The organism is Sinorhizobium sp. BJ1, from assembly GCF_002531555.1.
Taxonomy (GTDB): domain Bacteria; phylum Pseudomonadota; class Alphaproteobacteria; order Rhizobiales; family Rhizobiaceae; genus Sinorhizobium; species Sinorhizobium fredii_B.
Genome location: NZ_NWTH01000011.1, coordinates 112580 through 205397, shown reverse-complemented (window position 1 = coordinate 205397; position 92818 = coordinate 112580). Strand labels below are relative to the sequence as shown.

Here is a 92818-nt window from a genome sequence, read left to right as displayed (position 1 = left end):
GTGGCAGATGCCGGTGGCCTTGACCTCGACCAGCACCTCGCCGGCCCGCGGGCCTTCGAGCTCGACTTCGGTCACAACTAGGGGTTTTCCGGCTTCAACAGCCAGAGCAGCGCGAGTGCGCATGAAATGCCTCCGGTATCCGCGTTTTGTAAGGTCGCCTTTTCGGGCCTTGTACACAGATTACAGACGCGCCGCGGCGTAATGACAATTGCGACCTTAGTGTGTAAATCGCGACCTTTGGCTTTTCCCTTGGTCAGCCTATACTGACCTTCGTTCGAAGACGGAGAGACAAGGATGAGAGCCGCCTGGCATGCGCTTGCTCTGGCGCTTTGCCTAACAACACAACCTCCAGGCACTGCAGGCGCGGTGGATTTTTCCGATCCCGACTGGCCCTGCATTCAGCGCAAGGCCGAGAACCTGTCAGTGAGCCTGATGTGGCCGGAGCCGATCACCCGCCTGCCGCTTGCACCTGCGGCAAACGATCTCGTGGCAATCCTGTCGCTTCGCCGGGTCACGCTCGAAGAGGCCGGCGCCCATATCCAGGCTTTCGTTGAGAAGACTGCGCCGGTAGACAGCCAAATGCTCGGCAATATCTTCCTCGGAGTGTTCGAGAACCTCTCGGAAAACCGGAAAAGGCTAATCGCAGGGATCGGCCGCTATTCCCGCAGCCAGATCGCACTGTCCACGCGGATCGACGGCAGCCGGGTCGAGATGGCGAAGCTTACGCGCGAAACGAAACCGGATTTCGATCGTATCGACAAGCTCGAAGAACAGATCGACTGGGACGAGCGCATCTACCGCGATCGATCGCAGGCGCTCACCTATGTCTGCGAAACGCCGGTGCTTCTGGAAAAACGCGCCTATGCCATTGCCCAGATCCTGCTCGGGCATCTGCCGCACTGAGCCACACTGCCACAGGCCCCACTCCGGCTCCGTTCAGGCAAGAGCGGCGTTCACGGTGAAGAGATCGAACAGACCCGGCGCTCCGGCGTTTGGACGACAATCACTTCGACCACGCTCTGGCGAGAGGCCGCCGCCCGCCTGAGGGTTTGTCAGAAGCACAGGATCTCCGCCTCTGCCTGAGCTCGTCTCAGTTCGGCCACCATGGTGCGTGGCACGACCGCCGACTTGAACATGGCCATCTGTTCGCCGCCCGCCTGCTGGAGCGACAGCACCGCTTCGGCTTCGGCATATTTGCGATATGGCAGGATGGAAGCGATCACATCGATCGAACAGGAACATTGGCTCAAAACCTTCCGGCTCTGGCCGTTGGTCGCCATGCAACCAAAGACATAGTCGGCCCGGACCTCGGTCGGGTAATCATTTAGTCGCTCCGGCATGCTCTGCGCGCTCGCCGGTAGCGACGCCGCCGCTATGGCCAACGCCAATATCGCGGACCGCATCATGGCCGGCCCTCCCCCGCCGCTTTCAGTGTAATGACGTTGGAATAGCCGGCCTCTGCACCAGCGGCCGCAGGAACGGTGGCAATCAGTGAATAGTACCAGCCTGGTATTTCTTCCGACACGGTGACGGCGAGCGCCAGTTGGGAAAACCTCCCCATCCGCTCGCGCGCCTTGTCGGTCGTGAACGGCCGGATCGTCACCTCCTGCGCAGCGATATCGCGATTCCGGTAACGAAGTGTCACGGGCACGATCTCGGCGTCCCGCAGCAGGGCTTCCTTGATCCGGTTGCGCATATAGAAAGGGCTGCCGCCCGACTGAAAGGCGACATCGGCCAGCACGTTTTCGAGAAAGTACATGATGAGCGGATTGCCCACCGAGGCAGGATAACTGCCAAGCCCACGAGACCGGGCGCCGTGATGGAGTGTCAGGGCGACATTGTCGTCGGGCTTGATCTTCAGAGCGATGCTGAAGCTGCCGTTTGCCTGGCCTTCATCGGCACCGGTTATGACCCTGTCGTAGACGAGTGTGCCTTGGGCGGCTTCGCTGCTGCCCGGCCCCGCCTCGAGCCCCTTCAGCGCAGTCGATCGGAAGAGAAGCGCGTAGGTTTCGGCAGCCGCCAAAGGCCCGTGGCCAAGTCCGAGCAGGAACAGCGCAAGCAGAGGAAGAACGCGCATCATAGACCTTCCGTTTCGGGCCGTTTCGGGCTCCCGTTTGTCGGCGACAAGCCTAGCAATGGCTGCCGCATTGTCACCGGAGACCTTTGTCTGTGTTTCTTTCACGCGACGCGCGCCCGGGTCTTCCAGTCGATCAATGCGCGCAGCCGCACCAGTTGCACAGGCTTGGCAAGCACCGCGAACGACATCTCGTTGCCGAGCCGCAGCAATTCTCGCTGCCGATTGGCCGTGATAATGACCGCAGGGACTTCAACTCCTGCCAGCGTACGCAGCGCCTGGATCGTTTCTATGCCATTGTCGCCGTCGTCCAGCTGATAATCGGCGAGCAGAATATCGGGCGCCGTGCCGATTTCCTGCATCAGCCCCACGGCATCGGCAGTCGAGCCGGCCGCCAGAACACTCGCTCCCCAGTTCTCCAGAATTTGCGTCATCGCGTGAAGCTCGTCGGGATCGTTCTCGACAACCATGACGATGAGATCAAGGCTGCCGTCGAGCATCGCCTCCGCTACCGGATTTTCGCAGGCATCGCTGGCACGGCCAGGCATGGCCAGCGGCACCTCGATCGAAAAGACGGAGCCACGGCCGGTCTGCGATACCAACCGGACGGGATGGTCGAGATGCCGGCAGGCTCGCTCGACGATCGACAGGCCAAGTCCCATGCCGGTGCCTTTTCCCGCACCGCCGGCCCGAGTGAACTCGTTGAAGATCCGCGTCTGGTCCTCCTCCGAAATGCCGATGCCGGTATCCCACACTTCGATCCGCAGCCGGTCGCCGCCGAGTCGGCAGCCGACGAGCACACGTCCACGCTCCGTATATTGAATAGCGTTCACCACCAGGTTCTGGATGCAGCGCATCAGGTAACGCTGATCGCTGGTGACCCAGCGCGAGGAAGGGACCATACGAAGATCGATCCCCTTTTCGGTCGCCAAGGGCGCCAGATCCTCAGCCAGGCCCTGTAGGGCGCTTCCAAGGTCGAACGATGTGACGTTGAATTCGGCCCCGGAACTGTCCAGGCGCGAAATATCAAGAAGCGCCTGCAGAAGAGATTCTGTCGAGGCGAAGGATCGGTTCAGCCGGCTGACCACATCCTGCACCCCCGGCTGTCCAACGGCTTCCGTCAACATCGACAGATAGAGTTTCGCGGCGTTGATCGGCTGAAGAAGGTCATGGCTGGCCGCCGCCAGAAAGCGAGTCTTGGACGTGTGAGCTGCTTCGGCCGCTTCCTTGGCCTGCCGAAGAGCACCTTCGATCTTGGCTTGCTCATCGGCGTGGATCTTGAGCAGGCGGTTGGCTTCGATCAGTTCGGCGGTACGCTCCTGTACCCGTTGCTCGAGAAGCGCTGCCGCTTGCGTCTCCATCGTCACGTCCATGACCGATACGATGAAGCCGTCGTCAGGTAGGGAATGGATGCGGATGTCGAGGCTCATCCCATCACGCCGCCTGAACCGTTCCTGCACCGTCTCGCCGCGGCGGGTGGCCTTGAACCAGCCGGCGAACCGGCGTCCCTTGCGATCGAGAATTTCGTGACGCTCGACATGTTCGACGATGCGTTGAAAGAGACTCCCCTTCTTCAGAAGCAAGAGCGGCACGCCGAGAAGCTCGCCGAAGCGTTCGTTGCGAACCCGCAATTCGCCGCGCGCCGAAAACGTGCAGATGCCGAGCGACATGTGATCGAAAGCGGCCTGCAGGAAATGAGCATGCTGATCGATCAGGCGGTTCTTCTCGCGTCGATTCTCCCGCACGATATCGGTGATTTCGGTCTGCAGGACTGTGATGTTGCCGGAACTGGTCTGCCGGCATGATATCTGGAACCAGCGATCGTTCCTCAGCACCATCACGAAGGACGAAAAGCGCTGATCCGGCCCCTGCTCCTTCACGAGCGGCTGGGAGCGGCCGATCACCCCGCCTTCCTTCCGGTTCAGATACTTGCTGGCGTTGACGGCCGCGAGATAGTCGTCATAACCGAGGCCGGGCTTGATGAGCGGCTCGATATCAGCAAGCAGGTGCCGGAATTGGGCGTTGCAGGCCTGCAACCCATCTTCGGAGAAGAGAGCAAAGCCACCCTCCATGGCGACCATGGCATCGGCAAGGTTTCTCTGGATGCGCTCCTGCGCCTGATAGGCGATCTCGAGCTCGCTCGACGCTCTGCCGAGTGTGTCGAGCGCCTTTTCCAGATCCTTGGTCTTTTCCCAGACTTCGGCCTGTAAGGCGATGGCCGATTCGAAGAGAGAATAGGCGGAGCCGCCGACTTCATGGCCGCGCTCGGCCCGGTTGATGAGCGCCTCAATGATCTTGGCCTGCTTGGCGAGCTGTATCTCGTAGGGTTCGTCCGGATTGATCACAGTGGCGTGCTTCCTTCCTTTGGCCGGAAAAAGGCGACGCCGACAAAGGTCTGGTTCACATGGACGCCAAGATGCTGTTCGCCATAGGTGTTGAAGCCGATGACGCGGCGCTGCCGGAACTGCTCGGACGCCTTACCGTCCAGCCCCTTGCGCTCGATCTCAAGCTTCCTCAGATAGCAATCGAACCCCAGGATGAAATCAGGCGCTTCACCGTCCTTGTCGCTGACGGCAAGTCCGGAATCGAGCGTGCGGATGATTTCCTTGCCGCGGCCGAGCGTCAACAGCAGACCGTCGTCGATTGCCGAAAGAAAAGTGAGGCCAGATTCGCCGTGAATCTGCTGGATCGCCCGCACGTGATAGAGGTTGCGATTGCGCACCAGCACGGGGTTCTCTGCGAAAATTGTCGGCGACAACTCGGCAACCGGCACCTTGACGAGCCGGGCATATTCCTGTGCCGCCGGTGAGCCGTTGATCTCCAGCACCAGCCGCTCTTCCGGAACTGCGCGGGTCACCACCATACGGACATCCGTGGGCTGGAAATGGTCGAAGCCGAGACCGCTGAAAGCCAAATCCGTTTCCAGCAGCAGAAGAAGCGCGGCATTGCTGTGGAATTCTCCATTGTGCAGCACCTGCGTGTGCGCGAACCGCAGCCCGTCGCCAGCTGAGCCGCCAAACACAGGAACGTCCTTCAGGCCAACCTCCAGGGCCGCCATCAGGATATCCTCCTGCTTGGACAGTCCGTCGGCAAAAACCAGGGCAAGCCGTTTGCGGCCCGGCGTCGCGCGAAACTGCGAGGCGAGCCGCTCCGTCTGCGACACGACATCGGCAATCGAAACCGGCGAGATCGGATGGAACAGGGTCGAAGCAACCCGAAAGTGACGCCGCTCGAAAGCGATCGCGAGCAATGCGTCATTCTCATATCCCCGCGAGGTGATCTGGCCGGCGGTCGTGCAGCCGAAAACGACCTTGTCCGGCAAGGAAATTCGCACGGCTTCAGCGAGGTCGTCGGGCTGCAACCGGTTCGGCGGAAACAGAAGGATGAAGCTCGGCCTTGCCGTGGCGAGTTGTTGCTTGATCTCGGCAAGGGCTTCGCCAGCATCAGCGGCATGCGACACGGCGAGCCGCACGCCCACCGCCGCTCTGCGATCAAGATCGTCGGCAGCCGTCATGTGCCGTCATTCCTCACGAGCCCCGTGCGCTGCCGGCACATTTCATTGCAGACTATGGCGGATCGAGACTTCGCGCACCAGCATCGCCGCCTGGGTGCGATTGTGGACGCCCAGGCGCCGCAAAAGCGCCGTGATGTGGGCTTTGACAGTCGCCTCGGCCAGTTGCATTTCGTAGGCAATCAGCTTGTTCGGCATCCCTTCGCAGATCAGCCCCAGAATGCGGGTCTGCTGCTGCGACAAATGCGCGATCTTGCGCGAAATTGTTTCCACCGACCCATCAGCCGGCCGGGTGCGGGCCGGTATCGTGTAACCGGGCGGCACATAGGTCTTGCCGTTCCAGATATCCCGCATAGCCTCCTGGAAATTCTGGCGGCCGATATCCTTGGGGATGAAACCCGCGGCGCCGGCGGCAATGACCGACTCGACGACGCCTTTGGACGTGATCGCCGAGATCACGATCACCGGGATATCAGGCGTCCTTTCCTTGATCTTCAGAAAGCCGCTTAAACCCGACGCATCGGGCAGATTCAAATCAAGCATGATCAGGTCAGGCGAAAATCGCATTCGCAATTGCTGCAGCGCTTCACCGAGCGAACAGGCAGTGCGAATTCGACGCGTATTGAAGGTGCTTTCCATTGTAGCGGCCAAGGCATCGCAGTAGAGCGGATGATCGTCGATCACCAGAGCCGACTTAATTGGAAGCGGGTGGACGGACACATCAGTCCGCGGCATGGCTCTCCTCCCAAAATATTTCCTGTCCAGGAGCGGCTCAACCGACTCAAGACGACTGGAAAATATTCTCTCCTCTCACTGCGGCCGTGCTCTCCCCAGCAGGTCGCGAGGCATTTTGTCGCACAGTTTTCCAGGTCAGGCAATTGCCGACTGCAGGCTCCGCCATGCGTCCCCATTCACTATCGGAGGCGATCCATGACGCTTTGAACAGTGAGGCGTCTAGCGAGTCGCGTTTGAGCTTCCCCTTTGCTCATGCAACGTGTGTTTCGCGGGCGATTTCGCCTTAAATTGGTGCAACTCCCGAGGTAGCAAATATTTTAGGCAGGGCATATTGCGAAATTTGCTGCACTGCATCATGATGCGACATGCCCCACCGAGACCTGACCATTCTAGTCATTGACGAGAACGCCATTCGCGCCTCGATCATCGAGGAGGGCCTGCGAGAGGCGGGCCACGGCAATGTCACGGTCATCCACGAAGTCCACGGGGTTGCGCGCATCATCGAGACGCTGCAGCCGGACGTCATCGTCATCGATATCGAAAACCCCAACCGGGACATGATGGAGCACCTCTTCCAGCTGACGCGCACCGTCGGCCGGCCGATCGCCATGTTCGTCGACCGCTCGGACACGGCCTCGATCGAGGCGGCGGTCGAGGCTGGCGTCTCGGCTTACGTGATCGACGGGCTGAGAAAGGAACGCGTCAAACCGATCCTCGACATGGCTGTCAGCCGCTTCAATGCCTTCAGCCGGCTGCAACGAGAGCTTGCGGACGCGAAATCCGCCCTTGAGGAACGCAAGCTCGTCGAACGCGCCAAGGGCATTCTCATGAAAATGCGGGGGCTTTCCGAGGAGGAGGCCTTCACGCTGCTTCGCCAGACCGCGATGAACGAGAAGAAGAAGATCTCGGAAATCGCGCAGAGCGTGGTGACCGCCGCCGGATTGCTGATGCGATGAGCGACGGACACCACAGAGCCGCGCGTCGGGAGAGACCGGAGTGAACGCATTGACGAATATCGACGAGTCCAAGACGCGCCAACTCGCCGCCGGCGAGGCCCTGCCGGCCCCGGCTATCGCGGGACACGAGGGCTCGCGCACCGTGCGCGCCGGCTTCATTCCGCTCGTCGATGCGGCCGTGCTGATCGCCGCAGCCGAATTCGGCTTTGCCCAAAAGGAGGGCATCACCCTCGATCTGGTGAAGGATGTCTCCTGGGCGAATGTGCGCGACCGGCTCGCTTTCCGGCAATTCGACGTCGCACACATGCTCTCGCCCATGCCGGTCGCCGCGATGCTCGGCCTCGGCTCCAACCCGTCGCCAACGATCACGCCCTTCTCGCTCGGGCGCGGCGGCAATGCGATCACCCTGTCGACGCGGCTCTATGCCGAGATGCAGAGGGAGGCCGAACTCGGCGCGAGCGAGGACGCCTTGGCGAATGCGGAGGCCCTGGCAACCGTGATTCGTCGCGCTCGGACCGCCGGCAGGCCGCGGCTGACGCTTGGCGTCACCTACCCCTTTTCCTCGCACAATTACGAGTTCCGCTATTGGCTTGCCGCCGGAGGCATCGATCCGGACCGCGACGTCAAGCTCGTCGTCGTACCGCCACCAATGACCTCCGATGCGCTCGCGGCCGGTGCCATCGAGGGCTTTTGTGTCGGAGCGCCCTGGAACATGGTTGCCTCGGAACGCGGCGTCGGTCGCATCGTCGCGACCAAGCAGGATATCTGGCCCTCCGCGCCGGAGAAGGTGATCGGCATGCGGCCCGATTGGGCCGAAGCCAATCCCGAGACCGTCTCGCGGCTAATCGTTGCACTCGATGCCGCTGCGCGCTGGTGCGACGCAGCGGAGAACCGGGCAGCACTCGCAGAGGTTCTTTCCGAGCAACGCTACGTCGCGGCGCCCGTCGATATCCTGCGCCGGGTGCTGGCCGGCCAATTCACCATCGACCCCGAAGGCAACCAGCGTGTCATCGACGACTATTTCGTCTTTCACGCCGGCTCTGCCAATTACCCGCGGCCGAGCCAGGCGCTATGGACCTACAGCCAGATGGTCCGCTGGGGACAGGTTGCGTTGTCTGCCGAGGGCCTGGAGGCAAGCGTCGCGGCCTACCGGCCGGATCTCTACCGCCGAGCCCTCGCGAGCAGTGCGCTGCCGGCGGAGCCCTACCTGGCTATCGAAGGCGCAACGCCCGACGATCGCTTCATGGACGGGCACGTCTTCGACCCAGAACACATCGGGGATTACGTCGATGCCTTTCCGGTAAAGGCGACGGGCGTTCCACACGCCGCGCTCGACGACATCTGAGCGACAGGCGCTGCTTGTTTAAGCGGCAGAGAAATCCCCCAAATGCCGCGGCGCACAATAATTAATCACTATATCCTCTGTCCATTATTTAGGCAATCTGAATAGGACGGGAATTTCCTTTTAGATTCAATAGCATCTGGATTCATTTCGAAAACTGGCACGGCGCTTGCTTTTCTAGAGTTGCTTCACTCAACGGCGATTGAAGCGAGCTCGGGCACCGATAGCGCCTGCCAAAGACACCGACGTCGCACGGTCTTTGCCTCCAAAGGGATTTTCTCCCAGTTCCCGGAGCGCAATGTCCAAGCGGCGTTTTTTTATGCCGGTTCGACCGGTCCACATTTGAGGAAACGTGCACATGACTAAGGCTTCAACGGGCGGCTTCCACCGCCGCAGCCTCCTGAAGACGACCGCGACGGCCGCTCTGACGCGCGCACATCTGCGGCATGAGGTCATGGAGATCCGCGCGTTGCTCGACCGAACCTACCTGAACTGTCGCGAAGCAGTGCACAAGCCTCTCTACGAGCGCCACCTCTTCGTCGAAGCTGCGGAGTGATACCCAATGGCTGAACGCACCCCTGAAAAACTCGTCATCATCGGCAACGGCATGGCGCCGGGCCGCATGCTGGAAGAGCTCTTCGAAAAGGCGCCCGGGCGCTATCAAGTAACGATCTTCAATGCCGAGCCGCGCGTCAATTATGACCGCATCATGCTCTCGCCGGTGTTATCCGGTGAAAAGGAATACGAAGAGATCATCATCCATGGCGACGGATGGTACATCAAGCATGGCATCACCCTCTACAAGGGCCACAAGATCGTCGCGATCGACCGTAACGCCAAGACGGTCACCTCCGATCACGGCGTCACGGAAAACTACGACAAGCTGGTAATCGCCACCGGTTCGGTGCCCTTCATCATTCCGGTGCCCGGAAAGGATCTGCGCGGGGTCATCACCTATCGCGATCTCGATGACGTGCAGGCGATGTTGCTCGCGGCCCAGTCGCGCGAGAAGGCGATCGTCATCGGTGGCGGTCTGCTCGGGCTGGAAGCGGCCGCCGGCCTCGCCCTGCGCGGTATGGATGTCACCGTCCTGCACGTCATGCCGACCCTGATGGAACGTCAGCTCGACCCCGCCGCCGGCTACCTTTTGCAGAAGGCGGTCGAAGAGCGCGGCATCAAGGTCATCACCAAGGCAAACACCAAGCGGATCGTCGGCGAGGAAACGGTCGAGGGCATCGAGCTCGACGACGGCCGGATCATTCCGGCGACACTCGTCGTCATGGCGGTCGGCATCCGGCCAAATGCAGGCCTTGCCAAGGATGCGGGGCTCGCCATCAACCGCGGCATTGTCGTCGACGCCGGCATGCAGACCTCCGACGGAAATATCATGGCGCTCGGCGAATGCGCCGAAGTCGGCGGCATGGTCTACGGCCTCGTCGCACCCCTCTATGAAATGGCGCGGGTTGCCGCCTCCCACCTTGCGGGAGATCGCAAGGCTGCTTTCGTCCATTCCGACACGCCGACCAAGCTGAAGGTAACCGGCATCAACCTTTATTCCGTCGGCGACTTCGCCGATGGCGACGACCGCGAGGAGATCGTGCTGCGCGATGCCACCGCCGGCATCTACAAGCGGCTGGTGCTCAAGGATAACCGCATTATCGGTACGGTGCTCTACGGCGACACCGCCGACGGGGCCTGGTTCAACGATCTGTTGAAGCGGGGCACCGAGATCTCGGAAATGCGCGACACCCTGATTTTCGGCCAGGCCTATCAGGGAGGGTCCCCGCTGGACCCTATGGCGGCCGTTGCAGCCTTGCCGGATGATGCGGAAATCTGCGGCTGCAACGGCGTCTGCAAGGGCAAGATCGTCGCGACAATCACCGGCAAGGGCCTGACCTCGCTCGACGAAGTGCGTGCCCACACCAAGGCATCCGCCTCCTGCGGCTCGTGCACCGGTCTGGTCGAGCAGCTGATGTCGCTGACCCTCGGTGAGACCTACAACCCGGCCGCCGTCCAGCCGATGTGCAACTGTACCGAGCTCGGCCATGACGACGTGCGCCGGCTCATCAAGGCGAAAGGGTTGAAGTCCATTCCCGCCGTCATGCAGGAGCTCGAGTGGAAGTCCTCCTGCGGCTGCGCCAAATGTCGCCCGGCCCTCAACTACTACCTCGTTTGCGACTGGCCGGACGAATATGCCGACGATTACCAGTCGCGCTTCATCAACGAGCGCGTCCACGCCAATATCCAAAAGGACGGCACCTATTCGGTGGTGCCGCGCATGTGGGGCGGCGTCACCAATTCGAAGGAACTGCGCGCCATCGCCGATGTCGCCGACAAGTTCAATGTCCCGCTGGTCAAGGTCACCGGCGGCCAGCGCATCGACCTGCTCGGCATCGAGAAGGAGGACCTGCCGGCGGTCTGGGCCGATCTCGGCAAGGCCGGATTCGTCTCGGGCCAGGCCTATGCCAAGGGCCTGCGCACCGTGAAGACCTGCGTCGGCTCGCAATGGTGTCGCTTCGGCACCCAGGATTCGACCGGGCTCGGCATCCGCATCGAGAAGTTCATGTGGGGCTCGTGGACGCCGGCCAAGCTGAAGATGGCCGTCTCCGGCTGCCCGCGCAACTGCGCCGAAGCCACCTGCAAGGACATCGGCGTCATCTGCGTCGACTCCGGCTTCGAGATCCACTTCGCTGGCGCCGCCGGCCTCGACATCAAGGGCACCGAGGTCCTGGGCCTGGTCAAGACCGAGGACGAGGCGCTCGAGCACATCGTCGCGCTGACGCAGATGTATCGCGAACAGGCCCGTTACCTGGAGCGCATTTACAAGTGGGCGAAGCGTGTCGGCCTCGACGAAATCCGCCGCCAGATCGTGGACGATGCCGAGAAGCGCAAGGGCTACTACGACCGCTTCGTCTTCAGCCAGATATTCGCCCAGGTCGATCCCTGGTCGGAGCGCGTCTCCGGCAAGGACAAGCACGAGTTCCGGCCGATGGCAACGGTCGAGTTCAACCAGGCAGCGGAGTGAGGTGATGACGATGAATTGGATTGCTATTGGCGACATCAGCGACATTCCGCTCCGCGGCGCCCGTTGCGTCAAAACGCCGATCGGCAAGATCGCCGTGTTCCGGACCGCCGAGAACGACGTCTTCGCGATCGAGGATCACTGCCCCCACAAGGGCGGGCCGCTCAGCCAGGGCATCGTCCACGGCACCGAGGTCACCTGCCCGCTGCACAACTGGGTGATCTCGCTCGAGACCGGCAAGGCGCTCGGCGCCGACGAGGGTGCGGTGCGCACGATCCCGGTGAGGAACGACAACGGCGCCCTCTCCATCGCGCTTGAAGCCCTGACGCTGGCCGCCGCGGAGTAGACATGGCGCACGAGGTCAAGACCACCTGTCCCTATTGCGGCGTCGGCTGCGGCGTCATCGCCCGTGTGAGTGATGATGGCGCGGTCAGCGTCAAGGGTGATCCCGAGCACCCGGCCAATTTCGGCCGGCTCTGCTCCAAGGGCTCGGCGCTGGCCGAAACCCTCGATCTCGACGGCCGCCTCCTCCATCCGGAGATCGGCGGCCGTCGGGCAGGTTGGAACGAAGCGCTCGACCTGGTTGCTGAACGCTTTTCGCGCAGTATCGCCGAGCACGGTCCCGATTCGGTTGCCTTCTACGTCTCGGGACAATTGCTGACGGAAGACTATTACATAGCCAACAAGTTGATGAAGGGTTTCATCGGCTCGGCCAATATCGACACCAACTCGCGCCTCTGCATGTCCTCTTCGGTCGCCGGACATCGCCGCGCCTTCGGCTCCGATACGGTGCCGGGCACCTACGAAGACCTTGAGTTTGCCGATCTCGTCATCCTGACCGGCTCCAACCTCGCCTGGTGCCACCCGGTTCTTTATCAGCGCCTTTCGGCGGCGAAGACCAGCCGCCCGGAGATGAAGGTCGTCGTCATCGATCCCCGGCGGACCATGACGGCCGATATCGCCGACATGCATCTGGCAATCGCGCCGGACGGCGACACGGCGCTTTTCAACGGACTGCTTGCGCATCTGGCAGAGAACGGCGCGGTCGACCAGTACTATGTGTCGGCCCACACCAACGGCTTCGCCGAGGCCCTTCAGGCCGCCGCGGCCCTCGATCTCCCTCACCTGTCGGACGCGACGGGCCTCACGCAGAAGCAGTTGGGTGAATTCTTCCGGCTGTTCGAAACGACCGAAAAGGTCGTGACCTGCTACAGCCAGGGCGTCAATCAGTCGGCCGCCGGCACCGACAAGGTCAACGCCATCATCAACTGTCACCTCGCAACCGGCCGCATCGGTCGGCCGGGCATGGGCCCCTTCTCGCTGACCGGCCAGCCGAATGCGATGGGCGGGCGCGAAGTCGGCGGGCTGGCAAACATGCTCGCCGCCCACCTGGATATAGAAAAAGCGGTCGACCGCGACCTGGTGCGGCGTTTCTGGGGCGCCCCGACGATCGCTGCCAAGCCGGGCCTCAAGGCAGTGGACATGTTCCGCGCCGTGGCCGACGGCCGTATCAAGGCGCTGTGGATCATGGCGACGAACCCGGTCGTCTCCATGCCCGACGCAGACGCCGTCGAAGCGGCGATTAAGGCCTGTCCCTTCGTCGTCGTCTCCGACATGCAGCGGCAGACCGATACGGCCCGCCACGCGCATGTGCTGCTGCCCTCGCTCGGCTGGGGCGAAAAGGACGGCACGGTGACCAATTCCGAACGGCGCGTCTCGCGCCAGCGCGCCTTTCTCGCAGCGCCGGGAGAGGCACGCGCCGACTGGTGGCAACTCGCCGAGGTCGCGCAACGTATGGGCTTCCAGGAGGCCTTCGGCCATTCGTCTCAGTCCGAAGTCTTTGCCGAACATGCCGCTCTTTCCGGTTTCGAAAACGACGGGCGCCGCGACTTCGATATCAGCACCCATGCGGTGATCGAACAGGCCGCCTATGACGCTCTCGCGCCTTTCCAATGGCCGCAGCCGAAAGGCGCCGCAGCTCAGGTGAAGCGCTTCTTCGCCAAGGGCGGGTTCTATCATCCGGATGGCCGGGCCCGCTTCATCGCCGTTCGGGCGCCGCAGCGGCGCCGCGTCGACGAGGCCTTTCCCTATACCCTCAATACCGGGCGGGTGCGTGACCACTGGCACACCATGACCCGCACCGGCAAGAGCGCGCGGCTATCGAGCCATCTCGCCGAGCCCTTCGTCGAAATCCATCCCCGCGATGCGCAAATGGTTGGCGTCTCCGATGCCGATCTCGTGGCGATCGAGAGTCCGCGTGGCGCGGCAATCGTGCGGGCGCTTGTCACCGATCGCCAGGCCGAAGGCAATCTCTTCGTGCCGATGCACTGGAACGATCAGTTCGCTTCGAAGGCGCGCATCGACGCGCTGGTCGCGCCGGTCACCGACCCCGTTTCCGGCCAGCCGGCTTCGAAGAATGTCGCCGTTCGGGCCAGGCGCTTTGCCGCCAAGACCTACGGCTTCGCCGTTTCGGCCGAAAAACCCCAGGGGCTCAATGCCGCCTATTGGGCGATCGCCATGGCCGATGGCGGTTGGCGGATGGAACTCGCCTTTACAGAGATGGACGGCGACTGGATCGACTGGTGCCGGCAGGCTTTCTCCGTTCCCGCCGATGTCGACCCGATCGGCTATACCGACCGGACCTCCGGCGAGTTTCGCCTCGCCTTCTTCGACGGCGACAGGCTGCTCGCCGCGCTCTTCCTCTCACCCCGACCGGTCGCTGTGGCGCGGAGCTGGGCGGTTTCGCAGCTCCGCGCTTCGCATGCCAATCGCAGCAAGCGTTTCGCCGTGGCGGCTGGCCGTCCCGGGGCCGACAAGCCCGACCCGGGCGCGACGGTCTGTTCCTGCTTCAGCGTCGGCGTCAACCAGATCACCGCCGCCATCCGCGAAGGCTGTCACAGCGTCGAGGCGGTCGGCGAGAAGCTCAGCGCCGGCACCAATTGCGGCTCCTGCCGCGCCGAAATCAGGGGGATTATCCATGCATGCCTTGCCGCCGCTGCCGAATGATGGACCCTCAAAGCCGCAGCGTGTCGCGGCGCTCGCGACGCTGCCGCTCTTCTGGACGCTGAAAGGCAAGCGCGTCGTCGTCGCCGGCGGCAGCGACGGCGCCGCCTGGAAGGCGGAACTCCTCGCGGCCTGCGGTGCCGAGGTCCATGTCTTTGCAGTGCATACGGAGCTCGGCGACGGCTTTCTCGACCTGCTCGCCCGCGGCGCCGCCGATGAAGACGGTTCCTTCGTGCATCACGATCAATCCTGGGACGACGGCATCTTCGGTGATGCGGCGCTGGCAATCGCCGACTGTGAAGATGATCGAGAGGCCGAAGCCTTCTTCCAGGCGGCGCGCGCGGCCGGCGTGCCCGTCAACGTCGTCGACAAGCCCAAGTTCTGCCAGTTCCAGTTCGGGTCGATCGTCAATCGGTCGCCGGTGGTTGTGGCAATCTCGACGGACGGGGCGGCACCGATCCTGGCGCAGGCGATCCGCCGCCGGATCGAGACCCTGCTGCCGCCGATAATCAAGAGCTGGGCGAGGATCGCCCAGGCGATCCGCGAACGGGTGAATGCGCGTCTGCAACCGGGCGCTCGTCGCCGCGTCTTCTGGGAGCGCTTCGTCGATCGGGCTTTCGTAGAAACACCGGAGGAGGGTGCGGAGACGCGGCTGATGTCGGAGGTGGATCGTCTGGCGACGCCCCGCCCCTGCATCGGCCGCGTCACCATCGTCGGGGCAGGCCCCGGCGATGCAGAACTGCTGACGCTGAAAGCAGTCCGCGCCCTGCAGGCCGCCGACGTCATTCTCTATGACGAGCGGATCTCCAATGACGTGCTGGAACTGGCGCGGCGCGAGGCCAAGCGCATCCTTGTCAACCAGCCGAGCCTGGATGCAGGCGTTCCGAATGGAAGCGCGGCGATAGGTGCTCTGGCGAAAGCCGGAAAACGCGTCGTGCGCCTCCAGGCGGGCGATCCGACAACCAGTGCCGCCACGCAGCAAGAGGCTGCATGGCTCGGTAAACTCGACATTCCCGTGGAGATCGTGCCGGGCGTCGCCACTCGCCGCCACCGGAGTGCGTGGGTCAACGACGGTGCCAAGTCGGTCATTGTCGCGGGCATGGCCGAGCAGACCAAGGAGCAGCGTCTTCGGGTCGCCGGCCATTAGATCTCAGGCTGCTTTCGGTCCTGCTGCGCGCGCGGCCGCCGCTCAGCTGATGGATGAGCCCCCGCTCATCGCCCGTTGTGCCGGGTTTCTAGGCGATCGATGAACCGCCTTTGGGCGGCGTTTACCTTTTCCCGCGCATCGTCGAGCGTGAACCATTCGGCACGATCCACCTCCGGGAAGGTTTGCATGCGTCCGCTTTTGGGCGGCCATTCCATCTCGAACTGATTGCTGCGAATGCTGGTGATGTCGAATTCGCTTTCGCCCGCAAAGGCAGAGATGAGCTTGCCACTCTTCAGGCGTTCCTCGCCAAGCGGTTCGAGCGCCCCCGTCATCGCAATGCCGGTCTCTTCGAAGAATTCGCGGCGCGCCGCAGCTTCCGGTTCCTCGTCGGCCTCGTACTCGCCCTTCGGGATCGACCAGGCCCCGAGATCCCTGTTGCTCCAGAATGGACCTCCCGGGTGAACGAGCAGGACGAGAAGCGCACCGGCTTCGTACTTGTACAGCAGGATGCCCGCGCTTCTCTTCGGCATGCCTAATCCCTCCGATAGATAGCACCGACGGCCGTCTCGACCTCGGCGGCCAGGGGAGGATATCATCGACGCCACCAGGATAGGATGAATGTCCGTTGCGCGACCGGTTTTTCAACGAGCCGACACCCAAGGGCGATGGTTCGCGAGCGGTGCCGTCAACTCGCTTACTCGGGCGATTTAGCCCCGGTCCTCCGCCACGGCAGCACGTCCGGTCATCTCGTCGATGCTGACGCAATAAAAGAGATGCGCGAAGCGCCGAGCGTTTCCTGGGGCGTCGGCTTCAATCCGCCAGGCTCCCACCAATTGACATGTTCCTGGAGAGGTGACGAGGCGTGCAGGCGTTCGTTATGCCGCCGAGGCTCAAATCACAGCCGGATGAAAGTTCAGTGGCATTATTCAGCCGCGCCAACCTTCTCGCCTTTCTTGACGGACTTCTCGGGCATCTTCTCAGCGATGCCGAGGTTGGTCAGCCCCTGGGCAAGACCGCCCGACAGATCGGCTGCATCGACGACGGCATGGCCCGGGTAATCCTTCACAAAGCGGATTTTCATGCTGCAATCCTCTCTTTTCAACATTAGCTTTCGATAATAATCTCTTGCCGCCCGATCGTAGGGGAGCGACCAATGGAAGAGTTTGAGCCTGTTCTACTCAAAAACGTCCGCCATTCGGATTTGGTGAGGCTTTGCAAGTCCGTGAAGACGTACGCGGGATGCTGCGTTCTCAAGGCCCCAAGCGGCGACGCGGGAGCATCTGGGCTCGATGCTCACTGTTGGTTCCCGTCATACGATGACAGTATCCTTTTTCAGCTCCAGTGGGCGCCGCCTGAAAACGACTAAGGAGCAATCCTTCCTTGGACGATGAAGACGACGTTGGTCACGCCGTCGTAGTTGTTCGGGTCGGCGGCGATGACGTGATATTCGACCGCCAGCCGTTATGACGTCGCCGACGGTTGGCACGATCGCGAGGCCCACCGATGAGATGTAAATCTGCCGATCCGCCGTCGTGATCGTGGTGCCGTCGATGTACCGCTGGTCATAAGTCTGCCGAGCCGGTACCGTCCGCCGGCGCCGTCGTCGCGGTCGGCGCCAAGGCGTTCACCGGACCGGTGAAGCCCTTGCCGGTGTCGCCGACGAAAGCAACCTGATCGATCTTCTCCTCGGCGATCCGACGTGCCGAAGAGGCCTTCTCGCTGGTGAGGTTCATGCCGAGCAGCTGCGCGGTGCCCAGTTCCTCGAGCGTATAGCCGTAGCCGATGGTGGCCATGCTGACGGTCGTCTCGAACTTCTCGCGGGTCAGTTCGACCTTCGGCACGTCATGTGCGAGGCCGGAGAACCACTGCGCCTGGCCAACCGAGTCCATGGAGAAATAGGTGACGGACTGGATCCATTCGGGCGCCGAAGTGTCGACCGGGATGAGCCTCGGATACTGGATGTCCTGATACTTCATCGCGTAGACCGTCGGCTCGATCAACGAGGCCTGACGGATAAGGAAGCTCATCGCGACCTGCTGAGCGTCCCTGGCGATAATTGCGTTCATCGAGATCGCTCCTTATGCAACGAGGCGAAGCGCTGCGAGACCGGCGCCAGAGGTGCTGGTTTCCCATGTCGCGTTCGCGACGAGGGTGTTGGAAGTCGACGTCTTGGAAAGGACGCCGGTCGCCGGGGTGTATTAGACCGAATCGCCGACGGCGACGGCTTCGGAGGCAGTAACGACGATGACGCCACCATGACCCCGACGTTGTCGTACTGGTCGTACTTGCCGGTAGGGCGCGTCGCGTCGAGCACGGCGATCCCAACGAACTTGGCGGTTATTCGGAGTCGACGAGCTGATTGTCGGCGGTAGCCTGGACGCAAACTTTGCCGAAGCCGATGCCTTCCGCGTCTTCCGCAAGCCGGGTAACAATGTCGGACGGCTCCATCGTGAGCACCATGCCTTCGACCCAGCGGGCGTGCGTGGCGCTATAAGTGGTCTGAATTGCAGGCATCACTTAGCTGCCTTCGTCTGCCAGGCCGATTCGAGATCGGAGACCATGGACTTGTGAGCGGTTGCGGAGACGTTGGCGTCAGTGGTCTGCGAAAGGCCCTGCTGCACAACGGTGCGGAAAGGATCGGCGCCGCCCTTGACGGCGTCCTCGACAAGCATGTCGAAGCGAGCATCGATGTAGGCGTCGGACTTGTCGGCGACCGCAGCATCGCCGAGCTTGGCGACGACAACGGCCTTGCGGATGGCCGCATCTGAGAGGCCCTCGGTGTTGATGTCCTTGGCGATCGTTTTCGCCGCGGAGATAAGATCGGCGCGAGCCTGGACCCCTTGTCGAGATCGACATCCGAAAGCACCTTCGCCTTCGTCGAGTCGAGCTCGGCATCCTTCTTCGCCAGTTCGGTATCCTTGCCGGCGAGCGCCGTCTGATGTGCCTTCTCGGCGTCGGCGAACTTGATATTGGCGTCGGCAAGCCGCTGCTGCGGCGTGCCGATCACCCTGGCACCCTGATCAGTTACTTCAACCGGGATGCCATCGACGGTAACCGTCTTCAGGGTCATGATCTTGTCCTCTTTCGGTTTCTGATCACTGGTGAACGGGGCAGCGCCCCACGACCTCACACCGTCGCCGATGCGAGCTTCTGATCCGGCGCGGCCGCGCTGCACGATGGCGACGTGGTTGATCCGGATATCCTTCTGGATGGCGTCGTACTTCTCGCCTTCGGGCGGTTCCCAGGCAAGATCGCAGGTGTAGCCTGCCGATAGTTCGCGCTTGCCCTCGTCGATCGCCGTGATCGCCTCGGCATCCATGACGATGAGCGGGATGCGGACGAATTCCCCGTCGCGGGCAACTTCGTCGCCGATCTGGCCGACCGAAACGGCTTTCCAGGTGTCAGGCGTCACGGCCTCTGCCGGATGATCGTTCGTCACCGGCTTATGCGCGTAGCTGCCGAGGCTGGCCCTGTCGAAGACCTGATCCTCGGGCCGGTAGACCTCCACCGACTGCATTTCCGGCTTGCCGACTTCACGGCCGGCATAGTGCTGGATACCGGTGCGCGCGGTGCGAACGTCCGCGACCAAGTAGCCGTCGGCGGTCCGTCGCGTGCCCGCGATCGGTGCAGTGTCTGTGAATTTCATGAGTAGTGCCTCAAAAGAAAAGCCGCCCAGCGAGGGCGGCTATGTTCGACACACCGTCAACGAAAGCAGCGAGATCAGACCATGGTCCGTTACTAAGATTTCAGCACTGGGCTAGGCTTTGGACCTGCACAACAGTCGTGGAGTTTTGTCATGACAAAGGTTCTGGTTGCCGCGATGGCGCTTGTAATGGTTGGCTTCTGGGGATCTGTCGGCGTTCTGATTTACTCGCTGCTTGCGTCTTAGTGAGTAGCGGAACCGGCGTCCCTCCCCTATAGTTCCTCCCGGCAATGGAGGTTGCCTACGGAGGATTGCATGAGCGACACAGCGTTTGGGTTTCTGTTGGCGGCCGAGTTGTCGGCCTTATTTTGGGTCGCACTTTTCATGGTGATATTCTCGGCCTTTTGATGAGCCGCTCGGGCGACCGGCGCGCTTGGTCGGATCGTAAGCCTCGACTGCCTGAGGGCTGATGACGACGTCGAACTCTGCCTTGACTGACTTGGCGACGACGGCAGGGCTATCGAAGCAAGCTAGTGCCTGGACGACATAGGTCTTCACCTCGTCGGAATACTTCGGATTGGCCATTGCTCTTTAAAGGCTCCATCAAGGTGGCTCGTGCCGCTGTAGCGCCCTGATATGATCTCCCTGCACAGGAGGCGACGGTGGACGATCCCGAAATAGAAAAGCGCGCGAAGAAGCTATGGACCCAAGAGAACCCTGGTCGGCCTTGGCTTCCGGTCGCACAGCGCATGCAGCCGGGCGAGGACCTCTCCACAGGGGCGACCGAAGAGGACCGGGAGCGATACCGGCAACGTGCGCGTGACGGAGAGTGATCGTCACGCGACCCTGAGCTGGCAGGTGCCGCAAGCATGGGCGATTTGAGCCCTGGCGATGTCCGGACTTAGCTCAGTTGGGCGGCTTTTGTGCGTCTGAAATAGCTACGAACATACGGCGAACAAGTTGCGGCAGTCATCTGCCTCACCACCTGTGATCCCGCGCGGCGCTCCGGCGAGCGTGGTATAATCCCAACTTGCTACAGAGCTTCGAACTTTGTTGACCAGTCAGGCCGTCTGGCGGGAAGAGCCCGCGTGGCGGCGTCGCTCTCGTATGTGCAAAATGGTTCCGGCCATGGTAGGTCGAAAGAACTTCCAAGAACCTGATCATCGCTCTTCAGCAGGGCTGCCGGTGAGCATTCTACTGCTCTCCATCCTCGGTATATCGGCCTATCTATTGGTCGAGGGATCCTTACTCGATGGAAAGCGCGTCGGATCCAAGGTTTACCTGCCCGGCGCGCAAATGCAGGATCGTTGAGGAGAAGATCAGCACCCATCGGTATGTGCTTTCCCGAACTGCCTGATGGAGCGAATACCCCTCTGCCGCCCAGGCGTTGAGGAGTGCTTCCATGCCCGGCATACCCTTGGGGCCAGAATCGTATTCAACTACACGGTAGGGCATGCTTCACCTCCTGACGCGGGAAGGCATTCGTCGAATTTGGATGCAGGCCCGGGAATCGAACCCGGTCTTTCGTGGTTATGAGCCACGCGGCTTACCAGTTGCCCTGACTGCGTTATGACACGGCTGAAGCGGATCCCGTGTTTGATCTTCTTGAGATGCTGCTGAACATCCCGGACCGGCCGAAAGGATGGTCTAGGCTAGAATGGGGGACACTCCTTATCGTGCCCCTACTTTCGTCGCCTTAATCATTGCCACGATAATGCGACTTCTGTGAAGGCGACCACCCTACCGCATAGACGACGGTCATCGGGTGTCGCAATTACTCGTTGCCTCACCGCTTGGCTGAGCCCGAGTGGTGGTTTAGGTTTGCGCCTCAATCGAGGGGCGCAAATGACTGACGTTGTTAATAAAGACCGAAAGGCTCTCCGCTTTGCGTTCCCCGGCATACTTCTCGGCAGTGCAGCGATCTTCTTCGCTCTCTATTATGCCTTTCAGAGTTGGCGCGTGATAACTTCCCTCACTCTATTGGAACCGTTACCAGCGTCGCCGATAGAGACGTGGCTGTTAGGACGCGGGGAGGCTTTGACACGGGGCGCCGCAAGACCATCACGGTGGGCACAATCATGTTTACCAGGACGCACAAAGGACAGACCTATTCTTGCGAGGCGTCGGTGACGCTCGGTGTGCCCGAGCACGGATACCAGGTCGGTAATAAGCTGGATGTCGTGGCGGCTGCCAGCACCTGCTCTCGCTTCGATGTCGTGGGGAGGTTGCCTAGATCCAGCTTATGAGACCGGCGAGCCAACCCGGGCTGTTCCATTTCTCGAGCATGCCACTCCCCGAAATTGGGTCCTCTTCTGTGGTATTCTAAATGAACCACTACATTAGAAAGGGCGAACGCATGTGGCTAAAATTGCACGACAACAATGGGCCGATCTTCGTGAACATGGACACTGTCATGCACTTCCAACGCGTCGAAGGCCATCGGAGCACCACGCTCGTCACCTGCTCTGTTAAAGGCGGGGTCTCCGTCACGCTCCAGGTTAAGGAATCGCCCGACGAGATCATGGAAATGCTTTGGGAAGAGTAAACGGGCTGCGGATGAGGCGAACGGGAATCAATCCCACCAGCCACTAGGCCCTTATCTACCCAGTTTGAGCTGCGGCGGATTCAGCAAAACTTGAAATAGCCAAGAACAGCCGTGGAACGCTCCGAGCACGGAAAGCGCTTAAAATACACCGGGTTAGCTCAAATGCATGAGGAACAAGCGTTCTCGGCTATCCGAGAAAACGGCGCATTTCTCCAATGCGCCGAGTGTGAACTTTCGGCAGCGGTCCGGCCTTCCTGCAATGCTGTTCGTAGAGAAAGGCCCTGTCGGCGCTCGTGCTTGGCGAAGTACAGATCTTCGATTGTGCCGTCGGGGAATTCGAGCGGGCCGTACCCTGCGCCGCCGCGGAGGAAGCACACGACACAGTCGACCCTGCGGAGCTCTTCGAAGTTCAGCCGCGGCAGGTTGACTAAGGCATATCCGACAAGAAATGGAACCGTTTCTGGATGACCTGGTGCGTCCGATGGTGCCTCAACTCCCGGTAAAACGACATGAAGATGTCGAAGCGATCCTTGCGGCAGTTCCGCTCAATGATCGACTCCATGCGTCGGCTTTCCGGTAGTCGATCGTCCGCGGCCGCCATGCGCTGATAGCCTGGGGCTGCCCTGATCTCATACCAACGTGATCTCTTCATGCTTGTCTCTCGCTAGTCTGTGTTAACGTTGCGCACCTATCAGCCGGCATGGTCACCCTGCTTCTTGGTGCGGTAGCTTGATAGCGATCTAGATTGATGGTGTTGGCAGTATGTCCCGGCAGCCTTGGCTGCGCAGAAAAGGTATGGGCCGCCGTTGTTGAGGGGCCACTTGCATTCGCAGGGAAGCAAATCCTCTAGACGCTTTGCATATGGCAAACGCTTCACATCATAATCTGAGACCGGGACTGGTTCTCTCTCGTGCGGAGTTTACAGCTTGCGCGTTTCGACCTTCCTTGGATGCGGTTCGGCCTTTTGGGGCCTAGTACTCCTAGATCTTTGTTTCTCCGGGAAAAACGCACGATTTCGAAATGCGATCCCAACGATGATGTTGCGAGAGACGCCGAAACGCTTTGCGATCTACGAAGCTGATAGATCGTCCCTCCAGAGCTTCGACGCAGCCTCGATGTCGACGGTGCGGTGCTGGATGGTCATGCCGCTTGGTCCTCTGCTGGGGGCTCCGCCGCTTCTATGTCCGACTGCACCTTGCGCCGGTACGCCATCTGCTCGGCGCTGATTTCCTTGGCGTCCGGCAATGACAGCATGCGGGCCAACTCGTCGGCGCGCTCTGGTGACAGAGGCTCTTGAACGATGATGCCGCCGGCCGCCAACTTCGACGCGGCATGTTCCTGGCAGAACTGATTGAGCCTGGCGCGAACGCGCGCCATGACCTCGGGTGACCGGTCGACAGGCGCGTCGGCCGGCTACATCGCCTCGAGCATCTCGCGCTTTCGGACGCGGTCCTCTCGGGCCGGCTTTGCCTTAAGCTTGGCCAGTGCTGCGAGAATCGGCGGCTTCGGAATGGTGCCCAGGAGCACGTCAGGATTGCCGGCGTAATCGCCCTTGATCAGCTTCTGCGTGGCGATCGTGAGGCCGCATGTCGGGACGCCTTCGAGAGCGTATCCATGGACGGCGTCGATCTTCTTCGGGTCGATGCCCTGCGAATGGTCAGAAAGTAGATGGCGACCCCTGCAGTTCTGCGAGGATCAGGCAAAATCAATCCCTTAGGCAATGGTGCGACCAAGTTGCGTCCCATTGATAACATTGACGAATTGAAAATCGCAGGTCTTACCAACATCAGGAATTCAGCTCGAACACGGTCGCATCATCGGCCCTCTCCCTGATGCCTTTGAACGATGGATGCCGGAGCTTCCCATCCTGCGTCCAGGCGCGATACTCGGCCTCAGCGATCAGCACGGGCTCGACGAAGACGGCGTTCTTTCGTTTCAGGAGCACCGCCGGCGAATCCGTCCGGATCTCCTCTAGGAGCTCCCGCAGCTTGGCCGACTCCGCGTACGTCCATCCGGTTCCGCAGCCGCCGACATAGACAAGCTCACCTCTCCTCCTTGCTCCCAGCAGCAGCCGCCCGATAGCGCCGGGGACGGATGACGGCTCGAAGCCGACGATCACGAAGCTGTCGCGGCGCTTGCAGGTGATCTTCTGCCACCATTCGCCGCGGCCGCTGCGGTAAGGCTTTTCCCGATGCTTGGCGATGATGCCTTCGAGGCCGTGCGCGCAGGCGACGTGATAGAATTCCTCCCCATCCGCTTCGACCTCTTCCGATAATCGGATGGCACCTGTGCGGCCGGCGACGATTGGATCGAGCAGCCATCGGCGTTCGCGAAACGGCAGCCGGCGTAGATCCCAACCGTCGACATAGAGAAGGTCGAAGGCAAAGAAGAGGATTTCGCTGGGATCATGCAGGCTAGGTCGCTTGCCGAGGGCACGCTGAAGCAGCCCGAAATCCGACCGGCCCTGATCGTTAAGAACCACCGCCTCACCGTCGAGGATCAAGGTTTCGTAACCAAGCTGGCGTGCCTCGGCCGCGATCGAAGCAAAGCGGAGCGTCCAGTCGTAGCCGCCGCGTGTGATTATACGTACCCTCTCCGGCTCGACGTGGACGGCCAACCGATAGCCGTCCCATTTCACCTCAAAGGCCCAGTCCGGCCCTTTTGGTGGCTTGTCGACTAACATCGCCAGACACGGATCAACCCGATCCGGCATCGGGTCCGGAGATGAGGTGCCGCGCGGTGTTTTCGACGATGCTCTGGCCATGCGCCCATTAACGCACAGCCTAGTCAAACCGTCGCATTGACTAAGAGTGGTAAGGGAACAGATCGGTCGTTTTCACGTCCCTGTGGGCATTCATATATTGCTCCCTCGCGGCCCAAATGTTTCCACGTACCGTATAAATCTCGTGGTTGTCGTCAATCGGGAACACCACGCCCTTTCTCGACAATCCCTGGATTTCCGCAGACCACTCGATGAAGTGTGCATTTCCCCGGCGCATTATCCAGAGAAGCGCCAGGCGCTCAGAATCCGAAAGTACATCCAAAGCTAAGACCGCTTCCTTCGGCGGCCGATCCGCAGCTCGCCTTCCGCTCAACTTGTTTATTTGGTCCATGCTTGCCTGCGAATCCACAGAATATATCTCACTCTTCGGACGGCCGGTTTACTGGACCTAACCCTCCGACAGCAACCCCCTCCGATTAAATGGGTCGAAAGCTTGACATTCCACGTCATGAGAACATAATAAGAACATTATCGGCGCTGCGGCGCGCCATTCCGACAAAATAAGGGGACCTGGTAACCGCTTTGCGCGGTCAGGAAAGGTGCGCCATGCGAACACTTTCGGATGAGATCGAAAGCATGATTGCTGTCACCTTGCCATTTTGAAGCCCCATCAAAGGCGGGGCTTCGCCGGCCTGGATCAATATCGCCGTCCAGTTGAGGTCCGCGGCGTGCAGGAGGTCGCCGCCATGATTGCAGATTCTTTTCGAGCATTCGCCATTTTCGACATCGAGTCGGTGTTGCGCTCTCCGGCGATCACACCTTTCGTCACGCAGACGCTTTACTCAATACCAATCGAGCTACGCCGGGCCGCATGCGATCAGGATCGGTCGAAAGCAGAAAGCGCCCGCAACGAAATGGCGCACATGATCTCAGCGGCGCTGCTGCGAAGATTCCACTTCGAGCAATTGAAGCACGCCGGGAGCTCTTGCCATTCAAACTGGCAGCAAGCGTTTGAAGAGCAATTCGACCGTCGCCGGGGAGACAAAGCCGATGAGCGATGAGCAAGGAGCGAAGCCGCATTGCGAGGCAGGCCCATACGTCCACTACTGCGAACACCCTAAGTGCCAAAAGTGGGGCAGCTTCGGCTTCGCGATCGGTAATGCGGCCCGAACTGGTTGTCTAATCGCGCTTTGCGAGTCAAGCCCGTTTAGATACGTCGGATGAGCTCCGGGCACATGTTCATGGCACAGATTCGGATCGGTCATATGGTGCGTTCTCAGTGTCCGCTCAGTGCTTCATTTTGACGTGAGAGCAATCGTATGTCGGGAACATGGTTGTCTCCGCGGTCGGTACAAGACCGCCGCATCATGGTCTTCGCAGGAAAGGTCTTCCTATGTTCTGCGCGCAGTCTCTGGGAGCTGCCGCCAGTTTGACGGAATGACCCGACCTACGTCCACGACAGGGACGCCTCGTCGCGTCAGAAAGATGATGCGCTGAGAGTGATCGGCTGTCAGACCTTCATTATGCGTTGGTGCCGGCCGAAGGGTTGAAGATTTCTCCCGTCTTGAGCATGGTATGCATGATAACCGCGAGTTTGCGGGCGACGGCCACAGCGGCCCGCTTGAAGCCAAGCCGCTCGCGCAACTTGAGCCCCCAGTTTTTAAATTCCTGACGCTGGTTCGCGTAAGCATCGCAGTCGCCGCTTCGTAAAGCAGCCCGCGCAGACGGTTGTCGCCTCTGCGTGAGATATGACCATCGTAATCGACTTCGCCCGACTGATAGCGGCGTGTGGTCAGCCCGAGCCAGGCGCCAACTGAGCGCGAAGTTCGGAAGTTTTCCGGATCCTCGATTGCGGCGACGTAAGAGACCGCCGTGATGGCACCTATGCCCGGAATTGTCATCAACAGCTTCGTAGCCGGGCTCTGCCGCGCCGCTGCAATGAGCTGACGGTCAAGAATGGCCGCACGCTTGCGGATGTCGTGCCATGCTTCAAGCAGGGGCAAAATGATCTGTGCCAGAGAGGTCTGCCTCTCCAGAAGCTGTCGGACATGGGCATCAAACACCCGACCTGTGCCTTTGGGGACGATAAGGCCGAACGTCTTCATGACACCCCGGATCTGGTTGCTGATTTGGGTGGAGATGCTCAGGAGCTGATCGCGGGCCACAACCAGCGTGCGTGTCAGCATGGCGTCGAATGATTTTACCCGGACCGCCTTGTAGAAGCCGGCTTCGGCCAGCTGGGCCAAGCCATCCGCATCATTGGCATCGGTCTTGTTGAGCGTCTCGTGCAATACCTTTTGCGCATGCCGCGCTTCAATGCAGATCGCGGGCACCCCCTCGGCCGTCAGCGCATGATAGAACCAGGTCGACAGCGGCCCCGTTTCGAATACGACGCGCTTGGCGTGCGGGGCGTGCTTGCGGATCATTTCCGCTAGAACCTTTGGATCCGAAGGACACTTACCCCGCCAGATCCGCTTCCCGTCCTCTCGGATCGAGATCGCGGTGTCTTTCAATGAAACATCAAGCCCGATATATTGGTCCATGGTTGCTCTCCGTTCGATGCTTGGGCCCGGTTCCAATCGTGAGCCCGTTTTCCCATCGTATCGGGAGCAACCACTCCAGCCAGCCATCATCTTATTGAAATGACCTGGGACGATCGCGCCGCGATTACCCCATGTTCTGCTTTGAGCATCGACCGAAGTGGAGCGGGCGGCCCACTGGCAATCATCATTGACGCTGCGCGCCGCCGCGGTAGCTTTGTCGTTCCGGAGAACCTATGTGCGGACGAGTCTGCATCAAGAGCACCCTTGACGACCTGTTACGGGGATTTTCCATGGCTGAGCGGGAAGCGGTCCTGGGGATGGCCAACCAGTTCCCGCGCTACAACGGCGCTCCGTCCCTTTACTATCCGATCATAATCCGCGATGTCGTCCGTGATCCGGACGTTTTCAGCCCCACATTCGTCAGCGCACGTTGGGGCTTGGTGCCCGGTTGGATGAAAGAGCAGAGGCCCGGCCGGCCGCCGCCGGTCAATGCCCGAAGAGAGTTTCCTCGAACGGTATGTTCAAGAAGGCCTATGGCAGCCGCCGTTGCCTCATCCCGATTGACGGTTTTTTCGAGTGGAAGGACATCTTCGGCACGGGCAAGAACAAGCAGCCATATGCCATTGCAATGAAGTCTGGCGAACCATTTGCGCCGCCGGCATATGGGAGAAGTGGCGCAATCCGGAGACGGGAGAGGATATCCGCACCTTCTGCGTCATCACCTGCCCGCCAAATGAGATGATGCGACAATCCATGATCGGATGCCGGTGATCTTGCACCGAGAGGACTATGAGCGCTGGCTTTCGCCGGAGCCGGATCCTTTCGACCTGATGAAGCCGTTCCAGGCGGAACCGATGACGATGTGGCCGATCGACCGGAAAGTCGGTTCTCCGAAGAACGACACCAACCGCTTCGAACGTCGCTTATGCATATTGAGATAGTGAGAGCGCGAGCGAGATCAAGGGCTACTGGCCCGTCTAAAGGCGATGTGCTCCATCCGAGCTAATTCCGATTGGCTAAAGGTCAACCTACTCCGCCTGATGTAAAATCAGCATTTTCTTAAATGCGAAGGGGAGATACATGTTGAGGGGAACACTGTGCGCCTTAACGGCGCTGGCCATGTCGTTTGGTCTTTTCTCCCCTGCGGAGGGAAGCACAGTCCAAATTCCGGGCCACAAGTTCAAGACCGCAAAAAACTGTGAGCGTAAGGCGCCAATCGGGAAATTCGATCGCAAGTGCGACATTCCGATTGTCGGCTGGCGTGGCGCCGAAGGCCTTTGGTTGCCGAGTGTTGCGCAAGGTGCCCCTGGCGGGTTCGGTCTTTGACAAAGGCGAAACGTTGTCACCGCCGTGAGCGAGGGACCGACGCCAGTCCCGCAAGTAAGCGCTTCGGCGCGCCTCTGAAGCCCGAATGAAGTTTGACGTAATCTCCAAAGTCTAGTCCACCGGGTCTAATGGACAGTCCGCATGGCTGCCGTTAAAACCCGCGCTTGTTGGCGATGTGTAGTGGAGCCGGGAGACTCTCTTCCGCTCCAATAGGCGCAGATAGACACCAGAGGGATAACGTAAGCCGCGCGCTGATCAGCAAATCAGAGAAATCGCGAGGTTCGCTCCAATTTGGACTGAAGTCGTTACGAAAATCGTAGGCATTCGGAACCTATCGTCGCCGGCAAGGATCTGCGTTTTCTAAGCGCGAGGCAACAGCCCCGCGCTTTTCTGATGGGGAATTTGGCATGAGCGGTACGGGTAAGACGGGTGCGACCTTGAACACGACGGGCAACAGTCTGATTGATGGCGTACTTTCGGGTTATGCCTGGACCGGGCCGATCACCTATGCCTTTCCGACAGTGAAGAGCAGCTACAGCTATAGCGGCGAGAAGGATAACGGCTTTGCCGCGGTCTCACAGGCGCAGATAAACGCCGCGCTTTTCGCGATGGAGCAAAGTTTCGGCTCGGCCGCCAATGACGGCTTTTCCGTCGAGGGATTCACCAATGCCAGCTTCACCTCCGGAAGCGCAGCCAGCGCGACAATCCGGTTCGCCCAGTCGAACGAGCCGGATACCGCCTGGGCTTACCTGCCAGGTGCCTATGCTCAAGCCGGCGACATCTGGTTTGGCACGACCTATGCAGGCACAGCTGCAGATAATCGTACCCCTGTAGCCGGCAACTATGCATGGCATACGCTGCTGCACGAACTCGGCCACGCGCTCGGTCTGAAGCACGGCCACGAAGCAGAGGGGGCCTTCAAGCCTCTGCCTTCCCAATACGATTCGATCGAATATTCGATCATGACCTATAGCGGCTATGTTGGAGCGGGCGAGGGCTACTACTACGAACAATACGGCGCGCCGCAAACGTTCATGATGGCCGACATTGCGGCACTGCAGGAAATCTACGGCGCCGACTTCACGACCAACAGCGGCGACACGGTTTACAAATGGACGCCCGGCAGCGGTGCGACGCTCGTCAATGGCTCGGTCGGCATAGCACCAGGTGCCAACCGCATCTTCGCCACGATCTGGGATGGCGGCGGCAACGATACCTACGATCTGTCGGCCTATGCGACGGGCCTCAAAATCGACCTGCGGCCCGGCAACGCGTCGACCTTCAGCGTCGACCAGCTTGCCTGGCTCGGTGGCGGTTCCAATAACGGCTTTGCCGCAGGCAACATCTTCAACTCGCTGCTCTATCATGGCGATACGCGATCGCTGATCGAGAACGTCAAGGGAGGTTCGGCCGGCGACAAGATCATCGGCAACCAGGCGGCTAACCGGCTGTGGGGCAATAGCGGCAATGACGCGCTGAGTGGCGCTTCCGGCAAAGATACGCTCTATGGCGGTTCGGGCGCGGACAAGCTCTATGGCGGCAACGGCAATGATACCTTGTACGGCGAATCGAACAATGATGCGCTCTATGGCGGTGGCGGCGCAGACAAGTTATTCGGCGCCGCTGGCGCCGACACCTTTCAGTTCAAGGCAGTAGCGGACAGCACCGTTTCCACGTCGGGCCGCGACACCATTTACGACTTCGTCGCCTCGGATTCCGATCGGATCGATCTTTCCGCGATCGACGCCGACTCGGCCACGAGCGGCGACCAAGCCTTCACCTTCGCCGCCGCTTTCAGTGGCAAGAAGGGGGAGTTGCGCTACGACCGCGCTGCCTCCGACACCTATATCTACGGCGACGTCAACGGTGACAAGAAAGCCGACTTCGCGATCCATCTCGATGACGCCGTCACCCTGCAGAAGGGCTACTTCGTCCTGTAGGCGGCCGGCGGCGAAACGTCTTGTTGTTCGTTACCAGCGGTGACGGAGCGGAGCAGTCACCGCTCCACTCCGCCGCCGCTTGCAGCCAAAAGCCTGGCAATCTCCCGCTCCAGCCGCTGCTGGTTTTCCTTCAGGTCGAGGATGATGTCGCGCTGGCTGTAGACGCTGCCCTGGGCCTGCTTTACCTCGTCGATCTGCCGTTGATGGTCGGCAAAGCGCTGGTCATAGCTCGTCCAGACCCGATCGAGCTCCTGGCGTGGGACCTGAGCATCCCGAAGATCCTTCAGCATAGACTGCTGCTGCATCCTGTCCTCGGCGGCGCGCGCCGATCGCCACTCCATCTCCTTTTGTGTCACCATCTTTTCGTTCAGAATGGCGACGGAGGCCTTCAGGTCGCTGGTTGCGCTGTTGATCGTCCAATAGGCGAGAGCGCCGAGAATCGTGCAGAAGCTCAATGCAACACCGAGGGCTTGCCACTGTGGACGGTTGCGCTCTGCAAGTGTCGACGACAGAGAGGCTACGGAATTGCGCATCTCGGCGGCAAGCGCGCCAACCGCAGATTCCATTTGCTTGAAGCCGGTTCTCATCTCCGCTTCAAGGTCGGTCTGCCGGCGTCCGAGGTTCGTCACCCGCTCACCCAGCTGCGCCGTCACTGCATCTGTATAGGTGCGGTGTGGATCATTTCCGTTCATATCATCATCCGCCACTATGTCCCCGATGCCCCATGCTTATGCGATCCAAAGAGATCGGCCGCCGCGAGAGGACACGGCGGCCGTTGTGATGTCATTCACCGATCGGCTTCCTTGCCGCCCAGCGCCCATAGAGAGCGATGCCAGCGCCGATCACGGGGCCGAGAGCGATGATGAGTTCAATCACCTTCCCCTGAACCTCGGCCGGGAATGCGTAGCCGAACAGCCCGAGTACGCCGGCGGCCGCGGCCAGGATGGCGCCGAGGGTCACGCGCGACTGATACCAAGGCTCATTGTTTTTCGCGGCGATGATCTCAGGGGCGATCTTGGCTGTGACCGCATTGATGATGGGCCGAGCCGCCGCCGGATCCGCCGGGACAGTCGGGTTGCCGACAGTAGTGATGACCGCCGCGGCGATCTTGTTCTCGAGCTTTTCCTGTGCGGTGTTCATGATGCCCTCCTTATTCCGCGACCTTCGCTTCGCGCAGCGCGAGCGTGATTGCCGCGTAGGCCTCGGCCGCCTTCACGAGCGCGGTCGCGGCGGTGACCGATGTCGGATCCTTGCAGATGGTGTCGAGAGCCGCATAGGCAGCCGCCTCACGCGCGACGGTGCGCTGCTTGATGTTGCCGGTGCTGGCGACGATGACGAAGGCCGAGTGAGCCGTAGCCGCCGCCGAGCAAACCTGCGGCAGGTTCTTCTGGATGGCGGAATCGATGGACGATGTGGTCTGGCAAGCGGACAGCGCAAAGGCTGCCGCTGCCACCAAGAGCAGAGACTTGATCATTTCAGATTTTCCTTTGAGGGTTAGGCCGCAGCCTTGGCTTCGAAGAGGAGGCGGAGTTTGCTGACCGTCGAGGCGTCGAAGTCGCCGCTTTCGGGCAGGTTGGAGGCAAGTTGAAAGGCGCGGATGGCCGAGCGGGTTTTCCTGCCGACGATGCCGTCGATCGGGCCAAGGGCATAGCCGGCGCGGACCAGCAGCCGCTGCAGGTAAGCAGTGCGGATGTCAGGCCCCTCGAGCACCGGTTCATTCTCGATGACGACCGGCTTCCAGGTTCCCTTGATATCGGCGACCGGGAGACCCTTCGCCGCGGCCCAGGGGATAACGTCAAAGCACGGGCATGCCTTGATGTGCTCGAACGGCTCGATCACGCCATTGCCGTTCTTGTCCGGAGAAAGATCACGGTGGCCGCACCATTTGATGTCGGGGAACTCCACCGACAATTCACGCATGCGCCTTTCCAGCGTGGCGAACTGCGCATCCTTGAGCGTGTTCACGTCCGGCCGGCCGGCTGCGTCTACACCTCCGACCATCGCCAGGCCGTAGGATATCGAGTTGAAGCCGGCGACATGGGCACCGATCGCCATTTTGCCGCGGCCGATCTCGGAACGACCGTCCGGATTGATGATCTCGTTATAGCCGATGTCGGACCATCCCTGAGCCTTATGGATAGCTCGGATGCCGGCGACGCCCTTATCCCAGCCTGGAGGCGTGGCCGTAACGTGCACGACCCCAAGCGGCGTACGCTTGCGATTTGCCATGGTTCACCTGATTCTTTCGTGGATGAGGATGTCTGCCTACAGGCAATAAAAAACCCCGCCGAAGCGGGGTTCCAGCAGGACGGCGGTGAACGCGATCAGAGGATAAAATAGTCCTTCGTCAGCGTGAGGGCGTCGTCCAAGTGGATCGCCAGGTCCGCTTTCTTATCGCCGTTCACGTCCGCATAGATGTACGTGTCTGAGGCCTGCTTCACGTACCGGAGTTCACCTGCCTTGCCGTGGAAGCCTGTCGTGCCGATGAAGGTGAATGCCTGGTCGGCCGACACATTCGTGCTCGCGTCTATCGCTGACAAGTCGATCCGGTCACCCGTGCTCTGGACAAACCCGAAGATCGTATCGACCAGCGAGCCAGCAGAGTCAGCCAGGGCTTTAAAGATGAACCGATCGGCGCCCGATCCTCCCCAAAGTCGGTCGGCTCCGGCGCCACCATTGATGCGGTCGTTGCCGCCACCAGCGGAAATTGCGTCGTTACCGTTTCCACCGGTGATCCAGTTGGCGGCCGAGTCTCCGTAAAGCCGATCGCCGTAAGCCGAACCGATCAGGTCTTCGATGCCAAAGTAGGCGTCGCCGAAAGCGTCATTCGTATTCATGGCCGTGTTGGCGAGGTGCGCAGTGACTCCTTTGACAGAGGTCGCGTAGGATGCCGTGTCGCTGCCGTTGCCGCCGTCGATCGCGTCCTTTCCACTGCCACCGATTATCGTATCATTGCCCTCATTGCCGAAGAGTGTGTCGTTGCCGGCATTCCCGTTGACCACGTCATTGCCATTAAAACCAGCCATGACGTCCCGTAGGTTGCCGCCGGTGAGCGTATCGTTCCCCCGCAGGGCGTTGAAAATGACTTCCTCATCGTCCGAGAGGTCCGAGGCAGTATTCGCCGCCGCGACAATATCAGACACGGCGATGCTGCCCCCGGTGAAGACGACGAGCGCCTGGCCTTTGTAGTAGCCGGCATAGCTCGTAGCGGTCCCACTGTAGGGGGCGCCAAAGGCGTCGTACTTGAAGCCGGTGCCCTGAAACACTTCGCTGGTACCGTCCGAGTAGTTGATCCTGAACGTCGTCGACGTCCGGACATAGGACGTGCCGTAATACATGTTGCTGAAGTCGAAACTCCACTGATCAAACCCATAGTTTGACGCAACCGTTAGTTTTCCCATTGTCTACCCCCTAATCTGGCTGTCGAAGGCATAGAACAGTTATAGGTTGCAGGCAATCGGGGGTAGTGCACGCCCTCGAAGAGGACGTGCGGGGTGTTTTCAACTAGTAGTATTCCCACACAATAACCAGGCCGGCGTTGCTCCTGCAACCGCTGCGCCAAGCCCGAACCGGACCTGGCCGCGATCAAGCAGTTCAACCGCGCCGCCTACTCCACCGCATTTCTCCTGATCCTCGCGACCGCATTGTTCGGCTTCGTTTTCAGCGCCTTTTGGAATGCTGACCGGGTTCAGGAAATCGTCGCCCACGAAAGGAAAGTCTGATGAGCACCGCTGATGTCGAGCACAACATTCTTCGCCAGACCGAGGCCGCGAAGTCGCTTCTGTCCAGCCTTCGCGATCAGGGCGTCGACGATGATGCCGAGCTGGTCGCGGATGCGATCGAAGGCGAAACCAACCTCCTCGAGGCCATCTCGGCCGCCATCGCGCAGCTCGACGAATGCGACGTCCTGATCGCCGGCTTGAAGGCGAAGGAAAGCGAGTTTGAAGCCCGCCGCAAGTCGATCGAGCGCCGGTCCGAGCGTGTCCGCGCCCTGATCGAGCAGGCGATGCCCGCCACGGATCAGACCTCGTTGAAGCTTCCGACCGCAACGCTATCGCTTACCAAGCGCGCGCCTGGCCTGATCGTCGTCGATGAAGCCGACATCCCGGCCAAATACTGGGTTGAGCAGCCGAGGCCCGCCCCAAAACTCGACAAGAAGGCCCTCATCGCCGATCTGCGCGATGCGAACGCCGCCAAGGGATACGATTGGCGAGAGGTCGCTGAAACACGGCCATACCGCCAATCGCGCCACCACGCCTGAATACCGAAGCTGGTACAACATGCACCAGCGCTGCAATAACCACCGGTCCTCTCACTACGACAGGTATGGTGGCCGCGGCATCGTGGTTTGCGGGCGCTGGACGTCCTTCGAGAATTTCCTTGATGACATGGGGCCGCGGCCGCGCGGCACCACACTCGACCGATGGCCCAACGCAGACGGCAACTACGAGCCGGGCAACTGCCGCTGGGCAACCAGTAAGCAGCAGTGCCGCAACCGTAGATCAAACCGCCCCGTAATCCGCGACGACGGGCTCAGGTTCGCCACCATGGCAGAGGCGGCGGAGGCCACTGGCGGCACCGATGCATCCGCGACGTCTGCACAGGCAGGCAGAAATCCCTCTAGGGCACACTTGGAGTTACTGCGAATGAGCGGACCAGTTTTATTGACCTGGGATGGTGAAGCATTTCACCCGGCGAACCGGCACTGGGCCCGCGAATGCGACAAGCGTTTCATGGTCGGCGAGTTCTATACGCTCGCCGAGCACAACGACAGGAGCATGAACAGCCACCGGCATTATTTCGCCGCCGTGAATGATGCTTGGCGCAACCTGCCGGAGCACTATTCCGGGCTGCCGTTCGCCGAATCCGCCGAGCACCTGCGCGCCTATGCGCTGATCCGGACCGGCTACTGCGACGCTCACACGATCGTCTGCAGCACGAAGGCCGAGGCTGCGCGGATGGCCGCCTTCATCCGCCCGATCGACGCCTTCTCTGTTGTCGACGTGAAGGAGGCGACCGTCACGCGCTACGTGGCGAAGAGCCAATCCATGAAGGCCATGGGCAAGCAGGAATTTCAGGAAAGCAAAACGGCCGTTCTCGACTTCCTCGACGATCTGATCGGCGTCGAGCGCGGAACAACGCAACGAAATGCGGGAGCCGCAGCATGAAGAACCCGTTCCCTGTCAACCTTCAGACATCCGACGATGTGCGCAAGGCTGGATGGCAAGCGGAACCCGCGATGCTGACGGCCACCTTTGCCGAACCCATGCGCCGTTCGAGACTGACGCGGAAATCGTCTGGCTGGTTCGCGAGGCGCTTGAGCACGGCGAGACCGTGACCATCTGGCCAGCGAAAGGCGGTGCGGCATGAGCGAGACGCGCCCAACTTCTCAGACGTTAGGTCTCATCGTCGGCCTTCTCGCCCGTCTCAGGCTTAACGCCACGCGCCGCCGGCTTACCGGCTGCCGTGCCGGTATCGGGCACCTTATCCGGCATGGGCACGGGCTCGAGCTCCATCTCCGGAGGCACTCCCTTCCGGGTTGGCGTCGGCTGCTCGGTGCGCTTGTCGTCTCTCTTTTGGCTCATCATCGAAATCCTTTCGTGCCGCCGGCTCAACTACCTGCGTCCCGTAAGGTTCCGCACAACTGGGAGACTGTGTGATGGCATATCGCATCGCCAACTCCCTCCGCCCGGATCCGACACCAATGCGGAAGCCGACGAAGAACAAGGATTACCTGGCGTTCATCCACGAGCTGCCCTGCTGCGTTTCCGGCCGGTGCGGTGTCGAGGGCCTCGGTACGGCCACTATGGTCGCGGCAAGGGCAGCAAAGTATCCGACCGCTGGGTTCTGCCGCTGCATCCGGACGAGCACCGCCGCCAGCACGGCATGAACGAGGAGCGCTTCTGGCGCGGCGTGCGCATCAACCCGCACGTCCTCGCTCTTACCATTCACGGCCTCTGGTCGGACGTGGGCGAGGATGCGGCGCCATTCGCAACTGCTATCATCAATCAGACGCTGGCGGACGCCGGCGCCCTCCGGTTGAGGGACGAGGCATGAGCACCGATACGCTCGACATGCTCGCAACCGAGACGACCTCCTCGGCTATCATTTCAGAATGCGGCGCATACCGGTACCGCTTAGAGCGGCAGTGGGACGTCGATAAGCCCAAGGTCGCCTTTCTCATGCTGAACCCGTCCACGGCTGACGCCAGCCAGGATGACCCGACGATTCGCTTGTGTATCGGCTTCGCGAAAGGCTTGGGGTTTCGGCGGATTGATTGTCGGCAACCTCTTTGCCCTTCGCTCCACCGATCCGAAGGCCCTATATGACCATCCCGACCCGATCGGTCCCGACAACGATCAGCATATTCTCGCGATGGCCAAGAGCGCCCGTAAAATCGTTTGCGCATGGGGAACGCACGGTTCTCTTCATCGCCGCGGTCGCGAGGTCGCCGAACGGCTCGAATTCTTCGACCTAGTCGCGCTAAAAGTTACAGCGGACGGGCAGCCAGGCCACCCGCTGTATCTCGCTGCCGATATTCAACCCAAATCGTATTTTGCGCCATGAGAATTACGCTCGACCTTACCAACACCACTCCCGAGACGCGGGAATACTATGCCCTTCCTGCTGAGATCCGGGTCAAGGCCGAAGAACTCGCCGGTCCTATCAGGCAGATGACGAGACTCGAAATCCTGCTTGCGATCGGTCGAGGGATGATGAGCGAGCGAGAAGCCGCAAAGAGAGGTGAAGGATGACGACGCCCGCTCTCGTAAAAGCTGCCGACCTGAAAAGCATGGCCGATGTCGCCAAGGCCAAGGGCGTGACCGTCTGGATCGAAATTAATGGCCGGCGCGTCGGGGTTTCCCCCGATATCCCCAGCACGAGCGGCGAAAAGCCGGTTGAGAAACACGAGGATTTTGATTTCTGATGGTCGACATGCCGCGCAAGCCCTTCCTCTCCCACGAAAAGACCAGGCACGGAAAGCTCGTCTGGTACTTCAAGAGGAACGGCAAGCGCATTCGCCTCCCTGACGAATACGGGAGCGACCAGTTCAACGCGGCCTATGAGAAGGCGCTCACCGGATCGAGCGCCGCCGCGGAACAGCCGAAGTCGAAGACCGGATCGTTCAAATGGCTTGTCGGCCAATATAAGCGCAGCGCTGCTTTTGCCGCCTTGGCGCCAGCAACGCGCCGGGCCCGCGACAATATCCTCAAGCAGTTGCTCAAGGATCCGAAGAACGCCGACGGGCCTTTCGGCGCCATCACCAAGGCGCACATCAAAAAGGCGATCGACAAGCGCGCCGCCACGCCGAACGCCGCCAACAATCTCCTGAAGACGATGAGCCATCTGTTCAAGTGGGCTGTCGAGGCCGAACACCTCGACGTCAATCCGGTGATCGGCGTCAGCAAGGTTTCAGTGAAGTCGGACGGCTTCCACACATGGACCGTCGATCAGGTCGAGAGATATCGGGCGCATCATAAGCTCGGGACAAAGCCACGACTGGCGATCGACATTCTGCTCTTCCTTGGGCTGCGCCGATCCGACGCGGTTCTAGTCGGCCGCCAGCACCTCAAGGACGGCGTCATTTCCCTGCGCACCGGCAAAACAGGCGCATGGGTCTACCTTCCGGTTTTTCAAGCAATTGCTCGAATCGATCGAGGCGACGCCGATAGGAGACCTGGCTTTTCTGACCACATCTACCGGCAAACCGTTCAGTTCAGGAGCATCATTCAGGAATTGGTTCGCGAAGCAGTGCAAGGCCGCGGGCCTGCCTGATGAGTGCCGAGCGCATGGGCTCAGTAAGGCGGGCACCACCATAGCCGCCGACGAGGGCGCGACGGCTCATGAGTTGATGGCAATGTACGGCTGGACCCGGCTCGCGATGGCCGAAGTCTATACGAAGGAAGCCGATAAGAAGCGCCTCGCGATGGCCGCTTCGGAACGCCTTGCGAACAGAATGTAGGTCGCACCTATAACCCTGCTCGGTCGCACCTTAAATAGAATCAAAGACTTAGATAGTGGTTTGGCGACCCCTGCAGGACTCGAACCTGCGACAACCTGCTTAGAAGGCAAGTGTCTGGCGTGAGGCCCCGGATGGCCTTCCGCATGCCCCAGAAATGACCGTGGCAACGGGTTCGTGCCGGACCTGCTTTGCTCTTCGTGAATCTGCTTCGCTAAGGGTGAATCGGCGTGGTCAGAGTTTGCTTCGCTATAAGCTGACTTCGTCACCCGGCGCGACGACGGTGAGGCACTCCGCTTCGGTCCTTTCCCTGATGAACATGAATCAATCCCTTCATCAAGCGATCTAAATGCTCTAGTCTATGCCAGAGGGATCGGACCGGCCTTGACCAAGGTCAAGGCGGGAGGTGGCTGCGGCGAAGGTCGTGCGCTTACAATTGACACCGATCAATGATCGCACGGACCGGCCACCTTAGCTTGGTCCCTAAAGACACCGCCAATCCACGCCCGCGACGAGGGCGCCCAGCACTTTCCGAATTACGTGATCGGTCGTCATGCATGATTTCGGTTTGCGATGAGACAGCGAGATGCTGCAGAAAAGGAGGTTCTGCGATGTCGAGGAAAATGTCTGACACACTTGCACCGGCGATCTGGCCCCAATGGCCCGTGGGGCCCGAAGGGCGATCGCTGCTGCTTTCGATGGCACGTTTCCAGGCGGACGTACTGCAGACGGCCTTGCGCGGTCAGATCGAGGCGCTCAGCTTCATGCAGAGCCGCAGCGAGCATCACCTGCAGCTTTGGGAGGAACTGCTCGCGTCGGACTATGCGCGCGATGGTTTCGACCTTTACTGCAGCTTCTGGCGCAATGCTTTCGAGGACTATTCCGACGAGGCTGAGCGATTCACGCGGATCGGCGCGCAGCTTGCTACCCAGGCGGCGAAGCGCGTGAGCGAGGAGCAGGAAGACCTGACCGAGAAAGTTGCGCGGAAGATGGTGATGTGACGCGGTGACGGTCAGGCCGCTGCTGCATGTCTCCTTAAATCGAAGCCGCTTTAAGGAGAAAAACATGCAGCGCTTCAAAGTCTTACATCGTCCTTTGTGCGTCTGATAAGACGCACGGCGCTGTAGTCGTCTACTTGGTCTGCTGTCCGGTCTTGGCTGCGAGCAGGTCCGCGAGTTCCATCGGGAAGGGGAAAATGATCGTCGAGTTCTTCTCGCCGGCGATGACGTTGAGCGTGCTCAGGTAGCGCAATTGCATGGCCTGGGGCTGGCGGGCGAGGATTTGCGCCGCCTCGAGCAGTTTCGCCGCCGCCTGCTGTTCGCCCTCGGCGTTGATGACCTTGGCGCGCCGCTCGCGTTCGGCCTCCGCCTGGCGGGCGATCGCCCGGATCATCGATTCGTTGATGTCGACATGCTTGATCTCGACGGTCGCGACCTTGATGCCCCAGGCATCGGTCTGTACGTCGAGGATCTTCTGGATATCCTCGTTCAGCCTGTCGCGTTCCGCCAGCATCTCGTCGAGGTCGTGCTTGCCGAGCACCGATCGCAAGGTCGTCTGGGCAAGCTGGCTCGTCGCCGCCATGAAGTCCTCGACCTGGATCGTCGACTTCTCCGCATCGATCACCCGGAAATAGATGACCGCACTGACACGGACCGAAACGTTGTCATGGGAGATGACGTCCTGGCTCGGCACGTCGAGCACGCGGGTCCTGAGATCGACGCGCACCATCTGTTGCACATAGGGAACGAGCAGGATGAGACCCGGCCCCTTGACGCCGGTGAAGCGGCCGAGGGTGAAGATGACGCCGCGCTCGTATTCCCGGAGGATCCGGATCGCATAGGCGATGACGATCAGCAGGAGAAACAGAGCCGCGGCGAGCGGAACAAGACTTCCAAACAAGGGCATCAATTTCCTCCCCTTCCTAGCTTCGTTTTGCTCGGCGCTCGACTTCGAGCGTCAACCCGTCGCGGCCGACGACCATCACGTCCTCGCCGGGGCCGAGCGGCTCGGTGCTCACTGCGCTCCAGCGCTCCCCATGCGCGATGACGTAACCCGCCGCGCCCGCCCAGGTGTCGACCTTGCCGAAAATACCGATCATCTGCTCGGCCCCCGTGGCGACCTTGTGCCGGCGGGAAACGAATGCGAGACGGGCGACAATGAAGCTGAAGGCCAGGCTTGCGATCGCCACGCCGCCGAGAACCGGCCAGGACACCTGCAACCCCGGTACGTCGGTGTCGAACAGAATTGCGGCACCGAGCACGATGGCAACCCCGCCGCCGAGCCCGAGGACGCCAAAGGACGGCGCGTGCGCCTCGGCCACCAGCAGCGCCACACCGAGTATGATCAGGCCTATGCCGGCATAGCTTACCGGCAGCACTGCCAGGGCGTAGAGACCGAGCAGAAGGCTGATACCGCCGATCGTGCCAGGCACCACAGTGCCGGGCGTCAGGAACTCGAAGATCAACCCGTAGATGCCGACGATCATCAGCAGCAGCGCGACGTTTGGATCGGTGATCACCGAGAGCAGGCGCGTGCGCCAGTCGGGAAGCACGTCCTCGATGGAGAGCCCGGCCGTGTCGAGCCGGTTATCGGCCTGGCCGATGCGGACCGTCCGGCCGTGGGCTTGCTTCAGGAGGTCCTCGACGGTAACGGCCGTGAAATCGACAGCCTTCTCGCGTACCGCCGCGGCCGAAGAGAGGCTGGCGGCCTCGCGCACCGCCTTCTCGGCCCAATCGGCGTTGCGGTTTCGCAATTCCGCAAGCCCGCGAATATAGGCCACGGCATCGTTGATCAGTTTTGCCTCACCGGCATTCGTTGGTTGCTTGGGAGCGTCGGGCTTGCCTTGCTCGTCGGACGCCTCTTTGCCGCCGTCCTCTTCGTTGCCGCCGAACAGCCCTCCCCCGATGGCGATCGGTGTCGCGGCGCCCAGATTGGTTCCCGGCGCCATCGCCGCCACATGGCTTGCGTAAAGAATATAAGTCCCGGCGCTCGCCGCCCTCGCGCCGCTCGGCGCGACGAAACTGGCAACGGGCACGGAGGAGTCGAGGATTGCGCGGATGATGTCCCGCATCGACGTGTCGAGGCCGCCGGGCGTATCCATCTGCAGAACCACCAGCGCCACGCCGCGATCCTCGGCGCGTTGCAATCCCCGGATCACATATTCCGCCGTCGCCGGACTGATGGCGCCGTTCACATGCAGGACCATGGCGACGCGCTCGGCCGCGGATACAGATGGAACTGGAAACGCGAAGGCCGACAGCAGGAACAGCACCAGGGTGAGGATTCGGGACATTCGCCGTCAGGCCTCTGGTTCGCTACCGGGCTAAAGTGGGAGGATGGTCCACGCCAGGGCTTTCCATGCCCACTTCTACCTTTCGTCGAAATTCATGCTTTCTAATATAGGCCAGAACGGGGAAAAGCGTAAGGGATATGGCCTTGGTGCTCTGCCGCGGAAGTTGCATCGTCACGGGCGGCTCTTGTTGGTCCACTCGCCAGCAGCGGGCGGACGCAGCAAACCGTATGAACAGGCACCGTCGGCGGTTGACTCTGGCCTGGGGACGGTGGTATCAGGTTGAGTAATCGTTAACCCATGGAAGCTGTCGTGACGATTTCTTTGAGCGACATAGCCGAGCGCGCGGGCGTTTCCGTCAAGACGGTTTCGGGCGCCCTGCACGGCGGCTCGGCCCGCATGTCGGACGATACGCGGCAGCGCATCAAGGAGATCGCCGAGGAACTCGGCTACGTCACCAATCTCGCCGCGCGCAGCATGCGCCAAGGCTGGATGCCGCTGATTGGCGTCGTTGCCGATGAATTGATCACCTCGCCCTTTGCAACCGAAATCATCCGCGGACTCGACGGCGCCGCCCGAACCTCCGATATGGCCGTCTTCGCGATGACGCTCTCCGGCCGCCGAGACATCGCCTCCGTCGTCGAGGAAGTCCGCCGTTTCCGGCCGCGGGCGATCGCCTATGCGGCCATGTATCACAAGGTCGTCTCGCTACCGGAAGAATTTACCGGCACCGTCGGCGTGATGATCAATTGCCGCGATGCGAACGACCGGGTGACGTCGCTGGTGCCCGACGAGGTCGGCGCCGCCAACGAGATCACCAGCTACTTGATCAATGCCGGGCGCCGCAGCATCGCTTTCATCAACCTGCCGGGCCTGCTCGCCGGCGAGCTGCGCGAGGCCGGTTTTCGCCAAGCCTTGACCGAAGTAGGCCTTGGCGGCGGCGGGGCCTACGTGCTTCCGGCGGTACGCCGCGCGACCTACAGCGACAGGGCGCACAGCCTCGTTCTTTCGCATGTCACCGAACTGATGCGCGGGCCGACACCCCCGGACGCGATCCTTTGCGGCAACGACCGCGTCGCGATGGAGGTCTATGCCGCGCTCAGACGAGTTGGAGCACAGATCCCGGATGATGTCGCCGTCGCGAGCTTCGACAACCAGGTCGACATCGCCTCGCGTCTCGATCCGCCCTTGACGACCATGGCCCTGCCGCATCGCGCGATGGGACGTATGGCGGCCGACATTCTGCTGACCAGCGATGCGGCGCCGGGCGTGGTGCGAAAGCTTCCGTTCCAATTGGTGGAACGGTCATCCGTTTGAATCCAGTTGCAGAGTGAAGAACCCATTGAGGAGGAGTGACAATGATGGGTAATCGTTTACTTTCAATGTTTGTGGCATCCGCGGCTCTTGGCGTCGTCATGAGCCATGCCGAGGCCAAAACCGTGATCCATATGATGCATCAGGGCGACCCCGGCTGGGTCACCACCTACGGCGAGGTCGCCAAGCGCTTCGAGGCCGCCAACCCCGACGTAGATATAGAGCTGATCTATGCGCCGCACGACGCCTATAACGAGAAGTTCAGCGCCGCCGTCATGTCCAAGCAGCTGCCGGATCTCATGGAACTCGATGCGCCGTTCCTCGCCAACTATGTCTGGTCGGGCTACCTGCAGCCGATCAAGCCTTTGATCGACAAGGACATCCTCGACGACATGACCGAGTCCAACGTCGCGCAGGGTACCTATCCGATCGACAAGGATCTCTACGCCGTCGGCCTCACCGACTCCTCGGTCGTCCTCTATGGCAACAGGAAATATCTGGAGGCGATCGGCGCCCGCATCCCGAAGGGGGTGGACGACGCCTGGACGCGTGAGGAATTCGAGGGCTATCTTGAAAAGCTCTCGAAGCTCGAAGGGGTCAAGTGGCCGATCGACACATTCCGCGGCTACGGCATCAAGACCGAGTGGATCACCTATGCCTACGGCCCGATCCTGCAATCGGCGGGCTGCGATCTGATCGACCGCAAGACCTGGAAGTCGGTGGGAACGCTCGATAGCGATCCCTGCGTCGATGCGCTGACGATGATGCAGAAATGGGTCAAGAACGGTTGGGTCGTTCCGCAGTCCTCCGGCACCAACCAGTTCTTTGCCGAAGGGCATCCGGCGGCACTCGCATTCGGTGGCCATTGGTTCTACGCGGAGGCCGCAGCCTCGATGAAGGACGACATCGTCGTCATGCCGCTGCCGAACTTCGGCCCGAAGGGCGCCAGCCCGAACGGAACCTGGATCTGGGGGATCACGACCGCCTCCGAGCATCCGGACATCGCCGGCAAGTTCTTGAGCTTCATGCTCAAGGATAAGCAGTACCGCGACTACGCGCGGGATGATTCCGCTTATCCCGGCCTGAAGAGCTTCGCTGCGGATTCGCCATTGTATAGCGCCGGCGGTCCAATGGCCGTCGCCTTCGAGCAGGCCTCCAAGACCGCGGTCGCACGGCCGCCGCATCCGGCCTACCCGACGATCACCTCCGCCTTCATGGGCGCCGTCGATGAGATCTTCAATGGCGGCGACGTCAAGGCGGCGCTAACCGCCGCGGCCGAGAAGATCGACGAGGACATCGAGGAAAACGACGGCTACCCGCCCTTCGACGAACAGCAATAATGAATGGGCGGCCTCGCGGCGCCCCTGCCGCGAGGCCTGCGCGACCGATGGCCGTCGCACGGCTGTCGACAGATGACGCGATTGATGAGGAGGAGATCATGACCTTGCAGCAACCGGCGCTGCCGGCGACGGCGCTCGCGCGCCCTGCCCGGCGCAGGGACAGAGGCCGCCTGTTCCAGGAGATCGGCATGCTCGCGCCCGCGGTGGCCCTGCTGACGATCTTCCTGATCGTGCCCTTCCTTCTGTCATTCTGGACGGCGATGACCAATCAACCCTTGGTGCCGCGTCCGACACCCGTCCGCTTCATCGGCTTCACCAATTTCCTGCGGATCTTCAAGGACGACCTGTTCTGGACCTCGCTCTGGAATGTCTCGCGCTTCACCTTCTGGATTCTACCGGTGCAATGCGGGCTGGCCTTCGCGACCGCCCTGCTCCTGCACCAGAAGCTGCCGTTGCGCAATTTCTTCCGCGGGCTGTTCTTCCTGCCTGCGATCACCTCGATGGTCGTCGTCTGCGTGATCTGGGGAACACTGTTCCAGTACCCGACGGGGCCGCTAAACCAGATCATCGGCTTTCTTTCCGGCGGCCGCATCCAGCCAATCGACTGGCTGGGTGACCCCAACTGGGCGATGTTCTCGATCGTGCTGCTCTCCGCCTGGCAGGCCTATGGCTTCCAGATGATCGTCTACCTCGCCGGCCTTCAGGGCATTCCGGATGAGCTCTATGACGCAGCCCGGATCGACGGCGCCAATGCCTTCCAGCGCTTCTGGCACGTCACCATGCCAGGCCTCAGGCCCACGCACGTCTTCGTCCTGGTCATCACCACGATCCAAGCCTTCAAGCTCTACACGCAGGTCGCGATCCTGACCCAGGGCGGGCCGAAGAGCAGCACCGAAACCGTCGTTCACTACATGGTGCGCGCCGGCTTCGAAGAGCAGAAGCTCGGCTATGCCTCGGCCGTCTCGGTCATTCTGTTCGTGATCGTTCTCATCATCGCGCTCGTGCAGCGTCAACTTCTGAGGCGCTTCGATGTCTGATCTCGCCATTTCCACATTCGAGACTGAGGCAAAGCGCGAGCGCTCAGCGATCGGTTCGCTGCGCATCGTGCAGACGGCCTGCATCTTCGTCATCGCTCTCGTGATCGTCTCGCCGCTCTTCATGCTCGTTATCGCCAGCCTTAAGGACGACCGCTTCCAGATCCTGGCCGACATGGGCAGCTTCCGCGCCTTCTGGGTGTCGAACCCGACGCTCTCGAATTTCGCGGAGGTCGGCAACCTCTCCGGCGAACTTGCCTTCGGCCGCTATCTCCTGAATTCGCTGATTATCCTGGCTACCACTGTCGGCGCCGGTCTGATCATCAATTCGATGGCCGGCTTCGTGCTCGCCTGGGGCTCGCTGCGCGGCCGTGCGCTGATCCTTTCGCTCGTCATCGCGCTCTACGTCATACCGCAGGAGAGTATCATCATGCCGCTCGTCATCATGGTGTCGCGCGCGGGTATAACCGATACCTTCACGGTGCAGATCGTGCCATGGGTCGCAAGTCCACTTTACATCTTCCTGTTCTACCAGTTCTTCGCCCAGCTGCCGAAGGAGCTCTTCGAAGCGGCCGAGATGGACGGCGCGTCGGTGTTCCGCATTTACCGGTCGATCTTCCTGCCACTAAGCCTGCCGGCCCTCGCCACCGTCTCCATCCTCATGGGGATAGAGAGCTGGAACCAGTATCTCTGGCCGATCCTGGTGACGCAGACCGATTATGCCCGGCCGATCTCCGTCGCCATCGCAACCTTCTTCGGTCAGGACAGCATTTATTGGGATCGGGCCATGGCGGCATCCGTCCTGATGATGATCCCCATCCTCGCTCTCTATCTCGCTTTCCAGCGCTGGTTCGTAAGCTCCTTCGTTGGCTCCGCCGTGAAAGGTTGATCAATGACAACTCATGCAAACCCCTCCTCGCTTCTCGGCGCCGGCGGTAGGACACTGAGCGCCCTCCTTCCCACTGGCACCACAATTCATGCCTGGGTGAAGGCCGCCGACGCGGGAACGCCGGCAGAGCTGCACGCCAGCCAGGAAGGGCGGGAAATCGCCCGGCTCACAGCGCACAACGCCGAGGAATTCGAGTTCCAGACACTGGTGCTCGATGCCGGCGGTGAAACGACACTCACCTATGATGCCGCAACGACGGTCCTTTCGGTTGTCTATGCCTTCTCGGAGAGAGACGTCCTGGACAAAGGTATTCATGTGCTTTTCAGTGGCGAAGCAAATGCCGCACCCGCCATTCCCGACAGCTACCACTTCCGCCCGCCCTTCGGCTGGATGAACGACCCGAACGGCTTCGGCCGCTTCGGCGACAAGGTTCATCTCTTCTATCAGCACTATCCGCATAGCCTGCGCTGGAACACCATGCATTGGGGCCATGCGGTCTCAGAAGACTATCTGCGCTGGACGCACCTGCCGATCTTCCTCTTCCCCTCGGAGGAACTTTCGGCGCGTCCGGATGGCCGCGGCGGCGCGTTCTCCGGTTCGGCCATTCCACTTGCGGGTGAGGAGCCGGGCATCCGCGTCTTCTTCACCGAACAGGTCAAAGATCGCGCGCCGGAGGAGCAGATCCAATTGACCGCTATCAGCCGCGACCAGATCACGGTCGGCCCCGCCGAGATCATTCTTTCCGAGCGCCCGACGGATCTAGACCTGACACTTGATTTTCGCGATCCCTATGTGCTCAAGGCGCCGGACGGCCGCTGGAAAATGCTTCTCGGCAGCCGCGACCACGCCGGTGGCGTCATCCTGCTCTATGAGACGGCCGATCCGGACGCGGCGGGCGGTTGGAGCTTCGTCGGGATCCTGCACCGCGAGGACCGTTTCGGCATGACAGCAGCCGAATGCCCATGCATCGTGCCGCTCGGCCCGGCCGATGATCCGCAAACCCGTTGGGCGCTCGTCTTCGGCCTCTTGACCAGCCGCGATCCGGCGACCGGCCGCCGCAACATCACCATCGCGACCGTTGGCCGCTTCGATGGCCGGAGCTTTGACAAGGAATTCGAGCAGGAACTCGATTTCGGGACTGACGCCTATGCCTTGCAGGCCTTCGTCGACCGTGACGGCCCGGTCGGCATCGCATGGCTTGCGAACTGGACGGACATCTCCAAGAAGATCGATTTCCCAGCGGCCATGACGCTCCCCCGCCGCGTCCTGCTCAAGGATGGTGCCCTGCTCACGCCTCCGGTCGACGCCGTCGACAGCCTGCGCCAGCAGCTTGTCGACGAGAACCGGCTGGTTGCCGGCGAGACGGTCGAGCTTGGCAACGGAGCCGTCGAGATCGTCCTCGATCTGGGAGTGCCCGGGGCAGCCTTCGACATCGAATTCGAGCATCCGGCAGTCGAACTCGGCCTCAGGCTGGATCAGGAAGGCTTAAGCATCCTTTACGACATGCCGGACGGAAAATGGCTGCCTCGCTATATCGCGATGGGGGCGCGCCCCTCGACGCTGCGCATCTTCCTTGACAAGGGCTCGATCGAGGTTTTCGCCGACAATGGCCGCTGGACAGGCACGAAGCGTCTGCCGGGATTCGAGGGCGTTCGCTCGGCGCGTCTGATCGCGCCAAAAGGCAATATCGCAGCCGCCAGCATCTGGCAGCTCAAGCTCTGAAACGAAGGGAGGAAACCCATGGCATCCGTAACGATCGAACAGGTGCGCAAGCAGTACGGCGCCGTGCCGGTGATCCACGGCGTCTCGGTTGATATCGAGGATGGCGAGTTCGTCACGCTCGTTGGCCCCTCCGGCTGCGGCAAGTCGACACTGTTGCGCATGCTTGCCGGGCTCGAGGACATCAGCGCCGGCGAGGTCCGCATCGGCGGCCGGGTCGTCAATGACGTGGCGCCGAAGGAGCGCGACATCGCCATGGTGTTCCAGAGCTATGCGCTCTATCCGCACATGACGGTCGCCGAGAACATGGGCTTCGCGCTGAAGCTCAAGGGTGAAGGCAAAGCGGCAATCGAGCAACGTGTCCGGGAGGCGGCCGACATCCTTGCCCTCGAACCCTTTCTCGATCGCCTGCCGAAGCAATTATCTGGCGGCCAGCGCCAGCGCGTCGCCATGGGGCGGGCGATCGTCCGCCATCCGCAGGTCTTCCTGTTCGACGAACCGTTGTCGAACCTCGACGCCAAGCTGCGCGTCACCATGCGGGCCGAGATCAAGGACCTGCACCAGCGTCTGAAGACGACGACCGTCTATGTCACTCACGACCAGATCGAAGCGATGACCATGGCGGACCGGATCGTCGTGATGCGCGGCGGCAAGGTCGAGCAGATCGGCAAGCCGCTCGAGCTTTACGACCGTCCGGTCAACACCTTCGTCGCGACCTTCATCGGCTCGCCGGCAATGAACCTTTTCGAGGGCGCGATCGGCGATGGTCGGTTCGTCACGCGTGACGGCCTCTCGCTGCCGCTGCCTGCCGATTATCGGGGCGCTCAGGCGGAAGTCTATGGCGTCCGCCCGGAACATCTCGCCATCGCCACGGACGGCGTGCCGGCGACGGTGTCTGTCGTCGAACCAACCGGCTCCGAAACCCACGTCCTCGTGAAGCTCGGATCGGCGGATGCCAACCTGGTGTTGCGCGACCGGATCGATCTCGAGCCCGGTCAGCCAGTGCATATCGCCCCGAATCTGGCGAAGCTGCATCTGTTTTCTGCGCAGGGAACACGAGTCAACTGAGGCGGTGCTATGCTCCGGTGGTCGCTCACCGGAGAGGAATGGAATCGTCGACGATGATGACGGGTCGGCCGAGCGAACAGGCCTCGACGCGGGCTTCGACACGGTAGACGGATTTGAGCATGTCGGCGGTGATCACCGCCTCGGTCGGGCCGCTCGCTGCCACCGAGCCATCGCTGATGACGATCGTATCGTCGCAATAGCGTAGCGCGTGGTTCAGATCGTGCAACGCGATCAGCACCGCCATGCCGGATTGACCGGACAGTCGCTTCATGAAGCCGAGCACTTCGATCTGGCGAAACAGATCGAGCGCCGAGGTCGGTTCGTCCATCAGCAGGATCTCGGGCTTGCGGACCAACGCCTGGGCGATCGATACGAGCTGTCGCTGGCCACCGGAAAGCTCGCCGAGCCCGCGAAATGCCAGGTCGTCGATCCTCAGTGCCGCAAGCACTCGGTCGATTTCGGCAAGCTCGTCGTCCTTCACCTTCCAGCCGGAACCCTGCTTGGCCGACAGCAGGACGGATTCGTAGACCGTCAGCACCGCATTGGCGCCGGTGTCCTGCGGCATGTAGCAGATCGTCTCCCGACCCTTCTCCGTATCGGTAAGGTGGACGAGACCGGGGCCGGCTGCCAGACCGGCAATGCGCTTGAAGAGCGTCGATTTGCCGGCCGCATTCGGCCCGATGACCGCGGTCAGGCGCCCGCCTCTGAGCTCACCAGTATTGATGTTCGACAGCACGGTTCGCCACCCGTAGGTGGCGCCGACCTTGTCGAGCCTGATGGCTACCATGCCCGCCTCCTGTTGGTGAAGATCAGTACGAAGAAGAACGGAACGCCGACGAGCGCCGTGATGATGCCGATCGGCAGCACCGCGCCTGGAATGATCATCTTGCTGACGACGGAGGTCGTCGAAAGCAAGAGCGCGCCGCAGAGCACCGAGGCCGGCAGGAAGAAACGCTGGTCTTCGCCGACCAGCATGCGGGCGATATGCGGGCCGACGAGGCCGACGAAGCCGACCGTGCCGACGAAGGAGACCGGGATCGCCGCTAGCAGGCTGACCGTCAGCATCGTCTCGAGCCTCAGCCGGCGGACATTGATGCCGAAGCTCGCTGCCTTGTCGTCGCCGAGCCTGAGCGCCGTCAGCGCCCAGGCATGGCGGGCAAAAAGCGGCACGGCGAAAACCAGTACGGCCGCGGTGATCCAGACCTTCGGCCAGGTAGCCTTGGTGAGGCTGCCCATGGTCCAGAAGACGACAGCGGCGAGCGCCTGTTCGGAAGCGAGATATTCGAGCAGCGACAGCGCCGCATTGAAGGTGAAGACGAGGGCAATGCCGAGAAGCACGATCGTCTCGACGGTCACCCCGCGCATGGTCGAGGCGAAATGGATGAAGAGCGCCGCCAGCATCGCCATCAGGAAGGCGTTGAGCGGTACCATGTAATGAACGGCAACGGGAAAGATCGCGACGCCGGCGACGAGGCCGAGTGCCGCGCCGAAGCCGGCGGCTGCGGAGATGCCGAGCGTGAATGGGCTCGCCAGCGGATTGGCGAGGATCGTCTGCATCTGGGCGCCCGCGACCGACAGCGACGCCCCGACCGTCACTGCCATCAGCGCGATCGGCATGCGGATGTCCCAGATCACCACGCGAAGCTGGTCGCTCACCGTTTCGGACCGGAACAGCGCCGTCAGGACATCCGCAAGTGGATAGTTCGCCGGTCCGAGCGCCATGTCGATCGCAACCGAGAGAAACAATGCGGCGATAAGGCCGGAAAGGATCAGCAGCCGGCGTGCAACAAGGGCGCGGTAGCGGCCACGCCCTTCGACACCGGCGATTTCATCGGCGATCGCGACCATCATTCACCTCCATCCGACAGCGAGACGAAATAGCCGGGCCGATAGGCGATCGGCAGGAACTTCTCGTGGAATTCTCGGAACGTTCGGTCCGGATCGATATCGGCGAAAAGCGCCGGATGAAACCATTTGGCGAATTGCTGGATCGGCACGAACTCGTAGGGCGCGCCGTAGAACTGATGCCAGACGGCATGCACCCTGCCCGCATTCACCGCGTCGAGCGTGGCAAAGGCCGGCCTCTGCATCAGCCCCTTCAGCCGCTCCCGCGCGGCGCCAGGATCGGCGCCGCGGCCGACGCTGACGAACTGGTTGACGTCGGACTCGGCCGACCAGTTGCTGCCGGTGACGATCACATGATCCGGGTTGGCAACGACGAGCTGCTCGGGATTGAGATCGCCGAAGGTCGCCGTGATCACGTCCGAACCAATATTGTGACCGCCGGCCTGTGCCACCATCTCGCCGAAATTTGCCGGGCCGAAAGTCCGGCAGCAGACGGTCTCGCCGGTGATACCGGGCGACCGCTCGATGAACACTTTTGGTCGCGCGATCGCGCTGGCTTTGGCGAGCCGTTCGGTGACGACGGCGATCTGGGCGCGCCTATATTCGATGAATTCCTTGGCCCGCGCTTCGGCGCCGAAAATCTGGCCGAGGATCTCGACGGATCTCTCGCTATTCTTCGCCGGATCAACGCGGAAATCGAGATAGACGACGGCGATGCCGGCGGCTGCCGCCCTGTCGATGAAGCCCGATTCCTCGTCGGCCTGCTGGGCTTCGAGGTTCAGCGTCAGCACGTCCGGCTTCAGCGCGATCGCCGCCTCGAGGCTGAAATCGCCGCTCGGGATATAGCCGAAGCGCGGTAGCTTCTCGATCGCCGGGAAGCGCTCGCGATAGCCGTCATAGGAATCCGGATCCTTCTTGATCAGATCGTCGCGCCAGCCGACGATCTTGTCGAAGACATGCTCGCCCTTCAGCGCCGCCGCCACGTGGATCTGGCGAGCCTCGCCGAGCAGGATCCGCTTGGCCGGAAGCTCAATCTCGACCTTGCGGCCGGTGACATCGGTGATTTCGGCCGCGACGGAGGTCGACGCCACCAGCACTGCTGCGACAAGCGTCAGGAGAACACAGCTCAGGATCCGCATTGCAAAACCTCGTCAAAAACGATCGGAGGGCTTTCGCCCTCCGATCTGGACTTTTACTGGCCAACATTCAGCGACACGAAGTAGCCGCTCTTGTAAGGCAGTGGCAAGAAGCGTTCGTGCAACTCCTTGAACGTCGCCTCCGGGTCGATATCCTTGAAGAGGTCCGGATGCAGCCACTTGGCAATCTGCTGGATGGCGACGAATTGATACGGATTGTTGTAGAACTGGTGCCAGATGGCGTGGACATTGCCTTCTTTCACCGCCTTCACATCGGTGAAGGCCGGGCGCTTCGTGAGGTTCTCGAGCTTGCGGAACGCTTCCTTCTCGTCGGCGCCGTAGCCGACGCCGACCCAGTTGCCGCCCGGCACGTAACCTTCCCAGTTGCCACCGGTGATGATGATCTGGTCCGGGTTCGATGCGATGATCTGCTCCGGATTTACCGTACCGAACGTACCCGGAATGATGTCCTTCGCCATGTTGGTACCGCCGGCGAACTCGACCATCTTGCCGAAATTCTCATCGCCGAACGACATGCAGCAATCGTCGGAATAGCCGCCGGCGCGCTCGACGAAGACGAGCGGCTTCTTCGGATTGGCCTTGGCCAGAACGTCGGTCACCTCGGCGATGCTGTCGGCGCGGAACTTGATGAATTCTTCGGCCTTATCCTCCTCTCCGAACAGCTTGCCGATCAGGCGCATGCTCGGTTCGGTGTTTTCCATCGGCTTTTCACGGAAATCGACATAGACGAGCGGAATGCCGACCTTCTCGAGCTTTTCGATATAGCCGGCCTCTTCCGTCGCCGTCTTCGCATCGATGTTCATCAGCATGACGTCGGGTTTCAGCGCGACCGCCTGCTCGATATCGAAGGTTCCGTCCTTCATGCCGCCGAAGGCCGGCAGCTTGGCGATGTCCGGGTATTCGGCGAGATAGGCGGCATAGGTTTCCGGGTCGGCCTTCGCCAGGTCGTCGCGCCAGCCGACGACGCGCTTGAAGGGCTCGACCTTGTCCAGGGCTCCGACGAAATAGATCTGCCGGCCTTCGCCCAAGATCACGTGCTTGACGGGGACGTTGACGTCGACCTCGCGGCCGGTGATGTCTTTCACCTTGACCGTTTCAGCGAGCGCAGCACTTGAAAATAGGACGCACAGGCCCATGGCCGCGGCGGCCACCCTGTTGAAAACCTTCATTGATCCTTGCTCCTTTGGAAAACCGCTGCCTTCTAATATTTCATGACTTTACCAGTCAACATATATCTTTTAGAACGCTTCCAAACCGGGAGGGACTGGACAAGAATGTGCGACGTGACGGCGGGCCGGAACTACGATCTTCGCGATGAAATCAAGGCCTATTGGTCAGAACGTGCCGCCACTTTCGATCTCTCACCGGGACACGAGATCTTCTCCGAAGAAGAGCGCGCCGCCTGGCATCGGCTTTTCGTACGCCATCTCGGTCGCGGCAACGGCCGCGCCGCACTCGACCTCGCCAGCGGCACTGGCGTCATCTCGCATCTGCTCGACGACCTCGGCTTCAGGGTCACCGGGCTAGACTGGGCCGAGCCCATGCTCGAACGAGCGCGACAGAAGGCAAGAAACCGCAAGCGGGCCATCACTTTCCGCATCGGCGATGCGGAAAGCACGATGGAGCCGGACGATCATTACGACGTGATCGTCAACAGGCATCTGGTCTGGACGCTGGTCGATCCGGCCGCAGCCTTCGCCGAATGGCTGCGCGTTCTCAAACCCGGCGGCACGCTTTTGATCGTCGACGGCGATTTCGTCAGTACGAGTGCGCTGGAGCGGCTGTTCTCGAAGCTTAGCAACTGGGGACAGCGCGCGGGGATTTTCAAGCCGGATTCACCCATGCACTCACGCGAGATGATGGAAACCCATCGGAACATCCTCTCCCGCGTCTACTTCTCCGACGGGGCACGCGCCGAGGCCGTTGTCGAACTTCTCCGTGCCACCGGCTTCACGGACATTGATGTCGACACCGATCTCGGCGAGATTCACCGGACGCAGGCGAAGAACTGGAACTTCTTCAAGGGGCTCGCGCGACGGAGCCAGCACCGTTACGCGATCCGAGCCAGCAAGCGCGTGAACTAGGACCGACACCGACTGCCGCCACCTCTGACTGTATCGTTTTTCACGCTTTGAATGGCTCACCGGTCACAAAGCTGCCGTGCAATGGTCAGCAAATTGCCCTGACATTGCCTAACCGAGCACTTCTGAGGGCGACATGGTCGATCGCCGCTCCGTCGCGATTCGTACACGGAGCGGTTGAGCAAGGCGGTATTGCTGCCGATCACGACATGCACGTCGAAGAGGAATAAATATGATCACTCGTTACACCCCCGTTGCATCGCTGACCGCTGCAGTCTTCAGCCTGATGGTCATCAGCCCGGCATCGGCGCTGGAACTCGCCCAGGCACAGTCAACACAGCCGGCCCAACAGGCCCCGGCACAGACGGGCGCCAAGGGCGCCCCCATCAGCGAACAGAAGATCGAGGCCTTCGCAGTCGCCTATCTCCAAGTCGACAAGGTCCGGCAGGAATACTCCGCAAAGATCGGAGCGACGCAGGATGCAGCGGCAAAGGAAAAGCTGCAGAGCGAAGCCAGCCAGCAGATGGTCAAGGCCGTAGAGGCTTCCCCGAACATATCGGTCGAGGAATACACGACGATTCTGACAGCCGCGCAGAACGATCCGGCTCTGGCCAAGAAGGTCGAGGAAAAACTTCAGAGCAGCGCGCCGGCGCAGCAGGCTCCCGCACAGCAGTAATCTGGGCTCCGCACCGTAAAATTCACATCGGCGTTCCGACACCAGTGTCGGAACGCCGATGTGAATCTAGACTAAGACTAGCCGCCGCCTACTTTCCGGTTGCAGCATGCGGAGCCGCGACCGGTTTGGACTCCGGCGATCCACGAAAACGTAGAAATATGGAGAGCAGGACCAGCAGCAGGGTGGAGAGGAACTCCGATTGCCAGTTCTGAAAGCACTCGAACCAGAACTCGGCATCCGCCAGTCGCGTCCAGAGGTCGACAGGCGGTGTGCCATGGCGCATCGCCTCGATGTTTGCGGCCGCGGCGCTGGCGCGCAGGTGGAAAACAAAGCTCAGGACGAACAGTCCTGCAAGGACAATGCCCAACGAGTAGGAATAGAGCGTCCTAACCAGTTGCCCTTGCCGAACGGGCGAAGGGGCTTTCGGATCGTTTTTCTTGTCGAGAGGATCCTCGTCCACGTCCGTCGAGGGAGCGTCTGGGTCCTTGGATTCGGCCGAGCCGCGCTGGTAGAGAAAGGCCGTGAGGCAGACATAGGCTGCCATCTGTAGAAACTCGCTTTCCCAGTTTTCGAAGAGGGCGGACAGGAAATGTCCGGTGGCAAGATAATTGGCGACGGTTACAGTCGGCTCGCCGTGCATGATCGCCTCTTGGTTGAAGGCATTCGTGCCGGCAAAGATCATGCCTGCGATGGTTGCAGCGGTGAAGATCGTCAGCGTTATGCTCAGTCCATTGTCACGCAAGAACGACATTCATTTTCTCCGCCTGTTCCGGTTCGCGTCCCCCCAACCCTTTCGTGTCCCCCCAACCCTCAAGTGACGAGCCAGAAGAAGGCCCCCGACACGAGAATGAAGAGGCCGATCGCAGCGAGCAAGCGAAGCATCCCGGCATTGGTCGTATTGCCGAGGACCCTGTTCCAGGCATCTCCACCCGTGCCGTCGTCACTATTTTCCTGATACTCCGGGGTTGGAGCCTCCTCGACGACCCGGCTGTCGTGATGTTTCGGCCTGATCGGTTTACTGCCGCCGCTGTAATCGCGTGGGGACGGTTGTGGCGGGTCAACCGACATCTCAGCACGCAAGTCCTGTGCGCCGCTGCCGACGTCCGAAGCATCGGCTATATGGTCTTCGCCGGAAGCGCTTTCCGGCGTCGCCTGTTGGCGCCCTCCCGTCGTTTGCGGCTGCGGGCCTACGCGACGCGCCGGCCACGACACATCGGGCGACGGCGCTGCCCGATGTGGGCGCTGCGTGGCGGGGCCACGCTTCCCGGGATCTCCGTTATCCTGTTTCTGCGGCATGCTGCCCTCCTGGTCGGCGCCCCGAAGGGCGCCAATCCGATTCTCGCGAGAGATGCGTCAGTGCCGCTCGGCCTGATTGTGCTCGCCACCGGGCATGGTCACGCCCTTCAGGCCCGTGCCCGCTGCCGACGGTTGCTCGCGAGCGGCGTCAGCCAGCGACACGATGCCGACGAGGCGCTTGTCGCGATTGACCACGGGCAGGCGCCGCACCTGAATGTCGCCCATGTTCCGCGCCACGTCGTCCACTTCTTCATCCTCGAAGCAGTATTTGACGTCGGTTGTCATCACGTCGCGCACTTTCGCCTGCGGATCGAGCCCGTCCGCAACGCCGCGCACGACGATGTCCCGATCCGTAACCATACCGACCAGGCGGTCGTGGTCCTCTACCGGCATGAAACCGATGTCGTTGTCCGCCATATGCCGCGCCACGTCTCTTATCGTGTCATTGGGGGTAACCATATGAACGTCTCTGGTCATGATCTCCGATACATGCATTGTCCTACTCCTTTCTTGGAAGGCGATGCCTGCTCCCGCGAAGTCGTCCGTGGCTAGGCCGAAGCAGATCTGCGGGAAGCCACGTCTCAGTGCGCTCGCGCTCCGTTCCTGGAGGGTTTTCCGCGCGGCGCAGGCGTCGGGGTTGACACGGCATTCGTCGTTCCCTCGCTCTCGAGGTTCTCGCCTCCATCGGGGTTCGATGCACCCTGTCCCTGCATTTCCCGCGCTGCCTGCTCCCAGTGGCGCAGGTCCTGGCCGTCCGGGCGACCTTCCTGCTCCCAGATCGCGTAAGCCCTGCGCTTGATCAGTTCTTCCCTGTCGTTTTCCATGTCCCTTACCTCGCTGTTGAAACACCTTGTAGGCAAAATTCAAACGGGACGACCGCCCATTTGTTCCATGGCTTAAAGCCATTCCAGTATCACTCGGCGGAGCCGCCGCCATACTGGGGCGGCTGCGGATTCTCGTCGGGATTGGGTACTGGCGCCTCGTCCGGAAGGCGGTCGGGTTCAGGTTCGCCGATGGGCGGTTCCGGCTCCCAGGGCGGCGGTTGTGGCGGGGTCGGGTCCGGCTCACGCGGATTTTGCATTCCTGCCTCCATTCCTCGGAAAACATGAGATGATCCCATGCATTCCTTCCGACAATCCCGCTCGCTCTCGAATGTTCCGCCCGCATGCTCCAGCTCGAAGCCCTCTTACCCGGGGTCTTTCGGAACGAAAGCGACAACGCTCTGCGCGGGGATCGTTTCCCGATCGTGGGCAACGGACCCGGCAAAGGCATCATCCTCGGCCGTGTTGAGCGCCCACAGCCAGCATTCCGAACCGTGCACAGGGGGCAGCGCTACTTCGCAGTCGCCGCCGGCGTTGAGGACGAGGAATATCTCCCCCGCCGGCGCCTCGACAGGGGAGAGCTGGCAGAGATAGAGACCGAGGATGCGCAATTCGCCATCACCCCATGCCGCCTCATCCATGTGGCTGCCGTCGGGCTTATACCAGGCGATCTCGATGCGTCCGTGCTCGTCCGTGGCACCTTCCAGGAAGTACTCCTGACGCAGCACCGGGTGCTCCCGCCGGAAAGCGATCATCTTGCGGCAGAAGGTGAGGAGGGCGTCGTCCGACCGGCTCCAATCGAGCCAGCCGATCTCGTTGTCCTGGCAATAGGCATTGTTGTTTCCGCCCTGGCTGTTGCCGAGCTCGTCGCCGCCGAAGACCATCGGAACGCCTTGGCTCACCATCAGGGTGGCAAGCATGGCAAAGCGGCGGCGCCGACGCGCCTGCTCGATCTCGGGGTCATCGGTAGGCCCCTCCGCGCCCATATTGTCCGAGTGGTTGTCGGGGTGGCCGTCATGATTGTCCTCGCCGTTCGCCTCGTTGTGCTTTCCAGCGTAGGAAACCGTATCCATCAGCGTGAAGCCGTCATGCGCACTCAAAAGGTTGACGGAGCTTGTTGCGGCGCGGCCGGAATGGTTGAACTGGACCGGTGAGCCGGCGAGCCGTTCGGCAAGCACCGGCACAACGCCGCCATCTCCTTTCCAGAAGCGCCGGACATCGTCGCGGAAGCGATCGTTCCACTCACGGAAGGGCGGCGGAAAACCGCCGAGCTGGTAGCCGCCGTCGCCGATATCCCAAGGTTCGGCGATCAGCTTGACGCCGGCCAGGATCGGATCTTGCCTGATCGCATCGAGGAACCCACCTTCCCGGTCGAACTCCATGTATTCGCGCCCAAGGGCACTCGCGAGATCGAAGCGGAAACCGTCGATGTGCATGACGCCCACCCAATAACGGAGGCTATCGAGCACCATGCGCAGCACCATGGGATGCGCCACGTTCAGCGTATTGCCGGTGCCGGTCATGTCATAAGTATGTCGGGGCTGCTCCGGCGACTGGCGGTAATAGCTGAGATTGTCGAGGCCGCGGAAGCTGAGGGTCGGCCCCTGCTCCGAACCTTCGGCGGTGTGGTTGTAGACGACGTCCATCAGCACCTCGATGCCGGCGGCATGGAAGCGCTTCACCATCGCCTTGAACTCGGTGATCCTGGTGCCCTTCAGGTAGCGGGCATGCGGCGCGAAATAGCCAAGCGGCTGGTAACCCCAATAGTTCCTGAGGCTTCGCTCGGTGAGGTACCGGTCGTCGAGGAAATATTGCACCGGCAGAAGCTCGACCGCCGAGACGCCGAGCTTCATCAGATGATCGATGATCGGGTCGCTTGCCATGCCGAGGAAGGTGCCGCGCAATTCGTCCGGCACGTCCGGATGCGTCATGGTCATGCCGCGAAGGTGTGTCTCGTAGATGATCGTCTCCGTCCAGGGCCGGCGGATCGCCTCTTCGCCGGCCCAGTCGAAGTTCGGATCCTGAACGACGCCCTTGACCATGTATGGGGCGCTATCGCGCTCGTCGAAGGAAAGATCGCCCTCCTGGCTGCCGATCGTGTAGCCGAACAGCGCGTCGTCCCAGACGAACTCACCGGCCACCTGCTTGGCATAAGGATCGAGGAGCAGCTTGTTCGGGTTGAAACGATGGCCGTTATGCGGGTCATAGGGTCCGTAGGCGCGGTAGCCGTAAAGCGTGCCTGGGCCGAGCCCTTCGATATATCCGGACCAGATGTCGCCTTCGCGCTTCGGCAGCGGCAGGCGGGCCGTTTCCTTGCTGCCATCCTCGGAAAAGAGACAAAGTTCGATCTTCTCGGCATGCGCGGAAAAGATCGCGAAATGCGTGCCCTGGCCGGTGTATTCGGCGCCAAGCTCCGGCTTCAGGAAATCGAGTTCGGAGAAAGCCACATTCATTCGTGTCGTCGCGCCCCCTGCCTGCAGCGTCCTGGAAGTGAGGGGGCAACGCCGATGGCGGCAACTTTGTTCCTGCCGAGCCTCGGCAACGAACGGGTGCAGCGGAACTTTCGACGCATCCCGGCAGTTTTCGTCTCTTGCCGATCTCGACAGCAGCAAAGGGAAGACGAATGCACAGCCGTGTCCGGAAGACCTGGGGCGCCGACCTGACCTCCGGCGATGATGCACATTTTCGCCTGTGGGCGCCCGACGAGCGTGCGGTTCGCCTCATTCTCAATGGCGCCCCGCACGCCATGCGCGCGCTCGACGGCGGCTGGTTCGAGGTCTCCGCCCGGGCGCGAGCGGGAGACCGCTACTGGTTCGAGCTTTCCGACGGGACGCGCATTGCCGATCCCGCCTCCCGCGCCCAGGCGGAGGGAGCTTCCGGCCCGTCCGTGCTCGTCGATCACTCGGCCTATGAGTGGAAAGCGGCCTCCTGGCGCGGCCGTCCTTGGGAAGAGGCGATCATCTTAGAGCTGCATGTCGGCTGCTTTACTCCCGAGGGCACCTTTCGAGCGGCGGCTCGGCGGCTGCCGCATCTCGCCGAGGCGGGGATCACCGCCATCGAAATCATGCCGGTCGCCGAGTTCCCGGGCTCGCGCGGCTGGGGCTACGATGGCGTTCTGCCCTATGCTCCGCACCATGCCTATGGGACGCCCGACGATCTCAAGGCGCTGATCGATGCGGCGCACGGGCTCGACGTGATGGTCCTGCTCGACGTCGTCTACAATCATTTCGGACCGGAGGGCAACAGCCTCCCCCGCTACGCCAGCCGTTTCTTCAATGGCGATCGACCGACCCCATGGGGGGCGTCGATCGCCTTCGAGGAGCCCGCGGTGCGGCGCTTCTTCATAGAGAACGCCCTCCATTGGCTCCGGGACTTCCGCTTTGACGGCCTGCGCCTCGATGCGACGGATCAGATACGAGACACCAGCGAGCCGCATTTTCTTGCCGCCCTGGCGCGCGAGGTACGCGAGACTTTTGTCGATCGCAGCATCCATCTCGTGATCGAGGATGCGACCCGCCGCCGCAACCTCGTGCGGCGCAATGGCGACGGGTTGATCGCGCACTTCACCGCAGGGTGGAACGACGATTTCCACCACGGGCTCCATGTTGTCGCAACAGGCGAGGCACGGGGCTTCTATCGTCCCTTCGCCAAGCGCCCGTGGCAGGCGACGCGAGAAGCCATGACGGAGGGCTTCGCCGCGGGTGAAACGACCGAGAAACCTGCGGCTCATCGGCCGGAAGGCACGGTGCCACCGCAGGCGCGGGTGAGTTTCCTCCAGAACCACGATCAAATCGGCAACCGGGCTTTCGGCGAGCGCCTCGTTTCGCTCGCCAGGAATGATCAGCTGCGGGTGATGACAGCAATGCTAATGCTCTCGCCGCAAATTCCGCTGCTCTTCATGGGCGAGGAATATGGGGAAACGCAGCCGTTCCTGTTCTTCGCCGATTTTCGGGGCGACCTCGGCGAGACCATTCGTCGAGGGCGGCAAGGGGAGGCCGAGAATTTCGGCGGCATGCCGCGCGGCAAGACGGCCGATGATCTACCCGATCCGCTTGATCCCCGAACCTTTGCCGCTTCGAAGCTTCGCTGGGAACGCGCGGAGAGCGAGGCCGGCAGAAAACATCTCGCCTTCATCCGCCAACTTGCCGACATCCGGCAGCGGCACATTGCACCTCTGATGGGCCAATGCGATCTTCCGAGTTTCGAGGTCTATCCCGCCCGTGACGGCATTGTCGCCATCGATTGGTCGTTCGGCCCGGTGCTCGAGTTGCGCGCCAATCTCTCGGCCGAGCGACAGTCCGTTCCGCCGATTCATGGGGAACCGATATTCGGAGGCGAAACTCTGGACGGGTCCGAACTGTCGGGGCCGGGTATCGTTGCTGCCGTGCGGCATAATTAGCTTGGGCGGACGGAACATGGCCCGAGCCTCGCGGTTTAGTCCATTGCACGATTGACATGGGACCGAGGCCCCGCCTTGAAACACATGCCGACTGAACCTGTCAAAATGGGTCCGGCCCTCTCCGGCGAGCACGCCGAGGCACCCTCCATTGCAGCGCTGCGCGAACAGGCCGAGGGCTGCGAGCGCTGCGACCTCTACAAGAATGCGACGCAGCTGGTGTTTGGCGAAGGACCCAGCAAGGCCCGCGTCGTCCTTGTCGGCGAACAGCCCGGCGATCGCGAGGATCTGGCGGGCCGGCCGTTCGTCGGTCCGGCCGGGCGCATCCTCGACGAGTGCCTGCATGAGGCAGGCATCGATCGCTCCAGCTGCTATCTCACCAATGCGGTCAAGCATTTCAAGTTCGAGCAACGAGGCAAGCGCCGACTGCATTCACGGCCGAATGCAGGAGAGATCCAGCGCTGCTCCTGGTGGCTCGGTGCGGAGCTTGAGAGGCTTCACCCCGAGATCGTGGTCGCGCTCGGCGCTACGGCGCTTTCATCGCTCTTGGGACGCCGCGCCGGCGTGATGAAGAACCGCGGCGAGCTGATCGCCACGCCCGCCGGCTACCCGGTTCTCGTCACGATCCACCCGTCCTATCTGCTGAGAATCCAGAGCCGAGAGGACGCGGCGGCCGAACGCGACCGCTTCGTCAAGGACCTCGCCAAGATCGCGGCCCATGTCGACTAACGGCTCAGGACTGTCGGTCGAGTTCGGGATAGTGGCGGAAAACACAGGATTCGTTGAAGGCCAATCGCCGGCTGGAGGCCAGATAGCTGCGTATCCGCGGCCGCGCCGCAACCGCATCATGCAGGGCAACCAGCGCCGGCACATGCTCCTCGGTGGCACGCATGGAGTTCGGAAATGCGTAGCGCAGGCCCTCAACCAGCTGGAACAGCGATAGGTCGACATAGGTCAGTTGCCCACCGACACTATGCTCCCGGCCCTTGGGGTTTTCGGTGAGAACACGTTCGAAATAGCCGAGATACTTCGGCAGCCGTTCCTTCAGAAAGTTCGCGGCACGCTTCAACGCTTCCGGCTTCTGCTCCTCGTAATAGAGTGACACGCCGATCGGATGGTGCGTGTCGTGGATCTCCGCAACGCAATCGGTGATCGTCAGTTGCAGGCCGTTGGCCCCATGACGGAGTCCCTCTTCCTCGGGCGCCAGCCCCAGCCTCGGGCCGAGGTAGAACAGGATATTGGCGACGTGGCAAATAAGCAGTTCTCCGTCGATCAGAAAGGGCGGCGCGAAGGGCGGGGTTGCACCCCCTGCATCCTTCATCAGCTTCAGCATCGCACCCGTGCCTCCCGGCTGCCGCGCCACATCGACATAGTCGGCGCCCGCCTCCTCCAATGCGAGGCGCACAAATTCGCCGCGACCGGGAATTCCGTCCCAGTAAAAGAGTTTGAATGTCATCAGAGCCCTCGTTTGCAGTTCAGCCTTTGGGCGCGCGCCCGAAATCCCTTCTGAGTTCGTCCTTCGCCTTTTCTAGGACGCTCCTCCGTTCGTCGTCCAATCCGGACCCGGCCCGGTTGATATAGAAGGTCAGCATCGACATGGCGGACCGGAAGGCGCTCGATTTACGCCGGTTGCTCGCTTCGGCCGAGCGTTTCAGTGAATGCGCAATCTTCCGCGGATCGTCCGAAGCAAAAATGCCGGGCTCGATGTCCAGTGCGTTGCTATGCACTGTCACCTCTTGCGACCATTTCGTCTTCCTTTTACCGCTCTTGCCCATCGGGCCTAGGGCGGTTCACCGCAGCCACACAGGCAACTCGGAGGGCTGCCGAAATTCGCGCGCCCGATCCTTCCAGCCGAGCGTCTCCCACGCGAATTTCTGGGCGGCGATCCTTGCCGTTTCCTTCGTGGGGTAAAAATCAGGCAACACATAGTCCTTGTCGCCGCATGAGAGCAGCGCTCTACCGCTCATCAGATCAAAATGAAGCTGCAGGCATTCTTCGGCATGCATGGATTCCCTCCCGGACATGATTCATGAAAACGACCTTGGCGAGAGGAAGTTCCAATCGCCCGAAAACAGCTGCGAGAAAATGGGACATCCCTGCCCTGGTGCGCCACTCTTGTGGGAACAACGGCGGCTACGTGGCGTTATGAGCGCTTACGGGAGACGAGCCATGAACAAGCAGGGAAAAACCCGTTCCTCCTCGACTGCTGTGCGTCCACTCGATCCGCCGGGCGTCGACGAGCCAATCGATGCGTCGCCGCGTCAGGGAAAGCAATCGCAGACGACGGTCCGGCAACAGATCACCGACATGCGTGAACGTATCGCCGAACTCGAGGCAGAAATCGATGCCATTGCGACCGAGGCGCATACCGCCGTCGGGACACTGCCCGGCGCCGACCGGATTGAAACGGCCAAGGATGTGGTCGCCGAGAAGCGGGACGAAATCCAGAAGCTGAAGGCGAGCCTGGAGGAGATCGAAAGGCTCCTGGCTACCCGGTAGAGATCCAGGTTCACCTAGAAGACGACCATCCACACGCCGCGCCAGAAGAGCGAATTGGGGCCGTCGAGGTGTTCGCGCTCGTCTGCCTTATCGGGCTGCAATAGCTTTTTCGCTGGCCGCGACCGTCCCTCGGACAGTAGGCAGTGTCGCTCCTTGTGTTCCTCCTCAGCGTCCGGCTTTCTGATGGTGAGCATCATGCGCAATCCCTCTTGCGGGCATGCTTCCGAGTCGGTTTCGACTTAAGCAGGCATGCAGTTGCTACAACCTCCCTTGTGCGTCTGATAAGAGGCACAAGGCGTTGGGAAAACCCGCCGGTCAAGGAAAGGGTTCCAAGTGGTTTGCCGCTCAGTCGCGGTCGATGAACTTGAAGAAGCGGCTGACCTTTCCATCCGCCGTCTGGTCCTGGTAGAGGAAGGCCAGCTTGTTCTCGTCGAAAATCCTGAAAAAATCTTCCCAGGAGATTTCCTCCAGCCTCTGCTCAGGCTTGCCAAAATCGATGCGCAGCAAACCGCCGTCGGATGCGCCCCTGACGCGTGACGGGTGGCCGTCGCGGCTCTCTGCCCATTGGCGGATCGTATCGTGATCGGTCGTGGTCTTCGAAGCGCTCACCGGAACCTCCTTCAGCTTTGGGCCTGTCTCGCAACGCTCGTCGACTCTAATCGAACGGTACGGTGATTGTTCCCGTCAGCTCAGTTGCGGCGGCCTTTGACGGCGGCACCCGCATCGTCCCTTTGACCTACTTCTACCTCCCGCTCCCAGCCGAACACGCTCCGCCCGCCAAAGCGGGGCGAATTTCTGAACTCGCCCGCAACGATCTCCTTGAGGTCCGGCCCGGTGACGTAACGCTCCATTCGGCGCGACTGCTCGTCGAGCCGCCTCAAGGCGGCCAGTTCTTCCTCTCGCCCGAGCCGCCCCTTCTCAACCGCCGATTTCATCACATTGATCGTCTCGTCATAGACCTTGAGCGGCACCGGAAAGGGATGGCGGTCCTTGCCGCCATGGGCCAGCGAAAAGCGGGCCGGATCGGAAAAGCGGCACGGCGTGCCGTGGACTACCTCGGCGACCATGGCGAGCGCCTTGACGGTGCGTGCGCCGACGCCCGGCACGAGAAGCAATTCCTCGAAATCTTTCGGCCCGCGATCGGCCGCGGCGGCGAAATTGGCGTGCAGGCGTCGCATGTTCACGTCGCTTTCGCGCACATCGTGATGGGCCGGCATGACGAGATGCGGCAGTATCAACTGGGCTGGAGCCGCCAAGGCGGGGCCGCGAGACTCGATCATCGCCACCTCGCGCACCAGCCCATCGGGCCCGAATGCGCTCAGGAGATCGACCTGGCTTGCCCGCGAGCGCGCCGCACGCCGGTCCGCCAGATTGATGATCTTGCCCTGCCCGCGCCCCTCGATCGCCGCATGCGGCGAATTTACGAAGCTTTCCAGGCCTTCGGAAAGCCAATGATAGCGTCTCGCCTGGCGCCGGTCGCCGTTCATGCCCTGCTGGATGACGACCCACTTCGCGTCATCCGTGACGACGAAGCCATGGAGATAGAGGTCGAACCCGTCCTGAACGGCGGCGCTGTCGACCTTGGCAACGAGGCGGCTCGCATCGGCAAGCGCGGCACCGTCGAACCCAATGCGATCGCCGATCATGACAAGTTCGCCCGGCGTTTTGCGGGAATGTTGGCCGCGGCCGCCACAGACGTGAATGCCAAGTTCGCCCGAAAGCGGCGTGAGGCCGCGCTTCAAGGCGCCAATGACGCTGGTGGTGATCCCCGACGAATGCCAGTCCATGCCCATGACCGCGCCGAAGGACTGGAACCAGAACGGGTGGGCAAGCCGCCTCAGGAATTCATCGCGCCCGTAATGGTGGACGATCGCCTCGGTAATCAGCGTGCCGAGCCGCGTCATGCGGTCGCCGAGCCATTTCGGAACACGGCCGCCATGCAGCGGTAGATCCGCATTGCCTGCTCGTTGCGCCATTTTATCCGGTCCTCGCTTGGATCTCCGATGCCACACTACATGCTTCGGATGTTCGCGGAAAGTTCTCAGTGGCTGCGCGAGGAATCCGGGCGCAACGTTGGCGAGCGCGAAATGGGAGACTACATAGGAGCTGCACAGATCGGGGAGCTCTATCGATTGCAGTGGGACGACAGCTTCTTTGCACGCGATGCCGTTACGGTCGCCGCCGATCTGATCGGCGCGGAATTCGCAGTCTCCGAGGTCGGCGGCATCATCGTCGAGACGGAAGCCTATCTGCCGGACGATGCGGCCTCGCACAGTTTTACCGGCGCCACGAACCGCAACCGATCGATGTTCGGCCCGCCTGCACATGCCTATGTCTATCTATCCTACGGCCTTCACTGGTGCCTGAATTTCGTCTGCCTGCCGGGCAGTGCCGTGCTCATCCGCGCCATCGAGCCGAGATGGGGGCTGGAGACGATGCGGGAGCGGCGCCGCGTTTCGCAGGACAGACTGCTCTGTTCCGGGCCGGGACGGGTCGGTCAGGCCTTGGCGATCGGCAAGGAAGAAGATGGCTTGCCGCTCGACCGAAAACCGTTTCGATTGAGCCCGACGGCAAAACGGCCGCCCGTTTCCGCTGGCCTTCGCGTCGGGATTTCCAAGGCCGTCGAGCACCCCTGGCGCTTTGGGCTAGAGAACTCGCCTTTCCTCAGCCGCAACTTCTAGCCCCCTCATCGAGGCTCGATTTGCTCGTAGGTGCATTGGCGTGGATCCTTGTCCGGCCGCCAGCGCATCAGCTTCGTGCCGTGACGAAAGCGCCGGCTGCTGACGTGATCGAATCTCACCTCTACGACCAATTCGGGGCGGACCGGTTCCCATTCGCCGCTGCGCTCCGTACTCCAGCGGCTCGGACCGCCGGGCGCCTTGCCGGTGAAGCCGGGTGGCTCCCGCAAGGCCTCCAGCCGACGCGTCAAGGCCGGCCGCTCCTTGTCGGAAATTGTCGCGGTGAAGCCGACGTGGTTCAGCGTCCCGTCCGTGTCATAAAGGCCGAGCAGGAGGGAACCGACCTCTTGGCTGTCGCTCTCGTAGCGGAAACCGCCGACGACACAATCCGCCGTCTTCAGGCGTTTGACCTTCAGCATCGCCCGCTCGCCGCACGCGTAAGACCCATCGCGCCGCTTTGCCACGACTCCGTCGGTGGCGCCCGCTTCCCATGAGGTGAGCCAGCCCTCGGCCTGATGGCGGTCTAGGGTGAAGGGCGAAAGCTCAAGCTGCGCCGCAACGGAATTCTCTGCGGCGAAGGCATCCAGTGCAGCTCTCCGGGCGACGAGAGGCTTATCGATCAGGATTGCTCCATCCGTATCGACAAGCATGTCGAACAGGATGAGGCGCGCAGGCGTTTGTTGCGAGAGCTTCTGGACGCGGCTTGCCGCCGGATGCAGGCGCATCTGCAGGGCGTCGAAGGAAAGACGCCCATCGACTTCGATCACAAGTTCACCATCGACGACGAACTGCGCCGCCTCCAACTGGCGCATGAGCGCGATGATCTCCGGGAAAAAGCGTCCGAGCGGCTTGCCGGATTTTGCCCGGAGATCAACCTCCTCGCCGGACTTGAAGGCAAGGCAGCGGAAGCCGTCCCATTTCGGTTCATACTGCCATGCCCCATCGCTCGGAAGCTCCTGAGCGGAGCGTGCCTCCATCGGCGCCGTGCTGACAGGCAGGGGGAAGCCGGCGGCAGATCCCCCTCCCCCGGCCGCCTTCGCCTTTGCGGTCGGGCGCAAGCTGCCGGCTTCCTTGGTCGATTTTCGATGCGCGGGTGACGGCATCCTCCCCTCCCTTACCGGCGCTGGCCTACCTCAGCTTCACGGCGGGCTCTCTCGCCCAGACACGCAGCTTGCCGAGTTCCTTGAGGAAGGAGGCGACGCTCCCGGCGTCGGTGAGCTCGATCGTGCCCTCGTCAAGAGACTCGGCAATGCCGGCTCTCTGCATGAGGGGGAGCGCCGTACCCACATAGCCGATATATTTGCAATGGGCGAAGGCGTCCGCCACGAAATCGCGGGCGGTGGCGACATCGATGAGATCGGCGGCCGCCTCTTGCGACGTAAGTAGGACCACCGCGTCGTAGAGCACGGATGGGCCGCCATCGAGCATCTGGTGGGCTGCGACCCGCTTTCCGTCCGAGGCGGTGAAGCCGCCGACCTTCGGGGCGATGAGTTCAAAGGCCGCCTTCTGCTCCGCGACCGCAGTGATCAAAGCATTGAGAAGCGCGGCATCCGCGCCGTCCGTCGCGAGAATTCCGAGTTTGCGGCCTTCGAAGCGCTTCGGACCACGCTCGATGATGCTGAGCGCCGGCGACGGGTTGAGATCCTGCCGCGTGGCGACGGCGGCTTCGGCCGGCTTCGGCATCGTCGGCAATCCGAGGGCATGCGCCACCTTCTTTCCAAGCGTCTCGTCGATGTTGAGGAGATGGGACACCATCCGCTCGCGGATCACCGGCGTCTGCACCTTGCTCAATTCGAAGGTCAGGGCATCGGCGATATGGCGCTGCTCGGGCGGGGTCTGGCTGATGAAAAATTGGCGGGCCTGGCTGTAGTGATCGGCGAAGCTCTCCGCCCGAATGCGAAGCTTCGCTCCCTGCTCTTCCGACGCGAAATGGCGGAAGCCTTTGATCGGCGACTCGCGCGGTCCCTCGCCCCAGGAATTCGGCTGGTAGTTCACCCGGCCGACCGGATTGCGCATGGCCATGTGGCCATCCTGCTGGAAGTGCTGGAAGGGACATTTGGGCGCGTTGATCGGCAGATGCGTGAAGTTCGGGCTGCCGAGCCGCTTCAACTGCGTGTCGAGATAGGAAAAATTGCGTCCCTGCAGCAGGGGATCATCGCTGAAGTCGATGCCCGGCGGCACGTTCTGCGTCATGAAGGCGACCTGCTCGGTCTCGGCAAAGAAATTCTCCGGCATGCGATCGAGTACCAGCCGTCCGACCGGCTTCGTCGGCAGCACCTCCTCCGGAATGATCTTGGTTGGATCGAGAATGTCGAAGTCGAACGTGTCGGCGAACTTCTGATCGAAGAGCTGCACGTGGAGATCCCACTCGGGGAAATTGCCGGACTTGATGGCCTGCCACAGATCGCGCCGATGGAAGTCGGGGTCCGCACCGTTGATCTTCACCGCTTCGTTCCAGGCGACGGACTGGAGCCCGAGCTTCGGCTTCCAGTGGAACTTGACGAAGGTCGACTCGTCCTTGGCATTGACGAAGCGGAATGTGTGGACGCCGAAACCCTCCATGAAGCGGAAGGAACGCGGGATGGCCCGGTCGGACATCACCCACATGATCATGTGCATGCTCTCCGGCGTCAGGCTGATGAAATCCCAGAAATTGTCGTGGGCCGATTGGGCTTGCGGGAACTCCCGATCGGGCTCCGGCTTCACCGAGTGAATGACATCCGGAAACTTGATCGCGTCCTGGATGAAGAAAACCGGGATGTTGTTGCCGACCAGATCCCAATTGCCTTCCTTGGTGTAGATTTTGACCGCGAAGCCGCGCACGTCGCGTGCAAGATCGACAGAGCCCTTGCTGCCGGCGACCGTCGAGAAGCGAACGAAGGCCGGCGTCTTCTCGCCGGGACGCTGAAACAGGTCCGCCCGCGTATAGGCGGCAAGTGATTCATAGGACTCGAAAAAACCATGCGCGCCATAGCCGCGTGCGTGCACGACGCGCTCCGGGATACGCTCATGATCGAAATGGAAGAGCTTCTCACGGAAGTGAAAATCCTCGATCAATGTCGGGCCGCGCTCGCCGGCACGCAGGCTGTTCTGGTCGTCGGCCACCGGTCCGCCCTGCGCTGTCGTCAGGAGGGGGGTGTCGCCTTCGGCAATCTGGTGAAGTTCCCCGCCGTTACCGCGGGTTGCTTTCTGGTCATGAATAGTGGCCGGCTTCGAATTGTTCGGCGCCGAGGATTTCTTGGCCATTGCAGCACTCCTTGAGCGAGGACAATGGGCACGAAACCTTGGCCGCCGAAGTTGGTTCCCCCGGCGCCGAATTTTAGGAAGCTCGAACGGTCGACGTCGTCCCGGTGCGTTCAGCCTTGATAGATGCCGATCAGATCCGCCTCTGCGATCCGGTGCTTGCCGGCCTCGGCCCAGGCCTGCGCTGCGCCGACATCGTCGGAAATCGAGATGTTGCGGGTGTTCAGCGCAGCGAGCTTGAAATGATAGTGATGCACGCCCGTTCCCGCCGGCGGTTGCGGTCCGTCATAACGCGCATTGCCGAAATCGTTCCTGATGAACTTGATGGCATGTTCCGGTCCTGTATCGACGGCTTGGGAAAGCTCGGTCCAGTTGCCGGGAATGTTGACGATGGCGCAGTGGCGAAACACTCCTCGCACGGCGTCCGGATCTTCGACGATCAATGCGAAGCTCTGCGTTCCGCCGGGCGTACCCGTCCATTTCAGGGGCGGAAAAATGTTCTCGCCTAAGCGCGTGTACTTTTTCGGAATTGGCTGGCCTTCGGCAAAGGCCGGGCTCATCAAGCTGAAAGACATCACCTGTCTCCTTCATGTCGGGTACATCGAACGAGCGCGCGACTGCTCGGATTGTACCCCCAAAGCGGATCGGTGTTGAGGTCGTGGGCGGCAGATATGCCAAGAGAATGGCACTGTCGCTGCGCCGCAACGGCCCTTCAAAAAATTTCGTTTCAGAGCCGGAACTTTGCGCACGGGTTCGTGTTGAAGGAGTTGCAAAGTGGGGCGGCGATTGGCCAGCAAGGCCAATGCAAATTTCCGGAAACGCGATCCATGAACGTTCTCTCCGTGACGGCCGAGATTTTCCCTTTTGTGAAGACCGGCGGGCTGGCGGACGTTGCCGGCTCGCTGCCCAAGGCGCTGAAATCGCACGGGATTCGCACGCGCACGCTCGTGCCTGGCTACCGTTCCGTGGTCGAGGCCCTCGACGGAGCAACACCGATGGCCCGCTACGATTGTCTTTTCGGAGAAGGCGCCACGCTCCTTGCTGGACGCGCCGACGGGCTGGAACTTTTCGTGCTCGATGCGCCGGGGTTCTTCTACAGGGCGGGCGGTCCTTACACCGACGAGCATGGGGTGGATTATCCGGACAACTGGAAGCGCTTCGCCGCCTTCTCCTTCGTCGCCTCGCAAATCGCAAGCGGCTTCGTGCAGCACTGGCGACCGGACATCATTCACGCCCACGACTGGCATGCGGCCCTAAGCCTCGTCTACGTCAAATACGCCGACGCGCAGATCCCGGGTGTCCTGACCGTGCATAACATTGCCTTTCAGGGACAGTTTCCCGCCCATCTGTTCTCCGAGCTCGGCCTGCCTAACGAGGCCTATTCCGTCGACTGTCTCGAATATTATGGTGACCTCGGATACCTCAAGGGCGGACTGCAAGCCGCGGATGCCATTACCGTGGTGAGCCCCACCTATGCGCGCGAAATCATGTCGCCGATCTTCGGAATGGGCCTTGAGGGCGTGATGAATGCGCGTCATGACGACGTGGTCGGCATCGTCAACGGCATCGATGTCGACGTTTGGGACCCTTCGGCAGATCCATACATTGCGTATCAATACTCGGCGAGAACGCCTCTCCGGCGGCCTCCAAATCGCGAGGCGCTGCTCGAGCTCTTCGGACTTCCGCCGACGAGCGGCCCGGTCTTCGCCAGCATCAACAGGCTGACATGGCAGAAGGGCATGGATCTTCTGGCAGCCGTCGTCGACGAAATCGTTGCCATGGACGGCCGGCTGATCGTGCACGGAAACGGCGACGCGGGCATCGAACACGCCTTCCTGGACGCCGCCCGGCGTTTTCCACAACACATAGCCGTATGGCTCGGCTACGAGGAGCCGGTCGCCCACAAGATCCATGCCGGGGCAGACGCCATGCTCGTTCCCTCCCGCTTCGAACCCTGCGGCCTGACGCAGCTCTACGCGCTCAGATATGGCTGCGTGCCGATCGTGGCGCGGACCGGCGGCCTCTCGGAGACGATCATCGACGCCAACGTCGCCGGCCTCCAGGCGCAGGCAGCCACGGGAATACAGTTCTCCCCGATCGATACGGACGGATTGCGGCTGGCGCTGCGCCGAGCCCTCAAACTCTACCGGCACCGGCGCATCTGGGAGGGGCTGCAACGGCAGGGGATGAAGACGGACAGCTCCTGGCACCTCAGTGCGGCCAGATATGCGGAGCTCTACGGCGACCTCACCGCAACCGACATGCGGTTGGCCGGTTAGCGCATCGCCCGGATTATCCCTCCCGTTCCCCTGATCCGGTCAATTTGACGTCTCATTCGCAACGCTGATGGGTTGATCAAGAACGAAGCATGGATTGCGGCGCCAGAATATGCCAATGGCTGCGAACTCCACGAGGACTCCCCTATGGCCGTCGAGACCGCACCCGCCGCCGTATCCACCGCATCAAACGCCGCTCGCGCCGGCGTGCTGGTCATGCTCTTGGGCATGCTGATGTTTTCGCTCAACGATGTGATGGGCAAGTGGCTGGTGGCGACCTACTCGGTCGGCCAGGTGGTGCTGATCCGCAGTCTTGCCGCGGCGATACTTCTTGCCCCCTTTCTTTGGGTCAGCGGCCCGAAGAAGCTCCTCGCCCTGGAGCGGCCCGGACTTCAGCTTGCCCGCGTCGTCGCTTCGACTGCGGAGGTTTTCGCCTTCTATTTCGCCGTCGTCTACCTGCCGCTTGCCGATGTCATGACCTATTGGCTGGCGGCTCCGATCTATGTGGCGGCCGCCTCGCCGCTCCTGTTGAAGGAGCATGTTGGCTGGCGGCGCTGGACGGCGATCGCCATCGGTTTCGTCGGCGTCATCATCGCGCTCGAACCTTCGTCGCAGGCTTTCACCCTGCCGGCGCTGATATCGATCCTCGGCAGCATGTGCTTCGCCGTCATGATGGTGTCCGGGCGCTCGCTGCGTGGCACGCCGGATGCGACGCTCGCCTTCTGGCAGCTCGTCGGAGCGGCGATAGCCGGCCTCCTCTGGGCGCCCTTTGACTGGACGCCGCTGAAGCCCGTCGACACGGCCCTCCTCTGCCTGCTCGGTGTCGTCGCCATGCTCGCCCATGTTCTCGTCAACCGGGCGCTGAAGCTTGCCGATGCTGTGACGGTCGCGCCGCTTCAATACACGCTGCTCTTCTGGGCGATCATCTTCGGCTGGCTGATCTTCGGCGACACGCCACGCCTGTCGATGGTGCTCGGCGCCGGGCTGATCGTCGCCTCCGGCCTCTTCATTTTCTTCCGCGAGCAGCAGCTTAAGCGGCAGGGGCGACTGAAGGCTTAGCAGGAGCCTCATGCCCCTTAATCCGCTGCCGCGACGTTCTCCCCGTTGTGGCGGGGAGAAGTATGCCGCGGCCGCAATCCCTGCTCCGCCAGATCAGTCGTCGGCAACCACCGTCTGCTTCTGCGTGCCGAGGCCCTCGATGCCAAGTTCGATGACGTCGCCGGGCTTCAGATATTGCGGCGGCTTGAAGCCCATGCCGACGCCGGGCGGCGTACCGGTCGAGATGATGTCGCCCGGATGGAGCGTCATGAACTGCGAAAGGTAGCTGACTAGATAGGCGACGCCATAGACCATCGTCTCCGTCGAGCCATTCTGCTTGGTGTCGCCATTGACCTTCAGCCACATGGCGAGGTTTTGCGGATCGGCTATCTCGTCGCGGGTGACGAGCCAGGGACCGGTCGGACCGAAGGAGTCGCAGGACTTGCCCTTGGTCCACTGGCCCGAGCGCTTCGTCTGGAAATCGCGCTCCGAGACGTCGTTGATGACGCAAAAGCCGGCGACATGGTCCATCGCTTCGGCTCGCGACACGTATTTGGCTTTCTTGCCGATCACCACGCCGAGTTCGACTTCCCAGTCGGTTGCGACCGAGCCGCGCGGGATGATGACATTGTCGTTCGGACCGATGATTGCCGAAGTCGCCTTCATGAAGACGACCGGCTCCGGCGGTACCTCGAGGCCGGATTCCGCCGCATGGTCCGCGTAATTGAGGCCGATGCAGATGAACTTGCCACTGCCGGCGACGCAGGCGCCGAGCCGGGGCGCGCCCTCGACCACCGGAAGGCTCTCGATGTCGAGACCGCGCGCCCAGCCGAAATCGGCGATCGCCTCACCGGCGACGTCGGCGATCACCGCCGAGAGATCGCGGATTCGGCCGGCACTATCCAGAACGCCCGGCTTTTCTGCCCCTTCAGGCCCGTAACGCAACAACTTCATTCTGCTCCTCCAAGCGGTCGAGACGAAAGACTGTGCCTGACAAATCAAAGGACGCCGTGGATGTAAAGTTGTTTTGCAAGGTGGAGGAAGAAAAGCGGCCGGAGGTCCCCCGCAAGTCAGGAGATCATTTACCGCCTGGTGCCGGCGCCGCCGGCCAGTGGGGCGATACTGCACCACATGCGCCGCAGCTACCGCGCCACGACGGCGCATCGCCTCATCGACGAGACATCAAACCCAGTAAGGCGGAATTCCATAGTAGTCGTAAACGCGACGGCCGCTCTCGGGACTCCAGTCAAACTCCCGGTCTGCCGGATATCTGGGAGCTCCTTCAACCTGTTCCTTCGTGATGTTCACCTGAAAGCCGCCAAGGCCGGTGTTGTAATCCAGCATCTCCCAGGGAAGCGGATAATGATCGTGTCCTATTCCCAAGAAACCGCCGAAACTCATCACCGCATAGGCAACACGGCCGCCTCGTTTTTCGAGAATGATTCTCTCGATTGATCCGATGTGATTGCCGTTCATGTCGTAGACGTTGGTCCCTACCACCAGGTCGCTGGCAATAAGGTCATGAGATTGATGCAGATCAGGATTGGCCATCATCGTTTCTCCTTTCGCTCGGCCAACGCTCCTCCATACAAGTTGTTCCCTGAAGGCAAGTCTGAAACGGAAAACCGGCGGCGACAGATATCGCCGACGATTCCTGATGCTGATGCTCCTCGACTTCGGGAATAAGATCGGACACTGCTAGGTAAAGCATCGCTTCCCCGCTCTGGTGGCGAGCGAGAAGCCAAGTCCCTCCTCAGACAGACCACGAAAAAGTAGCCACGTGGTCATGGCGGAACTAAAAAGAGATATACCAATCAGGCCAGTCCATGTTCGGAGATAGCCTGTCCAATTACGTTGACGGAACCGCCAGTGGATCCTGTCGTGAGCGCCACAAAACTCCTGCTGATGTTGCCGCTGATCGGGGCTTTCGCTTACGTTTCGCTCGTTGGCCTGACCTATGTGTGGCAACGCGCCCTCCTCTATCCCGGCGCCAGAACGGGAGTGGCTCCGGAACAAGCAAGTTGGGGGGAGAATGCTTTTGTCGAGACGCCCGACGGCGAGACACTCCACGCACTCTACAGCCAAGGCAAACCCGGCAAACCGTCGGTGCTGTTTTTTCTCGGCAACGCTGACCAGATCGACAACTATGGCTTTTTCGCTCAGGCGCTGGCCTCGCGGGGCATCGGCCTCCTCGCAATTTCTTACCGCGGTTATCCGGGATCAACCGGCGCGCCGAGTGAGTTCGGCCTACTGACCGACGGCATTGCCGCGTTCGATTGGCTGTCGGCACGCTCCGGAAGCGAGATCGTCGTGCTGGGTCAATCGCTGGGAAGCGGCGTGGCCGTGCATACGGCGCGGCAACGACCGGTCATCGCCGCCATTCTGGTTTCTGCCTACCTGTCGGTCCTGTCACTCGCCCAGACGCACTACCCGTTCTTTCCGGTTGCCATTCTTATAAAGGATCCCTTCCGTTCTGATTTAAGAATAGCAGGCGTGAGACAACCGAAGCTTTTTATCCACGGCCGACGCGATGCCATCATCCCGCTGTCTTCCGGCGAGGCGCTATATGACATTGCTCCCGAGCCAAAGCAGATGCTGATCTACGACGGATCGGGGCATAACGATCTCTGGGACGCCCGAATGATCGGCGACATCATCCGTTTTGTGGAGGCGCTGAATTGAGGCGCTGCCTTTCGCGGTCGCAGCAGTATTGTGCGGATTCGGCGCGAGTATGCCATAGCCGATCGGTCGGTGGATGGGCGTATGCTGCGACATCGGGATCATGAAATTCGCTCCCGGCACCCCGCCACCCCTTTTCCTCGTCATTGGCAACGCTTCCTGCCGGGTTGTTGCGATCGGCGACGGAGGCGAGCCGCAATCGTTGCTGCCTTCTTCTACTCAATTAGCGACACCGTCTTGCCGACGATGATCTCGTCCGTCGGCGAGGCGCAGGTTTCCATCTTGGAATTGCCAGTGAAGGTGATCTCGTTCGCGATGATCTGGGTGCAGCCGCCCGAGACCGTAGAGTTGCCCGTAAACTCGATGCGGCCGGTTGGGATGTACAAATTCCCTTCCAGCGTGGACTCCAGGTTGCCCGTGACCTGGTGAACCACACCTGCATCGCGGCGGCTTCCGAAGAAGAGCAGGCCGGCATAGGGCCCACTTGTCGGCGCAGTTAGATCGATGTCGCCATTGCCGAGCAGCTTTGCTGCCGCGCCATTCGTGAAGTAGAAGGTCACGCCCTCACCCGACAGTTTCGCATTCGCGGACACGGTGAAATCGCCCCCGTCGATGATGTAGAGGCCAGGCTTCAGCGTGATCGTTCCCTTGATGTCCAGCCCGCCGCAGAACCGGATCGCGGGAAGACCACTCACGAGGCGGTCGAGCACGTAGGTCAAGGAGGAGACATAGTCCAGCGTCCGACAGGGAAGCAACTGGACCTGCAGTCTGTCCGGCTCGGCGATTGTCGCGAAAGGGTCCGGGGTCGGTGGGACGCGTTCGACGGGCTCGCTGCAGCCGGTCATTGTCAGGCCTGTCGTCGTCACCGCTTCACCGACCGTGTAGACGCAATCCGTCGACATGACCGCGCTGCCGTTCTTCATCAGAAAGGCGTCGGCGGCGCTCGAATTGGAGACGACGCTGCAGCCCGACAATTGCACCTGCGTGGACCCGGTTACGGTCACCGCTCCCGACGCCGAGCCCGACAGGGCCAGCACGCAAGCCTTCGAGCCACCCTTGACCTCGGCAACCGCACGGGCCGAGATCGTTACCGGCTCGCCGACGAAGACAGAGGAAAACAGGCGCGGATGGGTCTCCGTCAGTTCGACCGTGATCTTGCTCGATCCTGCGCTCAGTCCCGGCTTGGTGCTGACGGCCAGGGTGCCGGGCGCATAGCCGGATGCGCTGGCGATCCTCAGCGCCGTGCTCTGGAGCGCCGGTTGCTGGTCGCCCGCCCGATGGCGGATCGCTGCGGCATGGGCCGAGACGTCCGCCGCATGCTGCAGTTGACGCTGCTCCATGTACCAGTACCCAGTTTCCGCCCCTAGCCCCATCGCGCCGACGAGCACGGGGAACACGATCGCCGCGATTACGGCGACCGCGCCGACATCATTCTTCACGAACGCGCGCGAGAGGCGCCATAGGCGCGGCGACGATCTTTCGACTTCGATGACGTTGTTTCCTTTGTGCATCCGAATGTCCTGGAGTGCTTATGTTCCGGCAGGAGGATATATCCCGACGCCAGGCCAGTTGCGATTCAGCCGGTTGGCCTAGTCCTGTCCATGCGTTTTGCCGCGTCCGCTTAGGCCATCAGGCCGAATGGCGATCGGGTGCTGCAGGCGGCATATTTCGCGGCACTTGAAACGGCCTTCCAGGCCCTGGTGAAAGGCGCCCGTGAGATGATCTCCACATTTGCCGCTTGGCTCGCATTCCTTCTCTTTGCCGCAATGATGACCTACGCCGGCATCAAGGACGTGGCGACGATGACGATATCGAACCGCCTCGTCGGCTTTCTGTTGGTCGCCTTCGCGGTGCTTGCGCCAATTGCCGGCGCCGATTTTTCGACGATCTGGTCGAGCATCCTCGTTGCCTCCGCCGTGCTCGCCTGCACCTTCACGTTTTTCGCGCTCGGCTGGATCGGCGGGGGCGATGCAAAGCTGCTTCCGGTCGCGGTGCTCTGGCTCGGTGCCGACCTCGCCCTTCACTTCGCCGTCTACGCATCGGTGCTTGGCGCGGTTCTGACGCTTTCGCTGCTGCAGTTCCGCAAGGTGCCGCTGCCGGTGGTCCTGCAGAAACAAGCCTGGTCGAGCCGCTTGCACGCGCCGCAATCGGGCATTCCGTATGGTGCGGCGATGGCACCCGCAGCGCTGCTGCTGCTGCCGGAAAGCCATTGGTTCTCCGCCCTTCTATGAAGACAATGAAGTCCCCTTACAAACAGGTGCTGCCATGATCCGCTTGGTCATTCTCCTCCTCGCACTCGCCTCCGGCGGTGCCGCCTCCTGGCTGGCGCTCGGCAATCCGCCGACCGTCGAGGCCGCCGAAGTTCAACAGGCCCCCGCCCAGGAGGTGCTCGTCGCCGCTGCCGAGCTGGCCCGCGGCACGACGCTCAATGAGTCCCACCTGCGCTGGCAGGCGTGGGAGGGCGAGATTCCGCCGGTGTTCATCAGCCGCAGTGCGCGGCCGGACGCGGTGGTAACGCTCAAGGGGCTGCTCGCCCAGAGCAGTTTTGTGGCCGGAGAGCCGATCCGTGAGGACAAGCTTGCACAGCGCGGCGCCGGTTTCCTGTCCAGCATGCTGCCTTCGGGAAAACGGGCGATCGCCGTTCGCGTCACGGCGGAGAGCACGGCCGGCGGCTTCATCCTGCCGAACGACCATGTCGACGTGATCCACACCGTCGCTCGGCCGGATTCCTCGGGAAAGGACGGTAAGGTCGTCAGCCGCGCGATCCTCTCAAACATACGGGTGCTCGCGGTCGATCAGACCATTTCCGAGGGCGCCGATGGTACCTCTGTCGTCGGCAAGACCGCGACGCTTGAAGCAGACCCCGGGCAAATTGGCATCATCGCCGCGGCTGAAGCCTCCGGCACCGTTTCGCTTGCGTTGCGGGCAGTTGCCGACAATCTGGAAGCGCCGGTTGTCGAGACGGAAGGAAACCGACCAGGGGTCGTGCGCATTGTTAGTGGTGGACGACTTTCGATGATCGAAGTCCCGTCCCGCTCCGGTGGCAGCTGATTGATTTTCACGGATTGTGGGAAAGATGAAACAGCTCGGCAACAATATCCACGAGACCCCGCGGGCACCGGTTGCGCCGCTCTTGTCCATTCCGAAGGTCGACGTCGCCGTCTTCTGCCGCTCCGACGCGTTGCGGGAAACCCTTCGCGCGGCGGCCAACGACCGCCGGATGGCGCGCGCCACCGTGACGATCAAGGAAGGCGGGATAAAGGAGGCGACGGCGCTTTACGGCGGCGTCACTTCGCCGAACCTCGTCGTCGTCGAGGACACCGATGCGGAGGATCGTCTCATGACGGCGCTCGAAGCCCTCGCCATGGAGTGCGTCACCGGCACCAAGGTCATCGTCGTCGGCCGCTCTAATGATGTCGGCCTCTACAAGAGGCTCCTGGATGCAGGCGTCAGCGATTACTTGGTGATGCCGCTCGAAGCGATGGACTTCGTCGCGGCGGTGCATCGCTGCTTTCGCGACTCCGTCGAAGCGAAGCTTGGGCGCATCGTCGCCTTTATCGGCGCCAAGGGCGGAACCGGTTCCTCGACGCTCGCCCACAACGTCGCCTATGCGATGTCGAAGCGCGTCGATGCCGACGTGCTGGTGGCCGACCTCGACCTTCAATTCGGCACGCTCGGCCTCGATTTCGATGTCGAGGCGGTTCAAGGCATGACGGAGGTTCTGAGCAGTCCCGACCGTCTGGACGATGTGCTGCTGCGACGTTTGGCGGTGCCCTACACGGAGCACCTGCACCTGCTTCCTGCTACAACGGACCTCAACAGGTTTTTTTATCTCAAGGAGGAGCATGTCGACCATCTTCTCGATGTAGCCCGGTCCAGCTCCTGGCACATCATGATCGATCTGCCGCACATCTGGATGCAGTGGACGCGGAAGATTCTGCTTGAGGCCGACGAAATCGTTATCACCGCAACGCCCGACCTGGCTTCGATGCGAAATGTGAAGAATCTGGTCGACCTGCTGAAGAAGGCGCGCCCCAACGACCCGCCTCCGAGACTCGTGCTGAACAGGATGGCCACGCCGAAACTTGCCGAGATCAAGCCGAAGGACTTCGTTGCCGCAGTCGGGCTCGAGGAAAGCGTATGCGTTCCTTTCGATCCGCAGCTGTTCGGCAAGGCCGCCAATAGCGGCCGACTCGTCATCGAGTCGGCGCCCGAGTCCAAGGCGGGGCAGGCGATCGTCTCGCTAGCGTGGCGGGTCGGCGGCACGAGGGAGAGGCGGACGCGGAAGAAAGGACTTCCGGGACTGGTGCAGAGATACATGCAGCATCGAAAGCAAAAGGCAGCGGCCGGGCTTCGCAAGAAGGCGCAGGAGCTGAAGAAGTCCGAGAGCGGGGTCTCGGCTGTAGAATTTGCGCTGTTTGCGCCGGTATTGGCGCTTGGTCTCGTCGCCATGGCGGATGTTGCGCTGGCGCTGCATGAGCGGATGACGATCGACCACGTGCTTCGCGCCGGCGCACAAGCGGCCATGGCCGATCCCGGCGCGACTCAGGTCGACAAGGTGCTACAGTCGACGCTGGCGCAAAGCGCCGTGCCCGCCAATGTCACCCTGGCGCCGGTGAAGCGTTACTGCGCCTGCCCGGAAAACGCCGATGTCAAACCAGAGGCCGCGTCGCAATGCGGGACGACACCCTGCGCGAACGCGGCGCAGCAGCTCGTATTCTATCGTCTCGAAGCGGCGAAGAACTACCAGCCCATGTCCCTGCCAGAGGCGCTTCCGCCCTTCCAGCTCAACTCCTCGATGCAGGTACAGGTTCGATGACCTTGTCATTCCGCATCCTTCGTCGTGCCTGGCGCAGCCAATCCGGCGCAATGGCGGTCGAATTCGCGCTCGTCTGTTTGCCCCTGCTTCTGCTGATCCTTGGCGTCATCGAGTTCGGCCGCGCTTTTTACGTGCGCAACGAACTGTCCTATGCAGCCGACTTTGCCGCCCGGCAGGTGCTCATAGGTCAGATCGCGCGCGACGCGCCCGACAGCGAGGCGCATACGAAGCTGGCGAGCGCCGTACGGGACAATTTCGGCAGCGGCGATCCCGATCTGCTGCAAATTGCCGTCACCAAGCAGACGGTCGATGGGATCGACTTTCGCGTGCTCTCGATCAGCTACCCGTTCAGGTTTTTCCTCCCCGGGCTGGCGGAGGCTCCTTTCAGCCTCGGCCTTTCGCGGCGTATCCCGATAGGCTGAGCGATCGGTCGAGTCCGGTCATGGTTCGCCCCCTTCGTTGAGCGGCGGAGGGGGGCTGTTCGGCGGCGGAGGGGACGACGTTTCATCACCGGATTGAACCGGATCACAGCGCTCCGTGCAGCTGTAGGTCGACCGGCCGCTGCCGCCGTCAACGGTGATCAGGCGACCGCCCGCTGCAACAACGTCGAGGATGATGTTGGCGACCTCGGCACCATCGGCATCCATGACGATGAGGTTCGTCGATCCTGGCGTCTTGCCGGTCAGAATGACAGTCTTGTCGTCGCTGAGCGTCGCCTGGGCGATGGCGGGATTGCCGATGATGACCGTGCTGGCCGGCCGGGTGAGGATCAGCGGCCTTGCAAAATCGACAATGACCTTGACGACGCCCTCGGTCTGTCGGGCCGGCTCCAGCGCCGTGCTCGGCGGGCGATCTTCCGCCGCCTGCGCCGCGCTAAAGGCCGTGCAGGCCATCAAGGCGAGAACAAGCCATCCTGCCCCTATAAGCCTTGGAACCCCGCGCATTTTTCGCTCCCGATCTCTGTGAACGGATACGCGCGATCCGTTCGAATAAGGCTGGCAAAAGCAAGAGGATAGTGCGGTCGGACGATTGGACTAGGCCAACAGGCCGATCCTACCGCGGAAGTGGTATCGGCCATCAGGCTGAATGGATCAGAAGGGTTAATAAAGTCTATATCAAGGCCACACAGCAAGCGGGAAACGAAAGAAAATCCCGGCCCGACCTGTGATGCCGAACTTGGCGTCGGCGCAACCCCAACCACTCGAAGGAACGTCTCATGAAAAATCTTCTCGTCCGCTTCGCCCGCAACGAATCCGGTGCCACGGCCATCGAATACGGCCTGATCGCTGGCCTTATCTCTGTCGTCATTATCACGGTCGTCGGCACTATCGGCCAAGATCTCCTTGCCAAGTTCAACGCAATCGAGGCGGGGCTCTAAAGGCGACCCAAGTCACAGCGTCGGTCGCCAAGCGAAGCGGAAGGCATGATCGCCTTCCGCTATCGCATCTAACGAGCAGACACACCTCAACGACAAGTGAAGCGACAACGATGTTCGGCAGAAAATCCATCCAGGATCAAAAAGTTACGGAAACGGAAAGTCAGCAGGTGGTGCGCGAAATGCACTCCGCCATGCCGCGCGAAGTGCCGAAGCCTGCCGAAGTCCCGGCCGCCGCCAAAGCAGAAAAGGCCAACCAATATTACAGCCTGAAGAAGGAAATCTTCAGCGCGCTCATCGCCACGATCGACGTGGCGGCGCTGTCGAGCATGGACGGCGATCAGGCCCGCACGGAAATCGGCGCTATCGTCAACGACATCGTCGCGGCAAAGAAGACCGGCATTTCCATGGCCGAGCAGAACGAGCTGCTGCGCGACATCTGCAACGACATTCTGGGCTATGGCCCGCTTGAACCGCTGCTCGCACGCGATGACATCGCCGACATCATGGTGAATGGCGCCGATCAGGTGTTCATCGAGGTCGGCGGACGGGTGCAGCAGACGGGTGTCCGTTTCCGCGACAACGAGCAGCTCCTCAACATCTGCCAGCGCATAGTCAGCCAGGTCGGTCGGCGCGTCGATGAATCAAGCCCGATCTGCGACGCACGTCTCGCCGATGGTTCGCGCGTCAACGTCATCGCGCCGCCGCTCGCGATCGACGGACCGAGCCTGACGATCCGCAAGTTCAAGAAGGAGAAGCTGAACCTCGACCAGCTGGTGCGGTTCGGGTCGATCTCGCCCGAGGGCGCCGAGATCCTCAAGATCGTCGGCCGCGTCCGCTGCAACGTGCTGATTTCGGGCGGGACGGGCTCCGGCAAGACGACGCTCTTGAATTGCCTTACCGGATATATCGACGACGGCGAACGCATCATCACCTGCGAGGATGCGGCCGAGCTGCAGTTGCAGCAACCGCATGTGGTGCGGCTCGAAACCCGCCCGCCGAATATCGAAGGACAGGGTGAGATCACTATGCGCAGTCTCGTCAAGAACTGCCTGCGCATGCGGCCGGAGCGGATCATCGTCGGCGAAGTGCGCGGGCCGGAGGCCTTCGACCTCTTGCAGGCAATGAACACCGGCCATGACGGCTCGATGGGAACGCTTCACGCCAACTCTCCGCGCGAGGCGATCTCGCGCGTCGAGGCGATGATCACCATGGGTGGGCATTCGCTGCCGGGCAAGGCAATCCGGGAAATGCTGGTTTCATCGGTGGACGTGATCGTCCAGGCGGCGCGCCTGCGCGACGGCTCCCGCCGCATCACGCACATCACCGAAGTGCTCGGCATGGAGGGCGACGTGGTCACGACGCAGGATCTCTTCGTCTACGACATCCTCGGTGAGGATGGGAAGGGCAACATCATCGGTCGGCACCGCTCCACCGGCATTGGCCGGCCGGCCTTCTGGGATCGCGCCCGCTACTATGGCGAAGAAGCGCGCCTGGCCGCAGCGCTCGACGCCGCCGAGACCAAGGCGGCCGCCTGACGGGCGTTTCACCGACGCCCCGAGCATCTGAACAAAGGCTGATACGAACATGCTGAGTGCTTCGCTGTTTCCCGTACTCATCTTCTTTCTGGCCTCGACCTCCGTCGGCGGCCTGATGCTCGCCGCATTTTATCCGCGGGCCGCTAAGGCCAGCGCCTATCGACAAAGATTTGAGCGCGTCGCCGGCGGCACGGAAATCAAAGCGACAGAAACGGCCGACGAGGAGCGCCGCGATCGTCGGCGCTCGGTGGAAAAGACGCTGCGAGATATAGACGAGCAGCAGAAGGCGCATGGGCGCAAGGGCGGCAAGCCGAAGCTTGACGTCAGACTGCGGCAGGCCGGTCTTGACTGGTCGACCCGAACCTATTGGGTCGCTTGCGCCGGCACGGGCCTTGCCACCTATGTTCTGGTAGCGCTCCTGGGGCTCGCAGCCTTCGCGACGCTTGGTTTTGCCATTGCGGGCGGTCTGTTCCTGCCGCACCTCTATGTGAACACGAAGCGCAACATGCGGCTCAAGAGGTTCACTGCCGAGTTTCCGAACGCGGTCGATGTCATCGTGCGCGGGCTCAAGGCAGGGCTGCCGATGACCGATTGCCTAAGGGTGATTGCCGCGGAAGCGCAGGAGCCGGTCAAGGGCGAATTCCTCACCATCGCGCAGGACCAGACGCTGGGGCTGCCGGTCGACGAAGCCGTCGAGCGCCTGTGCGATCGCATACCCCTGCCCGAGGCCAGATTCTTCGCGATCGTCATCACAATTCAAAGCCGCACCGGTGGCAGCCTGTCGGAGGCGCTTGGAAACCTTTCCAAGGTGCTACGCGAGCGCAAGAAGATGAAGGCGAAGATCAAGGCCATGAGCGCGGAGGCGAAGTCCTCCGCCGGTATCATCGGCGCGTTGCCGTTCTTCGTCGCCGGCGCCGTGTATCTGACCAGTCCCGACTACATGTCGCTCCTGTTCACGACTCTCGCCGGAAAGATGGTGCTTGTAGGCTGTGGCCTGTGGATGAGCATAGGCACTTTCCTGATGCGCAAAATGATCAACTTCGATTTCTGAGACACGACATGAATCTTGGCACCCACATCCCCGATCCCGACCAGCTTTCCGCGATGTTGGCTGGCCTTGCCGCCTTTTCCGCCGTCGTGGCGGTGTCCTGGCCCTATATTTTCCGCGATACGCTCGCGGAGCGGATGCGCAAGGTGGAGAGCGAGCGGGAGCGCATCAGGCAGCGCGAGCGTACTCGGCTGAATGCCGAAAAGAGCAAAGTCTCCCTGCGTGTAGAGCCCAGACGGTTCTTCCAGGCGATTGTCGACCGCTTCAACCTTGCCAAGCAGGCGGAGGATGGCGAAATCTTCCGCAGGCTGAGCATGGCCGGCTATCGCGGCCGTGCTCCCGTGACGACCTTTCTTGCCTTCAGGTTGATAGCTCCACTTGTGCTCTTTGCCGCTTGTCTCATTTATTTGCTGCTCGTCCTTCAGCCCGAGGCGCCGCTGATTGCGGTCATTGCGATGGCCGGCGCCATCGGTTCGCTCGGATATTTCGCTCCGGCGATATTCATCCAGAATAGGATCACCAAGCGCCAGCAGGTAATCCGCCGATCCTGGCCGGAGGCGCTGGACCTCCTGTTGATCACCGTCGAATCCGGCATGGGCATCGAAAGCGCCTTTCGGAAAGTGGGCGAGGAGATAGGCGCGCAGTCGCCCGAGGTGGCCGAGGAGATCCTGCTGACGACGGCCGAGCTTTCCTATCTGCAGGACCGGCGGCAGGCCTTCGAGAACCTGGGGCGGAGGACCGGGGTGGAGGGCGTCCGCGCCGTCGTGACCAGCCTGATCCAGGCGGAGAAATATGGGACGCCCCTTGGCCAGGCGCTGCGGGTAATGGCGCAGGAAAACCGCGACATGCGTATGAGCGAGGCGGAGAAGAAAGCGGCCGGACTTCCCCCGAAGCTGACGGTGCCCATGATCGTGTTCTTCCTGCCGGTTCTCTTTGCGGTGATCATCACGCCGGCGGCCATTCAAATCACGGGTCTGTAGGGCGGGATCGAGAGCGGGTTTTCACGATGGCGCCCAGGCGCCGAGAGTTGGGGTGGGGCGATTGCGGCGCTGTGCGTCAAGTTCGAGGCGGAGCGCCGCACCTCCCTTTCAAGGTTCGCGTGTTCGGCTCGCCAGCGCGGTGATCTTCCCGGCGATATCGTCCAGCGGCAGGACGAAATCGACGAGACCGGCGGCGATCGCCGATTTCGGCATTCCGAAGACGACGGAGCTTTCTTCATTCTGCGCGATCACCTTCCCGCCCGCCACGTGCAGCGCCCGAAGGCCCTGGGTGCCGTCGTCGCCCATCCCCGTCAGGATGACGGCAAGAGACTCGTCCTTGAAAGCGCGGGCAATCGAGCCGAATAGATAGGATCCGGACGGCTTAAAGCCCTGTATGGCATCATCGTCCACGACACGCAGGCGCGACCTGCCCGAGACGCCGAGCTGATGGCCATCAGGGGCGAGATACACAGTGCCGGGCCTTAAGCGTTCGCCATTCGCACCGACTTTTACCTTGAGCGCAATCGTCGCATCGAGGGATGCGGCAACGCCTTCGATGAAGCCGTTCGACATGTGCTGCACGATGAGGATAGGTGCAGGAAAATTGGCGGACAGATCCTTCAATATCGAACGAATCGCGGACGGTCCTCCTGTGGAGGCAGCGATGCCCACGATCGCGATCTGGGCCGCAGGCAGCGGTGCCTCTTTGACCTGGTAATCGCCGCGCGTTTTCTTACGCCACTGGCGAACGACCTTGACCTGCGCCATGGCCTTGATCGTCGACAGGAACTTTTCAATGGTCGCATTTTCGAGAGACGGGCCGGACCCGGCCGGCGCCGGGATGACCGCGAGCGCGCCTGAGTCGAGCGCGCGCGCGGACATGGCTCCCAGCTGCGAACCATCCTGGTAGGCCACCATGACCACTGGCGTCGGTGCGGTGATCATGATCTCCCTGACTGTTTCGGCTGTGTCGTCGTCACGGAGTTCCACGGCGACGATGTCCGGCAAGAGTTTACCGGTCATCCTCACCGCGTCCTTGCCGCTTCTTGCGACGCCCACGAGCTCTACGGCGGCGTCCGCCTCAGTCGCCCTTCTGACGCGTTCTTCAAGGTCGTGCGTCGATGTCGCAAGAAGAATACTTGTCATCCCCATCCTCACACGACCCGGCGCATCGTCTCCAGGAAGTGCTGCGCATCGAACTGATCCTTCCTCAGATAAGCATTTGCGCCAGCACGCAGCCCTCGAACCTTGTCTTCAAGCGTTTCCCGGCCGGTGACGAGGACGACCGGCGTGTCGGTAAAACGCTCCGATCGACGAATGGCCTCGGTGAGTTCGAAGCCGTTCATGGACGGCATGTCGACATCCGCGACGACCATATCGGCACCGTCTTCAAGAAGCTGCTCCAAGGCCTCCTTGCCATTGCTTGCTATCGCGACATCGTACCCTGCCCCCTCGAGGATGAGCCTCACCAACGTTCGTACATATTTGGAATCATCCACGACGAGCACCTTGCGACGCGCGGCCGAAACTGGCTCGGGCACGGCTGTGCCGTCCGGTGATCGCGCCTCGGCGGCGGCCTCGGCGAGCGCTGCAACGTTCAGGAGGAGGGCAATGCGCCCGTTGGCCAGTACCATGCCAGCGCTATAGCGACGAACTTTCGCAAGACGCGGACCGAGCGGGCGTGCGAGGAGTTCCTGCTCACCGGCAACAGCATCGACGAGCACCGCCACCGGCCCGCCCGGAGCGTCGACCACGACCGCCGGCACCGCCTGCGCGGTATCGCCGCGGCCCGGTCGCAGTCCGAGCCAATTGGCAAGATCCAGGAGGGGTATCGGGTCGGTCGGGGTGTTGACGATGCCCCTGTCCTTAGAGATTGCGAAGTCTTGTGCATGAATGCGTATCACCCGCTGGATCGACGCCGTGTCGATCGTGAACACATGCTCCCCGGCGATGACCTCCAGTGCACGCACCGTCGCCAGCGTCAGGGGGAGTGTAAGGGTGAAGGCGGCGCCTCCCGTCGGTACTTGCGAAACTTCCGCCGTGCCACGCAGCGTTTCGATATTGCGTTTGACGATGTCGAGGCCTATTCCGCGCCCTGACAGGCTGGTGACCGTCGCCGACGTCGATAGGCCAGGCTCGAAAACACGCCGTAGGAGCTCGGCTTCGTCTTTCACCTCTTTCTGATGTTCGGCCCCTGCCTTGCTGAGCCGGGCTACATCCAGGCCGCGGCCGTCATCCTCGACACGCACCCGCATCCGGTCTCCGGAGATGGCGGCTGCAATGAGGACCCTTCCCCTCTCCGGTTTTCCCGCCTTTCGGCGTTCTTCGGGCGACTGAATGCCATGCGCGACTGCGTTGCGCACAAGATGGCGAAGCGAATCCTGCAGGCTCGAAAGAATGGACCGATCGATCTCGATCTCTCCGCCCTTGATTTCAAGTTCTGCCAATTTCCCCGATGCCGCCGCCATGTCCCGCACGACGCGATCGAGCCCCTTGCAGGCCTCCGCAAAGGGTTGTGTGCGTGCGTGCCGTACCTCGTGATCAAGTGCTGTCGCGGCACTGTGCATCAGTCTCATGTCCCCTCGCAGCGATGTCGCAAGCTGGCGCAGTCCACTTTCGATACCTGCCGCCTGTACGGCAATCTCAGGGCTTACCCGCCGTAGCTCTCTGGCCTGCTCCCGGAGCAATGACACCTCCTCTGCATGGCGCGGCATCATCGCGTTAAAGGACAGCAATTCGCCACTCCTGTAGAGAAGCGTATCCAAACGATCGGCGGAGACGCGCATGGAGCCGTCGGTATCGCTGATGCGAACGGGTACCTGTCTCGTCTGAGGTGGACGCAGCTTCCGTTTGCCGCTGCCGTGATCCGCCCTTTCCGCCACAGCAGCCTTTAACGCATCGACAACGCTCTCGCCGTGCGCCGGCGAAGGCATCTCGCCGATTTCCAAGAGGCGGGCCGCATCCTGGATTGCGTCTGCGGCTGACAGAAGAAGATCCAGCTGGGGTTTTTGGAGCGCAAGCCGCTCATTCACCGTCAGCGAGAGTATCTCTTCCATCCAGTGACAAATCGCCTCCACGCCGCGTACTTGAAACAGACCGGCGGCGCCCTTGAGGCTGTGCGCCGTCCTTAGAAGCTGTTCCTGCAGACGGATTTTCTCGACGGCCTCGCCGGTGTCCTCGATGGCGAGCAATCCCTGCTCCATGTCGGATGCACGCTCCCTCACCTCCTGAGTGAACATCTGCAGCAATTCACGATCGAATTCGTCGGGTTTGGTCATGTCAGTTGCCATGGTCAGCGAGCATTTCCTTCAGCCTGGAGCCCAGTTCGTTGAGATCTTTCGCGGCCTCCTCCGCTTGCCGGATCGCTGAGAGATTCTGGCTGCTCGCTTGCTCGATGTAATGCATCGCGTCGTGAATCTGCTTCATGCCCGCTCTTTGCTGGCCCGCCGAAGCGGCGATCTGGGTCACCGACCGCGCGGAATCGGCAACGATCGCCTCGAGTTGCCGGATCGTTTCGCCCGCTTCGTTCACCGTCTCCAGGGCGCGGCTGACACTCTTCGTGCCATCCTCAGCGCCGATGACCGCCGCATTTGTCGCTTTCTGAATCTCCATCAGAATTCGACGGACTCGGGTCGTTGCGGACTTCGACTGGTCAGCAAGTGTTCTGATCTCACTGGCAACGACACTGAAGCCCCTGCCGTGCTCGCCTGCACGCGATGCCTCGATGGCCGCATTCAGCGCCAACAGGTTCGTCTGGTCTGCGATCTCGGCGACGACCGTGACGATCTCACCAATTTCCAGGCTATTTTCCGCCAATGAAAGAATGTCTCCGGCAATCCCTTCGGTGCGGGCGCTCACCGCGTTCATCACGTGCACGGTATCTTCCAGTGCTTTGCGGCCGTCATTGCTGATCTTGACGGCCTTGTCGTACGACGCAGCAACCTGCTGCGCGCGCTGCGCCGCCTGTTCCGACGTCTGGAGCACCTCATCGACGCTCGTCACCGTCTGGGCGACCGCCGACGATTGCTCACGCATGCCTTCGACCTGTTGGGTGGTTCCTGCGAGGATTTCGGCGGCGGATGACGAAAGATGTTGAGCCGTCTCCGATATCGTGGCGAGCAGCTCTTCGAGCCTCTCCCTGCTGCTCCGTTCATTGTCGATCATGCCGGCAAGCCTTGCCGTCATTGCATTGAAGGAAAACCCGAGGACCGCGAGTTCGTCGCTGCCTTCTACGGAGGCTTTCTGCGTCAGGTCACCGGCGCTAACCATTTCCGCCACGCCGGCGAGCTTGCGCGTGCGGGCGACGAGGCGGCGCGCGACCCGCAACACGTGGAGCAGCATCAGAACGGCGAGAACCGTAAAGCCCAGTTGCAGCAATTGAGAGCGCTGGAGCCGGGCCCCTCCTGCCTGTTCGATTCGGTTGATCAATTCGTCCACGCGTGCCGCAAAGTCTCTGATCCTTGGGTCGAGTTCATCCAGTGCCTCGGGACCGAGCGGCGCGCTGGCAATAGCGCTCTCCAGAGCGGGCCTCACCTGTTCCCGCCATTGTTGGCGGGCTTGTTCAAGCTGCGTGAGGGCAGCAGGATCCGTCGTTGCCTCCAGCCCGAACCTTTCGTCGCCATTGACCAGACTCGCAAGCAGCCGCTCGTTGCGGTCCATCAGGCCGCGAAGCTCATCGGCAGCAGCGATCCGGGCTGGGCCTTCCGCTCTTTCCAAGCGTCCGGCGACGTAGATCAGCTGGTAGGCAAGGCGTTGCGTCCCAAGCGACGATGTCGCCGCAAGATCGGCTCGCACCTGCTGCAGGGCAATAAAGCTCGACCCGACGAGCAGCGCCGAAGCGGCCACGAACAGCAGCATGGCCAAGCCCAACGCGCCATAGAGACTATTCGTTAGTCGGGGACTCATGGATTTTGGTCCTTTCCGTCTCGCCGCTGGCGATGATCTGTTCGTCCTCAAGAAAGAATTGGCGATCGTTTAAAAGAACGTGGCCGTCCAGAATGGCAGTCCCGGTTTCCGTCGTTGCACAATGCAAAGCTTTGTCGCCCGTGCCGGGCTCCGCCGCACGGATTTTCTCCAGGCGGAGCGTCACTATTTCCGGGGCGGCCGTCGACAGGATCAAGAATTCGGGATGCGCTTGCCCGCATACAATCGCCCATTCGTTGGCGGTTGCGGCCGGTCGCGGGAGATCGAATAGTCCGCACAGGTCGAAGACGGGTAACAACTGCCCGCGCAAATCATAAACGCCACAGGCGTGCGAGGGCATTCCGGGCAGCGGACTGACGCGTGGCTTCGAAACGATTTCGCAAATATAGAGGATCTCCAAGGCAAACTGACGATCCGAGAGCGTGAAGGTCACAAGACCGACCGCTTGTTCTCCTCCTGCGATCGCATCGCTGGCCGATCGCGGTGATTGCTCGTATCGCACCGCCGCATCTGGCTGTGCCGCTTCCAAAAGCACTTCGGTCTGTTCTATCGCTGCCTCCATCCGTCTTCTGACGGCGGACCAGTCAACCGGCCGGGAGGCGGGGCGGGAAGGTGTCGTCATAGGCGTTCGCTCCCCCACCCTCGCCGGACTTTGCCGATCTCGCGCCGTGCGCGCTCCGCCAGATCTCCAGCCGTCACCTCTGACATCAGGGCGACGCGTTCGCGCGCCGGGCGAGAGAGGCAAAAATGCAGCACGTTTTCGAAGGCCCGCTGGGACGCTTGCGGGTCGCTGTGCGTAAGACAGACACCGAGGAGGAACTGCGCGGCCGCCAGATTGCCGTCCAGATAGACTACCCGTCGCAGCGCCGCCGCAGCCGCGTCGGTCTGCCCATCGGCCATCTGGGAGAGCCCCTGGAGGAAATGCAGTTCCGCTGCGAGCGGATGACTTTGAACGGCTTGCGCAGCGAGGCGCTGAGCTTTCCGGGTCTCACCCATGTCGTAACGCGAGCGGATTTTCCGGGCAATAGCCTCGAGGGCTTTGTCGTCGGGCGTTTTTCGCTCATCCGTGACGCTAGCTCGGGGGACCGGCAAGTGCGAGACAGGTCTATTGGATTGGCATGGAATGGGGGCGACGCCTGAGATAGAGCCCCCGGGAATGTCTCCATGAGCTATCATGCGCCGGTAGACAACGCCCGCCGGCGTGATGGAAGTTTCGAACGGAGCGTACTTCCACAAGGGCGGATCGGTCGGCGCCGTCAACAGCCAGCCGCCATCGGCAAGGCAGGCCAATAGCTGACGCGCAATCCGCCGCACCGTACTCGTATCGAGATAGACGAGCACGTTGCGGCAAAGGATCAAGTCGAAGTCAGCCAATCCCCTTTCCGGCGCCGGTAGTTCGACTGCGCCAAGGTTCAGGTGAGCGAAGTCGACCTGCCGGCGCAATCGTTCGTTCAGTCGAAACCGTCCCTCACTTGAGGTGAAGTATCGGTCCTTCAGCTTGCGATCCGTATTCCTCAACGACCATTCGCCATACTCTGCGGCCTTAGCCGTGGCGAGCGCCCTTCTGGAGACGTCGGCTGCACTTATCCGAACGTCTTGCAGGAGACCTTCCTCGTCGCAGAGAATGGCGAGGGAGTAGGGTTCCTCACCCGTTGCACAGCCGACGCTCCAGATTCGCACGAGAGAACCGTCGGGCCGCCGTCGCCTTAGTTCCGGAAGGATTGCTTGCCATATCAGCTGGAATTGATCGGGATCCCGAAAAAAATGCGTTTCTCCGACCGTGATCGCTGCGATGACATCGTCGGTCAGGTCCTGGTCCAGCCCCAGCCGGTTAAGAAATAGGCTGCTGTCGTCGATGCCGCGCCGCGCCATGACCCGGCCGATCGCCGAGGCAACGGCGCCTTTTCGCGATGCCGGAAGGCTGAGGCCGACCCTGCAGGCGACCTCGACAGCGAGCTTGGACGGAAGCGCGTGTCCTGTCACCGAACGCCTCCTGCCTCTTTCGCCGCGCAGGCGCGAAGGGGGCGTCCGGGTAAGCTGGGTGTCGAAACAGGCTGGCGCATGTTCTTCCTAAATTCGTGGCTCTGCCGTCGTCAGTACGTCCTCGCATGCATTTGGGCTATTCGGCCGGATGGCTTAGAAGGCGGCCTATCCGACCGGCCTACTGCTGGCTCTCGGTCATGGGTAACAGGCGCGCTCCTGCGGCAGCGGCCTCCTGGCGGTTCCTTACCCGCAGACTGCGGAAGAGTGCTGCCATGTGGATCTTCACCGTACCCTCGCCAAGTTTCAGCTTGCGGGCGATTTCCTTGTTCGAGAACCCCTGTACAA

General features: G+C 61.6%; 90 protein-coding genes, 1 tRNA gene and 13 pseudogenes (1 of these 104 only partly in view). 45 read left to right on the top strand and 59 right to left on the bottom strand.

Annotated features, from left to right (window positions below; all coding sequences use genetic code 11):
• Nucleotides 1-123: pseudogene (locus CO676_RS17755) on the bottom strand (S-(hydroxymethyl)glutathione dehydrogenase); the annotation flags it as partial.
• A 171-nt stretch (nt 124-294) separates the two neighbouring features.
• Here CO676_RS17755 and CO676_RS17750 point away from each other — a divergent pair.
• On the top strand, nt 295-903 hold the full coding sequence (locus CO676_RS17750; protein ID WP_097522044.1) for a hypothetical protein: 609 nt from the start codon (nt 295-297) through the stop codon (nt 901-903).
• A 149-nt stretch (nt 904-1052) separates the two neighbouring features.
• On the opposite strand, the gene CO676_RS17745 is transcribed toward CO676_RS17750, so the two are convergent.
• From CO676_RS17745 to CO676_RS17725, 5 genes are all read right to left on the bottom strand, one after another.
• Nucleotides 1053-1406 carry a hypothetical protein gene (locus CO676_RS17745; protein WP_097522043.1) on the bottom strand — a complete coding sequence of 118 codons (354 nt, stop codon included), beginning with the start codon at nt 1404-1406 and terminating at the stop codon, nt 1053-1055.
• Nucleotides 1403-2077 carry a hypothetical protein gene (locus tag CO676_RS17740; protein WP_097522070.1) on the bottom strand — a complete coding sequence of 225 codons (675 nt, stop codon included), beginning with the start codon at nt 2075-2077 and terminating at the stop codon, nt 1403-1405. The genes CO676_RS17745 and CO676_RS17740 overlap by 4 nt, the downstream gene beginning before the upstream one ends.
• Before the next feature lie 101 nt (nt 2078-2178).
• Nucleotides 2179-4419 (bottom strand): ATP-binding protein, encoded by a 2241-nt coding sequence (locus CO676_RS17735; protein ID WP_097522042.1) that lies wholly within the window; start codon nt 4417-4419, stop codon nt 2179-2181.
• Complete coding sequence (locus tag CO676_RS17730) at nt 4416-5588, bottom strand: FIST signal transduction protein (protein WP_097522041.1); 1173 nt, start codon at nt 5586-5588, stop codon at nt 4416-4418. The genes CO676_RS17735 and CO676_RS17730 overlap by 4 nt, the downstream gene beginning before the upstream one ends.
• Before the next feature lie 42 nt (nt 5589-5630).
• On the bottom strand, nt 5631-6320 hold the full coding sequence (locus CO676_RS17725) for a response regulator transcription factor (protein ID WP_097522040.1): 690 nt from the start codon (nt 6318-6320) through the stop codon (nt 5631-5633).
• Between the two features lie 365 nt (nt 6321-6685).
• Between CO676_RS17725 and CO676_RS17720 the strand changes: the two genes are divergently transcribed.
• The 7 genes from CO676_RS17720 (at nt 6686) to CO676_RS17685 (ending at nt 15790) form a co-directional block, all read left to right on the top strand.
• Nucleotides 6686-7276 carry an ANTAR domain-containing response regulator gene (locus CO676_RS17720; protein ID WP_097522039.1) on the top strand — a complete coding sequence of 197 codons (591 nt, stop codon included), beginning with the start codon at nt 6686-6688 and terminating at the stop codon, nt 7274-7276.
• A 40-nt stretch (nt 7277-7316) separates the two neighbouring features.
• Nucleotides 7317-8621: a CmpA/NrtA family ABC transporter substrate-binding protein gene (locus CO676_RS17715; RefSeq protein ID WP_097522038.1), complete on the top strand. Its 1305-nt coding sequence runs from the start codon at nt 7317-7319 to the stop codon at nt 8619-8621.
• A gap of 355 nt (nt 8622-8976) precedes the next feature.
• Entirely contained in the window at nt 8977-9174 is a 198-nt protein-coding gene (locus CO676_RS17705) for a hypothetical protein (protein ID WP_097522037.1), read from the top strand.
• Between the two features lie 6 nt (nt 9175-9180).
• A complete protein-coding gene (gene nirB / locus CO676_RS17700; RefSeq protein ID WP_097522036.1) occupies nt 9181-11643 on the top strand; it encodes a nitrite reductase large subunit NirB in 2463 nt (820 codons plus the stop codon).
• Between the two features lie 4 nt (nt 11644-11647).
• A complete protein-coding gene (gene nirD, locus CO676_RS17695; RefSeq protein ID WP_097522035.1) occupies nt 11648-11986 on the top strand; it encodes a nitrite reductase small subunit NirD in 339 nt (112 codons plus the stop codon).
• 2 nt (nt 11987-11988) lie between these two features.
• Nucleotides 11989-14646, top strand: a complete 2658-nt coding sequence (locus CO676_RS17690) for a nitrate reductase (protein ID WP_097522034.1) — start codon at nt 11989-11991, stop codon at nt 14644-14646.
• Nucleotides 14618-15790 (top strand): SAM-dependent methyltransferase, encoded by a 1173-nt coding sequence (locus CO676_RS17685; RefSeq protein ID WP_097522033.1) that lies wholly within the window; start codon nt 14618-14620, stop codon nt 15788-15790. The genes CO676_RS17690 and CO676_RS17685 overlap by 29 nt, the downstream gene beginning before the upstream one ends.
• A 65-nt stretch (nt 15791-15855) precedes the next feature.
• Here the strand turns inward: CO676_RS17685 and CO676_RS17680 are convergent, their stop codons facing one another.
• From CO676_RS17680 to CO676_RS35280, 3 genes and pseudogenes are all read right to left on the bottom strand, one after another.
• Nucleotides 15856-16320, bottom strand: coding sequence for an NUDIX domain-containing protein (locus CO676_RS17680; protein ID WP_097522032.1), 465 nt, complete (start codon nt 16318-16320; stop codon nt 15856-15858).
• A gap of 177 nt (nt 16321-16497) precedes the next feature.
• A pseudogene (locus tag CO676_RS36130) lies at nt 16498-16673 on the bottom strand (pyridoxamine 5'-phosphate oxidase family protein); the annotation flags it as partial.
• Between the two features lie 39 nt (nt 16674-16712).
• Nucleotides 16713-16871 (bottom strand): hypothetical protein, encoded by a 159-nt coding sequence (locus CO676_RS35280; RefSeq protein WP_179875523.1) that lies wholly within the window; start codon nt 16869-16871, stop codon nt 16713-16715.
• A gap of 72 nt (nt 16872-16943) precedes the next feature.
• Here CO676_RS35280 and CO676_RS37010 point away from each other — a divergent pair, with 72 nt between their 5' ends.
• Nucleotides 16944-17156: a hypothetical protein gene (locus CO676_RS37010; RefSeq protein ID WP_097522031.1), complete on the top strand. Its 213-nt coding sequence runs from the start codon at nt 16944-16946 to the stop codon at nt 17154-17156.
• On the opposite strand, the pseudogene CO676_RS36125 reads toward CO676_RS37010, so the two are convergent.
• The 7 genes and pseudogenes from CO676_RS36125 to CO676_RS35270 form a co-directional block, all read right to left on the bottom strand.
• Nucleotides 17153-17357: pseudogene (locus CO676_RS36125) on the bottom strand (hypothetical protein); the annotation flags it as partial. The gene CO676_RS37010 and the pseudogene CO676_RS36125 sit on opposite strands and share 4 nt — an antisense overlap.
• Complete coding sequence (locus CO676_RS36120; RefSeq protein WP_245424345.1) at nt 17353-17679, bottom strand: major capsid family protein; 327 nt, start codon at nt 17677-17679, stop codon at nt 17353-17355. The pseudogene CO676_RS36125 and the gene CO676_RS36120, both read right to left, overlap by 5 nt.
• Nucleotides 17680-18127: 448 nt before the next feature.
• On the bottom strand, nt 18128-18304 hold the full coding sequence (locus CO676_RS35275) for a hypothetical protein (protein WP_179875522.1): 177 nt from the start codon (nt 18302-18304) through the stop codon (nt 18128-18130).
• A pseudogene (locus tag CO676_RS17655) lies at nt 18304-19436 on the bottom strand (DUF2213 domain-containing protein). Before CO676_RS17655 ends, CO676_RS35275 begins: the two are co-directional and overlap by 1 nt.
• A gap of 423 nt (nt 19437-19859) precedes the next feature.
• Nucleotides 19860-20018: pseudogene (locus tag CO676_RS17650) on the bottom strand (DUF2280 domain-containing protein); the annotation flags it as partial.
• Nucleotides 20019-20678: 660 nt separating this feature from the next.
• Complete coding sequence (locus tag CO676_RS17640; RefSeq protein WP_097522029.1) at nt 20679-20888, bottom strand: hypothetical protein; 210 nt, start codon at nt 20886-20888, stop codon at nt 20679-20681.
• A 37-nt stretch (nt 20889-20925) separates the two neighbouring features.
• A tRNA-Met gene (locus CO676_RS35270) sits at nt 20926-21000 on the bottom strand.
• Nucleotides 21001-21789: 789 nt separating this feature from the next.
• On the opposite strand from CO676_RS35270, the gene CO676_RS17635 reads away from it, so the two are divergent.
• Nucleotides 21790-21978, top strand: coding sequence for a hypothetical protein (locus CO676_RS17635; protein WP_014763802.1), 189 nt, complete (start codon nt 21790-21792; stop codon nt 21976-21978).
• A gap of 250 nt (nt 21979-22228) precedes the next feature.
• Here the strand turns inward: CO676_RS17635 and CO676_RS35265 are convergent.
• The 5 genes and pseudogenes from CO676_RS35265 to CO676_RS17605 all read right to left on the bottom strand — a co-directional run.
• Nucleotides 22229-22630, bottom strand: a pseudogene (locus tag CO676_RS35265) (hypothetical protein); the annotation flags it as partial.
• A gap of 39 nt (nt 22631-22669) precedes the next feature.
• Nucleotides 22670-23122 (bottom strand): annotated as a pseudogene (locus CO676_RS36115) (GcrA family cell cycle regulator).
• The gene (locus CO676_RS36110; RefSeq protein ID WP_245424343.1) at nt 23119-23355 is read right to left on the bottom strand and encodes a hypothetical protein; all 237 of its coding nucleotides are present in this window, start codon (nt 23353-23355) and stop codon (nt 23119-23121) included. Before CO676_RS36110 ends, CO676_RS36115 begins: the two are co-directional and overlap by 4 nt.
• A 409-nt stretch (nt 23356-23764) precedes the next feature.
• The gene (gene ligD / locus CO676_RS17610) at nt 23765-24742 is read right to left on the bottom strand and encodes a non-homologous end-joining DNA ligase (RefSeq protein WP_097522027.1); all 978 of its coding nucleotides are present in this window, start codon (nt 24740-24742) and stop codon (nt 23765-23767) included.
• Nucleotides 24743-24782: 40 nt separating this feature from the next.
• Nucleotides 24783-25091 (bottom strand): hypothetical protein, encoded by a 309-nt coding sequence (locus tag CO676_RS17605; RefSeq protein WP_097522026.1) that lies wholly within the window; start codon nt 25089-25091, stop codon nt 24783-24785.
• A 215-nt stretch (nt 25092-25306) separates the two neighbouring features.
• Here CO676_RS17605 and CO676_RS17600 point away from each other — a divergent pair.
• Nucleotides 25307-25761, top strand: a pseudogene (locus CO676_RS17600) (hypothetical protein).
• 460 nt (nt 25762-26221) lie between these two features.
• Here CO676_RS17600 and CO676_RS17595 read toward each other — a convergent pair.
• Nucleotides 26222-27243: pseudogene (locus CO676_RS17595) on the bottom strand (IS110 family transposase).
• Between the two features lie 233 nt (nt 27244-27476).
• Between CO676_RS17595 and CO676_RS17590 the strand changes: the two are divergent.
• A pseudogene (locus CO676_RS17590) lies at nt 27477-28184 on the top strand (SOS response-associated peptidase).
• A gap of 792 nt (nt 28185-28976) precedes the next feature.
• Nucleotides 28977-30509, top strand: coding sequence for a M10 family metallopeptidase C-terminal domain-containing protein (locus tag CO676_RS17580; protein ID WP_097522024.1), 1533 nt, complete (start codon nt 28977-28979; stop codon nt 30507-30509).
• Between the two features lie 56 nt (nt 30510-30565).
• On the opposite strand, the gene CO676_RS17575 is transcribed toward CO676_RS17580, so the two are convergent.
• The 5 genes from CO676_RS17575 to CO676_RS17555 form a co-directional block, all read right to left on the bottom strand.
• On the bottom strand, nt 30566-31201 hold the full coding sequence (locus CO676_RS17575) for a hypothetical protein (RefSeq protein WP_097522023.1): 636 nt from the start codon (nt 31199-31201) through the stop codon (nt 30566-30568).
• Between the two features lie 91 nt (nt 31202-31292).
• A complete protein-coding gene (locus CO676_RS17570) occupies nt 31293-31649 on the bottom strand; it encodes a hypothetical protein (RefSeq protein ID WP_097522022.1) in 357 nt (118 codons plus the stop codon).
• A 10-nt stretch (nt 31650-31659) separates the two neighbouring features.
• On the bottom strand, nt 31660-31980 hold the full coding sequence (locus CO676_RS17565; RefSeq protein ID WP_097522069.1) for a cell wall anchor protein: 321 nt from the start codon (nt 31978-31980) through the stop codon (nt 31660-31662).
• 23 nt (nt 31981-32003) lie between these two features.
• Complete coding sequence (locus CO676_RS35260; protein WP_179875521.1) at nt 32004-32738, bottom strand: peptidoglycan-binding domain-containing protein; 735 nt, start codon at nt 32736-32738, stop codon at nt 32004-32006.
• Between the two features lie 95 nt (nt 32739-32833).
• Nucleotides 32834-33910 carry a calcium-binding protein gene (locus CO676_RS17555; protein ID WP_097522021.1) on the bottom strand — a complete coding sequence of 359 codons (1077 nt, stop codon included), beginning with the start codon at nt 33908-33910 and terminating at the stop codon, nt 32834-32836.
• Between the two features lie 320 nt (nt 33911-34230).
• On the opposite strand from CO676_RS17555, the gene CO676_RS17545 reads away from it, so the two are divergent.
• From CO676_RS17545 to CO676_RS17535, 3 genes and pseudogenes are all read left to right on the top strand, one after another.
• Entirely contained in the window at nt 34231-34770 is a 540-nt protein-coding gene (locus CO676_RS17545) for a siphovirus Gp157 family protein (RefSeq protein WP_097522020.1), read from the top strand.
• Nucleotides 34771-34789: 19 nt separating this feature from the next.
• A complete protein-coding gene (locus CO676_RS36105) occupies nt 34790-35677 on the top strand; it encodes a hypothetical protein (RefSeq protein WP_245424341.1) in 888 nt (295 codons plus the stop codon).
• Nucleotides 35674-35879: pseudogene (locus CO676_RS17535) on the top strand (hypothetical protein). The gene CO676_RS36105 and the pseudogene CO676_RS17535 overlap by 4 nt, the downstream one beginning before the upstream one ends.
• A 26-nt stretch (nt 35880-35905) precedes the next feature.
• Here CO676_RS17535 and CO676_RS17530 read toward each other — a convergent pair.
• On the bottom strand, nt 35906-36094 hold the full coding sequence (locus CO676_RS17530; protein ID WP_144340144.1) for a hypothetical protein: 189 nt from the start codon (nt 36092-36094) through the stop codon (nt 35906-35908).
• A 74-nt stretch (nt 36095-36168) separates the two neighbouring features.
• On the opposite strand from CO676_RS17530, the pseudogene CO676_RS17525 reads away from it, so the two are divergent.
• The 6 genes and pseudogenes from CO676_RS17525 to CO676_RS17505 all read left to right on the top strand — a co-directional run bounded on the left by CO676_RS17525 (nt 36169) and on the right by CO676_RS17505 (nt 39470).
• Nucleotides 36169-36566 (top strand): annotated as a pseudogene (locus CO676_RS17525) (DUF968 domain-containing protein).
• A pseudogene (locus CO676_RS17520) lies at nt 36563-37076 on the top strand (DUF1643 domain-containing protein). The pseudogenes CO676_RS17525 and CO676_RS17520 overlap by 4 nt, the downstream one beginning before the upstream one ends.
• Before the next feature lie 2 nt (nt 37077-37078).
• Nucleotides 37079-37264: a hypothetical protein gene (locus tag CO676_RS37005; protein ID WP_348628071.1), complete on the top strand. Its 186-nt coding sequence runs from the start codon at nt 37079-37081 to the stop codon at nt 37262-37264.
• Nucleotides 37261-37437: a hypothetical protein gene (locus CO676_RS35255; protein WP_179875520.1), complete on the top strand. Its 177-nt coding sequence runs from the start codon at nt 37261-37263 to the stop codon at nt 37435-37437. Before CO676_RS37005 ends, CO676_RS35255 begins: the two co-directional genes overlap by 4 nt.
• Nucleotides 37437-38285: a hypothetical protein gene (locus tag CO676_RS17510; RefSeq protein WP_245424339.1), complete on the top strand. Its 849-nt coding sequence runs from the start codon at nt 37437-37439 to the stop codon at nt 38283-38285. Before CO676_RS35255 ends, CO676_RS17510 begins: the two co-directional genes overlap by 1 nt.
• A 795-nt stretch (nt 38286-39080) precedes the next feature.
• A complete protein-coding gene (locus CO676_RS17505) occupies nt 39081-39470 on the top strand; it encodes a phasin family protein (protein ID WP_097522016.1) in 390 nt (129 codons plus the stop codon).
• Nucleotides 39471-39600: 130 nt separating this feature from the next.
• On the opposite strand, the gene CO676_RS17500 is transcribed toward CO676_RS17505, so the two are convergent.
• Together CO676_RS17500 and CO676_RS17495 are read right to left on the bottom strand one after the other, a co-directional pair.
• A complete protein-coding gene (locus tag CO676_RS17500) occupies nt 39601-40374 on the bottom strand; it encodes a slipin family protein (protein ID WP_097522015.1) in 774 nt (257 codons plus the stop codon).
• A gap of 16 nt (nt 40375-40390) precedes the next feature.
• On the bottom strand, nt 40391-41761 hold the full coding sequence (locus CO676_RS17495) for a nodulation protein NfeD (protein WP_097522014.1): 1371 nt from the start codon (nt 41759-41761) through the stop codon (nt 40391-40393).
• A gap of 297 nt (nt 41762-42058) precedes the next feature.
• Here CO676_RS17495 and CO676_RS17490 point away from each other — a divergent pair, with 297 nt between their 5' ends.
• The 6 genes from CO676_RS17490 (at nt 42059) to ugpC (ending at nt 49122) form a co-directional block, all read left to right on the top strand.
• Nucleotides 42059-43075, top strand: coding sequence for a LacI family DNA-binding transcriptional regulator (locus CO676_RS17490; RefSeq protein ID WP_179875519.1), 1017 nt, complete (start codon nt 42059-42061; stop codon nt 43073-43075).
• A gap of 44 nt (nt 43076-43119) precedes the next feature.
• Nucleotides 43120-44412, top strand: coding sequence for a sugar ABC transporter substrate-binding protein (locus CO676_RS17485; RefSeq protein ID WP_179875518.1), 1293 nt, complete (start codon nt 43120-43122; stop codon nt 44410-44412).
• A 98-nt stretch (nt 44413-44510) separates the two neighbouring features.
• A complete protein-coding gene (locus CO676_RS17480) occupies nt 44511-45449 on the top strand; it encodes a sugar ABC transporter permease (RefSeq protein ID WP_097522067.1) in 939 nt (312 codons plus the stop codon).
• Nucleotides 45442-46335 (top strand): carbohydrate ABC transporter permease, encoded by an 894-nt coding sequence (locus CO676_RS17475; RefSeq protein ID WP_097522012.1) that lies wholly within the window; start codon nt 45442-45444, stop codon nt 46333-46335. Before CO676_RS17480 ends, CO676_RS17475 begins: the two co-directional genes overlap by 8 nt.
• A gap of 3 nt (nt 46336-46338) precedes the next feature.
• The gene (locus tag CO676_RS17470) at nt 46339-48057 is read left to right on the top strand and encodes a GH32 C-terminal domain-containing protein (RefSeq protein WP_097522011.1); all 1719 of its coding nucleotides are present in this window, start codon (nt 46339-46341) and stop codon (nt 48055-48057) included.
• A gap of 18 nt (nt 48058-48075) precedes the next feature.
• Complete coding sequence (gene ugpC, locus CO676_RS17465) at nt 48076-49122, top strand: sn-glycerol-3-phosphate ABC transporter ATP-binding protein UgpC (protein WP_097522010.1); 1047 nt, start codon at nt 48076-48078, stop codon at nt 49120-49122.
• A 25-nt stretch (nt 49123-49147) separates the two neighbouring features.
• Here the strand turns inward: ugpC and CO676_RS17460 are convergent, their stop codons facing one another.
• The 4 genes from CO676_RS17460 to CO676_RS17445 are packed head-to-tail and all read right to left on the bottom strand — an operon-like array spanning nt 49148 to nt 53293.
• Complete coding sequence (locus CO676_RS17460; protein WP_097522009.1) at nt 49148-49909, bottom strand: ABC transporter ATP-binding protein; 762 nt, start codon at nt 49907-49909, stop codon at nt 49148-49150.
• Entirely contained in the window at nt 49903-50970 is a 1068-nt protein-coding gene (locus tag CO676_RS17455; protein ID WP_179875527.1) for an iron ABC transporter permease, read from the bottom strand. Before CO676_RS17455 ends, CO676_RS17460 begins: the two co-directional genes overlap by 7 nt.
• Nucleotides 50970-52106, bottom strand: coding sequence for an ABC transporter substrate-binding protein (locus CO676_RS17450; protein ID WP_097522007.1), 1137 nt, complete (start codon nt 52104-52106; stop codon nt 50970-50972). Before CO676_RS17450 ends, CO676_RS17455 begins: the two co-directional genes overlap by 1 nt.
• 53 nt (nt 52107-52159) lie before the next feature.
• Nucleotides 52160-53293: an ABC transporter substrate-binding protein gene (locus CO676_RS17445; RefSeq protein ID WP_097522006.1), complete on the bottom strand. Its 1134-nt coding sequence runs from the start codon at nt 53291-53293 to the stop codon at nt 52160-52162.
• Between the two features lie 105 nt (nt 53294-53398).
• Here CO676_RS17445 and CO676_RS17440 point away from each other — a divergent pair, with 105 nt between their 5' ends.
• Together CO676_RS17440 and CO676_RS17435 are read left to right on the top strand one after the other, a co-directional pair.
• Nucleotides 53399-54208, top strand: a complete 810-nt coding sequence (locus CO676_RS17440) for a class I SAM-dependent methyltransferase (RefSeq protein ID WP_097522005.1) — start codon at nt 53399-53401, stop codon at nt 54206-54208.
• Nucleotides 54209-54437: 229 nt separating this feature from the next.
• A complete protein-coding gene (locus tag CO676_RS17435) occupies nt 54438-54881 on the top strand; it encodes a DUF4168 domain-containing protein (protein WP_097522004.1) in 444 nt (147 codons plus the stop codon).
• An 88-nt stretch (nt 54882-54969) separates the two neighbouring features.
• Here CO676_RS17435 and CO676_RS17430 read toward each other — a convergent pair whose 3' ends face one another.
• From CO676_RS17430 to glgX, 6 genes are all read right to left on the bottom strand, one after another.
• Nucleotides 54970-55632, bottom strand: a complete 663-nt coding sequence (locus tag CO676_RS17430; protein WP_097522003.1) for a DUF6766 family protein — start codon at nt 55630-55632, stop codon at nt 54970-54972.
• Nucleotides 55633-55691: 59 nt separating this feature from the next.
• Nucleotides 55692-56177, bottom strand: coding sequence for a hypothetical protein (locus CO676_RS17425; protein WP_179875517.1), 486 nt, complete (start codon nt 56175-56177; stop codon nt 55692-55694).
• A 57-nt stretch (nt 56178-56234) separates the two neighbouring features.
• Nucleotides 56235-56672 carry a CBS domain-containing protein gene (locus tag CO676_RS17420; protein WP_097522002.1) on the bottom strand — a complete coding sequence of 146 codons (438 nt, stop codon included), beginning with the start codon at nt 56670-56672 and terminating at the stop codon, nt 56235-56237.
• A gap of 86 nt (nt 56673-56758) precedes the next feature.
• Nucleotides 56759-57001, bottom strand: a complete 243-nt coding sequence (locus tag CO676_RS17415) for a DUF2934 domain-containing protein (RefSeq protein ID WP_097522001.1) — start codon at nt 56999-57001, stop codon at nt 56759-56761.
• An 89-nt stretch (nt 57002-57090) separates the two neighbouring features.
• Nucleotides 57091-57258, bottom strand: coding sequence for a hypothetical protein (locus CO676_RS17410; RefSeq protein WP_162832917.1), 168 nt, complete (start codon nt 57256-57258; stop codon nt 57091-57093).
• Nucleotides 57259-57363: 105 nt separating this feature from the next.
• A complete protein-coding gene (glgX, locus tag CO676_RS17405; protein WP_097522000.1) occupies nt 57364-59451 on the bottom strand; it encodes a glycogen debranching protein GlgX in 2088 nt (695 codons plus the stop codon).
• Between the two features lie 170 nt (nt 59452-59621).
• On the opposite strand from glgX, the gene treZ reads away from it, so the two are divergent.
• Both treZ and CO676_RS17395 read left to right on the top strand, forming a co-directional pair.
• Nucleotides 59622-61397 (top strand): malto-oligosyltrehalose trehalohydrolase, encoded by a 1776-nt coding sequence (treZ, locus tag CO676_RS17400; RefSeq protein WP_097521999.1) that lies wholly within the window; start codon nt 59622-59624, stop codon nt 61395-61397.
• Between the two features lie 84 nt (nt 61398-61481).
• Entirely contained in the window at nt 61482-62123 is a 642-nt protein-coding gene (locus CO676_RS17395; RefSeq protein ID WP_097521998.1) for a UdgX family uracil-DNA binding protein, read from the top strand.
• Nucleotides 62124-62127: 4 nt separating this feature from the next.
• On the opposite strand, the gene CO676_RS17390 is transcribed toward CO676_RS17395, so the two are convergent.
• The 3 genes from CO676_RS17390 to CO676_RS17380 are packed head-to-tail and all read right to left on the bottom strand — an operon-like array spanning nt 62128 to nt 63400.
• A complete protein-coding gene (locus CO676_RS17390; RefSeq protein ID WP_097521997.1) occupies nt 62128-62850 on the bottom strand; it encodes a glutathione S-transferase in 723 nt (240 codons plus the stop codon).
• 19 nt (nt 62851-62869) lie between these two features.
• Entirely contained in the window at nt 62870-63169 is a 300-nt protein-coding gene (locus CO676_RS17385; RefSeq protein WP_097521996.1) for a DUF3175 domain-containing protein, read from the bottom strand.
• A 15-nt stretch (nt 63170-63184) separates the two neighbouring features.
• Entirely contained in the window at nt 63185-63400 is a 216-nt protein-coding gene (locus tag CO676_RS17380; protein ID WP_097521995.1) for a hypothetical protein, read from the bottom strand.
• 163 nt (nt 63401-63563) lie between these two features.
• Here CO676_RS17380 and CO676_RS17375 point away from each other — a divergent pair, with 163 nt between their 5' ends.
• Nucleotides 63564-63893, top strand: coding sequence for a hypothetical protein (locus CO676_RS17375; protein ID WP_097521994.1), 330 nt, complete (start codon nt 63564-63566; stop codon nt 63891-63893).
• A gap of 14 nt (nt 63894-63907) precedes the next feature.
• Here CO676_RS17375 and CO676_RS17370 read toward each other — a convergent pair whose 3' ends face one another.
• The 3 genes from CO676_RS17370 to CO676_RS17360 all read right to left on the bottom strand — a co-directional run bounded on the left by CO676_RS17370 (nt 63908) and on the right by CO676_RS17360 (nt 65869).
• Complete coding sequence (locus CO676_RS17370; protein WP_097522065.1) at nt 63908-64087, bottom strand: hypothetical protein; 180 nt, start codon at nt 64085-64087, stop codon at nt 63908-63910.
• A 151-nt stretch (nt 64088-64238) separates the two neighbouring features.
• Nucleotides 64239-64502 (bottom strand): hypothetical protein, encoded by a 264-nt coding sequence (locus CO676_RS17365; RefSeq protein ID WP_097521993.1) that lies wholly within the window; start codon nt 64500-64502, stop codon nt 64239-64241.
• 80 nt (nt 64503-64582) lie between these two features.
• Nucleotides 64583-65869, bottom strand: coding sequence for a DUF763 domain-containing protein (locus tag CO676_RS17360; RefSeq protein ID WP_097521992.1), 1287 nt, complete (start codon nt 65867-65869; stop codon nt 64583-64585).
• A gap of 111 nt (nt 65870-65980) precedes the next feature.
• Between CO676_RS17360 and CO676_RS17355 the strand changes: the two genes are divergently transcribed.
• Entirely contained in the window at nt 65981-66574 is a 594-nt protein-coding gene (locus CO676_RS17355) for a DNA-3-methyladenine glycosylase (protein ID WP_097522064.1), read from the top strand.
• A 5-nt stretch (nt 66575-66579) separates the two neighbouring features.
• Here the strand turns inward: CO676_RS17355 and CO676_RS17350 are convergent, their stop codons facing one another.
• The 3 genes from CO676_RS17350 to CO676_RS17340 form a co-directional block, all read right to left on the bottom strand.
• On the bottom strand, nt 66580-67674 hold the full coding sequence (locus tag CO676_RS17350) for an ATP-dependent DNA ligase (RefSeq protein WP_097521991.1): 1095 nt from the start codon (nt 67672-67674) through the stop codon (nt 66580-66582).
• Between the two features lie 25 nt (nt 67675-67699).
• On the bottom strand, nt 67700-69817 hold the full coding sequence (locus CO676_RS17345; protein ID WP_097521990.1) for a catalase: 2118 nt from the start codon (nt 69815-69817) through the stop codon (nt 67700-67702).
• 110 nt (nt 69818-69927) lie between these two features.
• Complete coding sequence (locus tag CO676_RS17340; RefSeq protein WP_097521989.1) at nt 69928-70389, bottom strand: YbhB/YbcL family Raf kinase inhibitor-like protein; 462 nt, start codon at nt 70387-70389, stop codon at nt 69928-69930.
• 252 nt (nt 70390-70641) lie between these two features.
• On the opposite strand from CO676_RS17340, the gene glgA reads away from it, so the two are divergent.
• Together glgA and CO676_RS17330 are read left to right on the top strand one after the other, a co-directional pair.
• Complete coding sequence (gene glgA / locus CO676_RS17335) at nt 70642-72093, top strand: glycogen synthase GlgA (RefSeq protein WP_097521988.1); 1452 nt, start codon at nt 70642-70644, stop codon at nt 72091-72093.
• 144 nt (nt 72094-72237) lie between these two features.
• Complete coding sequence (locus CO676_RS17330) at nt 72238-73149, top strand: DMT family transporter (protein WP_097521987.1); 912 nt, start codon at nt 72238-72240, stop codon at nt 73147-73149.
• A 93-nt stretch (nt 73150-73242) separates the two neighbouring features.
• Here the strand turns inward: CO676_RS17330 and CO676_RS17325 are convergent, their stop codons facing one another.
• Both CO676_RS17325 and CO676_RS17320 read right to left on the bottom strand, forming a co-directional pair.
• The gene (locus tag CO676_RS17325; RefSeq protein ID WP_097521986.1) at nt 73243-74082 is read right to left on the bottom strand and encodes a fumarylacetoacetate hydrolase family protein; all 840 of its coding nucleotides are present in this window, start codon (nt 74080-74082) and stop codon (nt 73243-73245) included.
• 228 nt (nt 74083-74310) lie between these two features.
• Nucleotides 74311-74679, bottom strand: coding sequence for a PRC-barrel domain-containing protein (locus CO676_RS17320; protein ID WP_097522063.1), 369 nt, complete (start codon nt 74677-74679; stop codon nt 74311-74313).
• Nucleotides 74680-75009: 330 nt separating this feature from the next.
• Here CO676_RS17320 and CO676_RS17310 point away from each other — a divergent pair, with 330 nt between their 5' ends.
• Nucleotides 75010-75810, top strand: a complete 801-nt coding sequence (locus tag CO676_RS17310; protein WP_179875516.1) for an alpha/beta hydrolase — start codon at nt 75010-75012, stop codon at nt 75808-75810.
• A 212-nt stretch (nt 75811-76022) separates the two neighbouring features.
• Here CO676_RS17310 and CO676_RS17305 read toward each other — a convergent pair whose 3' ends face one another.
• Nucleotides 76023-77318 (bottom strand): pilus assembly protein TadG-related protein, encoded by a 1296-nt coding sequence (locus CO676_RS17305; protein WP_097521985.1) that lies wholly within the window; start codon nt 77316-77318, stop codon nt 76023-76025.
• 207 nt (nt 77319-77525) lie between these two features.
• Here CO676_RS17305 and CO676_RS17300 point away from each other — a divergent pair, with 207 nt between their 5' ends.
• From CO676_RS17300 to CO676_RS17285, 4 genes are read left to right on the top strand one after another with little or no spacing between them, the layout of a single operon-like run.
• Nucleotides 77526-78038, top strand: a complete 513-nt coding sequence (locus CO676_RS17300) for a prepilin peptidase (protein WP_097522061.1) — start codon at nt 77526-77528, stop codon at nt 78036-78038.
• Nucleotides 78039-78072: 34 nt separating this feature from the next.
• The gene (gene cpaB / locus CO676_RS17295) at nt 78073-78858 is read left to right on the top strand and encodes a Flp pilus assembly protein CpaB (RefSeq protein ID WP_097521984.1); all 786 of its coding nucleotides are present in this window, start codon (nt 78073-78075) and stop codon (nt 78856-78858) included.
• A gap of 25 nt (nt 78859-78883) precedes the next feature.
• Complete coding sequence (locus CO676_RS17290) at nt 78884-80626, top strand: AAA family ATPase (RefSeq protein WP_097521983.1); 1743 nt, start codon at nt 78884-78886, stop codon at nt 80624-80626.
• The gene (locus tag CO676_RS17285) at nt 80623-81048 is read left to right on the top strand and encodes a TadE/TadG family type IV pilus assembly protein (RefSeq protein ID WP_097521982.1); all 426 of its coding nucleotides are present in this window, start codon (nt 80623-80625) and stop codon (nt 81046-81048) included. The genes CO676_RS17290 and CO676_RS17285 overlap by 4 nt, the downstream gene beginning before the upstream one ends.
• An 18-nt stretch (nt 81049-81066) precedes the next feature.
• Here CO676_RS17285 and CO676_RS17280 read toward each other — a convergent pair whose 3' ends face one another.
• On the bottom strand, nt 81067-81570 hold the full coding sequence (locus tag CO676_RS17280) for a pilus assembly protein N-terminal domain-containing protein (RefSeq protein WP_097521981.1): 504 nt from the start codon (nt 81568-81570) through the stop codon (nt 81067-81069).
• 272 nt (nt 81571-81842) lie between these two features.
• On the opposite strand from CO676_RS17280, the gene CO676_RS17275 reads away from it, so the two are divergent.
• The 4 genes from CO676_RS17275 (at nt 81843) to CO676_RS17260 (ending at nt 85567) form a co-directional block, all read left to right on the top strand.
• A complete protein-coding gene (locus CO676_RS17275; RefSeq protein ID WP_097521980.1) occupies nt 81843-82004 on the top strand; it encodes a Flp family type IVb pilin in 162 nt (53 codons plus the stop codon).
• 110 nt (nt 82005-82114) lie between these two features.
• Nucleotides 82115-83539: a CpaF family protein gene (locus tag CO676_RS17270; RefSeq protein WP_097521979.1), complete on the top strand. Its 1425-nt coding sequence runs from the start codon at nt 82115-82117 to the stop codon at nt 83537-83539.
• Between the two features lie 49 nt (nt 83540-83588).
• On the top strand, nt 83589-84590 hold the full coding sequence (locus CO676_RS17265) for a type II secretion system F family protein (protein ID WP_097521978.1): 1002 nt from the start codon (nt 83589-83591) through the stop codon (nt 84588-84590).
• Nucleotides 84591-84598: 8 nt separating this feature from the next.
• Complete coding sequence (locus tag CO676_RS17260) at nt 84599-85567, top strand: type II secretion system F family protein (protein WP_097521977.1); 969 nt, start codon at nt 84599-84601, stop codon at nt 85565-85567.
• A gap of 108 nt (nt 85568-85675) precedes the next feature.
• Here CO676_RS17260 and CO676_RS17255 read toward each other — a convergent pair whose 3' ends face one another.
• From CO676_RS17255 to CO676_RS17230, 6 genes are all read right to left on the bottom strand, one after another.
• Complete coding sequence (locus CO676_RS17255) at nt 85676-86713, bottom strand: chemotaxis protein CheB (protein ID WP_097521976.1); 1038 nt, start codon at nt 86711-86713, stop codon at nt 85676-85678.
• A gap of 8 nt (nt 86714-86721) precedes the next feature.
• Nucleotides 86722-88845 (bottom strand): response regulator, encoded by a 2124-nt coding sequence (locus tag CO676_RS17250; RefSeq protein ID WP_097521975.1) that lies wholly within the window; start codon nt 88843-88845, stop codon nt 86722-86724.
• Between the two features lies 1 nt (nt 88846).
• On the bottom strand, nt 88847-90472 hold the full coding sequence (locus tag CO676_RS17245) for a methyl-accepting chemotaxis protein (RefSeq protein ID WP_097521974.1): 1626 nt from the start codon (nt 90470-90472) through the stop codon (nt 88847-88849).
• Nucleotides 90450-91112: a chemotaxis protein CheW gene (locus CO676_RS17240; RefSeq protein WP_097521973.1), complete on the bottom strand. Its 663-nt coding sequence runs from the start codon at nt 91110-91112 to the stop codon at nt 90450-90452. Before CO676_RS17240 ends, CO676_RS17245 begins: the two co-directional genes overlap by 23 nt.
• Entirely contained in the window at nt 91109-92473 is a 1365-nt protein-coding gene (locus CO676_RS17235; RefSeq protein WP_097521972.1) for a protein-glutamate O-methyltransferase CheR, read from the bottom strand. The genes CO676_RS17240 and CO676_RS17235 overlap by 4 nt, the downstream gene beginning before the upstream one ends.
• A gap of 178 nt (nt 92474-92651) precedes the next feature.
• On the bottom strand, nt 92652-92818 hold the 3' end of the coding sequence (locus CO676_RS17230) for a response regulator transcription factor (protein ID WP_097522060.1). Its footprint extends 523 nt past the window's final position; the window shows 167 of its 690 coding nt (coding positions 524-690); the start codon falls outside the window, past its right edge — the gene reads right to left on this strand; the stop codon is at nt 92652-92654.

Coding starts and splice junctions, on each gene's coding strand:
- CO676_RS37010 (WP_097522031.1), top strand. CDS start 16,944: ATGGAAGAGTTTGAGCCTGTTCTACTCAAAAACGTCCGCCATTCGGAT.
- CO676_RS17500 (WP_097522015.1), bottom strand. CDS start 40,374: ATGCCCTTGTTTGGAAGTCTTGTTCCGCTCGCCGCGGCTCTGTTTCTC.
- CO676_RS17380 (WP_097521995.1), bottom strand. CDS start 63,400: ATGCATGCCGAAGAATGCCTGCAGCTTCATTTTGATCTGATGAGCGGT.
- CO676_RS36120 (WP_245424345.1), bottom strand. CDS start 17,679: ATGGACTCGGTTGGCCAGGCGCAGTGGTTCTCCGGCCTCGCACATGAC.
- CO676_RS17255 (WP_097521976.1), bottom strand. CDS start 86,713: ATGACAAGTATTCTTCTTGCGACATCGACGCACGACCTTGAAGAACGC.
- CO676_RS17425 (WP_179875517.1), bottom strand. CDS start 56,177: ATGCCGCAGAAACAGGATAACGGAGATCCCGGGAAGCGTGGCCCCGCC.
- glgA (WP_097521988.1), top strand. CDS start 70,642: ATGAACGTTCTCTCCGTGACGGCCGAGATTTTCCCTTTTGTGAAGACC.
- CO676_RS17350 (WP_097521991.1), bottom strand. CDS start 67,674: ATGCCGTCACCCGCGCATCGAAAATCGACCAAGGAAGCCGGCAGCTTG.
- CO676_RS17745 (WP_097522043.1), bottom strand. CDS start 1,406: ATGATGCGGTCCGCGATATTGGCGTTGGCCATAGCGGCGGCGTCGCTA.
- CO676_RS17475 (WP_097522012.1), top strand. CDS start 45,442: ATGTCTGATCTCGCCATTTCCACATTCGAGACTGAGGCAAAGCGCGAG.
- CO676_RS17355 (WP_097522064.1), top strand. CDS start 65,981: ATGGGAGACTACATAGGAGCTGCACAGATCGGGGAGCTCTATCGATTG.
- CO676_RS17530 (WP_144340144.1), bottom strand. CDS start 36,094: ATGAGCCAAAAGAGAGACGACAAGCGCACCGAGCAGCCGACGCCAACC.
- CO676_RS17270 (WP_097521979.1), top strand. CDS start 82,115: ATGTTCGGCAGAAAATCCATCCAGGATCAAAAAGTTACGGAAACGGAA.
- CO676_RS17510 (WP_245424339.1), top strand. CDS start 37,437: ATGGTCGACATGCCGCGCAAGCCCTTCCTCTCCCACGAAAAGACCAGG.
- CO676_RS17580 (WP_097522024.1), top strand. CDS start 28,977: ATGAGCGGTACGGGTAAGACGGGTGCGACCTTGAACACGACGGGCAAC.
- CO676_RS17740 (WP_097522070.1), bottom strand. CDS start 2,077: ATGCGCGTTCTTCCTCTGCTTGCGCTGTTCCTGCTCGGACTTGGCCAC.
- CO676_RS17300 (WP_097522061.1), top strand. CDS start 77,526: ATGATCTCCACATTTGCCGCTTGGCTCGCATTCCTTCTCTTTGCCGCA.
- CO676_RS17435 (WP_097522004.1), top strand. CDS start 54,438: ATGATCACTCGTTACACCCCCGTTGCATCGCTGACCGCTGCAGTCTTC.
- CO676_RS36110 (WP_245424343.1), bottom strand. CDS start 23,355: ATGGCGCGCGTTCGCGCCAGGCTCAATCAGTTCTGCCAGGAACATGCC.
- CO676_RS17440 (WP_097522005.1), top strand. CDS start 53,399: ATGTGCGACGTGACGGCGGGCCGGAACTACGATCTTCGCGATGAAATC.
- CO676_RS17325 (WP_097521986.1), bottom strand. CDS start 74,082: ATGAAGTTGTTGCGTTACGGGCCTGAAGGGGCAGAAAAGCCGGGCGTT.
- CO676_RS36105 (WP_245424341.1), top strand. CDS start 34,790: ATGCACCAGCGCTGCAATAACCACCGGTCCTCTCACTACGACAGGTAT.
- CO676_RS17410 (WP_162832917.1), bottom strand. CDS start 57,258: ATGCAAAATCCGCGTGAGCCGGACCCGACCCCGCCACAACCGCCGCCC.
- CO676_RS17485 (WP_179875518.1), top strand. CDS start 43,120: ATGGGTAATCGTTTACTTTCAATGTTTGTGGCATCCGCGGCTCTTGGC.
- CO676_RS17450 (WP_097522007.1), bottom strand. CDS start 52,106: ATGCGGATCCTGAGCTGTGTTCTCCTGACGCTTGTCGCAGCAGTGCTG.
- CO676_RS17250 (WP_097521975.1), bottom strand. CDS start 88,845: ATGACCAAACCCGACGAATTCGATCGTGAATTGCTGCAGATGTTCACT.
- treZ (WP_097521999.1), top strand. CDS start 59,622: ATGCACAGCCGTGTCCGGAAGACCTGGGGCGCCGACCTGACCTCCGGC.
- CO676_RS17305 (WP_097521985.1), bottom strand. CDS start 77,318: ATGCACAAAGGAAACAACGTCATCGAAGTCGAAAGATCGTCGCCGCGC.
- CO676_RS17245 (WP_097521974.1), bottom strand. CDS start 90,472: ATGAGTCCCCGACTAACGAATAGTCTCTATGGCGCGTTGGGCTTGGCC.
- CO676_RS17320 (WP_097522063.1), bottom strand. CDS start 74,679: ATGGCCAATCCTGATCTGCATCAATCTCATGACCTTATTGCCAGCGAC.
- CO676_RS17690 (WP_097522034.1), top strand. CDS start 11,989: ATGGCGCACGAGGTCAAGACCACCTGTCCCTATTGCGGCGTCGGCTGC.
- CO676_RS17460 (WP_097522009.1), bottom strand. CDS start 49,909: ATGGTAGCCATCAGGCTCGACAAGGTCGGCGCCACCTACGGGTGGCGA.
- CO676_RS35280 (WP_179875523.1), bottom strand. CDS start 16,871: ATGAAAATCCGCTTTGTGAAGGATTACCCGGGCCATGCCGTCGTCGAT.
- CO676_RS17415 (WP_097522001.1), bottom strand. CDS start 57,001: ATGGAAAACGACAGGGAAGAACTGATCAAGCGCAGGGCTTACGCGATC.
- CO676_RS17570 (WP_097522022.1), bottom strand. CDS start 31,649: ATGAACACCGCACAGGAAAAGCTCGAGAACAAGATCGCCGCGGCGGTC.
- CO676_RS35275 (WP_179875522.1), bottom strand. CDS start 18,304: ATGCCTGCAATTCAGACCACTTATAGCGCCACGCACGCCCGCTGGGTC.
- CO676_RS17725 (WP_097522040.1), bottom strand. CDS start 6,320: ATGCCGCGGACTGATGTGTCCGTCCACCCGCTTCCAATTAAGTCGGCT.
- CO676_RS35255 (WP_179875520.1), top strand. CDS start 37,261: ATGACGACGCCCGCTCTCGTAAAAGCTGCCGACCTGAAAAGCATGGCC.
- CO676_RS17555 (WP_097522021.1), bottom strand. CDS start 33,910: ATGGGAAAACTAACGGTTGCGTCAAACTATGGGTTTGATCAGTGGAGT.
- cpaB (WP_097521984.1), top strand. CDS start 78,073: ATGATCCGCTTGGTCATTCTCCTCCTCGCACTCGCCTCCGGCGGTGCC.
- CO676_RS35260 (WP_179875521.1), bottom strand. CDS start 32,738: ATGGCAAATCGCAAGCGTACGCCGCTTGGGGTCGTGCACGTTACGGCC.
- CO676_RS17605 (WP_097522026.1), bottom strand. CDS start 25,091: ATGGACCAAATAAACAAGTTGAGCGGAAGGCGAGCTGCGGATCGGCCG.
- CO676_RS17420 (WP_097522002.1), bottom strand. CDS start 56,672: ATGCATGTATCGGAGATCATGACCAGAGACGTTCATATGGTTACCCCC.
- CO676_RS17260 (WP_097521977.1), top strand. CDS start 84,599: ATGAATCTTGGCACCCACATCCCCGATCCCGACCAGCTTTCCGCGATG.
- CO676_RS17480 (WP_097522067.1), top strand. CDS start 44,511: ATGACCTTGCAGCAACCGGCGCTGCCGGCGACGGCGCTCGCGCGCCCT.
- CO676_RS17370 (WP_097522065.1), bottom strand. CDS start 64,087: ATGCTCACCATCAGAAAGCCGGACGCTGAGGAGGAACACAAGGAGCGA.
- CO676_RS17385 (WP_097521996.1), bottom strand. CDS start 63,169: ATGGGCAAGAGCGGTAAAAGGAAGACGAAATGGTCGCAAGAGGTGACA.
- CO676_RS17285 (WP_097521982.1), top strand. CDS start 80,623: ATGACCTTGTCATTCCGCATCCTTCGTCGTGCCTGGCGCAGCCAATCC.
- CO676_RS17330 (WP_097521987.1), top strand. CDS start 72,238: ATGGCCGTCGAGACCGCACCCGCCGCCGTATCCACCGCATCAAACGCC.
- CO676_RS17635 (WP_014763802.1), top strand. CDS start 21,790: ATGTGGCTAAAATTGCACGACAACAATGGGCCGATCTTCGTGAACATG.
- CO676_RS17750 (WP_097522044.1), top strand. CDS start 295: ATGAGAGCCGCCTGGCATGCGCTTGCTCTGGCGCTTTGCCTAACAACA.
- CO676_RS17290 (WP_097521983.1), top strand. CDS start 78,884: ATGAAACAGCTCGGCAACAATATCCACGAGACCCCGCGGGCACCGGTT.
- CO676_RS17685 (WP_097522033.1), top strand. CDS start 14,618: ATGCATGCCTTGCCGCCGCTGCCGAATGATGGACCCTCAAAGCCGCAG.
- CO676_RS17575 (WP_097522023.1), bottom strand. CDS start 31,201: ATGAACGGAAATGATCCACACCGCACCTATACAGATGCAGTGACGGCG.
- CO676_RS17340 (WP_097521989.1), bottom strand. CDS start 70,389: ATGTCTTTCAGCTTGATGAGCCCGGCCTTTGCCGAAGGCCAGCCAATT.
- CO676_RS17730 (WP_097522041.1), bottom strand. CDS start 5,588: ATGACGGCTGCCGACGATCTTGATCGCAGAGCGGCGGTGGGCGTGCGG.
- CO676_RS17680 (WP_097522032.1), bottom strand. CDS start 16,320: ATGCCGAAGAGAAGCGCGGGCATCCTGCTGTACAAGTACGAAGCCGGT.
- CO676_RS17360 (WP_097521992.1), bottom strand. CDS start 65,869: ATGGCGCAACGAGCAGGCAATGCGGATCTACCGCTGCATGGCGGCCGT.
- CO676_RS17720 (WP_097522039.1), top strand. CDS start 6,686: ATGCCCCACCGAGACCTGACCATTCTAGTCATTGACGAGAACGCCATT.
- ligD (WP_097522027.1), bottom strand. CDS start 24,742: ATGGCCAGAGCATCGTCGAAAACACCGCGCGGCACCTCATCTCCGGAC.
- CO676_RS17640 (WP_097522029.1), bottom strand. CDS start 20,888: ATGCCCTACCGTGTAGTTGAATACGATTCTGGCCCCAAGGGTATGCCG.
- CO676_RS17495 (WP_097522014.1), bottom strand. CDS start 41,761: ATGTCCCGAATCCTCACCCTGGTGCTGTTCCTGCTGTCGGCCTTCGCG.
- nirD (WP_097522035.1), top strand. CDS start 11,648: ATGACGATGAATTGGATTGCTATTGGCGACATCAGCGACATTCCGCTC.
- CO676_RS17505 (WP_097522016.1), top strand. CDS start 39,081: ATGTCGAGGAAAATGTCTGACACACTTGCACCGGCGATCTGGCCCCAA.
- CO676_RS17280 (WP_097521981.1), bottom strand. CDS start 81,570: ATGCGCGGGGTTCCAAGGCTTATAGGGGCAGGATGGCTTGTTCTCGCC.
- CO676_RS17265 (WP_097521978.1), top strand. CDS start 83,589: ATGCTGAGTGCTTCGCTGTTTCCCGTACTCATCTTCTTTCTGGCCTCG.
- CO676_RS17445 (WP_097522006.1), bottom strand. CDS start 53,293: ATGAAGGTTTTCAACAGGGTGGCCGCCGCGGCCATGGGCCTGTGCGTC.
- nirB (WP_097522036.1), top strand. CDS start 9,181: ATGGCTGAACGCACCCCTGAAAAACTCGTCATCATCGGCAACGGCATG.
- CO676_RS17705 (WP_097522037.1), top strand. CDS start 8,977: ATGACTAAGGCTTCAACGGGCGGCTTCCACCGCCGCAGCCTCCTGAAG.
- CO676_RS17345 (WP_097521990.1), bottom strand. CDS start 69,817: ATGGCCAAGAAATCCTCGGCGCCGAACAATTCGAAGCCGGCCACTATT.
- CO676_RS17240 (WP_097521973.1), bottom strand. CDS start 91,112: ATGACGACACCTTCCCGCCCCGCCTCCCGGCCGGTTGACTGGTCCGCC.
- CO676_RS17470 (WP_097522011.1), top strand. CDS start 46,339: ATGACAACTCATGCAAACCCCTCCTCGCTTCTCGGCGCCGGCGGTAGG.
- CO676_RS17395 (WP_097521998.1), top strand. CDS start 61,482: ATGCCGACTGAACCTGTCAAAATGGGTCCGGCCCTCTCCGGCGAGCAC.
- CO676_RS17430 (WP_097522003.1), bottom strand. CDS start 55,632: ATGTCGTTCTTGCGTGACAATGGACTGAGCATAACGCTGACGATCTTC.
- CO676_RS17275 (WP_097521980.1), top strand. CDS start 81,843: ATGAAAAATCTTCTCGTCCGCTTCGCCCGCAACGAATCCGGTGCCACG.
- glgX (WP_097522000.1), bottom strand. CDS start 59,451: ATGAATGTGGCTTTCTCCGAACTCGATTTCCTGAAGCCGGAGCTTGGC.
- CO676_RS17455 (WP_179875527.1), bottom strand. CDS start 50,970: ATGGTCGCGATCGCCGATGAAATCGCCGGTGTCGAAGGGCGTGGCCGC.
- CO676_RS17545 (WP_097522020.1), top strand. CDS start 34,231: ATGAGCACCGCTGATGTCGAGCACAACATTCTTCGCCAGACCGAGGCC.
- CO676_RS17490 (WP_179875519.1), top strand. CDS start 42,059: ATGGAAGCTGTCGTGACGATTTCTTTGAGCGACATAGCCGAGCGCGCG.
- CO676_RS17375 (WP_097521994.1), top strand. CDS start 63,564: ATGAACAAGCAGGGAAAAACCCGTTCCTCCTCGACTGCTGTGCGTCCA.
- CO676_RS17390 (WP_097521997.1), bottom strand. CDS start 62,850: ATGACATTCAAACTCTTTTACTGGGACGGAATTCCCGGTCGCGGCGAA.
- ugpC (WP_097522010.1), top strand. CDS start 48,076: ATGGCATCCGTAACGATCGAACAGGTGCGCAAGCAGTACGGCGCCGTG.